The following is a 112,999-nucleotide window of genomic DNA, read 5'->3' as shown; positions in this document are numbered from 1 at the left end:
CCTCGGGGTTGGTGACCACCAAGGCCTCGTCGGCGTAGTGCATGGCCATCAGCGCACCGGTTTCGATGCCCGCGGGCGAGTCGCACACGATGTAATCAAAGCCCATGCCCGCCAAGTCGGCCAGCACCTTTTCCACGCCCTCTTGCGTGAGGGCGTCCTTGTCGCGCGTCTGGCTGGCGGCCAGCACGAACAGGTTGTCGCACTGCTTGTCCTTGATGAGGGCCTGGTTCAGGTTGGCCTCGCCGTGGATGACATTGATCAGGTCGTACACCACGCGGCGTTCGCAACCCATGATCAGGTCGAGGTTGCGCAGGCCCACGTCAAAGTCGATGACCGCCGTCTTGAAGCCGCGCAGCGCCAAGCCCGACGCGAAACTGGCGCTGGTGGTGGTTTTGCCCACGCCGCCCTTGCCTGATGTGACCACCACGATTTTTGCCATGACTGTTTGTCCTCGTTCAATGAAGAGATGTTGGGAGAGGTGAAAGCGCTGGGACTCAGGCTTTCAGGGGGTCCATGACCAGCTTGTCGCCGTCAGGACCGCTGTGGAGTCGGATGACCGCGGCTTGGCCCGCCACGTTGGCGGGCAAGGGCACCTCACTGGTGCGGTAGACCCCGGCAATGGACACCAGTTCGGCCTCCAGCGCCAGCGTGAAGATGCGGGCCGACGCATCGCCCCGCGCCCCGGCAATGGCCTTGCCACGCAACGGGGCGTACACATGGATGTTGCCATCGGCAATCACCTCGGCCCCGGGGTTGACCATGGCCAGCACCACCAGATCGCGCCCACGGGCGTACACCTGCTGGCCCGAGCGCAAGGGCTTGTCCACCACCAGCGCCCCCAGGGGTGCCGGGGCCACCGGGACGGGCTCTGGCGTCGGTTCGGGGGCAGGGGCCTGCACGGGAGCGGGTGCGGCAGGCTCGGGCACCACAGGCTGCGTGGCGGCCTTGGCCAGCACCACGTCCTGCGCCACCACCAGCCCGGCACGCACCGCGGCCTCGGTCTGCGCCGGGCTGCCGCCGCGCACAGCCATGGGACACAGGCGCGAGCGGCGCAGCAGCGTCAACAGCTCGGCAAACGGGGGCAGGGCCGCGGGCTCGTGGGCCAGCGGAGACAGGTCGATGACCAGTGGGTCCTGGTCGAAAAACTCGGGATCGTCCCCGTACTGGGCCTGCCACTCCTGTTGGAGCACGGCCATGTCGGTGGACTTGAGCAGCAGGGACACCAGCGACAGCTGGGCACTCTTGAGCTCGAAAGAGCCCGGCTTGCCGGAGGGCGCAGCAGACTTGTTGGCGGCAGACATGCGCTGGAAAAGACCCCTGTGGAAAGGGGAAATCTTAACAGTGGCCTGTCTAAACTGTATGGCATGCTCGACCTGCTGATCCACAACGCCCACCTGCCCGACGGACGCACCGGCATGGGTGTGGCCGTGAAAAACGGCGTCATCACCGACATCGCGCCCGGCCTCTCACCCGCCGTGGCCCCCGCCGCCGAGTGTGTGGACGCCGACGGTTGCCTGCTGACCCCACCGTTTGTGGACGCCCATTTCCACATGGACGCCACGCTGAGTCACGGCCTGCCCCGCGTCAACCAAAGCGGCACGCTGCTGGAGGGCATTGCGCTGTGGGGTGAACTCAAACCCCTGCTGACCCAAGAGGCGCTGGTGGAACGTGCCCTGGCCTATTGCGACTGGGCGGTGGCGCAGGGCCTGCTGGCGGTGCGTTCCCATGTGGATGTGTGTGACCCGCGCTTGTTGGCCGTGGAAGCCCTGCTGCACGTCAAGAAACAAGTGGCTCCTTACCTGGACCTGCAGCTGGTGGCCTTTCCGCAAGACGGCGTGCTGCGCTCCCCCGGCGCGCTGGACTTGCTCCAACGCGCCATGGCCCTGGGTGTGGACGTGGTGGGTGGCATCCCCCACTTCGAGCGCACCATGGCCGATGGCGCCGAAAGCGTGCGCCTGCTGTGCGAACTGGCCGCCGAACGGGGCACGCCGGTGGACATGCACTGCGACGAGTCGGACGACCCGCATTCCCGCCATGTGGAAACCCTGGCCTTCCACACCCAGCGCCTGGGCCTGCACGGGCGGGTGACGGGTTCGCACCTCACGTCCATGCACAGCATGGACAACTACTACGTGAGCAAACTCATTCCGCTGATGGCCGAAGCCGGGCTGAACGTGGTGGCCAACCCGCTCATCAACATCACCCTGCAAGGGCGGCACGACAGCTACCCCAAACGCCGCGGCATGACCCGCGTGCCCGAGCTGATGGCCGCCGGGCTGACCGTGGCCTTTGGCCACGACTGTGTACTGGACCCCTGGTACAGCCTGGGCCAGGCCGACATGCTGGACGCCGCCCACATGGGCCTGCACGTGGCGCAAATGACCGGGCAGGCCGCCATGCGCCAGTGTTTCGAGGCCGTCACCATCAACCCGGCACGCATCCTGGGGTTGGACCATTGGGGCCTGGAGCCCAGCAAAGACGCCACCTTTGTGCTGCTGCAGGCGGCCGACCCGGTGGAGGCCATTCGCCTGCGTGCCCCCCGGCTGCGGGTCTACCGCCAAGGGCGCTGCCTGGCCCACAGCGAGCCCCGGCGTGTGGCGCTGAACCTGCCAGGGCGGCCCGACGCCACCGATTTGCGCTTTCGCCGCCCCGGCTGATCCAGCGGGTCGGACCCATCAGCCCTGGCGGCCCATCATCGGGCCGTGGCCACCATGGCCGTGCTTGCCGCCGGGGCCCATGTTGGCGTGTTCGGCGTCAAACACCTTTTGCTGCTCGGGTGTCAGGGCCGAGTAGAACGTCATGACGGCGCTCATGCGCTTGGTCATTTCAGCATCGCGATCGGCCTTCAGGGCCTGCATCTTTTCCATGCGCTGGGGCGTGGTCAGCTTGGCCATTTCAGCCGGGTCGGGCCGCTTGGGGCCTTGGGCCGGGGGTTGCATGGCGGTGGTGAACTGGGTCCAGGCCCCTTCCTGTTCGGGGGTGAGCTTGAGCTTGGCCTTCAGGGCCGCCTGGCGTTGCGCCATGCGCTCTTTCATGCGCTCGGCCATCTTGCCTTGCATCTGCTCGGCTCGCGGGCCTTGGCCCATGCCGTCGGGCATGCCATCGCAATTGCCGCCGCGGGCCAGGGCAAAAGTGGATGCTCCGGCCACGCACAGCACGGCAGAAGCAGTCAGCAGGCGTCGGGTCAGCGTGTTCATGGTGTGTTCCTTTCAACTGAAACATGGGCAGGTTCGGCTGCCTCCGTTGCCGCTGGGTTCACAGTGAACCGTGGGCATGGAAAGGAGTGTGGAAGCGGCGTGTAAGCCCCGCGTGCCGCCTGTGTGAGGCTGTGTAAAGTTTTTGCGCAGGGACGGTGTGGCCCAAGGGCATGGGGGTTGGGCATGGGCAGCGCCTCGCCGGGGGTCCGCTGGCGCGGACTGCGCTGTCGCGCACCCGCCCCACGGTCTGTGCGCCTCGCCACCGGCGAAGTTGCTGCCCATGCCCAGCCCCCATGCCCTGGGGCCACACCGGCCCCGTGCAGGGTCAACGGGCCAGTTCGTCGAGGATGGGGCAGTCGGGCCGTTGGTCGCCGTGGCAGCAGCCCATGAGTGATTGCAGCGTGCGCTGCATGGCCTGCAAACCCTCGATGCGCTCGGCCAGGCCCTGCAGGTGTCGCCCGGCAATGGCCTTGACGTCGGCGCTGGAGCGCGTCTGGTTGTGCCACAGGCCCACCAGGCTGGCCACGTCGGTCATGGCAAAGCCCAGCTCGCGGCAGCGGCGGATGAAGTGCAGGGTGTGCACATCGGCCTGGGTGTACAGGCGGTAGCCGCTGTCGGTGCGGTGCACCGGGGGCAGCAGGCCCAGGCTTTCGTAGTGCCGCACCATCTTGGCCGACACCCCGCTGAGCCGCGCCGCCTCACCGATGTGCACCGGAAACGCGGGGGCGGCCCGGGAGCCGTCAGGCGACGGCATAACCTTCTTCGCGGATGGCGGCGGCCAGCGCTTCGCGCGGTTGTTCGCTGGTCACGTCCACGCGGTTGGCGGTGCGGTCGGCCTTGACCTCGGCCTGCGGATCGACGGTCTTGATGGCCTGCACCACGGCTTTTTCGCAATGGCCGCAGGTCATGCCGGTGACGGTGAAGGTTTGCTGGGTCATGAGGGGCTCCTGAAGGGGTTGAACAGAACAGCCGCCATCATGAACCTTGCCATGGTGGGAAGGTCAAGCGGTTGAGCGGATTCAACGGTGAGTGCTGACCGTGGCCAATGGCAAGAACAGCATCAGCGGCATTTCGGGCAAGTCCATGAAGCCGTGATGCCGGTAGAAGGCTGCGGCCATCGCGTCCTTGGCGTCCACCATCAAGGCATGGGCGGCAATTTCGGAACGGGCGGCATGCAGCAAGGCGTCGGCCAACAACGCACCACCCAATCCTTGCCCTTTGAATGTCTGATCCACCGCCAAGCGACCCATGCGCACCGCGGGTACCGTGGGATAGCGAGGCAGCTTTTTGGCCGTGGCTGCAGGCAGATCGGTCAACAGCAGGCTGGCAGACGCCAAGGTGTAGTAACCCGCAATGCGATTGCCGTCCGTCAGCGCCACGAAGCAGGCCGTCACCCGGCGCCGAATGTCTTGCGTGACCTGTTCGCGCAAGTAGCGGTCCAGCGCAGGTGTGCCACTGCTGAACGTGGCCCGATCATGCGTGCCATCCAGGGCGGCCACCCGAAACGGTGCGCCGCTCATTCCGTGCGCAACAGCTTGCTTCGGCGGGCAAAGGCACGTTTCAAGGCCGGGGCTTCGGGCGGGGGCGACAGCAGGGCCTGTGCAAAGCTGGCTTGGTCGGCCATCGACAAGCGCACCACATCGGCCTGCTCAATGGTTTGCTTGGCCGCGGCCTGCACCGCGGCCACCACGAAATCGGTCAAGGTGCGCCCCTCCAACTCTGCCGCGCGCTTGAGCATGGCATGCAGATCGGGGGTGATGCGGGCTTCAAGACGGGCGGTAGCAATGGCGGGTGGCATGGGGATTCCTTTTGGAAAATTGTACGGCTGATTGCCGGAACAATCACACATTTGGCCGTGCGGTGCCTCATCTTGCAGCCCTGGTGCAACGAAGGGTGGGAACATCAGGCCAGCGTGCACACGTTCTGCACTGACGGACTCAAAGGAGCCGCCAGGCATGGAATATGTTCATGAAAATTGGCCTCTACCGCTTTATATACATGACGAATCCGCTCTCAATTTCGGAGTTCGACAAACAGGAACACCCACCCACCCGCATCCGTGCTCAGACGGCCGAACACGGGAGCAACCACAACGACTGGCACACCGGTCAGAACATTCACCTGCTGGCCGGGCTGGCCGCACTGCTGCACGACCTGGGCAAAGCCAGCCGCGCCTTCCAGATGCGGCTGCGCGGTGAATTGACCACCGCCGATGGCCGCCCCGAACGCAACCAATACCGGCACGAATGGGTGTCGCTGCGCTTGTTCGAGGCGTTTGTGGGCAAAGATGACGATGCCACCTGGCTCACCCGGCTGGCCAACCCCACGGCAGAAGACCACGCCAGTTGGCACGGGGAGCGTCTGCAACGGGATGGCATGGATGCCAAGGTGCAGCCCCCCTTCCTGCGCCTGGCCCACGCGCCCCTGGCCCAGGCCGTGGGCTGGCTGGTGCTGACACACCACCGCCTGCCCACGATGCCCGCGGGCAAACCCATCACCGCGGCCAGCCTGCACCAGGTGCTCCAACACCTCGACGCCGGTTGGAACGAACGCACCGACGGTGGCGACACCGACCACCACCTGCCGCTGTACTGGGACTTTGACCCGCACGGCCTGCCCGTCACCACCGACGCGTGGCGCCAGCAAGCCTCCGAGCTGGCCCTGCGCCTGCTGGCCTTGCGTGCCCAACCGGGCAAGGGCAACGGGTCGGGTGGCTGGCTGGGCAACCCCTATGTGATGCACATCGCCCGCCTGAGCCTGATGCTGGCCGACCACCACTACTCCAGCCTGGGGATGGACACCTCCACCGGCCAGCCTGTGGCCGGACGGGTGCAAGGGCAACCCGGCTACCCGTTGTTTGCCAACACCCACGGCAACCCCCACCGCCTCAACCAGCCTCTGGACGAACACCTGCTGGGCGTGGCCCGCCACAGCGCCACCGTCACCGACGCCTTGCCCTGCCTGGCAACCGATTTGCCCCACCTGGGCGAATGCAAACCCCTCCAAAGGCGGGCCGAAGATGAGCACTTTCGCTGGCAAGACAACGCCGCCGACCTGGCCGCCAGCGTGCGCGAGCACAGTGCCCAACACGGCGCGTTCATTGTCAACATGGCTTCCACCGGCTGTGGCAAAACACTGGCCAATGCCCGCGTCATGCACGCGCTGGCCGACCCCGCACAGGGCATGCGCTGCGCGTTTGCCATGGGGCTGCGCACCCTCACACTGCAAACCGGGCGGGCCTTTCGCGACCTGCTGGGCCTGACCAATGACAAGCTGGCCATTCGCGTGGGCGGCAGCGCCAGCCGGGCGCTGTTCGAGCACCACGAGCGCATGGCCGAGCAGACCGGCTCCGCCTCCACCCAAGCGCTGCTGGAAGAAGACGGTCATGTGGTGTTTGAAGGCAACCACCAGGCCCACCCCGTGTTGCAGCGCGTGCTGCACGACCCGCAAGCCGCCAAACTGCTGGTGGCCCCGCTGCTGGTGTGCACCATCGACCACCTCACCCCCGCCACCGAAAGCCAGCGCGGAGGCCGCCAGATTGCCCCCATGCTGCGCCTGATGAGCGGCGACCTGGTGTTGGACGAGCCCGACGACTTCGACCTGGCCGACCTGCCCGCCCTCACCCGGCTGATGCACTGGGCCGGGCTGCTGGGTGCGCGGGTGCTGCTGTCTTCGGCCACCTTGCCCCCAGCCATGGTGCAGGGCCTGTTTGCGGCTTACCGCGAGGGCCGCGAACAGTTCGCCCGCAACCGGGGCCAGCGCCCCGGTGTTTCGGTCCCCGCATCACCCGCCATCTGCTGCCTGTGGGTGGACGAATTCGGCACCCACGCAAGCGACTGCGCCGACCACCCAAGGTTTGCCAGCGAGCACCTCCGTTTCGCCACCCAGCGCACCCGGCACCTGAGCGATGCCGCTGAACGCGAAGTACGCCGCCGCTGTACCTTGATTCCGTTGGAGTTGGGGCAGCTTCCCCCGCGCGACCACGCCGCCCGCTTTGCCCAGTTGGCCCGCGAAGCCGCGCTGGCCCTGCACCAGCGCCACCACAGCCTTGACCCGCAAGGTGGCAGCGGTGGCCGCAAGCGCGTCAGCTTCGGCCTCATCCGCATGGCCAACATCGAGCCGCTGGTCAACGTGGCGCTGGCGCTGTACCAACAGGGTGCGCCCCAAGGCGTTCGCATCCACCTGTGCACCTACCACTCGCAATACCCGCTGCTGTTGCGCTCCGCCATCGAACAGCAGCTGGACTTGGCCCTCAACCGCCGCCGGCCGGATGCCGTGTTCAGCCTGCCCGACATCCGCCAACGCATTGACGCGTATCCCGAGGCCGACCACCTGTTCATCGTGCTCGGCTCGCCCGTCACCGAAGTGGGCCGCGACCACGATCACGACTGGGCCGTGGTGGAGCCCTCGTCCATCCGCTCACTCATCCAGTTGGCTGGCCGCGTGCGCCGCCACCGGGTTGGGACCTGCACCAGCCCCAACCTGAGCGTGTTTGCCACCAACCTGCACCATGGGCAACGTCCCGGTCAGCCCGCGTTCTGCAAGCCCGGCTTTGAAACCGACAACACACGGCTCAACAGCCACGACCTGCACACCCTGCTGCGCCCGCACGAGCGCGATGTGATCGACTCCCGCCCCCGCCTGCTGCCCTCGGAACCACCCGACTTCAAGCCCAAAGACCGGCTGGTGGACCTGGAGCACGCCCGCATTCAGGCCACCATGCAGCCCAGCGCCACCCGCCTCAACGCCGCCAGCTGGTGGCACCTGCCTGTGGCCGATGCCCTGCTGACCGCCGTGTTGCCCCAGCAGCAACCGTTCCGCTGCCACGACACCACGCCCACCGAAGACGTGGTGCTGGTGCCCAACGACGATGGAGATGACTACGTGCTCAAGCTGCTGGTGCCTGTGCCGGGCACAACACCCGGTGGCCACCCGCGCACCACGGCCACCCCCAACGCACATTTGGAACACCGCATCCCCAACGAGCAGGTGCAAGGCCCTGGCATCGCCCCCTGGGGCCCGACCGACTACATGAGCGCATTGCACACACTGGCTGCCAGCATGAAAATTTCTACAGAAAAATGTGCCTACCGCTTTGGTGGCGTCACTCTTCGCTACAACAAGGAGAGTGGCTTTGGTTGGCGCTTTCACCCCGCGCTGGGGTTCACGGCATGGGCGGGGTGAATCACACGTCACACCATGCTGAAAAAACAGCAAAGTGTGTTGAAATAACTAATTGATAAACAAAGATTAATTTGGTTTTTGCAACTCAGGTCACAATGCACTAAACTGTGCCCACGCTTTGCCCCCGAACGTGCCGCCATGAAACTCGCCGACCGATTGTTGCGCTCCATCAAGGGCCGTTCTGGGCAGGTCGTTTTCCGCTCGGAAATCGCCCGGTTGGGCAGCCCTGCGCAGGTCACCGCAGCACTCAATGAGCTGATGGCCAAGGGTGTGATCACCCGCATCGGCAGGGGCATTTACGCCAAAACCCGCCAAAGCACCATCACGGGTGCCCTGGTGCCCGCGGGCAGCCTGGAGACACTGGCCACCGAAGCCCTCCAGAAAATGGGCGTGCCGGTGGGAGCCGGGCGGGCCGCAGCGGCTTACAACGCCGGGCAAACCACCCAACTTCCCGGCACGTTTGTGGCCCACACCGGCAACCGGCGCATCAGCCGAAAAATCGAGGTGGGCGGACGCACGGTGACCTATGAGAACAATTTCCAGCGCACAGCGGCAAGCGATTGAAGACCTCTCTGCCGAAGGCCTGCTGCGTGGGCTGCCCGTCCAAACCGCAGAAAAAGACATCCACATCACCGATTTGCTCAAAGCCCTGAGCGAGCTGCGGGTGATGCATGGGCACTTCAACGATCTGGATGCACGCAAAGGTGAACTGGTGCGCCACGACGCAGGCATTCGGCTGGTGTTTGCCGGAGGCACCTGCCTGGCCAAAGCGCATGGGCTCATCCAGCGGATGTCTGAAGACATTGACCTCAAAGTGGTGCTTGAGCCCACCCCCGTGCCGCTCAAAAAAGGCCGGGGACAGCGCGCACGGCTGACGGCGCTGCATCAGCACCTGACGGCATTGCTGGCCCAGCTGCAATTTCCGCTGTTGCCCCCGTCAGCAGATGACGGCAACCCCAGCGTGCGCGATGCGCACCGCTACTTTGTGGTGGGCGCAGGCTACCGTTCCACCTACAGCCAATTGCCCAGCCTTCGGCCAGAACTGAAGCTGGAGGTGATACACCGCACGCCGCTGTTGGCGTTGGAAACACGTCAATTCGGTTACCTGCACGAATCACTGGCCGGGCTGCCCCCCAGCACCACGGTGACCATGCCCTGCATCTCCGTGGGGGAGACAGCAGCGGAAAAAGTGCTTTCCTTGTTGCGGCGGTGCGCCTCCCAATGGACCCAACCGTCCGCCGCACACGACCCCACCCTGGTGCGCCACGTGCACGACGTGGCCCGCATTGCCGAACACGCTGGGGCTTCGCTGGCGGGGGCACGGGAGGTGTTTCCACACCTTGTCCGCATGGATCAGGCCGAGTTCAAAGGCCAGAACCCCGCGTTTGATGCCGACCCTGTGGGCGTGCTCCAACGCACCCTGGCCGAAGCCAGGCACAACAGTTCGCTGCGCCAGCAGTACCAGCAACACCTGCTGCCGCTGGTGTACGACAGGCACCCTCCCCGTTTTGAGCAAGCGTTTGCCGCGTTTGAATCGGTGGCGCAGGACTGCTTGGCGAAGTGTTGATTCGCGTGATCTACCATGTGTCTGCGCGGATGCAAACGGCATCCGTGCTGAATGGCCACAGGGAGGAACCGGATGCAAAAACACCATCCGCAACGCAGTGCCGAACTGCGTGCGGTCATCGTTGAATTTCTCAACAAGAGGCTGTCCGACAAGCTCGACGGCATCAAGGGCGACGACCCGGACCAGCAGCAAAAGCGGGACCAACTGCGCCAGCAGTTCATCCCCGCCACCTGGTTGGAAGATGCCGCCCGCCGGGCCGCGCAAATCCAGGCCGTCACCCACTCACTCAAGCCCATCCACCCGGATGCCAAGGGCACCAACCTGTACTGCCCGCCCCGCACCCTGGCCACGTTGCCCGTGGTGGGCAGCCACTGCTTGGGCGACACCTTTGCGGGCGACGTGGTGGGCAATGCCGCTGCGCTGGACGTGTACAAATTCCTGAAACAGGAGCACCAAGGCCAAACCCTGTTGGCGCTGGCGGCCTCTGGCGACGTGGATCTGGCCCACGCCCTCAGTGACGACCCCGCTCAGGCCCAAGCCTGGATGAGCGCCTTTGCCAGCCTGACCACGCCCCGTGGCAAACCCACCTCCCACACCCTGGCCAAACAGCTGTACTGGCCTGTGGGCACCGACTTGCACAACGATGCCTGCTACCACCTTCTGGCTCCGCTGTACGCCAGCTCACTGGCGCACCAACTGTTCCAAACCCTGCAAGACGACCGCTTCAGCGACGAAGCCAAAGCCGCCCGCGAGGCCCGAAAGGCAGGCCAGTACAGCGAACGCCCGGTACGCGAATACCCCCATCTGGCCGTGCAGCAACTGGGCGGCACCAAGCCACAGAACATCAGCCAGCTCAACAGCGAGCGCCGGGGCAACAACCACCTGCTGGCCTCGCTGCCGCCGGTGTGGCGCAGCATGGAGATCAAGCCACTGCTGGGCAGTGAATCGCTGTTTCCCCGCTACAGCCGCCGCCCCGGCGTGACGGCGGCGCTGCGCGATCTGCTGGCCTTTCTCAAGACCGATCCCAAAGGCAACAAACCCACCCGCCAACACCGCGCCGCGCTGGTGAACACGCTCATCGACGAGTTCTTGCAACTCCGTGCTGAACTGCGCAGCCTGCCCCCCGGCTGGAGCCAGCAGCCCGACTGTGCCCTGACCGACCTGCATGCCCGCTGGCTCGACCCCACAGGCTGTGCCCAAGCCGATGCAGCGCTTTGCCGCACCCCGCCCACCGATGTGGCCGAGCGCATCAGTGCCGCCTTTGCCACCTGGCTCAACGCCCAAATGCGCTCACCCTTGTTGGTGGGTGACGACGAATTTGCAGTTTGGCGCAAGGAAATGCTCACACAGATCGAAGCCGAAGAACGGGAGAGCAGTGATGTTGAGTGATGACACCACCCACCACATGGCAGCCCCCACGCACTCCGCCCTGCTGGAGCTGCCCCGGCTGCGCGTGCAAAACGCCAACGCCATCTCCAGCCCGCTGACCTGGGGGTTCCCGGCCATCACCGCCTTCACCGGTTTCATGACCGCGCTGGCCCGCCGCCTGGGGCCAGAGGCAGGCATTGCATTCCAAGGCGTGGGCGTGATCTGCCACGGCTTCGAAGCCCAGGTGACGCACGGCGGCTACACCCACAGCTTTGCCCTCACGCGCAACCCCGTGCTGGCTGACGGCAGCACCGCCGCCATCGTGGAAGAAGGGCGCGTCCACCTCGACATCACCCTGGTGCTGCAAGCCGATCTGGCCCACCGCTACCTGGACGACAACGCCCGCGGCGAGCTGGCCGCACACATCGGCCACCTGGTGGCAGGCATGCGGCTGGCCGGGGGCAGCGTGATGCCGCCGCTGCCTGGACCGTTTCAGCACCCGCCACGCCCCCGCCTCAGCCTGCTGGCCAGCCAGGCGGATGACCGCGCCAGCCAGTTCAAACGCATGCGCCGCCGCTGGCTGCCCGGTTTTGCCCTGGTGCTGCGCGACGACCTGCTGCAAGCCCACTGGGCCGAGCTGCAAACTTGCCAGCCCCAGGCCACGCTGCTCGATGCCTGGATGGACCTGTCACGCATCAACCACCGCGCCACGCGCAAGGCACCCGACCCCACCCACGCTGCAGGAGCCACAGACCCCGCCGACTGGGCCACCGACAGCCGCCCCGGCTGGCTGGTGCCCATTCCGGTGGGCTTTGCCGCCCTGTCCGAACTGCATGCCCCCGGCACCGTGGCGGGCGCGCGAGACCCGGCAGTGCCCTTCCAGTTTGTGGAAAGCGTGTATTCCATCGGCCAGTGGATCAGCCCCCACCGCCTGCAAGACACCCACGACCTGCTGTGGCACACCAGCCACGACACGCCCAACGGCCTGTACCGCTGCACCAACCAATTCAAACCCGTGGCCGCAGACGATTTCAACCCTGACGACTACATCGACTGAAACCCCACCCTCAAGGAGCAACCCCATGGCAACCACAAACACAATCAAAACCGCCTCCGTCCTCGCCTTCGAGCGCAAGCTGGACCCGTCTGACGCCCTGTTTGCCGCAGGCCAGTGGGCTGACCGTGCGCAGTCGCACACCTGGCAGCCCGTCACCCTCATCGCCAAGTCGGTGCGCGGCACCATCTCCAACCGGCTCAAGGCCAAAGAGCAAGACCCGGCCAAGCTCGACGCCGCCATCGAAAACCCCAACCTCCAGACCGTGGACGTGGCCATGCTGCCCGCCGGGGCCGACACCCTCAAGGTCAGCTTCACGCTGCGCGTGCTGGGCGGTGCGGGCACCCCGTCGGCCTGCAACAGCGCCGACTACCAGCAAGCGCTGCAGGCCACCGTCAACGGCTACGTGGCCACCCACGGCTTTGCCGAGCTGGCGCGCCGCTACGCCGCCAACCTGGCCAATGGCCGTTTCCTGTGGCGCAACCGCCTGGGGGCCGAGCAAATCGAAATCCAGGTGAGCCACTGGGTGGACGGGAAGGCCCAAAACTCATGGTCTTTTGATGCCCTAGCGCTTTCTCTGCTTAGCTTTGATGCTCCTGAATCTGACAAAGCCCGCTTGAACGCCGTGGCCAACCTGCTGGCCCAAGGGCTGGCGGGCCAGCGCCATGTGCTGCTGCAAGTCACAGCCTTTGTCCGCATGGGCGCGGGTCAGGAGGTGTACCCCTCGCAAGAGCTGATCCTCGACAAAGACAAGGCCGGCAAAAGCAAAACCCTGTACCAGGTCAACGGCGTGGCGGGCATGCACTCGCAAAAGCTGGGCAACGCCATCCGCACCATCGACACCTGGTACACCGGTGCCGCCGACAACGGCCCCATTGCCGTGGAACCCTACGGCTCCGTCACCACGCAGGGCAAGGCCTACCGCCAACCCAAGGCCAAGGAAGACTTCTACACCCTGTTCGACCACTGGGTCACCAAAGGCCAGGCCCCGGCGCTGGAGCAGCAGCACTTTGTCATGGCCACGCTGATCCGCGGTGGCGTGTTTGGTGATGCAGACAAGGGCTGACCCCATGACCACCCCCAGCCACTTTGTGGACATTGACGTGCGGCCCGATGAGGACTTTCCGTCCAGCCAACTCATGGCCGCCTTGTACGCCCGCCTGCACCGGGCGCTGGTGACCCACGGCCAGGGTGACATTGGCGTGAGTTTTCCGGGGCACACCAGCCGGTGGCTGGGCAACCGCCTGCGGCTGCACGGCCGTGCCGATGCGCTGGGCCAGCTGATGGCGCAGGACTGGCTCAAGGGCATGCGCGACCACGTGGACCTGACCCCCGCCACCCCGGTGCCCAGCCCGGTGAAGCATCGGCTGGTCAAGCGCGTGCAAACCCAAAGCAACCCCGAGCGCCTGCGCCGCCGCCTGATGCGGCGGCACAGCCTGACGGCTGAAGAAGCCGCCCAGCGCATCCCTGACAGCGCGGCCCAATGGGCCGATCTGCCCTGGGTGTGGATGCGCAGCAGCAGCACCAGCCAATCGTTTCGGCTGATGGTGGCCCACGAGCCCCTGACCGCAGAGCCCCAGCCCGGGGGCTTCAGCGCCTACGGCCTGAGCCTGGGCGCCACCGTCCCCTGGTTTTGACCCTTTTTTGAAGCGCTGGAAAAAGTTGTTGAAAATCAACGGGTTGGCGGAGAGGCCAGAAAATGGGTGACCGCCCTTTTCTGGCCTGTTTTCCTTGAAGAATCCACGACTTGGCGGGTTTGGGGTCTGGTTCACTGCCGTGTAGGCAGCTCAGAAATGGAGTTTGGGGGCACCGAGTACGGGGCGACTGTTCACTGCCGTGTAGGCAGCTCAGAAATCCAGCGGCATGCCTGCGCTGATGGCAATCAGGTTCACTGCCGTGTAGGCAGCTCAGAAAAACTTCCCACGGAGCCCGCCCATGGCTGAACCGTTCACTGCCGTGTAGGCAGCTCAGAAATGATCGAGCGAGGGGAACATCACCACGCCCTGGTTCACTGCCGTGTAGGCAGCTCAGAAATGGACGGACCGCAGCGGAGTGTGTTGCCCGGTGTTCACTGCCGTGTAGGCAGCTCAGAAAACAAGCTGAATCAGCTTCTCTCTGGCCTTGATGTTCACTGCCGTGTAGGCAGCTCAGAAAAAGCAGCGCATGGAGGCCGAGCTGGACGAGGCGTTCACTGCCGTGTAGGCAGCTCAGAAAGCTCTGCACGCGCCACACCGGCCGATCCTTGGGTTCACTGCCGTGTAGGCAGCTCAGAAAATGCCCGGCGAGCAGGCCGGGCACTTCAAGACGTTCACTGCCGTGTAGGCAGCTCAGAAAGCGCCCATGCCAGACTGGGCCACGCTCCAACCGTTCACTGCCGTGTAGGCAGCTCAGAAAAGAAGTACCAGGAGCAGACGGCATCGCAGATTGTTCACTGCCGTGTAGGCAGCTCAGAAAAATGCCGCGGGCGGCGGCGCAGGTCTGAGCGTGTTCACTGCCGTGTAGGCAGCTCAGAAAATACCAGGGACAACCGCAGTCGGCAGGGCAGGGTTCACTGCCGTGTAGGCAGCTCAGAAAGCCCTCTGTCTGCTGGCGTGGCAGGAACACGCGTTCACTGCCGTGTAGGCAGCTCAGAAAACAGCGCAGCAATTGCATCCATGCGTGAAACCGTTCACTGCCGTGTAGGCAGCTCAGAAATGTGATGGTCGCCGAAGTAGCCGACGAACTGGGTTCACTGCCGTGTAGGCAGCTCAGAAATGTAAGCCTTTTTCGTTTGTACCCCTGCCCTAGTTCACTGCCGTGTAGGCAGCTCAGAAATATGTGATCAAGGTCAACGCCACGACCCACCCGTTCACTGCCGTGTAGGCAGCTCAGAAAACACCATCATCACCCCGGCGCTGCTGCTCACCGTTCACTGCCGTGTAGGCAGCTCAGAAATTGCGAGGGGTAGATTCCGCTGTTGAGGTGGGGTTCACTGCCGTGTAGGCAGCTCAGAAAATCGAAGACGCCATCCTGGCCGATCCCGACGAGTTCACTGCCGTGTAGGCAGCTCAGAAATGGCACAGATGGTGGGCGCGGTGCAGGCAGACGTTCACTGCCGTGTAGGCAGCTCAGAAAACCATGCGCCGCTACATCCGCGCCGGCGTGGCGTTCACTGCCGTGTAGGCAGCTCAGAAAGCGCAGTGGGGCATTGACGCCTCAGAGCTTTCGTTCACTGCCGTGTAGGCAGCTCAGAAATTACATGTTGCCCAGCAGGTCCAGGACTTCCAGTTCACTGCCGTGTAGGCAGCTCAGAAAATGGTTTACCCCGTGAGTCCTGGAAAAAGGCCGTTCACTGCCGTGTAGGCAGCTCAGAAAAAGGTGAGGCACCCGGACCACGGCGCCCCCTTGTTCACTGCCGTGTAGGCAGCTCAGAAACTCTGCTTCGGCCATCTTGTTCCACCGCAGCGGTTCACTGCCGTGTAGGCAGCTCAGAAAAGACACCGCAATGCATGAGCGCATCGCTGCACGTTCACTGCCGTGTAGGCAGCTCAGAAAAACTCGTGGGACCAGAAGGGCGCAGATTTCAGGTTCACTGCCGTGTAGGCAGCTCAGAAAAATTGGCTGCGGCATGAGCAGCATGTCCACGTGTTCACTGCCGTGTAGGCAGCTCAGAAAATGCTCCACACTTTGAGGCGGGCGGTGGAGATGTTCACTGCCGTGTAGGCAGCTCAGAAATGGGCGATGCCGCGCAGGCCGTTTTCGACCTGGTTCACTGCCGTGTAGGCAGCTCAGAAAAGGTGCGCAGCTACCGAGGGCAGAGCCAGCTTGTTCACTGCCGTGTAGGCAGCTCAGAAAAGCGGGCTCCAGGTGGGGAACGGGCAACGCGAGTTCACTGCCGTGTAGGCAGCTCAGAAAAATGCGCTGGATGACCTGGCAGCCACATTGGGGTTCACTGCCGTTTAGGCAGCTCAGAAATGATTGGGTATGGCAGCTGTCTACCGTGCTGGGTTCACTGCCGTGTAGGCAGCTCAGAAACAATCGTCAGCTGGCATTCCATAGATTCGACCGTTCACTGCCGTGTAGGCAGCTCAGAAACGTCAAGCACAGCTCCTGCTCCACCGCCCGGCGTTCACTGCCGTGTAGGCAGCTCAGAAAGTTGAGCGGCTGCTGTCCGAGTCAGACGACGAGTTCACTGCCGTGTAGGCAGCTCAGAAATACGAGCGGTTGGCGCGGGAGGCTGGTCTATCGTTCACTGCCGTGTAGGCAGTTCAGAAACACAATGCCGCAATCGCATCCATGCGTGAAACGTTCACTGCCGTGTAGGCAGCTCAGAAATCAATTTCGTAGTCCAGGCCCAGCACATCGCCGTTCACTGCCGCATAGGCAGCTCAGAGAGCTTTGCACCATGTCGGTGGCCATGCGGCCACTTTCACCGCCCCACCACCAGCCCCGCCCACCCCATTGACCTTCCCACCAGGTCAAGGTTTAAGCTGGCCCCATGAACACCTCCCCCGCCCCCAACGCCCCCTCTACCGCCCCGCCCGAGCTGTGCACGCTGGACATCGGCGTGGGCGGCATGACCTGCGCCTCCTGCGTGGGCCGGGTGGAGCGGGTCCTGAAAAAACTGCCCGGTGTGGACAGTGCCAACGTCAACCTGGCCACCGAATCGGCCCGGGTGGTGTGGCACCCCACCGCGCTGGCAGGCACGGGTGCGGCGAGCGAAACCAACCCCACGGCATCACCCGCGCTGTTTGCCGCCCGCGTGGCCCGCGCCGTGCGCGACGCCGGGTACGAGCCCCGGCCCGTGGACACGGGCGACGACGACGCGCCGCCCCCCGCGTGGCTGGGCGTGCCGCTGGATTTCTGGCCCATCCTGATCGGTGTCTTGTTGTCGCTGCCCTTGGTGGGGCCCATGGTGGGCGACCTGCTCGGCCAGCACTGGATGCTGCCCGCCGTGTGGCAGTTTGCCTTGGCCACGCCGGTGCAGTTTGGCCTGGGCTGGCGCTTCTACAAGGCCGGTTGGCATGCGCTCAAAAGCGGCAGCGGCAACATGGAACTGCTGGTGTCCATTGGCACCACCGCGGGCTGGGCCTTGTCCACCTGGCTGTGGTGGCAGGCCGAGCCGGGCGAGATGGTGCATGTGTACTTTGAAGGCTCCGCCGTGGTCATCACCCTGGTGATGCTGGGCAAGTGGCTGGAAGCCCGCGCCAAGCGCCAGACCACCAGCGCCATTCGCGCCCTGCGCCAGTTGCGGCCCGAGGTGGCCCACCTGCTGCCCGACGGCGTGCGCCGCACCGAGGCGGTGGACGTGCCCGTGGCCGAACTGCTGCCCGGCGACCGCGTGAGCGTGCTGGCCGGTGAGCGCTTCCCGGCTGACGGCATCGTGACCGAAGGCCAGACCCAGGCCGACGAATCCATGCTCACCGGCGAAAGCCTGCCCGTGCCCAAGGCCCCCGACAGCCCCGTGACCGGCGGCACCCTCAATGGCGACGGCGTGGTGCAGGTGCAAGTGACCGCCGTGGGCACCCAAAGCACCCTGGCCCGCATCATTGCCCTGGTGCAGGATGCCCAGGGCCAAAAAGCCCCGGTGCAACGCCTGGTGGACCAGGTGGCCGCTGTGTTCGTGCCCGTGGTGCTGGTCATCGCCTTGGCCACAGTGCTGGGTTGGCACTGGGCCGGTGCGCCGTGGGAACAGGCGCTGATGAACGCCGTCACCGTGCTGGTGATTGCCTGCCCCTGCGCGCTGGGCCTGGCCACCCCGGCGGCCATCATGGCGGGCACGGGGGTGGCGGCGCAGCACGGCATCCTGATCAAAGACGCCGAAGCCCTGGAAACCGCCCACCGCGTGGACACCGTGGCCTTTGACAAGACCGGCACCCTCACCCGCGGCCAGCCGGTGCTGACCGGGCTGTGGCTGCAGCCTGAGGTGCAAGACCAGATCGACGCCGACCAGGCCCTGCGCCTGGCCGCTGCCCTGCAACAGCACAGCGAACACCCGCTGGGCCGCGCCGTGGTGCAGGCCGCCCGCCAGCTGCCCGAAGCCATCGCGCCCATTCCCCCGTTGACCGACGTGCACACCGTGCCCGGCAAAGGCACCCAGGCCAGCCTGCAAGGCCAGCCCCTGCGCCTGGGCAGCCTGCGCTGGATGGCCGAGCTGGGCCTGTCCACCGCCACAGACACCGTCACCCAGAACCCAGCCCCAGGTGCCACCCTGTCGGCCCTGTCGCTGGGGCCCCAGGTGCTGGCCGTGCTGGCCTTTGCCGACGAACCCAAGGCCCACGCCGCCCAGGCCGTGGCGCTGCTGCGGGCACGGGGCATCCGGGTGGTGATGGTGTCGGGCGACAACCGCGCCGCAGCCCAAGCCGTGGCCCAGCGCGTGGGCCTGCCGCCCGAAGACGTGTTGGCCGAAGTGCTGCCCGGCGACAAGGCCCAAACCATCCGCCAACTGCAAGCCCAGGGCCAGCATCGCGTGGCCATGGTGGGCGACGGCGTGAACGACGCCCCCGCCCTGGCCGCCGCCGACGTGGGCCTGGCCATGAACAACACCGGGCTGGACGGTCAACCCGCCCGCGGCGGCTCGGACGTGGCCATGCACACCGCAGGCATCACCCTCATGCAGGGCGACCCACTGCGCGTGGCGGATGCGCTGGACATTTCGCGCCGCACCGTGCGCAAGATCCGCCAGAACCTGTTCTGGGCCTTCATCTACAACGTGGCCGGCATTCCCCTGGCCGCCCTGGGCCTGCTCAACCCCGTGGTGGCCGGCGCGGCCATGGCCTTCAGCTCGGTGAGCGTCATCACCAATGCGCTGCTGCTCAGGCGCTGGGCGCCTGAAACGCTACAAAACAAATAGCTGCTTGCGCTTTTATATCAAGCGACAGAGGCCAATTTTATGGATGTTTTTCTACTCAAGCCACCGACAACAGGTAGCGCAGGTACAGCGCATTGGCCAGGAAGAACAGCATCAACACCAGAAGCCCCCAGAGCAACACGCGCAAGATTCGGCTCAGAAGACTGGTTTTGACCTGATCCGCTTTGGGGACCGTGGGTGTTTTGCGGGTTGCAACGGTGCGCACCATGCGCCAGACCCGGCCTGAAAGGCTGGGCCGGGTCGGATCGTTTTTCTTGCGGTTGAACAGCCGCAACATCGCATAGCCGGACAACGCCATTCCCAAGATCCGGCCAAGCTCACTGGCGAGGTTGGCTTGTTCACTCGTCACGGCCCACGCAGCCATGGGACAAACGCACAGGACGAGCCCGCATGCCAAAAATGCCTTTTGTCGATGGTGGGTCATGAAAGGGCTCATTTCAGGGGCTTGACATGTGTTTTTAGATAGTCAGTCCATCCATCGGTTCTCTTGATTCTTTCAGGCTGCGATTTTCGCCAAAAATCATGGTATTTTTGAATCATCTCATCCAAATGCGGCGAGCCAATCAATAAAGACAGGTGATGGCTGCTAGAGAAATGAAGCCCGCATACAAAGAAAGTTAATGATGGTCGGCCAAGTTCTCTTATGGGCTGTGCTGATTGCCCGAATCTACGAGGTGTTCCCACTGCGGTATCCCATATGTGGCTGGCAGATGCGAGTAATCGCCTTTATCACGCACAGCGCTGACGTCCGCCAAATACTGGACTACATCGGGGTGGATGCAAAGCCACCGTGCATGACGCCCACACACGGGCCGCAGCTGTAGAACGAGTGCTACGCACAGGCGGGAGATGGTGTCGAAGTTAGGCGGACTGGGGTAAAGCGGCCCAACCGACCCCTGACTTTGAGGTCGAAAACCGCGCCAGTCGGTAAGGGTTGGCTGGGGTGGCAACAGCGGTTTTCCAACGCTGCGGCACAGGGCTGCGCTTGGCACCGCTCAAAACGAGTCAAACCGAAAGATCTCGGGCACTGGCCCAGAGCAAGTACCCAAGCAGACCGCAGTGCGCTGGCTTGTGATGCTTCAACCCCGTGGCATACTGGTGCTAAGTGGTCATCGATACGTTCTTAGGCATTCAATCCCTCTCGTGCAGACCCCCTCTTCATAGTGGGACGTTTGCCTGTTGACTTACTTCGAAGCACTTAATGCGGTTGGATTTCCTCTCCGTAACGCTTGCGGACGCAAGCGTGCACCACAACGGCTGCTTAAAGCTCAATGCCATACTGCCTAAAAGCATATCTCCTCATTGCAGAAGTACAGCCCATATGAACCTCAACGACATCCTCCGTCGGGCCCAACGTGATGGCGTGTCCTCACTCCAGCAAACCGATTCTTCTGAGTTAGCCGCAGAAGAAAGCCTCCGACTTCGCACCTGGTTCGAGTCAGCGCATCGTCGCAACGAACTGCCGATCCTTATGGAGTTGACAGATGAAAGACTACTTTCTTTGGCACTGTGGTGCCACATCGACGCTCAAACAATTACTGATATGCCTCCAGAATTTCGAGCTCGCGATATTGAGTTCGCCAGCAATAAATTCCAAGTCGACATTCGAGCACTTCCGCTCCTGATTACCTCGACCAGCTCATTGTTTATTGGTGCTTCACAATGAAGATAGTAGCAATTGAAGGGATAGACGGCAGCGGCAAGGATACCCAAGCTCAACTTTTGAAATCAAGATTGGAAGATCTTGGTTTGAAAGTCATTGTGAGATCTTATCCTGTCTATGACTCTTTTATAGGAAAGCAGATTGGGGAATTTCTTTCTGCAAAGTCATCCACAGAAACCGCCGCTACAGTAGATCCAAAATCAATGGCACTCTGGTACGCCGTTGACCGATGGCACGACATATCATCGCTAGGATCTAAAATTGCTGAAGCGGATGTCTTGATACTGAATCGATACACCCTTTCTAGCGTGGTTTATCAGTCGCTACGCTCGGAAGCACCCGAAGGGATTGGGGCATGGATTGAAGATCTGGAGCACAGCGTCCTCGGGCTCCCCAAACCTGATGTCTATCTTATTATGGGGATCGGACTACGGGCTTCTCAATCAAATATTTTGAAAAAGGGGATTCGAAATTATGTCGGCAAGGGAATGGACGTATATGAATCGGATGAAATACTTCAATCCGCCGCTAGGAACATGTACATGGAAGTTTCGTCAGTCAGAACCGACTGTGAGCTTATAGATTGCGGCGATCCCCAAGGCCAATTATTGAAGCCGACAGTTATTGCAGAAATGGTTCAAAATGCCTTAATTGAAAGAGGCATTATTTAAAATGCAATACAATCCCATCACGAACACATTCGACAGGTCAGAAGCACCTAATGATGGGACGCTTCCGCACGTCATGTGGCACATTACAGATATGTGCCCATTGAACTGCGGTTATTGCTTTTCTCCTAAAACGGATAAGAGGATCGAACTTTCAAACATACCTGTAGTTGTTAGTCGTTTGCGGTCACTCGGTGCTCAAAAGATCGATATTGCCGGAGGAGAGCCAGGTATATTTTCTGGTCTAACGTCGGTCATAGAGGCTATTCGTGAAGCTGATATGCATTGTACTGTGACAACGAGCGGCGTAAGTCGACGCGAAAATTCCAGTTACCTTGCCGCTAACATTCGAAAACTCAGTCGGCTGATAGTCAGCATTGACGCCCTTGAAGCCAGCCACGACAAGCTGAGAAACTTTGTTGGCGCGTGGAACGCCGCTACGAAACTGATCGCGTCAATCGACCCTGATTTACGCCGAAACCGTGTTCGAGTTAATTCAGTCATAACCAAGCCGCTCTTGGCTTCAGACGGCCTTTACCAACTGGCCGAGGCAATTTCAAAGTTTGGAATTCATGAATGGTGCCTCATTGAGCCTCATCCCGCAAACGCAAAGCCGAAGTTTGTTGAGTATGAAATAAGCAATGGTGATTTTATAGATGCTTGTGCACGGATTCAAGATGCATTTCCTCAGATAAAATTTCTGACAAGACAGCGCGAACTCTATTCGTCCTATTGGGTCCTTCATCCCGATGGAATGCTGCGTCAGCACTCTGAAACGGCTGATGACGGTCTGGAGATTGATTTACTTGGAAGTCCGATCGTTGACATCAAAGCTCAGGTATCAGTTACAAAGACTAAACTTCCAAATCAAGGAGATCAAAAGTGAGAATTGTCGTCAAATCGCGCATCCGAAGCATTGAAGCCAGTCGCATCTTGGAGGAGGTTGCAGCTTCGGTAAAGTCTCAGGGATTGGGAGTCGTTGAGCGGACTACCATTCAAGTTCCGGGAACCAAAGGAATTTTGGTTTCAGAAATCGTCATTCAACTTGTACTTGGGGTTGCAGGGAATGCAGTATACGATTTAGTTAAGAATCTCGTTTCCAGGGGTATTGGTCGCTCCAATTCGAATGAATTGACTGATGATTCAATTAGTGTTGCGGTGGAGCCAGATGATGAGCGCGATTCCAGTTCGAATGGTGAATGAGTTAAACAGTGCGTACCATTGAGCATCGAATCGTCTTTCTTGGGGCGGGAATATCGCACTATCCCAATGGGGGTGCCGAGCTTTCTGCTTTGCAAGCGGGGGCAACAGATGTGCAGCATTGCTTTGACGCATTCTTGCGCTGCTCCGGAGAGCAATTAGACATTGGCGGTAGTTTGGTGGCGACGAACATATCTGCTTCCCAATTCGTCGCAGCACTAGAAGTCGCTTTCGCGAGCGTTGCAAGTAAACGAAGCCTGTTAATAGTCTACTTCAGTGGACATGCTACCTTAGAGGAGAACGAATTAATTCTTCAGTTCAGTGACGCTCCTAACAAATCTGGACTTCTGTCTATTACGCGGTTCATGGATCTACACCGAACATACGGGTGGCCTAATGTTCTTTTGATCTTGGATTGCTGTTATGCTGGCGGGGCAAGAATCTCTTTAGGTTGGAGTGGGAAGTATGGAGCGCACATACATTCAAATATCTCGTTGTTAGCCTCATCTAGCCCTTTCCAGCGCTCCGCCGATGGAGAGCATCTGAGCCCATTTACGGAAGCAATCGTTAAATCCTGCGGTGAACTGTTGCATGAAAATAAGAAAATCTCTGTTCGCGGCTTGATCAGTCGAATTCAAGGACATCTTGACGCATCGCAACAGGCAGAAGTATTAATCCCTGACGGTAAGGCAGATATCACAATTTCAGGAAAGGATCTAGACAGGTCACACTTTGAAAAACTGACGAACGACCTTTTACGACGCTTCCGAAATGGCACAGAGTTTGACCGCGAGGCTTTATGGTTCTCACTTTCCGAAGAGACTGAGCTTTTAGCTTTGACAGTTTCAGAACGATGTTTAAATGAAGACTTAAGCGAGTCGAACTGGCTGGTACGCAGAGCCATTGGCAGCACTTTAGGAAACATCAAATATCTGACCAAGAAGCGTGACGCCCATCTTAGGAGCCTTCTTTCGTCACCTGATTGGATGAATGTCGCTGTCGCACTTAATGCGTTGAAACGCCAACCCGAAAGTGCCAAATTATTCAAACCCCTTGCATCCAATGCGGACCACGCCATGGACGTAAAGTGGTTGTCACTTCTGTACGCTTCGGACATGTTGCCTAATTCTGTTTGGCGCGCTGAGGAATTCAAGAAGGGTCAATTCTTAGAGAGTGACTGGGGGCTCACTGAAGTCGTGAATCACGTGTACGGCCTTCAACAAAGTTTAACTGAAGATGTCGAAAGTTTGCTTGCATTGTGTAGTAAGCAAGTGCAATCAAATTTCCATTGGCTTCTCCAGTTGAGATACGGATCAATCCCAAAAAACCCCTCTGCTGGGGAAAAGCTTCCCGCCAATCTTGTTGATTGCGCGCGCTCTATACTGAATCAAGGGAGCCGAGGATCCATGGGAACCTCTGGTGGAAAGAAATGGTTGAGGTCAAAACTGTATGGGAATTGGCGAGGCACGATTACGCTTGACCTAAAGTCATCCTTCGGTACTTTGTCTAAAGGAGAGCGAATAAGCTTCATCGAGCAGGTACCCATACTGCTTCCGACAGTCAATGCAAAGATGGCATTCCTTGACTCTGTCTCTCCAGAGATTTGCCCAAATCCGTCCAGCCTATGCTGGGGCATCCTTGATCCGCATCCGTGGGTCCGGAGGAGCTATCTTTCTTACATTCGTCGGCTTCCGGATAAGGAAGCGATTAAACTCGTAAAGTCGATTGACTGGCCGAAAAGTGTATTGATGGCGAATCAGAAGCTATTTCCGGGCACGCTTGATCTTCTGTTTGAAGGATATAGAACAATGCGTCAACTCCGTGATCCGCAAGGCTTGAAGAAAGCTGCGAATTTTGCTTGGAAGGAACTAAGTCAGAATGAAGAAATTTCACTGACGAGAGCACTACGCAATGAGAACATTTTCGTAGATAGTTGAGCTAATATTTCATTTTATTGCATCGACAAGTGCACATCATTCACGACGATTTTGTAAGTTTTTTCATATTTTAACTAGGTAATCAGTTAAACATAAATGGTGCTAAAAGTAACTCATTTTTTCTCCCTGACATGAACTTGGTCGGACACGCCAATTTCTGCTATTCGCTTTTTTTCTTGAACGCTATCATCAAGAACACGAATGACACCACCGCCATGAACCACGCGAGTGCTGAAACAATGAAACTGCCTGAAGTGGCTTCATCTTCATGCCCCACAAACACCAATCTGTTGTTGGCGATGCTTGGGGCGTAGATGACACTCAATTTTCCTGATTCCATGTCTTTCAATATTTCCTCAGGAAATGTTGTTTTGATGGACACCAGTTCAGAATTTTCATTTCTGAATGTGAATTTTCCGCTGTAGCTGATGTTGCCTTTGTGGCGTTTCCTTTCCATTTCAGTCACTTCAATGACCTGGAACACCTTTCCAGCCTTGATGATGCTTTTTCCCTCTGCGGCTTCGTCCGCAGAAATTGAAAAAACCATGTAAGCCACAAACGCAGCACACAGCCCAAAAAACAGGGCCCTGAAGTTGATGGAAAGTTTTGACTTCTGTTGCTTCGGGACCGCTGCGGTTGAATTTGCTTTTTCTGCGGCCTGCATCAGTGGTGGCAGCTTTGGGCGGCTGAACATCACACGTTGTTCTTCTGGGTCACCCCAGGCACACAAGGCGGTGCCGTTGGCCAGATAGCCTAAACCCAGGCTGTCAGACAACACACTCAAGCCATGGCGTGATGCTTCGTGAACCATCACATTGAGCACAACGGGCAGCAGTTCGTTGTCACCCGGTGGGTCCATGGGCCATGCTGGGCTTTCCAGGTCGCTCAGGTCGTCGATGGGATCGTTGAGCCACAGGGTTTTTCCGTCGTCATGCCCATCGCTCTGTGGCAGTGGCGTGCCCTTTGAAATGGCCGCGTCCAACTGCTGTTGTGTGGGCAGATAACGGGTCAATGCGGCCACAAAGGCCATGAACTTGGGGTTTTGAGACGCTGGCTGGGTGCCAGAAGGCCGCTGGCCTTCATTGCACAAGGGTACGACCACGTCATACAGCGCCTGGAATGAACGGGGTTGTTCCTCCGGGCTGAGGTGACTGAGGTCGGCGACGCAGATGGGGTTGCTCATTGTTTTTCCTCCCTGTTCCTGAACAACACATGAAATTCTTGTTTGTTGCAGTGTATTCACCCTGTGGACAAGCCTGTCATCAAAAAACCCACAACCCCCCGCTTGTCCACAGCTTGGCGCGTTGTCCGCGGTTTGTGCCCAAAACCGGTACAACCCAAAAGCACGGCTGGACACACGGTTATCCGTTCTGCAAGCCCTTGTTTACCTTGAAGAAAAGTGGCTTGTCCACTGAAACCGGCTGCCCTCTACGACTACAACTAATTTGAAATAGAAACCTTAGAGAAGAATGCAAGGGATGACTTTTGCGCCTGCTTGGCCTTCAAGAAGCCACGTCTTGTTCGGCCTCGGGCCACAGGGCGGGAAAGTAGAACCGCAGGGCGTGCAGCGGCACCGCAAACCGCACCTTGCCGTAGGGTGAGTCGGTGGCCAGGAACCCCCGCCGAATCAGGGCCGACAGCGTTTCGGTGGCCACACGGTCGCCCAGGCCGGTGAGGGTTTTGAAATCCGCCCGGGCCAATTCGCCTTGGGTGGCAAACAGGTAGTGCAGGGGCATGAGGGCCTCCTTGCGCACGCCGGACTTCAACGCCCCCGATTCAAACGCCAGCGCAGCCTCCATGCGCCCGCGCATGCCCGCCACGTCCAGCTGGCGGGTCATGAGCTCGACTTGGTCAATGCAGACCTCCAGCACATACGCAATCCAATCGACCAGCCCGGCCTGTGTGAGGTTGCCGCGCCCATCCAAGTCGCCCCGGCGGTGTTCGTCTGCCGCTTGCAACAGGGCTTTGTAGCGGGCCTCGGTGCGGGCAAAGCCCCGCAAGGGTGACCACAGGCCGTTGGTCAAACCCCAGGCGTGCAGCAGCAAATGGGTGTGCAGGCGGGTGACACGGCCATTGCCATCCAAAAACGGGTGCACCCAGGCCAGCCGATGGTGGGCAGCGGCCAGGGCCACCACCGATGCCTCGCCCCGGCGGGTTTGGCCATACACCTGTTGCCAACGGGCCAGGAACGCGGGCAGGGCGTGTGCCGCGGGGGCCTCGTGGCGGCCCACGGCCACGGCGCGGGTGCGCAGTTCACCCGGCACCAGGGGGCTGCCGTCGGCCAACCGCAGGTCGTCGAGCGGCAAGCCATTGAACAAGGCACGGTGCAAGCTGCACAAGGCGTCAGGGGTGTAGAGCCAACGGGCTGTGCTGTGCGCCGATTCGCCAGGTCCGCCCGATGAGGCCAGCCGCTGGTCCACCTCGGCTTCGCACTGCGCCTCGGTGTGGATGTGGGCCAGTGCCAGGCGCTGCTTGCGGGCCTGGTCGGCGTTGGCTGAAAAGTCGTTCTGCAAGGCCCGCTCGATGTCGCTGGGGCGGGTGTGTTCTCCCTCGATGCGGTGGGTGTAGTACGAGTTCATGCTGCGCAACAGCTTGCGCAGCTCCAGGGTGCCGGTTTGCCCGGCTGACGTGCCCAGTGCCGTGGCAGCACGGCTGAGGTCTGCCGCCCGTTCCAGCAAAGGCCCCAACACCGCGTCAGACGGCATCAGCGGCTCGAACTGGTGTGGAGCGTCGTACTGCGCAATGGTTTGCGTATTCATTTGCGTGTTTCCTTGCGAGATTCTTGTATTTGAATCTACCTATGAAAACTACCAGTTTTTCTACGAAAAATGCGCGTTTTTTTCACACATTCAAGGAACATCAAGGGCTGATGCCGCCCAACAACCTCGCCCTGTGGACAACCCTGTCACCAAAAATCCCACAACCCCCCGCTTGTCCACAGCTTGGCGCGTTGTCCGCGGTTTGTGCCCAAAACCGGAACAACTGCAAAGCACGGCTGGACACACGGTTATCCATTTCGCAAGCCCTTGTTTGCCTTGAAAAAAAGTGGCTTGTCCACTGAAACGCCCGGGCCTCTACGACTACGACTAATTTGAAATAGAAACCTTAGAGAAGAATGCAAGGGATGACTTCTTCGCCTCCTTTGCCCTGGAAAGCGCTGCGCGTGGTGGCGGTGCTGTCGTTGGCGGCTGCGGTGTCTTTGGGCATCACCCGGTTTGCCTATGGACTGTTGTTGCCGCCCATGCGGGCGGACCTGGGCTGGAGCTACACCCTGGCTGGGGCCATGAACACGGCCAACGCCATGGGTTACCTGTTGGGTGCGCTGATGGCCCCGTGGCTGATGCGCCGCTTCACCCCGGCCCGGGTGTTGTTGTGGGGATCGGCCTTGGCGGCGCTGTTCATGGCGGCCAGTGGTTTTTTTGAGCAGGCCGTGCCTTTGATGGTGCAACGCCTGTTGGCCGGGGTGGCCAGTGCCTGGGTGTTTGTGGCGGGTGGCTTGCTGGCGGCCCGCCTGGGCAGTGAACACGCCAGCCATGCGGGGTTGTTGCTGGGGGTGTTTTACGGCGGCGTGGGTTGGGGCATTGCCTTGTCCGCCGTGGTGGTGCCGGTGGTGTTGGCCGCGCATGCACACCAGGTGCACGGGTGGGCCTGGGCCTGGTGGTGGCTGGCCTTGGCGTGCGGGGTGGCCACCTTGTGTCTGGTGTGGCCGGTGCGGTTTTTCAATAAAAAAGCAGGTCTACCGCTTTCAAATAAAGCGCAATCAGCTAGCAATTCAGTAGCACCTCCACCTCCCCTGCGCTGGGGCCGCCTGTGGGCGGCATTGGCGGGTTATGCCTGTTTTGGGGTGGGTTACATCGGCTACATGACCTTTGTGATTGCCCTGCTGCGCAACCGGGGCACCGCGGTGGACGACGTGACCGTGTTCTACGCCCTGCTGGGCCTGGCGGTGGTGGCCTCGTCGCGCCTGTGGGCGGGTTTGCTGGACCGGGCCAAGGGTGGGGGTGCCTTGGCGCTGTTGAACGCGCTGCTGGGCGTGGCCACGGTGTTGCCGGCGGTGGCCACGGCCTGGCCGTGGATGCTGGTGTCTGGCGTGATGTTTGGCGGGGTGTTTTTGTCGGTGGTGGCATCCACCACGGCGCTGGTGCGACACAACCTGCCGGTGGCGCAGTGGCCTGCGGGCATCAGCGCATTCACCATCGTGTTTGCGGCGGGGCAGATCGTGGGGCCGTCGGTGGTGGGGTGGATTGCCGATGGGGCCGGGGGCCTGGAGTCGGGTTTGCGGGTGTCTGCCGGGGTGTTGTGGCTGGGTGCGGTGCTGGCGTGGCGGCAAAAGCCCTTGCAGTCAGGCCATTGACCCCCCATGTGGGGGTTTGGCTGGACGCGGCATGCGCGTCGGGCATGATGACTTCGCTTGAAAGGAGACCCCCATGAGCCTGGGTGACTTTGCATACGCCAACCACGGCAACTGTTTTTTGGCCGCGCCCCCGCTGGCCAACCGACCCCACGCCCCGTTTGTGGTGGCCGGTGTCCCGTTTGATGGGGCGGTGACCCACCGGCCCGGCGCCCGTTTCGGTCCCGAGGCCATTCGCCGTGCCAGCCTGATGTTGTGCGATGGCATCCACCCGGTGTTCAACGTGTCGCCCCTGCCTTATTTGGCCGATGCCGGGGACATGCGCCTGCCCAACGCCTCGCCCCTGCCCGAGGTGCGTGGCCACATTGCAGCCCAGGCCGCCAGCCTGATGGCGCACCACCATGTGGTGTGCCTGGGTGGGGACCATTCCGTCACCCTGGCCTTGCTCAAGGCCGCGCAGGCCCGCCATGGCCAGCCTTTGGCGGTGGTGCACTTTGACGCGCATTGCGACACCTGGACCGACCACTTTGGCGAGCCTTCCGGCCACGGCACCTGGACCTACGAGGCCATTCAGCAAGGGCTGATCAGCGCCACCCACACGGTGCAGATCGGCCTGCGCTCCAGCGGCGTGCGTGAGGCGCGTGAGTACGTGAAGGACCAGGGCGGGCTGATCTACACCGCCCGCGACCTGCGGGGCCGCGACGGCGAGGCCCTGGCCGGGGTGGTGGAGGCCATTCGCGAGCGCATTGGCAACCGCCCGTGTTACCTGACGCTGGACATCGACTGCCTGGACCCCGCCTTTGCCCCCGGCACCGGCACGCCCGAGCCCGGTGGCATGACCAGTTCACAGGTGCTGACGCTGCTGGAAGGTCTGGCCCCGCTCAACTGGGTGGGCATGGACTGTGTGGAGGTGGCCCCGGCCTACGACCATGCCGAGCTGACCAGCAACGCCGCGGCCCACTTTGTGTGGACTTACCTGGCCGGGCAGGCGGCCCGCCATTTGTCGGCCATGGCCCCTGCGGCCCTGGGCCTGGACCAACCGCAGCGTTTGCCGCCCGCCTGAGCGTGTTTGCTGCGGGTTTGCGGACCGCTTGATGGGCGCGCCTGCGCTCAGGCCGCGGGCAGCTGCTGCAACCAGGTGTCGCACGGCATGGGCCGTGCGAAGTGGTAGCCCTGGAAGGTGTGGCAGCCCAGTTGCTGCAGCAGGTCGGCCTGGGCCTGGGTTTCGATGCCTTCGGCCACGGTGCGCAGCTTCAGCGCCTGCGCCATGGACACGATGATGCCCACCAGGGTGGTGTCGTTGGCGTCGTCGGGCAGGTGGGCGGTGAAGGAGCGGTCGATCTTCAGCTCGGCCAGGGGCAGTTTCTTCAGGTAGCTCAGGCTGGAGTAGCCGGTGCCGAAGTCGTCAATGGAAAACTGCACCCCCAGCGCGGCCACCTGGGCCAGGGTTTGCACGGCATCGATCTGGTCGGACAGCAGCACCGATTCGGTGATTTCCAGCACCAGCCGGTGGGCTGGCACCCCCTTGCGTTGCAACAGCGCCTGGAGCTTGGTGGCAAACGCCGGTTCTTCCAGTTGGCGCAGGCTGACGTTGACCGACAGCGCAATGTCGATGTGGCGGGCCGAAAGCGCCAGGGCCAGGTCGCAGGCCTGGTCCAGCACCCAGTCGCCCAGCGGGACGATGAGGCCGGTTTTTTCCGCGGCGGCAATGAACACATCGGGCGGCACGGTGCCATGGGTGGGGTCGGTCCAGCGGCACAGCAGCTCGGCCCCTTTCAGTTGCCCGTCAATGCCCACCTGGGGTTGCACGGCGAGGGTGAGCGATTGGTTCAGCAGCGCCAGTTCCAGGTCGTGTTCCAACTGGGCCTGTTGCCACAGTTCACGCAGCATGAGCTTGTCGTACACGGCCACCTGGTTGCGGCCAGCAGCGCGGCTGTGTGACAGGGCAATGGCCGCTTCCTGCAGGGCGGTGTTGACGGTCAGGTCGAGTGTGTCGAGCAGGCGCAGACCGATGTTGATGCAGACCTTGAAATCGCCCACGCCCGGCACTTTCACCGGCTCCTGCATGTGCCGTTGAAGCTGTTGCGCCCACTGCAAGGCCTGGTCATGGCAAGACGCGGAAACCCCTGCTGGAAAACGCGCCAGCACGATGAATTCCGCCCCGTTGGAGCGCACCAGCAACGATGGGTGACGCACCAGGCCCTGGAGGCGTTTGGCCACTTCGATCAGGTAGGCGTCGCCCAGGGTGGGGCCGTGCAGGTCGTTGAGGCGGCGCAGTTGGTGCAGGTGCACAAACAGCAGGGCGGATGTCCCCTGCGCCGGTTGGGTCAGGGTCAGTTCCAGTTCCTGTCGCAGGCGGTACAGGTTGGACAGGCCGGTGAGCGAGTCGGTCTGGGCCAATTCGCGGGTTTGCGAGTGGGCGTGGCGCGTGTCGGTGAGGGCGTGGTCCAGGCGGCGCAGCAAATCGGCTGCTGCCATGCCCAGTGGTACGTACAGCGCCAGGAAGGTGATGCCCAGCATGAACCACGGCAACCAGTGCAGTTGGCCGTACTGTGGGGTGTCAAAGCTCATGCCCTGCAAACCAAAGTGCAGGCAACACAGGGTGACGATCAGGCCCACGCAGACAATGGCCGAACGCTTGCCCAGCAGCAAGGCCGCAATGAAGGGGGTGGACGACAACCACAACATGCCCAGGGGGGCCAGGTGGATGCTGAGGGCGCGAATGCCCAGCAGGCTGGCCAACCCCACCAGCAACCAGGCCACCACGGTCTGATTCAGGCGCTGTTGTGCCCCATACAGACCGGCATACAGCAACCAGGCCACCACATACGTTGCAATGCTGGCCCAGTCGCCCACGTACCAGCGCACCCCGACGGAAGCCAGCATCAACACCGTGATGGCGGGAAAGCCGATTCGGAACACCGTGTTCAACACCCCGCCACGTGCGTCCCGAAGGCTGATGTCGGGTGATGCCGCCATGGGCACGGTGTTCCAGAAGCTGGTGGCGTACACAGAGTCGGTGGGGCTCATGCAGAGGATGTGGATGTGGGGCGTTGGTCGAACTTTAATCTGACTTTCATCAAATGAGTGGATTCGAGGTCCACGAAGTGGAGGGGGCTCGCTGACATCCGCTTCAGGGGGTCAGCGAATTTTGTGCAAATTGATTCCAACCAAGTCGAAATCCATCGACCCATAGTGCGCGGCAAGCTGTTTGAGAAGCTTGGTTGTGTCCTTGGATGAGGCTTCGAACTCGCCAAGGTTCGGATCGAACAGCTGTGTTCGGCCAGCGTTGTTCGTCGCGGCAATGGCATGCCCCTGACCGTTCGCAAATCGGAGGCTCAGCAGGAACCGGGCATTGTTCTGGGTGAGGTCTTTTGCGACCGTGGCAATGTCTTCAGCGGTTTCGAAAAAGACAGGAATGGAATCACCCAGTTTCTTCAGTCCCGCGACGCTCAGGACTGCGTTTGCGCCCTCATTGAGGGGGTGAGTGGCACCGTTTTTGTGTGCATTGGCAATGGCCGCCAAGTAGATGTCGTGTTTTTCGGAGGCTGCGTGGTGTGCAGCGGAGCCCGGCTGCAAGGTGGCCAGTCGGTTGGTTGCGTTTCCTTGTCCCTTCAACAGCAGCCACTCGATGGACAGACCGGTGCAAATGTCTTGTTGGTTCAGATTCGCTTGTGCCACTTGAAATGCCGCCAAGTTCTGACGGCTGCTGGTTGACGGGTTGTGAACGGAGGAAGCGGGGGCTGCGTTCGGGCTGGACTTTTTGCTGTTCAACGACGAACTGACACATCCGTTGTCAGCGACTTTGAGCGAGTCCAACGGCGTTTTGCGGGCGAAAGGGCTGGTGGATCGGGGAGGGAACGACGTTGTCTGGGTTTCAATGGCCGCGCTCAATCCAGGATGCCGCGGCGGAAGGCCCTGGGGCATGACCCGTGGTGAGGGTGTCGGTGCTGAGGCCGTCTGGCGTGCGTCGAACTTCGGAGGGGTGATGTCGTGTTCAATGGACGGCAGGGTCGTGATTCGCATGTTTCCACCGTTGCTCAAAGGGCTGAAGGGCGGTGGCAAAGCTATCGCTGCATCGGTGAGGGGGAGTCACTCGATGCGATGGCATGGCGTGGGTTGCGAAGGGTGGGTGGGGGTCAACCCAGGTTGGCCATGAGCTGTTCAGCCAACCGGGTGTTCATCCACGGGTTGTCGTCGGCCCTCAGGCGAAGGGTTGATGCGGTCACCGCCCGTAGCGGGCTTCCAGCGTGGCGCTGGCAATGCGGTTCACGTGCAGCATGTAACCCACCAACGCGGCAGATGCGTCGGCTGGGAGGTCCAGTCGAGGCACTTTGAGGGCATGGACCGTGAAGCGGTAGCGGTGGGGTGCATCGCCCACCGGGGGGCAGGCCCCACCATAACCCAGGGTGCCAAAGTCCGTTCGGCCTTGCACGGTGCCGGGGGGGAGCTGTGGGCCATTTGCCTGCCCGGCATTGGCTGGCAGTTGCATGGTTTGCGGTGGCAGGTTGTACACCACCCAGTGCCACCAACCCGAGCCCGTGGGGGCGTCCGGGTCGTAGGCGGTGATGGCCAGGCTTTGGGTGCCCTGCGGTGGTTGGCTCCACACCAGGGCGGGTGATTGGTTGCCCCCTTGGCAACCGAAACCGGCAAACACGTGTTCGGGCTGGAGGGTCAGGTCGGTGCCCAGCGAGGGGCTGTGGATGTCAAAGCTCTGGGCGTGCAATGCGGTGGCCAAGCCCATGGCCAGGCCCAAGGCCGCGCACCGGCGGATGGGGCGAAGCGAGAAACGGTTTGAACGGATGGAAGCGGTCATGGAACATGCCTCGTGAGTGGATGAGGCGTTCATGTTCCCGCGCAAGGCTGCTTGGCCGTTAATCCATTTCCGTCAGGTGTTGTGCCGGATCTTTCAAGGCGTGAACCTCCGCCTGGCGACCCCGCACCTGCCGTGGGGACACGCCCCAACGGGCCAGGAATGCGGCGCTGAAGCGGCTGTGCGAGGCCCACCCGCAACGCTCGGCCACGTCAGCCACGGACAAGGGGGTGGTTTGCAGCAGGCCCAGGGCCACTTCCAGGCGGGTTTCCCGCACCAGGGTGGCCAGGGGGTGTTGTGCGTCTTCAAGCCGTCTGCGCAGGGTCGATTCACTGGTCTGGAAGGCGGCGGCCAGTGCGCGAGCCGACCAATCGGCATCGGGACGTTGGGCCACCAGTCGGCGCACCCGATCGGGCCAGGATGGGTCTTGTGGGGGCGCGAAGACCCATCCACGTTCGGCCAGCAGCAACAGCACTTCTTGCATCCGGTGTTTCAGCACCGGGGCCGACAGCGCGGTGTCCAGCGTGCGTTGGGTGGTGCTCAGCAAGCGCTCGTCGGTGTGCAGCACGCGGGCGTGGGCCACGGTGTGGGGTGGTTGGGGCCAGGTGTGGCTGTGGATGGTGGACATCCAGCCGGGCTCGAACCCCAAGGCCAGGGCTTCGTAGCGGGGCTGGCCGTGGGGGTCGTTGATCACGTCCCAGGTGGTGTGGGCGGCCAACATCACGGCTTGCCCCGCCGGGATGGTCAGCGTTTGGGTGGGGGACACCAACTGTTTGATGCCTCGCAACACCACCACCAGCGCATCGGTGCGCACGGTGAGGGTGTGCAGGCGGTACTGGTGCCGGGCCACCACCCGGGCCCCGCCGTTCACGGTGGACGGGCTTTGGGCGTTGGTCATGGGGTGTGCTTTTTCAGTTCAAGTTGCAGCAGATCGGCCAGCCGCGGCCCATGGTGGGCGATCTGCGCCAGCGACGCATAACCGTAGCCGATGACCAGGCCGCGCAGGTCCTGGCGCTTGAGGCAGTAGGCCGACAAGGGGCGCACGGTCAGGCCCTGCTGGGCCAGGGTGTGGGCCAGGGCGCGGTCGTCCACCGGGGTGCCATCGGGTTTGGGGACCAGGCGCAGGCACAGGTGCAGGCCCTGTTCGGCCCCTGAAATCCAGCCCAGCCCGCTGTGCAGCACGGGCTGCAGCGCCGCCACCAGGGCCTTGCGCCGCTCGGCATAGGCCTGGCGGGCGCGGCGCAGGGTGCTGGCAAAGTGGCCCATTTCGATGAACTCGGCCAGCGCCGCCTGTTGGGTGAGCTGGCCGGGGCGGTTCAGGTCGTAGTGGGCTTGGCGGAATTCGGCCACCCGCGCCTGGGGCACCACCAAGTAGCCCAGCTTGAGGCCGGGGTACAGCACCTTGGAGAAGGTGCCCATGTAGAGCACGCGGCCATCGGCGTCCAGCCCTTGCAGCGAGGACACGGGCGGGCCGCTGAAGCGGAATTCACTGTCGTAATCGTCTTCCAGCACCCAGGCGTTGTGTTGGCGGGCCGCTTGCAGCACCTGGTGGCGGCGGGGCAGCGACATCACCGCCCCCGTGGGGTATTGGTGCGAAGGGGTCACGTACAGAAAGCGGGGCGGGTGGGCGTGGTCGGCCGGGGTGGGGCAGATGCCTTCGCCATCCACCGCCACCGGGTGCATGGCCAGGCTGGTGGCCAGGAAGGCCTTGGCCGCACCCCAGTAGGCCGGGTCTTCCACCCACACGGTGTCACCGGGGTCGGCCAGCAGCTGGGCGCACAGTTCCAGCGATTGCTGGGTGCCGCTGGTGATGAGCACCTGGTCGGGTTCCAGCTGCACGCTGCGGAACACGCGCAGGTAGTCGGCCACGGCACGGCGCAGGGGGCCGTAGCCGCCGGTGGCGCTGTAGTCGAGCATGTCGGCTCGGGTCTGGCGCCAGTGGCGGTTTTGCAGGCGCTGCCACAGGTTGACGGGAAAGGCCCCAAAGTCCGCCGGACCGGGGGCGAAGGGCTGCACCTCCAGGTCGGTGGCGTTGAAGCGGTGGGCCAGGGCTTCGCCCCGGTTGGACAGGGGCAGCGGGTCGGGCACCAGGCTGCGGGCGGTGCGTGCGGCGTGCGCGGTGCGGGCCGAGCGCAGGGCCTGGGCGGTGGTGCCGTCGTTGGGCTGGGCGTGCCCCAGGGCCAGGGTGGAAACGGTGTCGGCCACGTAGGTGCCGCTGCCCACGTGGCTGCTCAGGTAGCCTTCCACCGTGAGCTGGCCGATGGCGGCCATGACGGTGTTGCGCGAGACGCCCAGGTCTTGCGCCATGTCGCGGCTGGAGGGCAGGCGTTCGCCCGCGGCCAGCTTGCCGTCGAGCATGGCGCGGCGCATGGCTTCGTACAGTTGCCGGTTGAGGGGCAGGGCGGTGTGCCGGGCCATGTCGGCCAGCAAAAATTCAGACAGCATGGCGTTCTGATGGGTTGAAAGTGGCACCATCATGTTGCCACAAATGGTGCTTTTTTGTATCCAATTGCCTGGGCAGAATGAAGCCATGACCTCGCCGCCGCTGGACCTTGTCCCTCCGCCACCGTTGAACCGCCCACCCCTGGTGTGGCTGCCGGCCGACCACCGTTTGCTGGGGACCGAACCCCACCGCATGCCCTACCTGGTGCTGGGCGACAAGTACGCCCGCGCCGTGAAGGTGGGGGCGCAGGCCCAGCCGGTGGTGTTTGCGCTGGCCCAGGCCAGCCAGATTGCCCACCTGTTGCCGCTGGTGGATGGGGTGATGTTGACGGGCTCGCCCTCCAACGTGCACCCCTCGCATTTCAACGAGCTGGTGCGCGACCCCTCGCTGCCGCTGGACCCCGAGCGCGATGGCCTCACGCTGGCCCTGATCCGGGCCTGCATTGAACAGGGCGTGCCCCTGCTGGGCATTTGCCGCGGTTTCCAGGAAATCAACGTGGCCTTGGGTGGCAGCCTGTACCAGGCGGTGCAGGACGTGCCGGGCCGCATGGACCACCGCGAGCCCGACGGCGTGCCGCCCGACGCGCAATACGCCCCGGCGCACGACATTGCCATTGCCCCCGACAGCCTGCTGGCCACGCTGGCCGGTGGCACCATGGCACGGGTGAACTCGCTGCACGGCCAGGGCGTGAACCGGCTGGGCGATGGCCTGCGGGCCGTGGCCCACGCGCCCGATGGACAGATTGAAGCTTTTGAAATGACCGACGCCGCCGGTTTTGCCCTGGCGGTGCAGTGGCACCCCGAGTGGCGCTGCTGGGAGAATGGGTTTTACGGGGCCATCTTCAAAGCCTTCGGTGAAGCCTGTGCCCAGCGTGCCGCAACAAGGACAACCTCATGAACGACGCAACCAAACTCCACAGCTTCAACGACCTGGAACAATGGCTCAACGCCCGCCGCGTGACCGAGGTGGAATGCCTGGTGCCCGACCTGACCGGGGTGGCCCGCGGCAAGATCCTGCCGCGTGAAAAATTCACCGAAGACCGCGGCATGCGCCTGCCCCAAGGCATTGTGGGCATGGGCGTGACGGGCGAGTTTCCACAAAGCGGCCCCTACTACGACGTGGTGGACCCCACCGACCGCGACATGCAGCTGCGGCCCGACCCCAGCACCGTGCGCATCGTGCCCTGGGCCACCGACCCCACGGCGCAGGTCATCCACGACTGTTTCGACCACGAGGGCAAGCTGGTGCCGTTTGCCCCGCGCAGCGTGCTGCGCCATGTGTGCGACCTGTACGACCAGATGGGCCTGTCCCCCGTGGTGGCGCCTGAGCTGGAGTTCTACCTGACGGCGCGCAACACCGACAGCAACATCCCGCTCAAGCCGCCCATTGGCCGCAGTGGCCGGGCCGAGACCTCGCGCCAGGCCTACAGCATCGACGCGGTCAACGAGTTCGACCCGCTGTTTGAAGACATCTACGACTGCTGCGACAAGATGGGCCTGAACGTGGACACGCTGATCCACGAAATCGGCGCGGGGCAGATGGAGATCAACTTCTTCCACGCCCACCCGCTGGGGCTGGCCGACGAGGTGTTCTTCTTCAAGCGCACGGTGCGCGAGGTGGCCTTGCGCCACGACATGTACGCCACCTTCATGGCCAAGCCCATCGCGGGCGAGCCGGGCAGCGCCATGCACGTGCACCAGAGCATCGTCAGCAAGGAAACAGGCCGCAACATCTTCAGCAACGAGGATGGCAGCCCGTCCGAGGCGTTCTACCACTACATCGGGGGGCTGCAACGCTACATCCCGGCTGCCATGGCCCTGGTGGCCCCGTATGTGAACAGCTACCGCCGCCTGGCGCGGCACACGGCGGCCCCCATCAACATCGAGTGGGGGCACGACAACCGCACCGTGGGCATCCGCTCGCCCATTTCCAGCCCGCAGGCCCGCCGGGTGGAAAACCGCGTGATCGGCGCCGACGCCAACCCCTACGTGGCCCTGGCCATGACGCTGGCCTGCGGCTACCTGGGACTGAAGAACAAGATCATGCCCAAGCCCGAAATGAAGGGCGATGCCTACCTGGCCCCCTACACGCTGCCCCGCTCCCTGGGCGAGGCGCTGGACTGGCTGCGCAACGAGCCCGACCTGCACGAGGTGCTGGGCCACGGCTTCATCACCATCTACACCGAGATCAAGGAACTGGAATTCGCCGAGTTCATGAAGGTGATTTCGCCCTGGGAGCGTGAGCACCTGTTGCTACATGTTTGATAGCTACTTGCGCTTTTAAATAAAGCGCTGGATGCCATTTTTGTATTGAATTTTTGGGAGCGCCTGCCATGAGCCTCACCCCCACCGCCTGCACCAACCCCCACGCCAGCGAGCTGCAACGGCTCGACAGCGCCCACTTCATCCACCCCTTCACCGACCATGGCGACCTGGCCACCCGCGGCTCGCGGGTGATTGAGCGGGCCGAGGGCATCTACGTGTGGGACAGCGAAGGCCACCGCATGCTCGACGGCATGAGCGGCCTGTGGTGCGTCAACGCCGGTTATGGCCGCAAGGAGCTGGCCGAAGCCGCGTACCAGCAGATGCTGAAGCTGCCCTTCTACAACAGCTTCTTCCAGACCACCAACGAACCCGCCGTGCGCCTGGCCACCAAGCTGGCCAGCCTGGCCCCGGCGGTCAGCGGCCCCAGTGGCAGCTGGCGCTTTGACCATGTGTTCTTCAGCTCCAGCGGCAGTGAAAGCAACGACACCAACGTGCGCATGGTGCGCCGCTACTGGGACCTGAAGGGCCAGCCGCAGCGCAAGGTCATCATCAGCCGCCACAACGCCTACCACGGCAGCACCATGGCCGGGGCCTCGCTGGGTGGCATGAGCGGCATGCACGCCCAGGGCGACCTGCCCATTCCCAACATCACCCACATCGGCCAGCCCTACTTTTTTGAAAACGCGCTGCCCGGCGAGAGCGAGGCCGACTTTGGCCTGCGCGCCGCGCGCTGGCTGGAAGAAAAGATTCTGGAGGTGGGCCCCGACAAGGTGGCCGCCTTCATCGCCGAGCCGGTGCAGGGCGCGGGCGGCGTCATCATCCCGCCGGCCACCTACTGGCCGGAGATCCAGCGCATCGTGGACCAGTACGGCATCCTGCTGGTGAGCGACGAGGTGATTTGCGCCTTTGGCCGCCTGGGCCACTGGTTTGCCTACGAAAAGTTCGGCTACCGCCCCGATCTGGTGACCTTTGCCAAGGCCGTCACCAGCGGCTACATCCCCCTGGGTGGGGTGATGGTGGGCGGGCGCGTGGCCCAGACGCTGATCGACCAGGGCGGCGAGTTCAACCACGGCTACACCTACAGCGGCCACCCCACGGCCTGTGCCGTGGCCCTGGCCAACCTGGAGCTGATGGAGCGCGAGAACCTGCCGGGCCGGGTGAAGGACGACATCGGCCCCTACCTGGCCAAACGCTACGCCGAACTGAACGACCACCCCCTGGTGGGCGTGGCCGAAACCTGCGGCTTTGTGGCCGGGCTGGTGCTGGTGAAAAGCAAGACCCGCGGGGCCGACGGGCGCATGCAAATGTTCCCCGAAGACCTGGCCGTGGGCATGAAGTGCCGGGCGCACTGCTTCAAGAACGGCCTGATCATGCGGGCCGTGGGCGACCGCATGATCATCGCCCCGCCGCTGACCATGACCCATGCGCAAATCGACGAGCTGGTGGGCCTGATCCGACAGGTGCTGGACCTGACCCTGGCCGAGCTGAAAGCCGCCGGACACTGGGGTTGACCGCACAGAGCGAATGCACCGGGCCTGACTACAATGTTTTGGTCCGTTTTTTGCTCTGATTTCATCAACCCGTCTTCTCCTCACCTTTCAGGAGTGAATGCACCATGAAGAAGCATGTTCTGGCGTTTGCAGTGGCTGCGGCCATGTTGGCCGCCGCTTGTGGCAAGAAGGAAGAACCCGCCCCGGCTCCAGCCCCCGCGGCCGCACCCGCCACCCCGCCCGCCCCGCCGCCAGAAGAGAAGGTGCTCAACATCTACAACTGGCCCGACTACATCCCCGAAGGCATGGTGGCCGCCTTCGAGAAGGAAACCGGCATCAAGGTCAACTACGACACCTTTGAAACCAACGAGGCGCTGCACGCCAAGCTGGTGGCCGGCAACACCGGGTACGACATCGTGGTGCCCGGCACCACCGGTGGCTACAGCGCCACCCACGTGGCCGCAGGCCTGTTCCAGCCGCTGGACAAGGCCCAGATCCCCAACCTGACCAACCTGGACCCCGCGGTGATGCAGGTCCTCACCAAGGCCGACCCCGACAACAAACACCTGGTGCCCTGGGCCTGGGGTTTCACCACCGTGGGCATCAACAAGACCAAGGTTGAAAAGGCCCTGGGCAAGATGCCCATGCCCGAAAACGCCTGGGACCTGGTGTTCAAGCCCGAGTACACCAAGAAGCTGAAGTCCTGCGGCATTGCCTACCTGGATTCGCCCGCCGAAATCCTGCCCGTGGCCCTGCACTACGTGGGCAAGGACGCCTACAGCAACGACGCCGCCGACTACAAGGTGGCCACCGACATGCTGGCCAAGGTGCGCAAGGACATCCGCCTGTTCAGCAGCACCATGATCGACGACATCGCCGGCGGCAAGGCCTGCGCGGTCATCGGCTGGTCGGGTGACATCAACCAGGCCGCGGCCCGCGCCAAGGACAACGGCTCCAAGGACGTGATCGAGGCCCTGCTGCCCAGCACCGGTGCCCTGCTGTTCGTGGACTCCATGGCCGTCACCAAGGACGCCAAGCACCCGGGCAACGCCGCCAAGTTCATCGACTTCTACCTGCGCGCCGAGAACGCCGCCCAGATGTCCAACGACATGGGCTACCCCACGGCCAACAAGGCCGGCATGGCCCAGGTCAAGCCTGAGATCGCGGGCAACAAGACCATCTTCGTGGATGCCGAGTACATGCCCAAGATGATCGCGCCCAACAGCTTCAGCAACGAAGCCCGCGAAGCCATGGCCGGTGCCTACAACGCCTTCAAACAAGGCAAGTGAGACTGAGCCACCCACCCACGACCTTTGCCGCATGAAGACAGAGGTCGCACAGGGCTGTTCGACCATTCCGGCGAACAGCCCTTTTCTTTGAAGGACCCCCCTCCATGGCCGAAAAACCCGCAGAGAAGGTGCCGCGCGAGCGTTACCTGGAAACCATCAAACTGGTCAAACGCTTTGACGAGGCGCTGGCGGTGGACGAAGTCTCGCTGTCGGTGGGCAAGGGCGAAATCTTTGCGCTGCTGGGCAGTTCGGGCTGTGGCAAGTCCACCCTGCTGCGCATGCTGGCGGGGTTTGAAACCCCCACCTCGGGCCAGATTCTGCTGGGGGGCCAGGACGTGGCGGGCATGCCACCCTACGAGCGTCCGGTGAACATGATGTTCCAGAGTTACGCGCTGTTTCCGCACCTCAACATCTGGGAGAACGTGGCCTTTGGCCTGAAGCGCGAGGGTTGCCCCAAGGCCGAGATCCAGGAGCGTGTGGGCAACATGCTCGACCTGGTGCAGCTGGGCCAGTACGCCAAGCGCAAGCCGCACCAGCTCTCGGGCGGGCAGCAGCAGCGCGTGGCGCTGGCGCGCAGCCTGGCCAAGAAACCCAAGCTGCTGCTGCTGGACGAGCCGCTGGGCGCACTGGACAAGAAGCTGCGCGAGCAGACGCAGTTCGAGCTGGTCAACATCATCGAAAAGGTGGGGGTGACCTGCGTGATGGTCACGCACGACCAGGAAGAGGCCATGACCATGGCCAGCCGCATCGCGGTCATGAGCAAGGGCCGTGTGCTGCAGGTGGGCAGCCCGGAAGAGATTTACGAACACCCGGCCAACCGCTTCGTGGCCGACTTCATCGGCAGCGTCAACCTGTTCGATGGCCAACTGACCACCGACCAGCCCGACCGCTGTGCCGCCACCACCGGCATTGGTGAAATCCACGTGGGCCACGGCGTGAGTGGCGCGCTGAACATGCCGGTGGCCGTGGCCGTGCGGCCCGAGAAGATCGAGATCAGCAAGAACCGCCCTGCCGACGTGTCGTTCAACCTGTTCACCGGCAAGGTCAAGGAGATTGCCTACTTCGGCTCGTACAACAGCTTCATCGTGCAGGCCAGCAACGGGCAGAAGGTCAAGATCACCGAGGCCAACACCTCGCGCCACGACCTGTCGCACATCACCTGGGAGGACGAGGTGTTCTTCTGGTGGGGCGACCGCGCCGGCATTGTGCTGCGCGACTGAGCGAAAGGGCCTGTTCACATGTCCCTGACGTCCCATCCCCCATCCCCGGCCCCCCAGGCGGCACGCACGGCAACGGCGGCACCCGCGGTGGCCCTGCCGTCTCAGCACGGTGCCCGTGCCCCTGAGGTTCAGCGCGGCTTCATGGCCGTGCCGGGCCGCCGCTTTGTCATCGGTGTGCCCTATGCGTGGCTGCTGGTGTTCTTCTTTCTGCCCTTCCTCATCCTGCTGTACATCAGCTTTGTGGACATGGGCGAGAGCCTGCACCCCTTCAAGCCGCTGTGGGATTCGCAGAGCGGCATCCTGCACCTCAAGTACGAGAACTACTGGACGGTGTTCAAGACCGAGTGGGACGCCGCGCTGTTCCAGACGCTGTACGTGGAGGCCTACCTGCGCTCCATCTGGTACGCCTTTGTCACGGCGCTGCTGTGCCTGGCGGTGGGCTACCCGTTTGCGTACTTCATTGCCCGTTCGCCCGCGTCGGCCCGCCCGGCGCTGCTGATGATGGTGATGCTGCCGTTCTGGACCTCGTTCCTGCTGCGCGTCTACGCCTGGAAGGGCATCCTGGGTGACCAGGGTGTCATCAACCAGGTGCTGATGGGCCTGGGACTGACCACCGAGCCGGTGCAGATGCTCTACACCAACGTGTCCATGTTGGTGGGCATGACCTATGTGTACCTGCCCTTCATGGTGCTGCCGCTGTACGCCAACCTGGTGAAGATGGACTTCCGCCTGCTGGAGGCCGCCTACGACCTGGGCACCACGCCGTTCAAGGCGTTCTGGCTCATCACCGTGCCGCTGTCCAAGGCCGGGATCATCGCGGGCTTCATGCTGGTGTTCATCCCGTCGGTGGGCGAGTTCGTCATCCCCAGCCTGCTGGGCGGCCCCGAGAACCTGATGATTGGCCGCGTGGTGTGGGACGAGATGTTCATTGCCAACAACTGGCCCCGCGCCTCGGCGCTGGCGGTGGTGATGATCGGCCTGATCGTGGTTCCCCTGGCGGTGTACTACCACTACACCGGCGAACGCGGCGAAGCCAAGCACTGATCAAGCGCTACAAAAACAATAGCTGTTTGCGCTTTTAAATAAAGCGCTGGAAGGTATTTTCATCATGAAAAACGGGCTGCAACGGTATTTTGGCAAGGCGTGGATGGCGGCGTCTTACCTGTTCCTGTACCTGCCACTGGTGTTCATGGTGGTGTTCAGCTTCAACAGCACCCGGCAGGACGCCAACTTCACCGGCTTTTCGCTGCGCTGGTACGAGGCGCTGACGCGGGACACCAAGATCGTGGAGGGCTTCTGGCTCTCGCTCAAGGTGGCGGCGGTCACGGGCGTGCTGTCGGCCATCCTGGGCACCTTTGCCGCCTTTGTGCTGGTGCGCTACAAGCGCTTTGCCGGGCGCACGGTGTTCAGCGGCATGGTCAACGCGCCGCTGGTCATGCCCGAGGTGGTCATCGGCCTGTCGCTGCTGCTGCTGATGGTGGGGGCGCAGAATGTGTTTGGCTGGCCCGAGCGGGGCATGCTCACCATCATCCTGGGCCACACGCTGCTGGGCATGGCCTACGGCATGGTGGTGGTGCAAAGCCGCCTGCTGGAAATGGACCGCCGCATCGAAGAAGCCGCCATGGACCTGGGCGCACGCCCGCACCAGGTGTTCTTCCTGATCACGCTGCCCAACATCTTCCAGGCCATTCTGGCGGCGTTTCTGCTGAGCTTCACGCTCAGTTTCGACGACGTGGTGATTTCCGAATTCCTGTCCGGCCCCGGCGTCAACACGCTGCCGCAGGTCATCTTTGGTTATGCCCGCCGCGGCATCAACCCCACCATCTATGCCGCGGCCACGCTGCTGATTGCCACCGTGACCGTGGTCATCGTGGGCTACAGCGTGTGGGTTGCCCGCCAGACCCGCAAGCGCGAGCGCGACATGGCCGCCGCCATGCGGGCCGAGACGGTGGCGTTGATGGCCAAGTGAGGCCCGGGGCCAGTGGCCCCTTGATTTGGCCGCAATTGGTTGGTGGGGCCGGTAATAAACGCCGATACCATGGTGCCAATCCTTCCCCTCGGGTGGGGCGCGTGTGCCGCGCTCCGCACCGTCCAACGCTGTTCCTGAGCAGGCAACCCATGACCCAAGCCCAAACCCCCACCTTCAACGGCCAGGCCTTCATCAACGGCCAGCGCGTCCACGCCCTGGACGGGCAGACCTTCGAAAAGCATTCCCCGGTGGATGGCCGTTTGCTCACCCACGTGGCCCGCTGCGGCGCGGGGGATGTGGATGCCGCCGTCACCGCCGCCCGGGCCGCGTTTGAAGACCGGCGCTGGGCCGGCAAGTCGCCCGCGCAGCGCAAGCGCGTGCTCATCAAGCTGGCCGACCTCATGCTGGCCCATGCCGACGAGCTGGCGCTGACCGAAACGCTGGACATGGGCAAGCCCATCCGCAACGCCAAGGCGGCGGACGTGAACGGTGCGGCCAACTGCATCCGCTGGTACGGCGAGGCCACCGACAAGGTCTACGACGAGATTGCGCCCACGCCTGCCAACGCGCTGGCCCTCATCACCCGCGAGCCGGTGGGTGTGGTGGGCGTCATCGTGCCGTGGAACTACCCCATGCTGATGGCCAGCTGGAAGATCGCCCCGGCGCTGGCCGCGGGCAATTCGGTGGTCTTGAAGCCCAGCGAAAAAAGCCCCCTCACGGCGCTGCGCCTGGCCGAACTGGCGCTGGAGGCGGGCATTCCGCCCGGCGTGTTCAACGTGGTGCCCGGCTACGGCCCCGAGGCCGGCAGCCCGCTGGCGCTGCACATGGACGTGGACTGCATCGCCTTCACCGGCAGCACGCGCGTGGGCAAGCAGATCCATGTGATGGCGGGGCAGAGCAACCTGAAGCGCGCCTGGACCGAGCTGGGCGGCAAATCGCCCAACATCGTGTTTGCCGACTGCCCCAACCTGGACGCGGCGGTGGACGCCGCCGTGGGCAGCATCTTCTACAACCAGGGGGAGAGCTGCAACGCCCCCTCGCGCCTGTTTGTGGAGGCCAGCATCAAGGACGCCTTTTTGGAAAAGGCCTTGGCCAAGGTGCCGCAGTTCCAACCCGCCAACCCGCTGGACCCGAAAACGGTGATGGGTGCCATCGTGGACCGCATCCAGCTCAGCACCGTGATGCGCTACATCGAGGCCGGGCAGAAGGAAGGCGCCCAGCTGGTGGCCGGTGGCCACAGCGTGGAACCCGTGCCGGGCGGTTGTTACGTGCAGCCCACCATCTTCGACGGGGTGACCAACCACATGACCATTGCCCGCGAAGAGATTTTTGGCCCCGTGCTCAGCGTGCTGAGCTTCACCGACGCCGCCGACGTGGTGCGCCAGGCCAACGACTCGGTCTATGGCCTGCACGCCGCGGTGTGGACGCGCGACATCAACAAGGCCCACGGCGTGGCCCGGGCGTTGCGGGCGGGCACGGTGCACGTCAACCAGTACGATGAGGACGACATCACCGTGCCGTTTGGCGGCTACAAGCAAAGCGGCGTGGGGCGCGACAAGTCGCTGCACGCCTTCGACAAGTACACCGAAACCAAGACCACCTGGATTCGACTGGACTCACCTTTTTGATGCGCTGTCAAGTTACAACCCCCTGGGGTAGGGCGGTGTGTTGTTGATGTGAGACAAATCGGGGTTGGTTTGTCGTCCATTGATCATTCGTAAATGGGGTTCATCGCCTATAAACGCTCTGTCGTGTTTGTTTTAAGCATGACTTAAGGCGTTCGTCATCCGACGTTCAGTGTGCGATCCATGCCCATGCCCCGCCCCCGGAGGCATGTTTTGTCCCATGCGCAACAACCAACCGGTGACCCAGCGGGAATTCGAGCTGACCCCTGGCACCACCCTGATGTCCACCACGGACACCTCCAGCCACATCCTGTACGCCAACTCGGCGTTTGTGGACGTCAGTGGATTCACCGCTGAGGAGTTGATCGGCCAACCCCACAACCTGGTCCGCCACCCCGACATGCCCCCCCAGGCGTTTGCCGATTTGTGGGACACGCTGCAGGCCGGGCGCACCTGGACGGCGCTGGTGAAGAACCGCCGCAAGGACGGCGGGCATTACTGGGTTCGGGCCAACGTGGCCCCCATGGTGCGCGACGGGCAGTTGCGGGGCTACATTTCCGTGCGGACCCGGCCACCCCGGCCCGAGGTCGAAGCGGCTGAAGCGCTCTACCGCCGCGTCCGTGAGGGCCAGGCCCAGGGCTTCAAGCTCTACCGCGGGTTGCTGGTGCGCACCGGCTTGTTGAGTTGCCTGTCGTGGGGGCAGACGGCCTCGCTCGGGGTGCGGGTGCAGATGCTGGTGTGGCTGATGTGGCCACTGCTGGTGGGGCTGGCCGCCTGGTTGGGCGCGGGCAACCTGCTGGGCTTGTCGGTGGGGGTGGGGGCGGTGTTGGCGCTGCTGTCGTGGCTGCTGCATGCCCAGGTGGTGCAGCCCGCGAATGTGGTGGCACAGCAGGCCTGCACGGTGGCCAGCGGGCAGTTTGACGCCAGCGTGCGCCTCAACCGGGTGGATGCCCTGGGCATGACCTTGCGGGCCATCAACCAGTCGGGCTTGAACGTGCGGTCGCTGGTGGCCGACGTGGGGGCCCAGGCCGACGGCCTGAAGTCGGTGGCCAGCCAGATTGCCGCCGCCAGCGGTGACCTGGGGGCGCGGACCGAGGAGGCGTCCACCAGCTTGGGGCAGGCGTCGTCGGCCATGACCGAACTGACCGCCAGCGTTCAGAGCAACGCCCAGACGGCGGTGACCGTCAGCGAAACCGCCCACCGCATGGCCCAGTCGGCACAGGCCAGTGGGGAGCAGGTGACGCAGGTGGTGCAGACCATGCACCACATCAACCAGTCCAGCCAGAAAATTGCCGACATCATCGGCGTGATCGACGGCATTGCCTTCCAGACCAACATCCTGGCCTTGAATGCCGCGGTCGAGGCGGCCCGTGCGGGCGAGCAGGGGCGGGGCTTTGCGGTGGTGGCCGGCGAGGTGCGCAACCTGGCCCAGCGCAGCGCCACGGCGGCCAAGGAGATCAAGGACCTCATCAACGACAGCCTGGCCCAGGTCGAGTCGGGCGTGAAAGAGGTGCAGGAAACCCGTCAGACCATGCAAGGTCTGGTGGACCAGATGGGTCAGGTGGCCACGATGATCGGGGACATCAGCGAGGCCTCACAGCAGCAGGCCCGCGGCATTGAAGAAATGGGCAGCACGGTGGCCGAGCTGGACCAGATGACCCTGCACAACGCCTCCATGGTGGAGGAGTTGGCCGGGGCTGCCCATTCCATGCATGTGCAGGTGGACCGGCTGGCCCAGGCCATCGACGTGTTCAAGACCCGCTGAAGCGCGGTCTCAGTCCTGCTTCTTCATGGGGCAGGTGTTCAGGCCCAGCAGGGGGTAGAGCGGGCACCAGCCCATCAGGCCCGTGGCCAGGGGCACGATGCCGATGTAGCCCCACACCGGCAGGAATCCGCCCACGGTGAGTGCAATCAGCACCACACCCACCACGATGCGCAGGATCTTGTCGATGCCGCCGACGTTCTTGTTCATGATCGCTCCTCTGCTGGGGCTTGGCCCCAAGGTGCCTGCGGTGGACCCCCATGGCCCGGTGCAGGTGTTGCAGTGTGGATTGAATCGAGAGGGAAGTCCACCGTCTGTGACCGGGGTCACGGTGGGTTGCTGCCGCCCGTGGCCACGGTGCGCAGGGCCATGCTGTCGCGGATGGTGATGCACTCGCGGGACAGCTCCACCCAGCCCGAGCGTTCAAAGCGGTGCAGCAGGCGGGTGACGATTTCGCGCACCGTGCCCAGCTCGTCGGCCAGTTGCTGGTGGGTGGTGCGCACCTGGGCGCCGTGGCCCAGCAAGGTGGCGGCCAGGCGGCTGTCCAGCCGCTGGAAGGCCACGGCCTCGATCAGCCCGGTCAGGTCGGCCATGCGGGCGGCAAACAGGCCCAGCACAAAGTCGCGGAAGGGTTCGGCCTTGAGGGCCTCGCGGAACAGGGGCGCGGGCATCAGGGCCAGCCACGAGTCCTGGGTGGTCACGCCGCGGGCGGTCAGCAGCTGGTGGGCAAACAGGCAGGACGAGGACACCAGGCACATCTCGCCCGGCACCACGCGGTACAGCTCCAGCTCGCGCCCATTGGCGGCGGTGCGGCTCACGCGGACCTCGCCACGCAACAGCAGCGGAAAGCCCATGCAGGCCTCGTTCTCGCGGAACACCACGGTGCCCGCCTTCACCTCCATGCCGGGCAGGGCGGCCAGGGCCTGCGGATCGCTGAGGCAGGCGGGCACGCTGTCCAGCGTGGGGTAGTGGTGCACCACCTCTTCGAACCGTGGGTTGGCGGGCGTGGGGGCTGAGGTCATGGTGGGCGGGTCGGGTGCGTGCAAGGGACAGGAGGAACATGGGGCACAGTCGGCGAGGGCCGCGCCGTGTGCTGGGCCATTGTGCGTGAATGGAGTGCCCGAGCGGCGTGCTGCGCCACACACGGCCCAGGTGGCCGAGGTGCGGGCGCATGTACGGTTGTTGCAGCGCGCGGCTCAGTGGCTCGATGCGTCAGCGGGTCAGCCGCTCCAGCTGCGTCAGGTGGGCCAGCGCATGCCCGCGGTGGGTGCCGCACATGTCGGACTCCGGGCGCAGCGATCCGCACACGGCGGGGCGCTCGGGCCGCCCGAACAGACGGCAGCGCCACTCGGCGTCCAGCTGCGGGCAAGGCACCCCCGCCGGTTTGGGGCGGGCGGGGCCCCCTTGCGGGTCGGGGATGGGGGTGCTGATCGACGGCGCGATGCAACACGCGGCACAGGCGGGGCGACAGTTCATGGGAGCGGGGGTGGGGTGAGGGCCTGGTCCAGGGCCAGCAGCAGGCTGGTGCGGTGCTCGCGGGCCACGGTGCGCCAGTCCTGCCCGCACAAAGCCCCTTCCAACGCCCACAGCAGGTTGAGGCTGGCCTGCGGACACCCCTGCTTGACCCGCACATACGCCGCCACCGCCCCCAAGGCCTGCAACTGCGCCACCGACTCAACGCCCGCCGCCGCCAGCATCTGCGCAGACTTCGGCCCCAACCCGGGCAGGTGGTTGAGGGGTACGGCGGGTGAGTGTTTCACGTGGAACAGCGGTGGTTGGGGGTGGGGTTGGCGCGGATGGCAAGTTTGGCGCCGCCGCTCGTTTGTAGCACGGGTGTGTGTCGTGAGGGGCCCGGCGTGGTGGCGTGTTCTTGCATGGAAAGTTACAAGCCAATTTAGCCTCTGCCGCTTTGTCAATAAGCGCAAGCAGCTATTGATTTGAAAGTATTGGGAAGCGGCGCATGCTGAGCGGGCAAATCAGCAGCAACACCTGCTCCGAACCCTTGAGCCCTCCCCATGACTCGTTCGACACGGGGGTGCCCAAGTGGTGTGGCGGGTGGGCCGTGGGGCTGACCCCTTCCCCCGTGGCGAGGCGCACAGCCCGCGGGGCGGGTGCGCGAACGCGCACCTTCCACCTCTGACTTGTCGCGGTTGTTTGAACAGAGCTTTGCGCAGCAAAGCGGCGTGAGTTCCGCGACGCGCCCCGCGGTCGAGCACCGCAGCGCAGTCCGCGCGAGCGGACCACGGGGGAGGGGCCAGCCCCACGGCCCACCCGCCACACCACGCCACCAGAAGCGGTTCGCCAGAAGCCGACAACCAGTGGAGCATCGCCAGAAGCCGGCCACCAGAAGCTGGCTTCAACGCACAGGTGTCCAGAAACGACGAGGCCACCCCAGAACGCAACCAGGGACATGACCCACCCCAACAGCCCCGCTCGATAAAATGCCTGCCCTTGACACACACATGAACGCTGCTTCGGATTTCGCAGCGCCCGGCTGACGGCGCTGGCCGTGGCCTCTCGCCCGCCCTGGGCGAACCCCTTTGTTTTCACACCATGTTGTACCCAGATTTGTTTGACGTGATCGTGGTCGGTGGCGGCCACGCGGGCACCGAGGCCGCGCTGGCCGCGGCCCGCATGGGCTGCAAGACGCTGCTGCTGACCCACAACATCGAGACGCTGGGGCAGATGAGCTGCAACCCCAGCATCGGTGGCATTGGCAAAGGCCACCTGGTGAAAGAGGTGGATGCGCTGGGCGGGGCCATGGGCATCGCCACCGACGAGGGCGGCATTCAGTTCCGCATCCTCAACGGCAGCAAGGGCCCGGCGGTGCGCGCCACGCGGGCGCAGGCCGACCGCATTCTGTACAAGGCCGCCATCCGCCAGCGGCTGGAAAACCAGCCCAACCTGTGGCTGTTCCAGCAGGCTGTGGACGACCTGATGGTGGAGAGCGACGGCTCCACCGACCGGGTGGTGGGCGCGGTCACGCAGGTGGGTATCCAGTTCAAGGCCCGCACCGTGGTGCTGACGGCGGGCACCTTCCTGGACGGCAAGATCCACGTGGGGCTGAACAACTACGCGGCGGGCCGCGCGGGTGACCCTCCGGCGGTCAGCCTGTCGGGCCGCTTGAAGGAACTGAAGCTGCCGCAAGGGCGCCTGAAAACCGGCACGCCACCGCGCATCGACGGGCGCAGCATCGACTTTTCCAAATGCACCGAGCAGCCGGGCGATGGCATGGGCCTGCAAGGCTTGCCGGGGTCGGCGGATTACCTGGGGCCGCAGCCCGCGGGCCCCGAGGTGCCGGTGTTCAGCTTCATGGGCCGGGCCGACATGCACCCGCGCCAGATGCCGTGCTGGATCACCCACACCAACCAACGCACGCACGACATCATCCGCAGCGGGTTTGACCGCAGCCCCATGTTCACCGGCAAGATCGAAGGGGTGGGGCCGCGCTACTGCCCCAGCGTGGAAGACAAGATCAACCGCTTTGCCGACAAGGACAGCCACCAGATCTTCCTGGAACCCGAGGGCCTGACCACCCACGAGTTCTACCCCAACGGCATTTCCACCAGCCTGCCGTTCGACATCCAGTACGCCCTGGTGCGCAGCATGCCGGGGTTGGAGAACGCGCACATCCTGCGCCCGGGCTACGCCATCGAATACGACTACTTCGACCCCCGCTCGCTCAAAAGCAGCTTCGAGACCAAGCAGATTGGCGGGCTGTTTTTCGCCGGCCAGATCAACGGCACCACGGGGTACGAAGAGGCAGCCGCCCAAGGCCTGTTTGCCGGCCTGAACGCCGCGCTGCAAGCCCGTGCGCTGGGTGGCGGCAACGACGCCGCCAGCGTGGCCGGGGCCGTCACCTATGGCGGTGACACCTGGTTGCCCAGCCGCGACCAGGCCTACCTGGGCGTGCTGGTGGACGACCTCATCACCAAGGGCGTGACCGAGCCCTACCGCATGTTCACCAGCCGGGCCGAGTTCCGTCTGCAGCTGCGTGAAGACAACGCCGACATGCGCCTGACCGAAGTGGGCCGCCAGCTGGGCCTGGTGGACGATGCGCGCTGGACCCTGTTCTGCAAGAAGCAGGAGGCTGTTTCACGTGAAACAGAACGCCTCAAGTCCACCTGGGTCAACCCGCGCAACCTGCCGCAAGCCGAAGCCGAGCGGGTGCTGGGCAAGGCCATCGAGCGCGAGTACAACCTGTTCGACCTGCTGCGCCGCCCCGACGTGAGTTACGACGCCCTCATGGGCATGGACGGTGGCAAACACGGCACCGCCACCGTGGTTTCACGTGAAACACTGGGCGACGATTTCGACCTGTTGCAGCCCCAGGTGCTGGAGCAGGTGGGCATTGCCGCCAAGTACTCGGGCTACATCGAGCGCCAGAAGGACGAGGTGCAGCGCGCCGCCCATTACGAGGGCTTGAAGCTGCCCGCTAACCTGGACTACATGCAGGTCACGTCGTTGAGCTTCGAGGCCCGGCAGAAGCTGGCCAAACACCGGCCCGAAACGCTGGGCCAGGCCTCGCGCATATCCGGCATCACCCCGGCCAGCATCTCGCTGCTGATGATCCACCTGAAAAAGGGCGGCTTCAAAGGCTTTGCCCCCGTGCAGGAGCAGGCATGAGCACCCAGCCCCAAGCCGCCGCCGACGCGCTGAACCGTGCCGCCCAACAGCTGGGCTGGACCCTGCTGCCCGAGCAGACCGAGCAGCTGCTGGCCTACATGGAGTGGCTGGCCAAGTGGAACAAGGTCTACAACCTGACGGCCTTGCGCCACCCCGGCGAAATGCTCACCCACCACCTGATCGACAGCCTCACCGCCGTGGCCCCGCTGCGTCGCCACCTGCTGGCTTTGGAGGAGGGGGGCAACGCCGCCGCCACCGCCCCGCGCCAGGTGCTGGACGTGGGCTCTGGCGGTGGCCTGCCCGGTGTGGTGCTGGCCATCTGCCTGCCCCAGGTGCAAGTGACTTGCGTGGACACCGTGGCCAAGAAGGCCGCCTTCATCCAGCAGGTGGCGGTCAGCCTGCGCCTGCCCAACCTGCGTGGCGTGCATGCGCGGGTGGAGTCGCTGGCCGGGCCGTTCGACGTGATCACCTCGCGGGCGTTTGCGTCGCTGGTGGACTTTGTGAACTGGTCGCGCCAGGCCTTGGCCTCCCACGGGGTGTGGATGGCCATGAAGGGCAAACACCCCGCCCCTGAGCTGGCCGAACTGGCCGCGGCGGTGCCCGACGTGAAGGTGTTCCACGTGGAACCGTTGCAGGTGCCGGGCCTGGAGGCCGAGCGTTGCATGGTGTGGATGCGCCGATGACCGACAATGCCCCGTTCACATCCACGTTGGTGGAACCAAACAGACCGGAGTGACTTGACATGACAGAACCCCTCTCCAGCAGCAACTTGCGGGTGCAACGCATTGCCGTGGAAGGCCTGTTCGGGCTGTACAACCACACGATCGAGTTGAATCGGGACGAGCGGATCACCATCATCCATGGCCCCAATGGCGTCGGGAAAACGGTGCTGTTCAAGCTCACCGACGCCTTGTTGAACGGGCGCACTGTTGAGTTGATGCGCTACCCATTTCATCGCTTTGAGGTGAGTTTCAGCGACGGAGCGAGCCTGACGGTCAGGCAGGATGAGCAGAATCCCAAAGACAAGCTCGTGAGCTTTTCCCAGCTTGGACAGCCCATCATTGCGTCTTCAAGGCTTGGGCAAATTCAACTCGAAGCCTTGGTTGTGGCTATTAGCCATCGCCTTCCTTTACAGCTAGTGGCGATGGGGCAGTGGCGTGACATGGTGCAGGACGATCTGTTGGATGCATTGGGGGTGTTGGATCGTTATGGCCATGTGCTAAGCGAATCGGATTACGAGAATGTTCAGCTTCCTAAATTGCATGATTTGCATCTGCAGTCATATTTGATTGCCGCGCAAAGATTGATTCACCTTGGCAAGGCTTCTCGCGAGAGAGTTACGGTTTCTGGGGTGAAGGTCATCTCTGGTCGAGAGGGTTTGACCGCGCAAGACACCGTGCGGATTTATTCCGGAAAGCTGCGCGACAGAATCGAGCAGGATCTGGCTGAATACGGGCGCAAGGCGCAGCAGTTGGACCAGTCTTTTCCTCAGCGTTTGCTGCAAGGTGCACTGGTTCTGCCGGATGAGTCGGACATCCGCACACAAATGGCTTCGGTCAATGAGCGCCAGGAGCGTTATCAACGGTTGGGCTTGATTGCGGATTCGCCGCAGCCGCATGGCGCACACGGCCTATTGGACGAAGGCAAGCGGACCGTGATGGCCGTCTACTTGGCCGACATGGCGCAGAAGCTGGCGGTTCTGGACGACTTGGCCAAGCGCGTGGAGGTGCTGTTCACCCAAGTCAATTCGCAGTTCGTGAACAAGAAGCTGGTGCTGAATGACCAGCATGAATTGGCGGTCAAGCCTTTGGAAGGTGAGCTGCTGCCCATTTCCGTGCTGTCGTCTGGCGAGCAGCACCAGATTGTGTTGATGTTCGACCTGCTGTTCCACGTCAAACCCAACACGCTGGTGATGATCGACGAGCCGGAGTTGTCCTTGCACATCGATTGGCAAGAGCGGTTTGTGGACAACCTGCGGCGCGTCATTGAAGTGGCCAATTTCGATGTGGTGCTGGCCACGCACTCGCCGTACATCGTCAACGGACACAACGACTTGCTGGTGGAGCTGTCTGCCAAACCTGTGGGTGTGGCGCAAGCCGTTTGAGCATGGGCATGTCAGGGCTGTCCAAAACCCCCGCCGTCATTTCGTCTGAGATTGCCCTCAAGTCCAGCCACGCGGGTTGGTTCTTGCTGGTGGAAGGGGACTTTGACCAACGTTTTTGGGAGACGCGGGTTCAACCCGGCCATTGGCGGTTGGTGAACTGCGGTGGAAAACCCAATGCCTTGGGGGTGCATGCCTTGTCGCTCCAGGGTGTGCCGCAACCCAGGCAGCTCACACGTTGCGTGGTGCTGGTGGACAAGGATTTCGACGAACTCACCGGGCAATGGCAACCCCAATCCTCTCGGCTGGTGTACACCGACCATGCGGACTTGGAAACCACGCTGTTTCAACTGTCTGACGCCAACGGAACGGACACGCTGGATCGGTTGCTGACCGAGTCGATCGATCCGGTCAAAGCGGCCGCGTTTGAGCGCGCTCGCGGGCAATCCGTCAGGGCTTGTCTGTGGCATGTGGCCACCCGATACGGTCGCCTGCGTGGTCTGGCTGCGCTGGAGGGGTGGTCGGTGGATTTCGGCAGATTGCCCATCCTTCACGAGCGCTACTTGAACCACCAGACTTTGGATTGGGATGACGAGGCTTTGCTCAGCGATTTTGCTGCTGCTGTGCAGTTGGATCGCCAGACATTGGCGCACCGGTTGGCTGACCCTCGATTGAATGTGCAATTTCCCGACTGGGGCTTGGTGCAGGGGCATGACTTGATGCGGTTGTTGGCTGCCTTCATCAATTCGGCGGCCCTCAAGCGAACGGGCGGCGTGAGTGCCAGCGAAGCTTCATTGCAGCGCGATTTGTGTCTGATCGTTCATGCCCATGAATTGCAGCAAACCCGCATGGTGATGGGTGTGGTGGCCCATGCCGGTGGGCAGGCCTTGATTTGATGCATCTCGGAGGCATGACGCTCATGTTCGGCATTGCAGACTACGGCGCGTTTGTCGCGGCCATTGTGTTGTTCCTCGCCATTCCCGGGCCGGGCAACCTGGCGCTCATCTCCTCCACCGGCAAAGGCGGGGTGAAGGGTGGTTTGGCGGCCACGCTGGGTGTGATGGCCGGGGACCAGGTGCTGATGTGGATGGCGGTGGCCGGTGTGGCCGCCTTGCTGGCGGCCTACCCGGCGGCGTTCAACGCCGTGCAGTGGCTGGGCGCGGCCTACCTGGCCTGGCTGGGCTTCAAGATGCTTTTGGCCAAGCCGGGCGATGCGCCCATCCTCCACATCCGGCCCCGGCAGTATTTCCAGCAGGCGCTGGGCATCACCTTGCTCAACCCCAAGGCCATCGTGTTCTACATGGCGTTTTTCCCGCTGTTTGTGGACCCGGTGCGCCACCAGGGGCTGGTGACGTTTGGGGCCATGGCGGCCACCATTGCCGCGCTGACGTTTCTGTACGGCTTGGGGGTGACCCTGCTCACGCACCACCTGGCCGAGCGCCTCCGGGCCAGCCCCCGCATTTCGGGCGGACTGGAGAAACTGGGGGGGCTGTTCCTAATCGGCTTTGGCGTCAAACTCGCGCTGTCCAAATAACCTGGAACCCAGCATGGCAAAAATCTTCTGTGTGGCCAACCAAAAGGGTGGGGTGGGCAAAACCACCACCACCGTCAACCTGTGCGCCGGGCTGGCCAAGGTGGGCCAGCGGGTGCTGATGGTGGACCTGGACCCGCAGGGCAACGCCACCATGGGCTCGGGCGTGGACAAGCGCCAGTTGGCCCACACCGTGTACGACGTGCTGCTGGGCACGGCCAGCGTGCGCGAGGCCCGGGTCACCAGCGACAAATGCGGCTACGACGTGCTGGGTGCCAACCGCGAGCTGTCCGGCGCCGAGGTGGAGCTGGTGAACCTGGACCAGCGCGAAAAACGCCTCAAGACCGCGCTGGCCGAGGTGGACGCCGATTACGACTTTGTGCTGATCGACTGCCCGCCCAGCCTGAGCCTGCTCACCCTCAACGGCCTGTGCGCCGCCCACGGCGTGGTGGTGCCCATGCAGTGTGAGTACTTTGCGCTGGAGGGGCTGACCGACCTGGTCAACACCATCAAGCAGGTGCACGCCAACCTCAACCGCGACCTGAAGATCATCGGCCTGTTGCGCGTGATGTTCGACCCGCGCATCACCTTGCAGCAGCAGGTCAGCGACCAGCTCAAGGGCCACTTTGGCGACAAGGTGTTCAACACCGTCATCCCCCGCAACGTGCGCCTGGCCGAAGCCCCCAGCTACGGCCTGCCCGGCGTGGTGTTCGACCCATCCGCCCGCGGCAGCCAGGCCTTTGTGGCCTTTGCCCAGGAGATGGTGGCCCGCATCCAAACCCTGTGAGTCTGTTTTGTGAATGAAAATGGCATCCAGCGCTTTTAAATAAAGTGCAAGCAGCTATGAAAAACAGAGCATTTGATTCCTTCAGCATCCGGCTGCTGCCGGGCTGGCAGAACAGCGGCACCGCCCACTGGCAAAGCCGGTGGGAGGCGCAGCACGGTTTTGTGCGTGTGCAGCAGCACGATTGGATGCGCCCGCTGCGCGGCGACTGGCTCATCCAGCTCGAAGAAGCCGTGCTGGCCGCCCCCCGTCCCGTGGTGCTGGTGGCCCACAGCCTGGGCTGCATCCAGACCGCGGCCTGGGCGTCGGTCAGCCAGAACACCCAGCGCGTGTGCGCCGCCCTGCTGGTGGCCCCGGGCGACCCGGAACAACCCGAACTGGCCCCCCAGCTGCCCACCTGGCAACCTGTGGCCCTGCAACGCCTGCCCTTTGCCAGCGTGCTGGTGGCCAGCCACAACGACCCCTACTGCCGTTTCGACCGGGCACAGGCCTTCGCCCACGCCTGGGGCAGCCGTTTGCACGACCTGGGCGACGCCGGGCACATCAACGCCGACTCCGGCCTGGGCGACTGGCCGCAGGGCCTGGAGCTGCTGACGGACCTTGTGGCTTCGGTCGGCTCGGTCCCAGCACCCGCCTCGCCCACGCCGTCGCCTGCGGCCTGAACCCGTTTTTTCACTTTCTTCACCCCCACACGCCATGGCAACCTCCAAACCCAAGGGCCTGGGCCGCGGCCTCGAAGCCCTGCTGGGCCCCAAGCTGTCTGACACCACAGACGGCAGCCCCGCCGCCACCGCCGACGTGCCCAGCACCCTGGCCCTGTCTGACCTGGTGCCCGGCACCTACCAGCCCCGCACCCGCATGGACGAGGGTGCGCTGTACGAGCTGGCCGAGAGCATCCGGGCGCAGGGCATCATGCAGCCCATCCTGGTGCGGCGGCTGGACGAGGCCGATGGCCTGGCCCGCCTGGGCGCCCTCAACCAGTCGCTGGGCCAGCCGGCACCGCAGCGCGGGGCGCGCCCGGTGTACGAAATCATTGCCGGGGAACGGCGTTTCCGCGCCGCCCGCCTGGCCGGGCTGGAGACGGTGCCCGTGCTGGTGCGCGACGTGCCCAACGAAGCCGCCGCCGCCATGGCGCTGATCGAGAACATCCAGCGCGAAGACCTCAACCCGCTGGAAGAGGCCCAGGGCCTGCAACGCCTGATCAAAGAGTTTGGCCTCACCCACGAGCAGGCCGCCCAGGCCGTGGGCCGTTCGCGCAGCGCGGGCAGCAACCTGCTGCGCCTGCTGAATCTGGCCGACCCGGTGCAGACCATGCTGATGGCCGGCGACATCGACATGGGCCATGCCCGTGCCCTGCTCAGCCTGGACCGGGCCACGCAGATCACCGCGGCCCAGCAGATCGCGGCCAAGAACCTGTCGGTGCGCGAGGCCGAAAGCCTGTCCAAGAAGCTGGCCGCCGAGTTCACCCTGACACCGCAAAAGCCCAAGAAGGAAAAGTCCCGCGACATCAAACGTGTGGAAGACGAGCTGGCCGACCTGCTCACCGCCAGTGTGGAGGTGCGGGTGAAAAAGCGCGTCAAGCGCCACGGGCGCGTGGAGGATGTGGGCGAGCTGGCCATCGGCTTCGGCTCGCTGGACGAGCTCAATGGCCTGATCGAGCGGCTGCGGCGGGTTTGATCTTCGTTAACATCTCTGGTTCAAGAAAATGGTTTGATGCGCAATTCAATTCAGGGAGGAAAGTTCATGCGTATGAATGTGTTGATGCGTCGTTCGGTGTTGGTGATGGCCGCGGTGATCGCGGCGGGTTGTGCCAACATGAAAAGCCACGACGAGTTGGCGGGTCAGGTTCAGACTGCACATCGCAATGGGGGGGTGGCTGCGGCGCTCCAAACGTTGGAAGCCAGTGCCACGACGGAAGAGCAGAAAACCGCGCTTCTGTACAACTTGGAGCGGGGCGAGTTGCTGCGGTTGGCCAACCGGTATGGCGACAGCACCCAGGCGTTTTTGTTGGCCGATACCAAGGTCAAGGCGTGGGAAGAAGCGGCCAAGACCAATCCGGACAAGTTGCTGGGCACGCTGGGTGCCGCCGCCATCAGCGAGCGCCTCAAGGTGTATGAAGGCCAGGACTACGAGAAGGTCTGGCTGACCACCCGGCTGGCCCTCAACCGCATTGCCGAGGGCGATTTCGATGCCGCCCGCGTGGACATCAAACGCACCCACGAGCGCGAAGCCGTCATTGCCGAATTCCGCGCCAAGGAGACCTCTGCGGCCGAGGAAGAGGCCAAAAGCAAAGGGGTGACCCAGTCGAACCAGGAAATCAATGGTTATCCGGTTGAGACCCTGAACGACCCCGAAGTTCTGGCCCTGAAGAACGGTTACCAGAATGCGCTCAGCCACTACCTCGCTGGCTTTTTGTATGAGGTGCTGAATGAGCCTGGACTGGCTGCGCCGGGCTACCGCAAGGCCATTGAACTGAAGCCCGGCGTGAAACTGCTGGAAGAAGGCCTGGGCGGGCTGGACAACCGCACCAGCTTCACCCACAAACGCCGCCAGCAGATGACCGACGTGCTGCTGATTGTCGAGGCGGGCGATGCCCCTGCCCGCAAACCCAAGGCCTTCACCTTGCCGGTGCCCACGGGCCGTGGTTTGCGCACGGTCAGCATTTCCTACCCAGTCATTGACGCCTCCAAAGACACGCCCTTGTCGGCCCTGTCGGTGGCCGACAAGGATTTCAAGCTGGAAAACGTGGTGGACGTCAACGTGATGGCCCGCCGCGCGTTGAAGGATGAAATGCCTGGCATGGTGTTGCGCGGCATCACCCGCGCGATTGTCAAAGGGGTGATGCAGGATCAGCTGGAAAAGAACGCGGGCATGTTCGGGGCCATTGTGGGCGCGGTGGCATCGGTGGCCACCGAAAAGGCCGACGATCGGATGTGGCGAACCTTGCCTGGGCGCGTGTACGTGGCTCGCGGTTATTTGCCAGAGGGCAAACATCGTGTGAAGGTGGATGGGCGCGACCTGAACATCGACGTGGAGGTGGGGGGGCAGTATTCGCTGGTGCCCATCCGGTTGTATGGCGACAGCGCTGTGGTGGGGCAAGTCGGTCGGTTTGGGCGCATCGTTGCGCAGCCGCCCAAGCCCGTTGCAGAAGCTCCGGTGGCCAAGGATGTGGTTTCCAAGCCTGCGCCCACCAAAAAGGCGCCCGTTCGAAAGCCGTCCTCTCAAAAGCCCGTTACTCCTTGAGGCACACACATGACTTCTGCACGTTTTTTCATTCCAATGGCCGTTGTCGCGGGTGTCATGGGGTTGGCCCCTGCGGCGTTTGCTCAGCATGAGCCGGGAACCTCTCCCGCCGTGGCGGCCAAAGTCATGCTGCGGGGGGATGCCCACGGCATCCGCATTCCGGAAATGCGGGCGGTGCGGCGCAACGATGTGCTCAGCGTTCAGGTGGATTTGCAGAACATGGGCAACACCGATCGGGTGATGTTTTACCGCTTCCGCTGGATTGACAACGTTGGCAACCAAGTGGGCGATGGCGAATCGTGGAAGCAACTCACCGTTCTCGGCCAAGGCATGCAAACCATCAAAAGTGTGGCCTTGACCCCTGTGGCAGTGGATTTTCGTCTTGAAATGAATGTTGAAGGGCGCTGACCCGGCGACCGTTTGATCTGAGGAGATCGTATGAAAAAAAGTATTTTGAGCATTGCGCTGCTGGCTGCTTCCTCCGTTCTCATTTCGGCGTGTCAGCCGACCATCAGCTCTCCCGTGGTTCGGTTGGACCGCCAAGTCAATTACGGTGATGCCAAATCGGTGGAGCTGGTGACCAACGAATTTGGTTCCACCGACCTTCAGATGATTGCCGAGAAAATGGTGGGCAGCTTGCTGGAAACAGGGATTTTCCAGGGGCGCCCCACGGTGACCATTTCCACGGTCAAGAACAAAACCAGCGAGTACATCGACACCACCAACGTGATGAACTCCATCCAAACGGCATTGGTGAAGTCCGGGAAAGTACGCTTCACGCGATCCATCAATGAAATGCAAGCCGGCGTGGATGAGTTGCAGCGTCAAAACCAGAGTGGGCTGTACAAGCAAAACTCGACCGCCAAGGTGGGAAAAATGACGGCGGCCAAGTACTCCTTGGAAGGCGAGTTGACCAGCATCGTCAAGCAAAGTGCCTCGACCAAGGATGTGTTCTACAAGTTCACCCTCAAGATGTTCGATGTCGAAGAGGGCACGATCGAGTGGCAGGAAGAAAAAGAAATTCGCAAAACCAGCAAGCGCTGAAGCAAAGGGGAGTCCGCAATGATTCGACGTGATTTTTCCGTGCTGGGTGCTGCCGCGTTGCTGTGCACCACTTTTCTGCCAATCGCCAATGCTCAGAACTCAGCAAGCACAGCCCGGATTGCTGTGACAGACTTGGCGTACACCGAACGGGTTTCCCAGTACTTTGAGGCTGCAACTTTCCAAGAAAAGGGGCAGATGCATGCAGGGGTGTACCACGCGTCCGCCAGTTATCAGGCCAGCGGGACGTATGTGGCGGGAACCTACAGCTACCTTGAGCAACGGGAGTTGGGCTCGTTCACCAACGACATCAAAGGGGCGTTGCTGCGGGGCACCCATTTCCATTTGGTGCAGGGCAAGGGATTCGATGCGGGTGCACCTCAGCCCACCAAGGCGGAGCAGGCCCTGAATCAGCTGCAAACCGGAAAAATGAGCAAGCCGGTCCGCCAGCCCGAAGTCAAGGACATCATTGCCCGAATCAAAAAGGGTGAATTCAATGGTGCAGACTATGTGCTGTTTGGCACCTTGTCCCACATTGAGTTCAGAGACCAGTTCTCTCCTCTGCAAGGGACCACCAGCGCCACCATGCAATATGGTCTTGATTTGCTGGCGGATTTTTCGTTGATCCACACCAAAACCTATGAAATCAAGGCCGCATTCTCGGCCCAAGGTTCTGGGAACGACACCAAGATCTACTCGAATCGGGGAGACATCCTTCCACCCAATCGGGCCAAGGTGATGCGAGAAACCTCCCAGAGCTTGGCCCAAAACGTCTACGACCAACTGGTGTCGCAGCTGGGTTTTTCCGATCCAGGCATGGCTCGCGGGGTACGGCCCGGGGTTCAGGTGGTTCCGGGCCAGCCTGTGCCGCTCAACGCCTATCCGGTCGACAGGCCGCCGCAGCCAGCCGATCAGGTCATGATCATTCGCTGAGTGCGCACAGGGGCCGTGCGGCGGAGGGGGGCGGTCGCGGCGCTCCTGGCACTGCTGGTCGGCTTGGGTGGCTGTGTGTCGTGGTCACCCATCCCACCCCGTGGTGCCCAGCCCCCTTCGGTGCAAGCCCCATGGCACTGGAACGCGTTGCCGTCAGGCGCTGCTTCGACCGCGCCTGACGCCCCCACGGTGTGGGCTTTGCAGCGGCCCGCGTTGACGGGCGATGCTCAATACCGGGTGTTGATCCTGCCCGGCTCGGGTTGCACGGCATGGCAATCCATCGCCTCGCGGTACACGGCCGGGCTGCTTCACGCCGAGGTGACGTTGCTGCACAAGCCGGGCGTGGACTTGCATGCACCGCAGGTGCAACCCCCGTGTGCGCCCGAGTGGTCCGGGCGCGAGTCCTTGGCCGCTTGGCGCAATCAGGCCCGGCAAGCTGTGGCGGCGTTGGCGCACGTGTGGGCCAAGGGCCCTGCCTTGCCCACGGTGTTGGTGGGGGTGTCAGAAGGGGCCGAGTTGTTGCCAGCCCTTCAGGCCGAACTCAAAGGCCCCCTCGCGTTGGTGCTGGTGGGGTCATCGGGGTTGGATCCGCGAGATCAAGGCGCAGCACAAATGGCGGCCCACGGTGCCGAATCCGAATGGGCCCAACTGGCCGCAGCCATTCAGTCCACGCGCGCGGATGGTGACGTCTTGCATGGGCGCCCCCTCCGATATTGGCGAGACTTCTGGCATTGGCCGCTGATGCAGCCCTTGCTGGACTCGTCTTGGCCCTTGCTGAGGGCGTGGGGAAGTGAGGATGCTTCTGTGCCCTCCAGCGCGTATCAGGCGGGGTGGGGGCGGGCTGAACATCGTCCCATTCCTTGGTGTGATTTGGTGATCCAGCGGGGCGACCATGGCTTGCAGCGACCAGACCTCGATGGCATGCAACAGGTCTGGGTGCGCCTGGAGTCTTGGGCGCGTTCCGGTGCTGATACGGCAAGCCTGTGTCCGTCCCCATTGACCCGGGTGGAATGAACGTGCTCGCCGAGCCAGAAGCCAACAGGCGTCCAGACCTCAGGGCAGCGCAGCCGGTGTGCCCAGGTAAGACGTGGACAGTCGCTTGAACTGCCCCCCATCGGTGCTGATGCTGGTTTGACTGGAGTGTCCGGGGCTGAACACCGCCCCCACGCCTCCGGCGGCCACCAGCGCGGCGGTCTGGGTCAGGAAGTACTGCACGCGGTTGTCGCGGAAGGCATTGGCCGTACCACCCGGCGTGGTGGACGGAACGCCCAGCGGCGTCTGCCACCACAACACCGGCAGTCCCAAGCCCTGGTGGTAGAACGACACCTGGGCCAGGTGAGCCGCGAAGGTGTTGCCGTTGGGGTTGGTGTCGTCCCAGTACACGGGAAGGCCCACAGGCCGATCGCAGCCGGCACCCGCGCCGGTGTAGGCCACTTCAAAACAGCCGGCGTCCCGGTCCGAGGTTTGCATCACCACAAAGTCGGCGGTGGCCGCACCCACGGCCTTGAGGTGGTTGAGGTCGTTGCCTGCAATGGACGGCCACATGGACGGTGGAAATCCCACATAGGCATTGGGCGCCAGCGTGCGGGCCATTTGCACCAGGCAGTTGCCCACCCCGGCCACGGTGTTGGGTTGGTTGCTGCAATCGCTGTTGACCCCGGCCACATGGGCAAATGGCTGTGTCGGGTCTTTGGCTTGCTGGTAGGCGTAACCCCAGAAGTCGGGCTCCAGGTTCACCAGCACGGGTTTGCCGTAGGCCTTGATCTGCTGGTACATCACCCGCACGTTGTCCCAATAGCGGGTCATGAAGGTGCTGTTGCTCAGGCCCTGGATGTTGCCGTCGCCGTTGGTGGCCATCTGGTACAGCGTGAACATGGGCACGGCACCCACGGTGTCAGCGTTGGCGGCCACCACCTGCACGTAGGCCCCATCGGGGCTGTTCCACGAGCGCCAATCTCCCCCCGTGCTGGCGCCCACCAGGTACTGGTCCCAGATGTCGGGCTGCAGGCCCTGGGCCTGCACGTTGCTCACCGAGGTGGACCCCAGCCCCACCAGGAAGCGGCGGGGTTTGCGCAGGATGGCGCTCAGCAGCCCGGGGCGCTGGGCCAGGGCTGCCGTGCTGACGCCGGCATGGCACGTGGTGGGGAAGACGGCACAGGCGTACTGGCCCACGGTCCCCAGCGCCAGGCTTTGCGGCACGGCGGCACTGATCTGGCTGACGGCGAGCACCGAGCCGTCGGTGCTCACGGCAAGCGCCATGTCCGTTCCGCTGTAGCTGCGGTAGGTGTAGGACCCCCAGGTCTGCTGCGTGGAGGCGGAGGCCGCAGGAAACACCAACGGGTAGGCGGTTTGCGCCCAATCCAGGAATTCCGTGGTGGAAGGGGTGCGGGTCGCTCCGGCGCTTTGGGCACGTTCCAGCACCCCACTGGCGGCGTGGGTGCCCGTGGCGGGCACGGCCCGGCTGAAGAACGAACGGGTGGTCGGGTCCGTGGGGGTGACCGGGGTCGGGGGCGTGGTGGTGGTGTCGGTGGTGCCTCCGCCACCACCGCACGCGGCCAGGCTGGCACAGACGGCGACAGAGGTCAGCCAGAAGCCGACGCGAGGGGACAGGGAGAAGGTGGGCATGGAAAGGGTGTGTGGCGTGCCAAGAGGGTGAAGGGTCCGTCATGAACCCCAGGGGTTCAAGTCGACAATGGCGATTGGATCACTTTACGCAACCGACCTGCAATGTCACGCACTTCGATGTCATGGCCTTGGCCGCTGCCTGCCTTGTTGGTGTGGGGCGTCGCCTGGCTGCTGTTCGTGGCCTTGCGCATGGCGGGCCTGGCCTTGGTGGTGGCCTGGGTGGTGTCGGCCAGCGTGGGCGTGCTGGGCGCAGTGTGGGTGGCGGGGGTGGTGAGGCGGGTGATGGTGGCGCTGGGCTTTCCCGTGTCGTGGTGGTTGCTGGCTGGCGGCGCGGGAACCCAGGCCTTGCAGGGCTTTCCCGCCTGGTCCTGGCTGGTGCTGCTGGCCTTGCTGATGTTGCTCTACCCACCGGGAACCTGGCGCGATGCACCGCTGTTTCCCACCCCGCCGCAAGCCTTCGATGGCTTGGCCGAACGGGTGCCGTTGCCCTTGGCGGGGCATGTGCTGGACGCCGGGTGCGGCACGGGCGATGGGCTGTTGGCCTTGGAGCGGGCCTATCCAGAGGTTCACCTGCACGGCGTGGAGCGCAGCTGGCCTCTGCGCTGGGCCTGCGCGTGGCGTGTGCGCCAGGCGCATGTGTCGCAGGGGGACATCTGGGCCGTGGATTGGTCGCCTTACGACCTGGTGTACCTGTTCCAGCGGCCCGAAAGCATGCCCCGGGCCTGGGCCAAGGCCTCCAACCAGATGCGTCCCGGCACCTGGTTGGCCAGCCTGGAATTTGCCGTGCCCGATGTGGCTCCGACCGACACCTGGGTGTGCCCCGATGGGCGGCCCCTGTGGCTGTATCGGCTGTAGCGGTGGGGCTGCGGCTCAGAGGCTGAAGATCTTGCCGGGGTTGAGGATGTTGTCGGGGTCCAGCGCTTGTTTGATGGCCCGCATCATGTCGATGGCCCCGGTGCCGGCCTCGTCCCGCAAGAAGCCCATCTTGTGAAGACCCACCCCGTGTTCGCCGGTGCAGGTGCCGCCCAGTGACAGCGCACGTGCCACCAACTGGTGGTTGAGGCCCTCGGCCACCGCACGCTCATTGGAGTTGTCGGGGTCGATCAGGTAGCCAAAGTGGAAGTTGCCGTCGCCCACATGCCCCACCAGGAAGTAGGGCAGGCCGGAGGCATTGGCTTCGGTCACGGAGTCCAGCAGGCAATCGGCCAGTCGGCTGATGGGCACGCAGGTGTCGGTGGAGATGGCCCGGCAACCCGGCCTGCTTTGCACCGCGGCAAAGTAGGCGTTGTGCCGAGCCGTCCACAGGCGGGTGCGTTCTTCGGGGGTGGTGGCCCATTGGAAGGATTGGCCGCTGTGGTCGTCGGCGATGTCCTGAACCATCTCGGCCTGCTCCTTCACACTGGTTGGGGAGCCGTGGAATTCCATCAGCAGCATGATGGCTTCGGGCAGGTTCAATTTGGCGTGGGCGTTGACCATGCGCACCGTGCCCGCGTCGATCAGCTCGCACCGGGCAATGGGGATGCCCAGCTGGATGATCTGGATGGTGGTGCGCACCGCCGCTTCAATGCTGGGGAACACGCAGGTGGCGGCGGAGATCGCTTCGGGCAGGGGGTACAGCTTCAGGGTGACCTCGGTGATGAGGCCCAGCGTGCCCTCGCTGCCCACCATCAGGCGGGTCAGGTCGTAACCGGCACTGCTTTTTTTGGCGCGGGTGCCGGTGCGAAGGGTGTCGCCACGGGCGGTCACCACCTCCAGGGCCAGCACGTTTTCGCGCATGGTGCCGTAACGCACGGCGTTGGTGCCGCTGGCTCGGGTGGCGGCCATGCCGCCGATGGATGCATCGGCCCCCGGGTCGATGGGGAAGAACAGGCCCTGGTCCCGGATGGCTTCGTTGACGGCTTTGCGGGTGATGCCGGGTTGCACCGTCATGGTCAGGTCTTCTGCGTTGACCGACAGCACCCGGTTCATGCGACTCACGTCAATGCTGATGCCGCCTTGCACCGCCAGCAGGTGGCCTTCCACCGATGAGCCCATGCCAAACGGAATGACGGGCACCTTGTGGCTTGCGGCCAGTCGGACGGCATCGGCCACGTCTTGGGTGCACTCGGCAAACACCACGGCCGCAGGCGGGGGCACGTGGGTGAAGGCCGATTCGTCCCGCCCATGCTGTTCGCGCACCACCAGGGCCGTGGAGCATTGGGTGCCAAAACGGTTGTTCAGCGCGGAAATCAACTCCGCTGGAACCTCCCGAGTTTGGGGGCTGGGCAGCAGGTGTGCGGGGGGGGTTGCGGCATTCATGGGGGCTCCGTGTGCGGCAAGAGGCGGGTGATTCAGGATAATGATTTCATTATCCCGCCGGAGTGCTTTCACGCCATGCCTGGACCTTTTGACCGTCTGACCATCTTGGTTGTTGATGACCAGGAGTTGATGCGGTCGGTCACCGTCAACCAGCTCAAGGCCATGGGGTGGACGAAGATCATCACGGCCAAGAACGGCGCGGTGGGGTTGAGCCAGGCCCGTGCCCACAAGGTGGATGTGATCCTGTCGGACTGGAACATGCCGGTGATGAACGGCTTGGCTTTTCTGCAAGCCGTTCGCAGCGACCCCAAGCTGGGTGGGCTGCCGTTTCTCATGATCACGGCGGAAACCGAGCGCAAGCGCATTCAAGACGTGATTGCGGCGGGCGTGCATGGTTTGCTGGTCAAACCCTACAACGCCGCCAACCTGCGGGACCGGCTGGAACGTTTGCTTCAGCGGGACCCGAGCCCGCCCATCCGTTCGGCGTCCCTCACCGTGTCATCCACTGTGGATCCCGAAGATCGCGATGCGTCAGACGCGATTGATCTGCCTGCGCTGCGCATCCTGGTGGCGGACGACAACCCGACCAGCCGCAGCGTGCTGCAAAAAATGTTTGCAGACGAGTACGACGTTCGTGCGGCCTCTGGGGGACGGCAAGCCCTGGAACTGTGTGCCCAAACGCCCCAGCCGGATCTGGTGCTGATGGACGTGCAGATGCCGGACTTGGACGGCTTCGAGGTGGTGGCTCGCATGCGCAACGCCCCCGCCACGGCCAACGTGCCGGTGATGTTCGTCACGGCCGATGCCAGCGACGATGCCCGCGCCCGCGGGCTGGAGCTGGGGGCGGTCGACTTTGTGGGCAAGGCCTCGCCACCGCGCCTGTTGCGGCAGCGGGTGCGCAACTTCCTGCGTGTGATCGACATGCGCAGGCAGTTGCAGTCCGAGTACGACGCCATGCTGGAAAACGCCCGTTTGCGCCAGGAGGTGGAAAACCTCACCCGCCATGACCTCAAAGGTTCGCTGTCGGGCTTGATGGGCATGGCCAACAGCCTGGTGGCGGAGGATGACATGCCGCGTCGCCATGTGGGCACCCTCAAACTCATGGCCGACACCGCACAACAGGCCCTGACCACGGTCAGCCTGGGCGGGGATTTGTACAAGATGGAGACGGGCCGATACCGCCTGGATGCCCAACCCGTGCCCTTGGGGGACGTGCTGCACAAGCTCGCCGCCTTGGCGCGGGCGGCGTTTGCCGACAAAAACCTCACCGTGTCGGTCGATGTCGACATGCCGGTGGGGCAGGAGCTGCCCCAGGCCCTGGGGGATGAGGCGCTGTGCCATTCGCTGTTTCAGAACCTGCTGAAAAACGCGTGTGAGGCGGCACCGCCCGGTTCTGCGGTCACGGTGGTGCTCAAGGACGAGAACCCGTTGCGGGTCGTGCTGCAGAACCCTGGGGCGGTTCCGCCGGAAGTGCGCAGCACGTTCTTCAACAAGTTCGTCACCTCGGGCAAAGTGGGCGGGAGCGGACTGGGGACATACTCCGCCCGTTTGCTGACCACCGCCATGCATGGCACCATCCGCATGGACACCAACGACACCGATCCGAGCACCACACTCACTGTGTGTCTGCCCCGGTACATGGAGCGGCCCTCCGAGCGGGCGGGTGCCGATGTGGTGTTGCCCGACTGACCTGGTTCGGGGCCCCTCCTTCTTGAACGGATTCACGCCACAGCCATGGGCAACCGACTCACACAAATCGCCACGCGCACCGGGGACAACGGCACCACCGGGCTGGGCAACAACCAGCGCGTCAGCAAACACAGCCTGCGCGTACACGCCATGGGCGATGTGGACGAGTTGAACTCACACATCGGTCTGCTGCTGTGTGAAGACATGCCGACCAGCGTGCGGGACGTTCTGGTGGACATCCAGCACCAGCTTTTCAACCTGGGCGGTGAACTCAGCATTCCCGGGTTCGAGTTGCTCAAGGCTGACGCGGTGCTGGCCTTGGACGAGGCGTTGGCCGCGTTCAACGAATCCTTGCCGCGTTTGCAGGAGTTCATCCTGCCCGCCGGAACCCGTGCCGCCGCACAGGCCCATGTCTGCCGGACGGTGGCACGCCGGGCAGAACGTGCGGTGGTGGCCCTGGGCAATGAAGAGGCATTGCGGGACGAACCCCGCCAGTACCTCAACCGCCTGTCCGACCTGATGTTTGTGCTGGCCCGCACCTTGAACCGGTACCGCCCCGACGGTTCGGCGGGGGACGACGTGTACTGGAAGAGCGAACGTTTGGCTCAGGGGGCCACCGAGTGACAGGCCCCCTGGCGGTCTGGCGGTGGGGGCTTGCCCTGTGTCTGATTTGGGTTGGGGGCAGCGTCTGGGCCGCCACGAAAAAGGCCCCAGCCACCACCGTCACCCAGTTGCATTGCGAGTTGGTGTACCTGCCGCAGCGCCAGACCTGGGATCGGGTGGTGACGCTGCACCATTCGCGTCGTCGTTTGCAGGCGGTGGCGGTGGATGGGGTGTCGGTGCACAGCTTCCGTCTGGCCGGGCACACCGTCCTCACGGCATTGGACAACGAGCGCATCCAGATTGATCTGGACGTTGGCCACTGGCGGAGCGATTGGCGTGGCATCGTCGAAGGCCAGGGCACCTGCACGGCCGAGCCCTGATGGGGGCAGCGCGTTTACCCGTTCATGCCGGGCACCAGGCCCAGCGCGGCAGCCTTGTACACGGCCTCGGTGCGGTTGGTCACCCCCAGGGTTCGGAACGCGGCCGACAGGTGGGTTTTCACACTGCTGTCGGCCAGGCCCAGGTCACGGGCAATGGCTTTGTTGGATTTCCCTTCCGCCAGGGCCAGCAGGCAGTCCACCTGGCGCGGAGACAGTGCCGCCACCACGGTGGCGCTGGAGGTGTCGGAGGGGCGTGATCGCACGGCCGTGGCCGACGATGGGAAGGACCCTCCCCTCAGCACCGTGCGCAGTGCCTGGATCAGCGCAGGGGTGTCGGCACTTTTGGGAACGTAACCGGCCGCACCTTGGTCCATCAGTTCTCGGGCCAGCGACTCGTCATCCATGCTCGACAGCATGACCACGGTCGCTTGTGCGTGTGCAGCCCGGACCCGTTGCAGGCCCGAGGCGCCGTCGCTGTCGGGCAGGCGGTAGTCCAGCAAAATCACATCGAACGGGCCGGGCAGCGACAGGGCCTCGGCCACGCTGGTGGCGGTCTGGCACACCAGTGCGGGATCCAGGTCTTGCAGCAAAAACTGGAGCCCCTGCAGAAACAACAAGTGGTCGTCGACCAGCAAAGCACGCATGGGCGCCATTGTCGGGGAACTGCGCGGGCGGTACCTGACATGGATCAGATTTGTCACCGTCCAATGCCCCCCTGGGCGCTTATGATGGAACAATGACCACCGATCGCATCAGCCAGGAACTGGATCACGCCCGTCAGCACGGCCCCGTGCGTGACATCATCATTCCCCCCTGCCCCGAGTTGCTGGTGCGTTTGCAAAATGCCACGGCCACCGCCGAACCGGACATTGTCGAAATCGACCGCATTGCCAGCGCCGATGTGGCCATGGCGGCGGCCCTGATTCGCCAGGCCAACAGCCCGTTGTACGGCCTGGCACACCCCGTGAACACCGTGGGGCAGGCCTTGACCGTGGTGGGACTGAATCCCTCCGTGCGTTTGTTGTCGGGCTTCTTGACCCGCAGCGCCATCCGGCCGTCCTCGGCGGTGCTGGCGCATTTCTGGGAAAGCTCCACGCGCCGGGCCATCACCTGTGAGCACATTGGCACCCAGCTGTACTCCATGGACGCCGGACTGGCCTACAGCTTCGGCTTGTTTTGCCATGTGGGCATCCCGGTGATGATGCAAGGGGTCAAGGGCTACGGTTCCACCATGGTGGAAGCGCTTGCCCGCAAGGACCGGACGTTTGTCCAGACCGAAAACGCCAACCACCGAACCGACCACGCGGTGGTGGGTGCCATCGTGGCGCGCACCTGGCGCTTGTCCGCAGAGGTGGCGTTTGCCATTCGCCTGCACCACGACTTCACCTGCCTGACGGATTCCGCCTTGCCCGAGGCGGTGCGTGGTTTGGTGGCCATGGGTTTGGTGGCCGAGTACCTGGTGGCCCGGCACGAACAACTGCCTGAATCGCGCGAATGGACGCGGCATGGCGCCGACTGCCTGAGCCACCTGCAGGTGGATGCGGCCGAGTTGGAGCTGTGGGAAGACCAGCTTCACCCCGCGTTGGCGGCCGTGGAACTTGACCTGAACTGATCTCCCCGGGTTGTGTCCTCAGGCCATGGCCCGTTCGGGGCTGGGGCTGGGCACGGACAACGTTCCGCGGTGGTACATCAGCGGCTCACCACGGGGCGAGTGAGAGCAGCGCAGCACCTCGCCCACAAAAATGGTGTGATCACCCTCGACATGGCGACTGCGGTTGAGGCACTCAAACCTGGCCAGGCAGCCCGGCAACAACGGCACGCCGCCCAGACCGGGGTGCGTGGGCACGTTGGCGAAGCGGTCCACCCCACGGGTGGCAAATTGTTGTGCCCAGGCACTTTGCGCCGCCGACAGCACATGGATGGCGTAGTGCCCGCAGTGCGTGAACGCGTCCAGGGTGGACGCCGTGTGCGCCAGGCTCCACAACACCAAAGGCGGGGACAGCGACACCGAATTGAAGCTGCTGACCGTCAGGCCCACCGGCTGACCGAGGGGGTCGCGGGTGGTGACGATGGTGACGCCGGTGGCAAACTGCCCCAGCGCGGCACGCAGGTCCTGTTCGGTGAAGGCTGCGGGGGTGGTGGACATGGTGGTCGATCAATGGAAGGCTGACCTTGCATTGTCGGTGAATCCCCCGGGCCAGGTTTCGCCGGGGGTTGCGGCTCAGCTGCGCTGGGCCGGTTGCAGCACGGGGTGTCCTGCCGTCACGGCGGCCGACGGAGCCGACTCGCCCGCAAAACGGAAGGCCATGGCGGGGCGCTCGCCGCTGATCAGTTCGGCCAGGGCCTTGCCTGACCCGGCGCCGTGGGTCCAGCCCAGGGTGCCGTGGCCCGCGTTGATCCACAGACCGGCCACCGGGGTGCGGCCAATCAGCGGGATGTTGGTCGGTGTGGCCGGCCGCAGGCCGCACCAGAACTGTGGGTCACCGCCCTGTTCCGGCGTGCGGGTGTCGGCCACCCCGGGAAACACTTGTTCGATGCGGCGCACCAGCATCTCGGCACGGGTGCGGGCCAGCGGGGTGTCCAGGCGCAGGTCAAAGCCGCCCAGTTCGATGGTGCCGGCCACGCGCAGCTGGTTGCCCAGGCGGGAAATGGCGATCTTGAGCTGGTCGTCCAGCAGGCTGACGCTGGGGGCCTGTTCGGGCTTGAGCAGGGGCAGCGTGGCGCTGTAGCCTTTGCCGGGGTAGATGGGCACGCGCACACCGGCCTGGGCCATCAGCGCAGTGGTGTAGGAGCCGCAGGCCACCACGAAGGCGTCGGCGGTCAGGCGCTTGACGTCGCCGGACTGGCGGTCCTTCACGGTCACGCCGTCCACCTTGCCGTGGGCGGTCTGGATGCGCTCGATGTCGTGCTCCATCAGCGTTTGCATGCCCTTGGCTTCGCACAGGCGCAGCAGTTGCTGGGTGAACACGCGGCAGTCGCCGTGTTCGTCGGTTTCGGTGTAGGTGCCGCCCACGATGCGGTCGCCAAATGTTTGCAGGGCCGGTTCGATGCGCAGCAACTCATCGCGATCCACCACGCGGCGGCGCACGCCGTGGCGCTGCATCACTTCCGCCGCACCGCCTGCATCGGCAAACGACTTTTCGCTGGTGTAGTAATGGGCAATGCCGCGCGTCAGGCGGTTGTATTCGATGCCGGTGCTGGCCACCATCTCTTTCAGGGCCGCGTGGCTGTATTGCCCTAAGGCCACCAGCTGGGCCACGTTGCGTTCAAAGGCCTTGTCGTTGCATTGGCCCAGAAACTGCATGCCCCAGATCCACTGGGCGGGGTCCAGTTGGGGGCGGAATTTCAGCGGGCCTTCGGGGTCGAACAGCCACTTCAGCGCCTTCAGGGGCGCTTCGCGGTTGGCCCAGGGTTCGCAGTAGCTCACCGAAATCTGGGCGGCGTTGCCGAAGCTGGTTTCCAGCGCGGCATCGGCCTGACGGTCCACCAGCGTGACTTCATGGCCGCGTTGCAGCAGGTGCCATGCGGTGCTCACGCCGATGATGCCGGCGCCCAGGACGGTGACTTTCATGTGTGCCCTTTTGAGGAGGAATGTTCGAAAGGGGCGCAGTATGGGTGAGCAGGCTCAGAAAATGAAGATGGATTAAAGTAACGACGGAAACATCAGAAGAGCTAATTCACGGAGACGCCATGAGCACGTTCGACCCCGCCGCGCTGGAATGCTTGGCCGCCATCCTGGAAGAGGGGGGCTTCGAGCGGGCCGCCCAGCGCCTGTCCATCACGCAATCGGCGGTGTCGCAGCGGTTGCGGGCGCTGGAGGCGCAGGTGGGCACGGTGCTGGTGGTGCGCAGCCGCCCGCTCAAGGCCACGGCGGCAGGACAGTTGCTGCTCAAGCACACCAAGATGCTGCGCCTGCTGCGGGCCGACCTGGAGGGTGACTTGCGCGAGCTGGCCCCCAGCTCGGTGCGGGGCACGCGCGAGGAGGAGCGGGTGTCGGTGGCCATCAACGCCGACAGCATCGCCACCTGGGCCCTGGCGGCGCTGAACCCGTTGGCCGTGGACGGCTTGCCCATCGAGATCATCACCGACGACCAGGACTTCACCCACGAGTGGCTGCGTGAGGGACAGGTGCTGGGCTGTGTCACCTCGTTGAACCAGGTGTTGCGCGGCTGCCGCATGGAGGCTCTGGGGGGCATGGACTATGTGGCCGTGGCCAGCGCCGCCTATGCGGCCCAGCACTTGCCCGATGGCCTGACGGCGCACCGCTTTTCCACGGTGCCGTTTGTGGCCTTCAACCGCAAGGACGACATGCCACGCGACTTTGTGGCCAAGGCCTTTGGTCTGAAGCGTGTGGTGTTGCGACACACCTTTGTGCCGTCTTCCGAGGCGCAGGTGCGCGCCGTGATGGCGGGTTGGGGCGTGTCGGTGTTGCCGCGCATGCTGGTGCAACCCGGTCTGGACGGTGGTGAACTGGTCAACGTGGTGCCCCACCACCACCAGGAAGTGCCGCTGTACTGGCACTGCTGGAACCTGAGTTCCGATGTGCTCGACGCCCTCACCGCCGCCTTGCGGCAAGCCGCAGCCACCCGTTTGCGCCCCGCGGCAAACCCCGACTGACCCCGTGGCGCTGTGCAGCGCCATGGCGGGTGGACGCGTGCGGCCTCGGGCTGTTGTTGGGCCCGATGTCGGTCATTGCGCAGCCGGTTCGGTTGGGGTTGGTCGGACCCCTCACCGGGCCTGCACGACGTGGCGGCGGCATTGGCCCAACCTTCATTGCCGAGCCCTGCAACGAGCGCCGAGCCGTTTTTTTGGCAGGGTACACCCGGCGCAACCTCTTTGTGCCGCGCAAACGCGGAGGACCTGCCGGGGCGTTGATGTCCAATGGCGGCCATGCAGCGACGTCAATTCCTCCGCACCCTCGGTTCATCCGCATCGTTCACCGCCCTGGCCCAGGGCATGGCCCTGGCCGCCTGGCAGCGCCCCGTGCAGGCCGCCTTGGCCCACCCCCGTTGGCGGGCCGATCCCTTTGCGCTGGGCGTGGCCAGCGGCGAGCCCGAGCCCGACAGCGTGCTGCTGTGGACCCGCCTGTACCCGGGCATGCCGGTGCCCGGCCAGTCCGCGACCGATGCCGAGCAGACCGCAAACTTTGAAGAAAAATCAGGCTATAGCGCTTTCAATGCAAGCGTGGTCAGCTATGAAATTTACAGTGATGAGGCGTTGAGGCAACGCGTTCAGCAGGGTGAAGTGCGCACCGACCGGGAGCGGGGTTGGAGCGTGCACGCCCGTGTGTCGGGTCTGCAACCCGGCCGACCCTACTGGTACCGCTTTCGCAGTGGCGATGCCGTCAGCCCCGTGGGCCGCACCCGCACCAGCCCCGCACCGGATGCCGACATTCGCCAGCTGCGGCTGGCGCTGGCCTCGTGCCAGCACTACGAGCAAGGCCACTATGCGGCCCACGCCGACATGGCCCGCCGCGACCTGGACCTGGTGCTGTTTGTGGGCGACTACATCTATGAAGGCTCCAACCCCAAGTACCTGATTCGCCCCCACACCGGCAAGGTGCCCAGGACCTTGCCTGAATACCGCGAGCGCCACGCCTTGTACAAACTGGATGCCGACCTGCGCGCCTGCCACGCCGCCCACCCCTGGGTGTGCACCTGGGACGACCACGAGGTGGTCAACGACTACGCCAACGACCAGGACCCCGCCTACACCGACCCGCAGCAGTTCTTGTTGCGCCGTGCGGCGGCCTACCAGGCGTATTTCGAACACATGCCCGTGTGGCCCGGCGGGCCGGGTGGAGCGCACCCGCGCATCCACCGCCACCGCACCTGGGGCCGTCTAGCCGACTTGTGGACCCTGGACTGCCGTCAGTACCGCACCCCGCAGCCCTGCCGCGACCCGCTCAAAGGCGGCGGTCGTGTGGTCGTCAATTGCGAAACCGCAGCCGATGCACACCAAAGCATGCTGGGGGCGGCGCAGGAAGCCTGGATTCGCGATGGCCTGGCGCAGTCCCGACGCACCTGGCGCCTGCTGGCGCAAAGCACGCAGATCAGCTCCACCGGCATCGACACCCCGGTGGGCCGCAGCATCTACACCGACGGCTGGGACGGTTACGCCGCTGCCCGGGCCCGCCTGCTGAGCGCGGTGGCCGAAACGGGGCCGCGCAACGTGCTCACCCTGGGAGGCGATGTGCACCAGCACGTGGCCGCCAACCTGCGGGTGCGCCCCAACGACGACAGCTCACCCGTGGTGGCTGCGGAGTTCGTCACCACCTCCATCACGTCAAGGGGCATGAGCCCGGGGGCGCTGGAGCGCATTCGCGCCAGCAACCCCGACATTGCCCACGCCCGCAGCGACGAACGCGGTTACGTGCGGGTGGACGTGACGCCCAACGCCATCACCGGTGCCTTTTTGTCCACGCCGTTTCCGGCGCAGCCAGGGGCCACGTTGGGGGTTCAGGCCACCTACCGGGTGCGCCATGGCCAGGCGGGGGTGGAGGCCGTGTGAGGCTTATTTCTTGGCTTGTGCGATGCCCGACCACAGCTCATCCAGGTCGGGGAACTTCCACTTGTCGGGGTCTTCCCGGCCCAGGATCTTGACCTTGCAGGTGGGGGCGGCGAGGTTGATGACCTCGGGCACGATGCGCTGGGCCGAACGCGTCGAGAAAAACGCTTTCACCGTGGGCTTGAGCAGCGACTCGGTGGACTGGTCGGTGACCACGGCCAGCCGGTTGTTGTCCAGCAGCACCAGCGAGCCCGTGGGGTAGATGCCCAGGCTGCTGACAAAGGCCTGGAAAATGCGAGCGTCGAAATGGCCATTGGCCCACGAGGCCATTTGTTTGAGCGACTGGGCCGGGTCCCAACCCGCTTTGTAGGGGCGGTTGGAGGTGATGGCGTCGTACACGTCACACACCGCGCCCATCTTGGCCAGCCGACTGATCTGGGCATCGCTCAGGCCCTTGGGGTAGCCGGTGCCGTTGGTTTTTTCGTGGTGGTTCAGGCACACGTCGATGGCCGCCGCATCCGTCACACCGCCTTCGCGCAACAGGCGCACACCTTCTTCGGGGTGGCGCTTGATGAGGGCAAATTCCTCATCCGTCAGCTTGCCGGGTTTGTTCAGCACCTCGGGGGGCACCGCCATCTTGCCGATGTCATGCATCAGCCCGCCCATGCCCGCGGCCTTGGTCTCTTCGTCGCTCAAGCCCAGTTGGCGGGCCAGGGCCACCATCAGGGCGCACACGGCCACCGAGTGCATGTAGGTGTAGTCGTCGGCGGTCTTGAGTCGGGCCAGGCTGATCAGCGCCCCGCCGTTTCGCGTGACCGAGTCGGTGATGTCCTCCACCACGGCCTTGGCCACCGCAGAGTCCACGGCACGGCCCATGCGCGCTTCCTGGAACATGGAAGACACCGCTCCGGTGGCCTGCTTGCAGATGGCGGCGGCCCGGGCAAATTCCTGGTCGGATGACACCTTGGTCACGGTCACATGGGCGGGACGGTCGTACTTGACCGCCTGCTCCATGGCTTCCGCGGTGATGGCCTCATCCTGCGGTTGCGGCTCGGGGGCGGGCGGGGTGGACTCCGGGGCGCCGGGCACGGCCACGTCCAGGCCCCGGTCGGTGTCGATCATCACCTCGCGCACCTTGCTGCTGCGGATCTTGTCCAGGTCCTTGGGGTCGGTGACCACAAACTGCCCGCGCCAGAAAGGGTGGTCCATCCAGGAGCCACAGAACTCCTTGACGTGCATGCCCAAACGGACGTCTTCGACCTGGATTTTCTTCAGCATGGGTGCGGAACGGAGCGGGGTTCAGCGAACCATCAGCACGGGCACGGAGCAGTGGGCCAGCACCTGCGTGGCCACCGATCCCATCACCAGGTTGCCCAGGGCGCTGTGCCCGTGGGAACCCATCATCACCAGGTCGTAGTCGCCCTCTCTGGCCACCTTGGCGATCAGCTCGCCCGCATGGCCCACCTTGTATTCGATCTTGGGCTCAATGCCATGACGGGCCAGGAACTTTTGAACCGGTGCGCTGACCTTGGTGGCCTCTTCTGCGTAGTACTCCTTGACCAGATCGGCACCCACTGCGGCACGTGCACGGGGGGGCAAGGCGGCAATCGCGGTGAAGGCCGTGAATTGGCTGCCAGTCCCAAACAGTTCAGGGTGCGTGGTCAGGTAGGCCAGCATCTTTTTGGTGAATTTGCTGCCGTCGACAGCAAGCAGAACTTTCATGGGGCGTCTCCGCAAAGAGGGTATGGGTCAAGTGTAAGCCGATGGCCGCATCCACAAAAAAAGCCACCGCGTGGGTGGCTTTCCTTGAAAAGCCGTCCGGCCCGGTGGGTGACCGGTCAGACGGCGCGACTGCAGGCCCGGGTTGTCAGACCTGCACTCCCACAGGGCACATGCCCCGATCCTGTGTCTCAGGCGTTCAGCCGCTGTTGCAGCTGCGCCTTGGTCTCCTCGAGCTCTTTCGGCAAGTGATAGGCCAGCTGCGTGAACAGCTCGGTGTGCAGGCCCAGTTCCTGTTGCCAGGCGGCCTTGTCGATGCTGGTCACGCTGTTGAATTGGGCGGCGCTGAAATCCAGCCCGGTCCAGTTGATTTCGGCGTAGGTGGGGCTCACGCCAAAGATGTTTTCGCTGCCTTGGGTCTGGCCTTCCAGGCGGTCGATCATCCACTTGAGCACGCGCATGTTTTCGCCGTAGCCAGGCCACACGAACTTGCCGTCGTCACCCTTGCGGAACCAGTTGACGCAGTAGATGGCGGGCAGCTTGGCGCCATCGGCCTGCAGCTTGGCGCCCATGTTCAGCCAGTGCTGGAAGTAGTCGCTCATGTTGTAGCCGGTGAACGGCAGCATGGCGAAGGGGTCGCGGCGCACCACGCCTTGGGCGCCAAAGGCCGCGGCCGTGGTTTCAGAACCCATGGTGGCGGCCATGTACACGCCTTCGGTCCAGCTGCGGGCTTCGGTCACCAGCGGCACGGTGGTGGAGCGGCGACCACCAAAGATGAACGCGTCGATGGGCACGCCCGCGGGGTCGTCCCAGGCGGGGTCCAGGGCCGGGTTGTTGGTGCTGGCCACGGTGAAGCGGGCGTTGGGGTGGGCGGCCTTGGCACCGGTTTCCTTGGCCAGTTCGGGCGTCCAGTCCTTGCCCTGCCAGTCGATCAGGTGGGCCGGGGTGTTGCCGCTGTCCTTTTCCATGCCTTCCCACCACACGTCGCCGTCGTCGGTCAGGGCCACGTTGGTGAAGATCACGTCCTTGTCCAGGCTGGCCATGCAGTTGGGGTTGGTCAGCGTGTTGGTGCCAGGGGCCACGCCGAAGTAACCGGCTTCGGGGTTGATGGCGTACAGGCGGGTGTTGCCCTGGGCGTCCTTGCGGGGCTTGATCCAGGCGATGTCGTCACCGATGGTGGTGACCTTCCAGCCGTTGAACGCAGCAGGCGGCACCAGCATGGAGAAGTTGGTCTTGCCACAGGCGCTGGGGAAGGCGGCGGCCACGTGGTACTTCTTGCCCTCGGGGCTGGTCACGCCCAGGATGAGCATGTGCTCGGCCAGCCAGCCCTGGTCGCGGCCCATGTTGGACGCGATGCGCAGGGCGAAACACTTCTTGCCCAGCAGCGCGTTGCCGCCGTATCCGGAGCCGTAGGACCAGATTTCGCGGGTCTCGGGGTAATGGACGATGTACTTGACCTTGGGGTTGCAAGGCCATGCGGTGTCTTGTTGACCGGCTGCCAGCGGGGCGCCCACGGTGTGCACGCAGGGCACGAACTCGCCTTCAGCGCCCAGCACGTCGAACACGGCCTTGCCCATGCGGGTCATGATCTTCATGTTCGTGGCCACATAGGGGCTGTCGGACAGCTCGATGCCGATGTGGGCAATGGGCGAACCCAGCGGGCCCATGCTGAACGGGATCACGTACATCGTGCGGCCGGCCATGCAACCGTCAAACAGCGGTTGCAGCGTGGCACGCATTTCCGCGGGGGCCATCCAGTTGTTGGTGGGGCCGGCGTTTTCCTTCTGTTCCGAGCAGATATAGGTGCGGTCTTCCACGCGGGCCACGTCGGACGGGTCGGAGCAGGCCAGGAAGGAATTGGGGCGCTTGGCCGGGTTGAGCTTTTTCAGCGTGCCCGAGGCCACCATTTGTTCACACAGGCGGTCGTATTCGGCCTGGGAACCGTCGCACCAGTGCACCGCAGCGGGTTTGCACAGGGCCACCATGTCGGCCACCCAGGCGATCAACTTGGCGTTTTTGACGTAGGAAGGGGTGTTGAGGGCCAGGCCCTGCATCACGGGTGCGTTCATCGGACAACTCCAAAAGTGAAAAGCGGGATGTCGAAAAACGTCACGCACCTCGTCCTGGACGGGTTTTTCCGCAGATCGGCGGGGATGCAGAGCATGCGAGACGGTTTTCAACATCCCCTTTGCCAGCAAGACATCGGGAATCAGCGTCTCGGTCGGCGTTCGGAAGCTGCGCAAGCGGTGGACTGCGTGCAGGTGAGGCCAGTCAACGGGCGGATGGCCCGCTGGCTGACACCGGGTGTCGGCCAAGGTGGAGGATTTTAAAAAAAGTGCGCGTCAGTTACGCGCCAGTTACATGCAATAAACGCATAACTTCATGCCATTGCCCGGGTGGTCGCGGGCATCAGGGCACAAAAAAACCGGGCGGGGCCCGGCTTTGGGTGCGTGAGGGTGGCCGACTCAGGCCATGAACACCGCAATGAAGGCCAGCAGGAATATCAAAACCCCGCCCGCCACGGGCAACACCAGGGGCATGCTGGGAACGATCGCTTCCACCACGTCTTGGTTGTGGGAATCGGCGGAATGGGTGGGATGGGCCATGGGTGCTCCTGTCAGTGTGGGTGCGAATTGTCCTTGATGAATGTCAATTCTAGGTTGGGTGACCCCGGTTTGTCTCCTGGGGGTTCTCCCGCCTGAGGTGATACCTGGACCCGAAATGCGTGCGGTATGCTGAGGCGCGGACATGCCAGCGTGGTGCCGCCATGGGCATTGCCGTCTTGATGCCAGAGCCGTTCAGGAGATTGAGAACATGCACATCCTCCAGCGTGTGGTCAACGCCGAGACCGTCACCCCCGCCGACCTCGCGTTTCTGGCCGCCGCCAAGCCCCACCTGGTGCTGGTGTTTGCGAGTCTGGAGGCCATGATGGCCCTGGACGTCGCCTTGCTGCACGACGGGGTTCCCGGTGCGCAATGGGTGGGGTGCTCCACCGCCGGGGAAATCTCCAGTCAGGGTGTGGCCGACCACTCGATGGTGCTGACGGCGCTGCACTTCGATCGACCCGACTTCCAGGTGGCCAGTGTGCCGCTGAAGGACATGGCCGACTCATTCGCCGCGGGTGAACGCCTGGGCAGCGCCCTGGCCCACCCTGAACTGAAACATGCCCTGGTCCTGGGACAGGGTGCCCACATCAATGGCAGCGCCCTGGTGGAAGGTTTGAAGCGCACCCTGGGCCCTCAGGTGGTGCTGACAGGCGGGCTGGCGGGGGATGGCGGTCGCTTCACCGGGGCGCGGGTGCTGGGCCCTGAAGGGGTGTCGGACACGGGCCTTGTGGCCATTGGGTTTCGCGGCCCGAACTGGCACATCACCCATGGGTCGTTTGGGGGGTGGCAGCGTTTTGGTCCCATCCGCAACGTGACCCATGCCGAGGGCAATGTGCTCTACGCACTGGATGGCGAACCCGCCTTGGACATCTACAAGCGGTACCTGGGGGACTACGCCGCGCAGCTGCCGGCGTCCGGGCTGCTGTTCCCGTGGTCGGTGCTGGGGGCGGATGTGAACGATCCCGGCATCACCCGCACCATCCTCGGGGTGGACGAGGCCGCGGGCAGCCTCATCCTGGCGGGTGACGTGCCCCAAGGCGGCCACCTGCAGTTGATGCATGCATCGGTGGATGTGCTGGTGGACGCCGCCGAGCGCGCTGCGCGGGTGGCCAGCCAATCGGCCAGCCCCCCGGCCGCGCAGGTGACGGGCGACACCTTGGCGGTGCTGGTGAGTTGCATCGGGCGCAAGCTGGTGATGGGCCCTCGGGTGGATGAAGAGGTGGAAGCCGTGGCGCGGGTGGCCGGACCACGGACCACCTTGGCGGGCTTCTATTCCAATGGCGAAATCAGTCCCCATGCCCCTGGTTCCGAATGCAGGCTGCACAACCAGACCATGACCATCACCTTGGTCAGTGAAGTCCAGTCGTGACCGCGGGTGGGTGACATGACCCTGTCCCGAGTCTTTCAGCGTCAGCTGATCCGGTGCGCGGGTGCATCGGACGCGGAGGCCTGGATGGCCGCGCTGGAACGACTGGCCCAGCGGACGGATCTGGACGCCGACGTGCAGGGCCTGGTGGCCGGACTGCCGATGCTGTTGAGCCAGGTCAACGACACCTACGTCCAGCACGAGCGAGACCTGTCGTTGGCCCAGCGCAGCCTGGACTTGAATGCGCAGGAACTGACCCAGGCCAACCAGCGCCTGTGGGCCGAAAGCCAGCAGGTGCAGCGCACGTTGGCCACTTTGCGCCAGACGCTGGCGGCGGTGTCCGCAGGACCTGCAAGGGAGACAGAGCCAACGGGCAACACCCGTGCCGATCTGGAAACGGTGGCCACGCAAGTGGGGCAGTTGGTCCAGCGCATGGACACGGCACGTCAAGCCTTGCGCATCAGTGAGGAACGGTTGGCGCTGGCGATTCAGGGCTCCAACGTGGGCCTGTGGGATTGGAACCTGCAATCCGACCACGTCTACTTCAGCCACGAATGGGCGGCCATCCTGGGGTACACCGCCGACGAGTTGCCACCCCATTCACAAACCCTGGTGGGCTTGCTGCACCCGGAGGACGGCAAGCGCTTCGGTGAGCGCATGGGCGCTTATTTTGAACGCCGAGAAACCGACGTGTACCGCGACGACGTGCGCGTCCGGTGCAAGGACGGGCAGTACAAGTGGATCGAGTTCAAGGGCCGGGTGGTCGAAACCTCGCCCGACGGCGAACCGTTGCGTGCCACGGGCGTGAGTCTGGACATTTCTGCCCGCAAGGCGTGGGAACTGGCCATGGCCCAGGCGCGCGAAGCCGCAGAAGCCGCCAACCGGTCCAAAGGCGACTTCCTGGCGAACATGAGCCACGAAATCCGCACGCCCATGAATGGCATCCTGGGCCTGAGCGAGTTGTGCCTGGCCACCGACCTCAACGCCGAACAGCGCGGCTACCTGGAGATGGTGCAGTCCTCGGCCCGGGCCCTGCTCACGGTCATCAACGACGTGCTGGACTTCTCCAAGATCGAGGCCAACCGCCTGGACATCGAGCACATCGTGTTCAACCTGCCACAGGTCGTCCGCCATGCCCTGGCCCCGCTGCAGCACCGGGCGAACCACACGGGGCTGACGTTGGAGAGTCGCTTGGGGCGCGGGGTGGGTGACGCCTTGCACGAATGGCGTGTGGGCGACCCCGCCCGCCTGCGCCAAGTGCTGGTCAACCTGGTGGGCAACGCCCTCAAGTTCACCGAGGTGGGTTCGGTCCTCCTCACGGTGACGGCCGTGGACCCGTCGCCGCAGGGGGCGGCGGTGTTGCGCTTTTCGGTGACAGACACCGGCATTGGCATGACGCCTGAGCAGTTGGCCTCCGTGTTCAACGCGTTTTCGCAGGCCGACACCTCCATCTCCCGCCGCTTTGGCGGCACGGGGCTGGGCCTGACCATCAGCCAACGCCTGGTGCAGCTGATGGGGGGCGAGCTGCATGCCCACAGCCAGCCCGAGCGCGGCTCCACCTTCTGGTTCGACCTGCCCCTGCCCGAGTCCGACCCGCCCGATGCCGACGCAGGGGCCTTGCCCACCGAACTGCCGCAAGGTCTGAAGGTCTTGGTGGCGGAAGACCACCCCGTCAATCAGGTGGTGGCGCGCAAGGTGCTGGAGCACCTGGGCCAGCAGGTCACGGTGGTGGCCAACGGTGCCCTGGCGGTGCAGGCCTGCGTGCGGGAGCGGTACGACCTGGTGTTCATGGACATCCAGATGCCGGAGCTGGACGGGTTCGAGGCCACCCGCCGCATCCGGGCGCACGAGCTGGCGGTGGGGGGCCGCGTGCCCATCATCGCCATGACGGCCCATGCCATGGAGGGCTACCGCGAGCGCTGTGTGGCCGGTGGCATGGACGGCTACATCACCAAGCCGGTGGACCGCAGACAGTTGGTGGCGGAAATGCTGCGCCAGTTGCGCCGGACCGGGCCGGGGTCCGTCCTGTCTCGGGTCCCTGAACCCTGATCCGGGTCAGCCCGCCGCGTGCAGCGCTTCCAACGCCTCCAGCACCTGGGGGCCATAGGCCTCGCGCTTCTTCTGCCCCACGCCGGGCACGCCTTGCAGGTCGGCCAGGGTTTGCGGCATGCGCTCGGCCAGGGCGAGCAGGGTGCTGTCGGGGAAGATCACGAACGCGGGCAGGTTGTGCTCCTTGGCCACGGCGCGGCGCCAGGCTTTCAGGGTGTCGAGGGCCTGTTGCTGCACCGCCGACAGGTGCGCGGCAGCGGCCAAGCTGGACGCCTTGCGGTCCGCTGCGGACGTGTCACGGCTGCCCCGGCGGCGTGAGGTGTCACGCGGCAGGTCGGTGCGCGGGCTGCGCAGCATCACCCGCACCTCGCCCCGCAGCAGCGGGCGGGCGGCATCCGTCAGGCTGAGGGTGTTGAAGCCGTCGGACGCCACCGCCACCACCTCGCGGGCGATGAGCTGGCGCAACAGGCTGCGCCATTGGGTTTCGGACCAATCGGCCCCGATGCCGAAGGTGCTCAAGCGGTCGTGTCCGTGCTGCTTGACCTTGTCGGTGGCCTTGCCGCGCAGGATGTCCATCAGGTGCCCGGCCCCAAAGGCCAGCCCGCTGGCCTGCTGCACGCGGTAGATGCAGCTCAGCAGCTTGCGGGCGGGCTCGGTGGCGTCGATGGTGTCGGGCGGCTGCAGGCAGTTGTCGCAATTGCCGCAAGGTTGAGAGGCCTCGCCGAAATACCCCAGCAGCCGCACCCGGCGGCAATCGGTGGCTTCGGCCAGGGCCAGCAGGGCGTCGAGCTTGCCGCGCAGCACGCGCTTGAAGTCGTCGCCCGCGGGGCTTTCGTCGATCATGCGGCGCTGGTTCACCACGTCTTGCAGGCCGTAGGCCATCCAGGCGTTGGCGGCGTCGCCGTCGCGCCCGGCGCGGCCAGTTTCCTGGTAGTAGCCCTCGATGTTCTTGGGCATGTCCAGGTGGGCCACAAAACGCACGTCGGGCTTGTCGATGCCCATGCCGAAGGCGATGGTGGCCACCATCACGATGCCGTCCTCGCGCAGAAACCGGTCCTGGTGCTGCTGGCGGGTGCGGGCGTCCAACCCGGCGTGGTAGGGCAGCGCGGCCAGGCCCTCGCGGGCCAGCAGCTCGGCCACCTCTTCCACGCGGCGGCGGCTTTGGCAGTAGACGATGCCGGCCTCCCCTTCGTGGTGCTGGCGGATGAAGTGCAGCAGCTGGCGGGTGGGCTCGGTCTTTTCGACGATGGTGTAGCGGATGTTGGGCCGGTCGAAGCTGCTGACAAACTGCCCTGCCCCGTGCAGTTGCAGGTGCTCGACCATGTCGGCCCGGGTCAGGTCGTCGGCGGTGGCCGTCAGGGCCATGCGGGGCACGCCGGGGTAGCGGCTGTGCAGCACGTCCAGCCCGCGGTATTCGGGGCGGAAGTCGTGGCCCCACTGGCTCACGCAGTGGGCTTCGTCAATGGCGAACAGGCTCAGACGGCCTTGCGCGTGCAGCGAGTCCAGCAGCGCCAGAAAGCGCGGCGTCATCATGCGTTCGGGCGCGGCGTACAGCAGCACCAGCTCGCCGCGCAGCAGCCGCCGTTCCACGGCGTTGGCTTCTTCGCTGCTGAGGCTGGAGTTGAGGAAGGCAGCCTCCACCCCGGCCTCGTGCAGCGCACCCACCTGGTCGTGCATCAGGGCGATCAGCGGCGACACCACCACCGCAACACCCAGCCCCTGGCGGTGGCGCACGATGGCGGGCACCTGGTAACACAGGCTTTTGCCGCCGCCGGTGGGCATGAGCACCAGCGCGTCGAAGCCCTGCAGCACATGGGCCACGATGTCGGCCTGCGGCCCGCGAAAGGCGTTGTAGCCAAACACCTCCTGAAGCACCGCCAAGGCCGGGGTGGAGGGGGCTTCAGTCGTCATGGTGTATCAAAAATTGCAGCAAACTGTTCAATCAGAAAAAGCGGTAGAGGCCAAAAAAGCTTGAAGCCTACATCTGCTCCCACGGCAGGCCGTCGTGCCGCCAGCCGCTGACGGTGGAGCGATGGAAGGCGTCGTCCAGCTCGCCTTCAAAGCCGTGCAGCACGTTCACCACGTCGGTGAAGCCCGCGGCTTCCAGTGCCTTGGCGGCCTCCAGCGTGCGTTTGCCGCTGCGGCAGATCAGCACCACGGTGCGGTCTTTGCGTCCGGCTTCGCGTTCGACCGCCGCGGCAAAGCGGGTGGGGTCGGGGGTGAGGTCGGGGTACTCGTACCAGGGGATGTTCTCCACCCCCGGCGGCCGCCCGACGTAGAGCGACTCGATCTCCATGCGCACATCGACGAACAGCGCGTCAGGTTGCGCCTGCACGAGGGCCCAGGCTTCACGGGGGGGGAGGTGTCTCATGGGTGTCTATTGTCCGGGATGGCTAGGGGGTGCCCTCTACGCAGGACGTGGCAAGGCCCGTAGGCTGCGCCGATCATGCCGACCCCTTCGCCCTACCCCCACCTCCTCAGCCCGCTGAACCTGGGCCACACCACCCTGAAAAACCGCGTGCTCATGGGCTCCATGCACACCGGGCTGGAAGACGGGCGCGACCTGTCCCGGCTGGCCGCCTACTTTCGCGAGCGGGCCGAGGGCGGCGTGGGCCTGATCGTCACCGGCGGCTTTGCGCCCAACGTGGCCGGGTGGGCCAAGCCGTTTGCGGGCATGTTGTCCACCAGCGGCGCGGCCAAACGCCACCGGGTGGTGACCGACGCGGTGCACCAGGCGGGTGGGCAGATTGCGCTGCAAATCCTGCACACCGGCCGCTACGCCTACCACCCGTTTGCGGTGGCGCCCACGCGGCTGAAATCGCCCATTTCGCCGTTCACGCCGTTCGAGCTGTCGGCCCGTGGCGTGGAGCGGCAGATCCGCGCCTTCGTCAACTGCGCCGTCAAGGCCCGCGAGGCGGGTTACGACGGGGTGGAAATCATGGGCTCGGAGGGCTACTTCATCAACCAGTTCCTGGCGCGGCACACCAACAAGCGCACCGACCGCTGGGGCGGCGACTACACCCAGCGCATGCAGCTGCCGCTGGAGATCGTGGCCCGCACCCGCGAGGCGGTGGGGGCCGATTTCACGCTGATCTACCGCCTGTCCATGATCGACCTGGTGCCCAACGGTTCCACCTGGGACGAGGTGGTGCAACTGGGCAAGGCCATCGCCAGTGGCGGGGCCAGCATCATCAACACCGGCATTGGCTGGCACGAGGCTCGGGTTCCCACCATCGCCACCAGCGTGCCGCGGGCGGCCTTTGCCTGGGTCACGGCCAAGATGAAAGCCGAGTTCGCCGCGGCGGGCATCACCACGCCGCTGGTCACCAGCAACCGCATCAACACCCCCGAGGTGGCCGAAGACATCCTGGCCCAGGGCATGGCCGACATGGTGTCGCTCGCCCGCCCGTTGCTGGCCGATGCGCAGTTTGTGAACAAGGCCGCCGCGGGGCAGGCCGACCTCATCAACACCTGCATCGCCTGCAACCAGGCCTGCCTGGACCATGTGTTCCAGAACAAGACTTCCAGCTGCCTGGTCAACCCCCGTGCCTGCCGCGAAACCGAGCTGGTGTTCCGCCCCACCCCCAAAGCCCTGTCGGTGGCGGTGGTGGGGGCCGGGCCTGCAGGGCTGACCGCGGCCATCGAGCTGGCCGGGCGCGGCCACCGCGTCACCCTGTTCGACGCCAGCGCCGAGGTGGGCGGGCAGCTCAACCTGGCCAAGCAGGTGCCCGGCAAGGAAGAGTTTGCCGAAATGCTGCGCTACTTCCGCCGCAGGCTGGACACCACGGGCGTGGACCTGCGCCTGGGCCAGCGGGTGCAGGCCACCGACCTGAGCGCTTTCGACCAGGTGGTGGTGGCCACCGGCATCACCCCGCGCGACCCGCAGATTCCGGGGCAGGACCACCCCAAGGTGCTGGGTTACCTGGACGTGCTGCGCGACCACCGGCCGGTGGGCCCGCGCGTGGTCATCGTCGGGGCCGGGGGCATTGGGTTTGACGTGGCCGAATACCTGGTCAACACCGACGCGCAAGGCCATGTGCACAGCACCACCACCGACCTGGCCGCCTGGCAGGCCGAGTGGGGCGTGACCGACCCCGCCCTGGCCCCTGGTGGCCTCAGCCCCGCCCCGCTGAAGGTGGTGCCCCCCACCCGGCAGGTGACACTGCTGCAACGCAAGGCAGGCAAGCCCGGCGCGGGCCTGGGCAAGACCACCGGTTGGATCCACCGCGCCGCGCTCAAGAACAAGGGCGTGCAGATGCGCGGCGGCGTCAACTACGAACGCGTGGGCGACCAGGGCCTGCTGGTCAGCCACGGCCCCCAACGCGAAGACCCCACTTGGATTGAGTGCGACACCGTGGTGCTGTGCGCCGGGCAGGTGCCCTTGCGCACCCTGGCCGACGAACTGGCCGCGCAAGGCCGGGTGCTGGGCCAGAACCTGCACCTGATCGGCGGCGCCCAGGAGGCGGGCGAGCTGGATGCCAAGCGCGCCATCGCCCAGGCGGCGGAGCTGGCCGCACGGCTGTGACCCGGATCGGACCCGCACGTCTTGCCGTGGGCGGGGGCAGCGGTCACAATGCCCCCGGGCATTTCATCTTTTCGTCACATGGCACTCAAGTCTGCTCCGCTGCGTCAACAGCATGACTCCCTGCGCAAATGCATGGCCGAAGTCAAAAAAAACCTCAACCCCTTTTTGCTGGCGCAGCATGCCACCGAGGTCCGCCAGGGCCTGACGCTGCTGTTCGGTGAACTGGGCCGACACCTCCAGGCCGAATCCAAGGACCTGTACCCCGAACTGGAGGCGGTGGACAACCCGGCCACCAAGGCCACGGTGGCCCGCTTCGGGCTGGAGATGAAGCAGACCCTGCCCCGCCTGGCCGAGTTCAACAAGCGCTGGCCCAACGCCAACGAAATCCGCTCCAACGCCACCCAGTTCCTGAAAGAGGTGGATGGCATGTTCAAGTGGCTGGAACGCCGGTTCACCGCCGAGAACAACGAGCTCTACCCGCTGCTGGACAAGCTGGACATCGACGCCATGGGCACCATCAACAACCCCGAACTGAAGATCGCCCGCATCTGACGGGGCCGGGTTGCTCGCAGGGCGCTAGGGTTCACCCTGTGTGGGGCGGCCCGGCGACTGGTTACGCTGGGCGTGCAGCCTCAGGTTGCATCTGTTGTTTTGCCCACCCAGTCAGGAGGAGCCCCGCATGAAACCCATTTCGTCCGTGCTCAAACAACGTCAGGGGCAACTCTGGCAGGTCAGCCCCACCGATTCCGTGTACCACGCGCTGGAAATCCTGGCCCAGCACGAGGTGGGGGCGCTGCTGGTGATGTCGGGCGAGCAACTGGTGGGCATCGTGTCCGAGCGCGACTACACCCGCAAGATTGCCCTGCAGGGCAAGAACTCCCGCGAAGAAACCGTGGCCAGCATCATGACCCGCGATGTGGTCACCGTCAGCCCCCAAACCCACACCCGTGCCTGCATGGCGCTGATGCACGAGCGCAAGATCCGCCACCTGCCCGTGGTGGACGGTGCCCAGGTGCTGGGCATGGTCTCCATCCGCGACTTGATGGACGACATCCTCGAAGAAGACGAGCAGACCATCCGGCAGCTGGAGGACTACATCAAGTCGTGAACCCGGTCGGTTCGGTGTCCTGTTCACCACCCCCGCATCACCCCGCGCAAGTGCTCTGCGGCGGGCACGCAACGGTCAGGGGCGGTGCACACGCGGTAGGGCTGGCCGGTGGTGGAGGAGCGGGTGGCGATCTGGTCGACAAACTGCTCGGCTGAGGTGATGTCGGCACCCTTGGCCTGCCACTTGGCGCGCAGGAAGCGGGCGGCTTCGGCACCGCTGTAGCGGCTGGTGCCGCGTTCGAATTGGTGGACTTGGTCCTGCGCCAAGGCGTCCAGCAGTTTCTCGATGCGGGCGCGCTCGGCGGTCGAGGGTTCGGCCATCGCCGTGCCGCAGGCCACCAGCGCGGCCAGAGCCATCCACCGGGTCGCGGTGCGTCGGGTCGCGCAGGGCGCGGTGAGGGGCTTCATGGCTCGGCCTTTTTCAGCACACGGGTCTCGCCCGGTTGGAACAGCACGAACGCGTCGTCGGCCACGCCGTGCCGGGTGCGGGCCTGGGGCAGCCCGTCCAGCGGGGCGTGCACGGGCTCGTCGCACATGCGGAAGGCTCCCCAGTGGATGCCCATGGAGAACTTGCTCTTCACGTCCAAGTGGATGCGCACCGCATCGTCTTCGTTGACATGCTGCCTTTGCATGAACCAGCGCGGCTCGTAGCAACCCACCGGAATGGCCGAGAAGTCGAAACCGCCGAAGCGCTGGCCCAACTCGACAAAGTCGGGCGAGTAACCCGTGTCGCCCGCGAAGAACAGGCGGTAGGGCTGTCCCTCCGTGTGGGCGCTGACCACATAGCCGCCCCACAGCGTGGCGTTGCGGTCCCACGGGGTGCGGCTGGACCAGTGCTGCACCGGCACCAACTCCACCGTCACCGCATCGGCTGGGGTGGCCGGGGTTGGGCGCGGGAGGGCGTGGCGGTCGCCCCAGTCCATGGGCTGCACGCGGGTGATGCCCTGCTCCTGCATCCACAGGTCCACGCCCAGCGGCACCACGAACAGCGGTGGCCCACCGGCCTGGGCATTGAGGGCCAGCACGGTGTCGCGGTCCAGGTGGTCGTAGTGGTTGTGGCTGATCAGCACCACGTCGATGCGCGGAAGCTCTGACAGCGTCACAGGCAAGGGCGTCAGCCGTCGGGGTCCGGCGAAGCTGACGGGGGAGGCCCGTGGGCCAAAGTGCGGGTCGGTCAGGATGTTGAGGCCCTGCACCTGCCACAGCACGGTGGAGTGACCGATCCAGGTGGCGGTGATGTCCTGCCGGTTGGCATTCAGGTAGGCCAACGGCGGGGTGGCGGGTGTGATGCGGTCGGGCTGGTCGAGGGTTTCGGTGGCCCACAGCCGTTGCCACTGCCAGCGCCAGAACCCACCTTGGGCCGGGGGACCATCGGACGCAAAGCGGTTGGCAAAACCGTCAGGCCGGTGGTGGGGTTTGGCCGGGTCGAAATGCGGGTTGGTGCTGCTGCACCCCGTGGCCAGCACGGCCAGGGTGAATGCCGTGTACACGAGGCCACAGGTGCGCTTGATGCGGATGGGCGGTGGGTGCATGGCTGGGATTGGAGCCCAAAGGGCTTGTTTTGTTCAACCATTGACGCGGCGTTTGAGCCAGCGCATCAGCCCGCCCACCACGGGCAGCTTTTCGTACAGCTCTTGGGCGGCGTCCCAGTGGTCGCGGTGCAGGGTGACACGCCCGGCGTCGTCCAGCACCAGGTGGGTGGCACCGCTGATGGTCTGCACGGTGGTGGTGTCGAAGCGGCGAAAGCGGAACACAAAGTCCCAGGTCAAAAAGGCCTGGTGTCCCTGTTGCACCCGTCCGGTCACCGCAAAACGAGGCTCGTGCAGGCTGGCAAACATGTGTTCGAACACCGCGCGAATGGCCGCGGGGCCTTGCACGTCGTTGAAGGGGTCCTTGAAGCGGGCGTTGGCGGCGTAGTGCCGCTCCAGCTCGGCCAGCGTCTGGGGGGTGAGGTGCTCAAACCAGTGGACGAGCGCATCGAGGGAAGGCGCGAGGGAGGGCGCAGCGTGGGTCATGGTGTGGTCTTCACAGCCCGGTGAGCCGCCGCACCAGGGGAAAGTACAGCCGGTAGGGCAGCAGGCGCAGCCCCTGCAGCACGCGGGTGAAGCGTTTGGGAAAGTGGATGAGGAATTCGCCCCGCGCCCAGCCCGCCAGAAGCGCTGTGGCGGCGGCTTCGGGCGTCATTAGGGCGGGCATGGCGAAGTCGTTCTGTGCGGTGAGGGGGGTGGCCACAAAGCCGGGCGTCACCACGCTCACGCCCAGCCCCTGCGGGTGCAGGTCCAGGTAGAGCACCTCGGCCAGGTGTTGCAGCGCGGCCTTGGTGGGGCCGTAGGCCAGGCTTTTGGGCAGGCCCCGAAAGCCCGCCACGCTGCCCACCAGGCTGATGTGGCCCTGCCCCTGCTTCTGCAGCGCGGGCAGCACGGCGGCCAGCACATGCCAGGCCCCGGTCACGTTCACCTGCTGGTGGCGCACGGCGTCGGCCAAGTCCAGCGTGTCGGCCCGCATGGGGCGGTAGTGCCCGGCGCACACGCACACCAGGTCCACCGGGCCGTGGGCCAGCACCTGCTGTGCGGCCTGGGCCACCGCGGCGGCGTCGGTCACGTCCAGCGCCAGGGCGTGGCTGCCGGGGTGCTGGCGCACAAAGTCGTCCAAGGCCTGCGCGTTGCGAGCCGACACCCACACCTGTGCCCCGCGGGCGTGCAGGGCCGCCGCGGTCGCGCGGCCAATGCCGCTGGAGGCCCCCACCAGCCAGACGCGGCGGCCTGTCCAGTCGGTCAGCGGTGGGTTCAGGGGAGGGAGCAGCAGCATGGCGGTGACCTTGCCCGTTCAGCGTTTGGTGAAGCTCAGCGTCACCTCACCCAGGCGAAAGCCGAACTTGCTCATCACGGCGCGGTTGAGCATGACGCGCTCGTCGATCAAATACATCCAGTCGTCAAACTGCACCTCATAGACCTTGCCGTCCACCGGCAGTTGCAAGGTGTAGGCCCAGTGGAGGGTGTTGCCTGCAACCTGGCCTTGGGCCTCGCCCACCACGTCGTCGGCGGTGCCGGTGTAGCGGCCATCGGCGTGGCGTGTCAGCCGCCAGACGCGGCGCTGGGTGCTGCCGTCGTCGTACACAAAGTGCTCGTCCAGCACGCCTTGGTGACCTTGCCAGCGGCCATCGATCTGCACCACAAAGCGCTTGATGACCTGGCCGCTGCGGTCCTGGAACATGCCATGGGCTTGCACCGGGCCGTTGAAGTACCGGGCCAGGTCCAGCGCGGGTTGGGCCTGGGCATAGCCTTCAAGGTTCTGGTTGGCGCAACCGGCCAGCAGACCGAGTGCGGCGCACAGGGCCCAGGTGCTCAGGCGGCGGGCGGTGGTGGAGCGGTGCAGGGGCTTGGACATGGTGTGACCTTCAAACCCCGGAGGGGGTGGATGAAAAATGCATACAGCAGCGCAGCCGCCATCAGCTTGAGCACGCCGGGCAGGCCGCCGTAGGCCAGGGACAGGGCGGCCAGGTCGCGCCCGTCTGGCGTGCCGGGTTGGTAGCCCCACAGGCCCAGCAAGGGCAGGGCCAGCCCCGCCGCCAAGGCCAGGTTGAGCTTGGCAGCCAGGGCCCACCAACCGAAATACTGACCACGGTGCGCCTGTGCGGTGGGGTGTTCGTCCAGCACCCGGGCCAACAGGGCACTGGGCAGGGCCAGGTCGGCCCCCAGCGTCAGGCCCGAGAGGGCACACACCACGCCAAAAGCCCACAGATCACCGGTGTGCAGCAGCACCGCGGCGGAGAACGCGGCCACCGCCAACACCATGCCCACGGCCCAGGTGGTGGCCACGCCCCACCGACGCACGCCGCGCAGCCACAGTGGCAGCCCCAGGGCCGCGCAGGCGAAGTAGAGGCTGAGCAAGGCCGCCTGCGCGGGGCCCGGGGCGGCCAGTCGGTCGGTCATGAACAGCACCACCAGCGTGGCGGGGATGGCACCCGCAATGCCGTTGAGCACGAACACCCCCATCAGCCGCCGAAACGGGCGGTGCGCCCAGGGCGCGTGGTGGGCATGGCTGTGGGCCGCTGCTGTGCCGGGTGCCACCGCAGATGCGCGCGAAGACCCCAACGCGGTGGGGCGGGGCGCTTGCCACCAGGCCCACCAGCCCAGTGCCATGGCCAAGGCCAGCACGGTCCAGGTGACCGTCCAGCCCGCCAGGGCGGGCAGGGCCGACGCCACCAGCACCCCCACCAGCCCGGCGCCTTCGCGCCAGGCAAACAGGCGGCTGCGGTCGGCGTCGGAGCGGGGCAAGGCGGAACCCCAGGCCTGGTGCGCAACGCCCAGCAGGCTGTTGGCACAGCCCACCGTCAGCAGCACCACCGCCACGGCGGCCACGTGCGTTTGCCAGGTGGCGTCCAGCGGGGCGAACAGGGCCCCCACACCGGCCACCACCAGCAGGCCCGCCAGACCCGCCACCGCCAGCAGGCGGTGGGGGGCGGTCAGCAACAGGCGGTCCGTCCAGCGGCCCAGGGCTGGGTCGATCAGTGCATCGAACACCCGCACCGCGAGCAACAGCCCCCCGGTGAAGGTCAGCGACCAGCCCAAGGTGACGGCCAGATGGGGGGGCAGGTGCACGTACAACGGCAAGGCCACAAACGCCAGGGGCAGGCCCATGAGCCCATAGCGCAGGTCCGCCCACGGTGAGGCTGACGGACGGGTGGATGGCGTGGCGGACATGGCAGAGGGGCTCACGCCGGGCTGAGCAGCGCGGTGCGCAAGGCCGGTTCGGACGTGGCGGCAGACAGCCAGATGCCAAAGAACAGCGCCGAAAACACCGGGTCGTCCACGCGGCCCAGCACCCGGGGGCCGGACTGGAACAAGGCCCCTTGCGTGGGGCGGTGCCAGCCCCGCAGGCGGTCGCCTGGGTTCACATCGGGCAGGATGGCGCTCAACTTGTCAGTCCAATCGGCCTCTAGCGCTTTTTCTATATGGGTTTGTCGCTTCATTTCCAATAGCGAACGTTGGGCAATGTCCCGGGCGCTGAAGGCGTGGGCGTACTGCAACTCCAGCGCCAGGGGGTGGCGGGCGTGCTGGGTGGGGTCGAAACCGTCGGCCGTCCACAGCCGGGCGGTGTAGACCTCCAGCCCCCAAAACCGCAGCTGACCCTCGCCGCGTGGCCACAGGGTGACGCCCTGGTGCACCAGGGGTTCTCGCGCGGGGGGTGCCTCGCGGGGGCGGCCCGCGGCGGTGTCGTTGGCCAGCACCTGCGGAGCCACGCCAAGGCTCGCCAAGCCCGCCATGTGGGCCAGTGCCCGCAGGGCCTGGCGGCGCGGCAGGCGCTCAGGGCTTGGACAGGGTGAACTGCACGACATCGATGTCTCCCGTGCGGAAGCCCGCCTCGCAGTACGCCAGGTAGAACTCCCAGATGCGCATGAAGCGGTCGTCAAACCCCAGCGCCCGCACCTCGTCCTGGCGCGCCAGGAAACGCACGCGCCAGCGGCGGCAGGTTTCGGCGTAGTCCAGGCCAAACGCCATCTCGTCCACCACCGCCAGACCCTGGCGCTCGGCCTGCGCCCGAAAGGCGCTGGGGCTGGGCAGGCATCCTCCCGGAAAGATGTACTGCTGGATGAAGTCGGACGAGCGCAGGTAACGCTCGAACAGGTCGTCGCGGATGACGATGCTCTGGATGCACGCCTTGCCGCCGGACTTCAACAGGCGCGACACCGTGCCGAAGTAGGTGGGCCAGTAGGCCTGCCCCACCGCCTCCACCATCTCGACGGAGCAAATGGCGTCGAACGGCGGGTCGGCAATGTCGCGGTAGTCCTGCAGGCGCAGATCGGCCTGGGCGGAGCGGCCCGCCTGCGCCAGGCGCGCCTGGGCATAGGCCAGTTGCTCGGTGGACAGGGTCACCCCCGTCACATGGGCGCCGCGCTGGGTGGTGGCCATTTCGGCCAGGGCACCCCAGCCGCAGCCGATTTCCAGCACGCGGCTGCCGGGTTGCACCCCCGCCTGGTCCAGCGTGCGGCGCACCTTGGCGTTTTGCGCCGCGGTGAAGTTGCCGTCGGCGCTGCGGTCCGCCGGGTCCTGGAACCATGCGGACGAATAGTTCATGCTGGGGTCCAGCCACAGGCTGTAGAAGGCGTTGCCCAGGTCGTAGTGGGCGTGGATGTTCTTGCGGCTGTTGGCGCGTGTGTTGCGGTGCAGCCAGTGGCGGGCCCGGTGCAGCAAGCGGGTGGCCCAGTGGCCGAAGATCAGGCTGTCCAGCGCCTGCCGGTTGGCCGACAGCAGTTGCAGCAGTGCGGGCAGGTCGGGGCTGCTCCAGTCGCCCGCGATGTAGCTCTCGGCAAAACCGATGTCGCCGGACCGAATGGCGGCCTGGCAGGGCGACCAGTTGTGCAGCGTGAGCGTGGCCTTGAGGCCGTCGCCCATGGCCTGGCCCACTTGCTGCACCGAGCCGTCAGGCCAGTGCACCGTCAATTGGCCATGGGTCACGTGCTTGAGCAGGGCCTGCACGGCACGGGCAAAGGCAGGCACCGAGTGTCCCGGGGCCACAAAGGGGCGTTGTGCGGTGGTGGAGTTCATGGGCGTGTCGCAGAGGGCTGCGCGGGTTTGGTGTGGATGGCGACGCCCTTGAGCCACAGCTGGAGCGCCTGCCAGTGGATGCGGGCGGTCACCGCCCAGCTTTGCACGGGGTGTTGCCAGAAGGCCCGGCGCACGGCCGCCGGGGTGGCAGGGGTCAGGGTGGCGCTCAGGCTGGTTTGCAGCAGCGGGCCCTGGGGGTCGTCGTGGTCGATGCGCACCACGCTGCGGGCCTGCCCGTCGCGTTGCGTGCACAGAAAGCGAAACGCATAACGCCCCTGCACCGAGCAGAAGGGCGACACGTGGAACACCTTGTCCGCCCACTGCGTGCGGCCCCAGCAGGGGCGGTCCAGCACGTAGCAGTGGCGCTCGCCAAACGTGTTGTTCACTTCGGCCACCGTGGCCCGAACGCTGCCGTCGGCGCTCAGGGCGTGCCAGAAGCTCACCGGCTTGAAGGCGTGCCCCAGCACGCGGGGAAAGCATTGCAACCACAGCTCGCCATCCCCCTCGGCCGCGGGGATGCCTTGCGATTGCAACAGCGCATCCACCCACGCCACCAGGGCGCTCAGGTGGGGGCTGCCGTCGCCATGGTCGCGCGGGTCGAACTGCATCCAGCGCCCCGTCAGGCCCGAGGCGGCCAGCAGTTCGGGCTGCCGGCTCAGGGTGCGCAGGGGCAGCCACAGCGAGCAGGCCCGGTAGGCAAAGGCATGGCGGGTGGGACGCAGCCGGGCGTGACGCACCAGCCCGCTGGCCAGCATGGGCACGGCGGACCATTGGCCCAGGCTGTGCGTTCCCTCGGTGGGCGGGGAGGAAAGGGCGGTCATGTCACCGGCTCTTGCAGGCGTTCGAGAAGCTGGGTGGCCACGACCTGGCCGGAGCGCAGCCCGTCTTCATGGAAGCCGTAGCCCGTCCACGCGCCGCAAAACCACACACCGCCGTGCCCTTGCAGTGCCGCCACGCGCGGCTGGGCCTGGATGGCCGCTGCATCGAACACCGGGTGGGCGTAGGACATGCGTTGCAGCACCGCCTCCGGGCGGATGCTGCCCAGCGGGTTGAGCGACACGATCACCGGCTGGCGGAACGGCAGGGGTTGCAGGCGGTTGATGAGGTAGTGCAGGCACACCCGGGCGGACTCGTCGCCCACGGTGGCGGCACGTTCGTAATTCCACGCCGCCCAGGCGGCCTGGCGTCGGGGCAGCACCTGGGTGTCGGTGTGCAGCACCGCCTCGTTGGGCTGGTAGCGGATGGCCCCCAGCACCTCGCGCTCGGCGTGGGTGGGCTCGGCCAGCATGGCCAGGGTCTGGTCGCTGTGCGAAGCCATCACCACCTGGTCAAACGTGTCGGTGTAGCGGTCGGTGGCCACCTGCACCCCCTCGGCCACCCGGCGCACCTGGCGCACCGGCGTGCCCAGGCGCACATCGGTGACCAGGGCCAGCAGGCGGCGCACGTACTCGCGCGAGCCGCCCGCCACGGTTTTCCACTGCGGGCGGTCGTTCACCTGGAGCAGCCCATGGTTGTGGCAGAAGCGCACCATGGTGGCCACGGGAAACTGCAGCATCTGGTCGGTGGGGCAGCTCCAGATGCAGCCCAGCATGGGCAGCAGGTAGCCGTCGCGGAACACCCGCCCAAAGCGGTGCTGGTCCAGAAACTCGCCCAGCGGTTGCAGCGTGGCATCGGCCTGGCCCGACGTGGCCAAGGCGGTGCACAGCCGGTTGAAGCGCAGGATGTCCACCAACATGCCCCAAAACCGCGGCCGCAGCAGGTTGCTGCGCTGGGCAAACACGGTGGACAGGTCGTGCCCCGACCATTCCAGCGCCTCACCGCCGCTCCAGCCCGGGGCCTGCACCGAAAACGACATGTCGGCGTCGGCCACCGGCACGTTAAGCTGGTTGAACAGCGACACCAGCCGGGGGTAGGTGCGCGGGTTGAACACCAGAAAGCCGGTGTCCACCCCGTGCGTCACACGCTCCCCGCCCACCCCCGGCAGGCTCACGTCCACGGTGTGGCTGTGGCCCCCCAGGCGGGTGTCGGCCTCGAACAGCGTGACCTGTGCATGGGGGGCCAGCAGGGCGGCGGCGCTGGCCCCGGAAATGCCTGAACCGATGACGGCGACTTTCATGCGGCGTTCCCCTTGTGGACGGTGGGTGTGGTGGAAATGATGGCACAAAGTCTACATTTGTCCTAGACAAAACAACATTCAAATGGTTTTGTCCAATGTGTTAAAACGTGGATCTGCTTTTGTCCACCCTGTTCCACCCCATGTCCACACCCTCCATTCCCGCCGGTGCGTTGCCTGGAGACCTCGCCATTGCCGAGGTGGCGCTGGAGACCGGCGTGCAGAAAGACACCCTGCGGGTCTGGGAGCGGCGCTACGGTTTTCCGGTGCCGCTGCGCGATGCCCAGGGCGAGCGCCGCTACAGCGCGGAGCAGGTGCACCGCCTGCGCCTCATCAAGCGCCTGCTGGACGCCGGTCACCGCCCCGGTGGCGTGGTGGCACTGCCCGCCGAGGCGCTGGAGGCGCAGCTGCGCCAGCTGCCCGCAGACGCGGCGCGGCCACGGGGGCGGCGGCCCGCGTTGCAGGCCCGGGCCACGTCAGGCCCCGCACCCGCTGCTGAGCCCTCAACGGGGGTGGACTGGCCGCAGTGGCGCAGCTGGCTGCACGCGGGCGCGGTGGACGCCATGCACCAGGCGCTGGGCCAGCATGCGCTCAAGCACGGGCTCATTCACACGGTCGATGGACTGTTGGGTCCCTTGGGGCAGGCGGTGGGCCAAGCTTGGTTTGCCGGGGACATCACCGTGTACCAGGAGCACCTGTACACCGAGGCCGTCACCCGCTTTTTGCAAGACGCCCTCACCCACGCGGACCGCCAGCACCCGGCCCCGCGCCAGGCCCCGCGCGTGCTGTTGACCACCCTGCCCGGCGAACAGCACACCCTGGGGCTGCTGATGGCCGAATGCATGCTGGCGCTGGAAGGTTGCGAGCGTTTGTCCCTGGGGCGGGACACCCCGCTGACCGACCTGCTGCAGGCCGCCCACCAGTGGCAGGTGGACGTGGTGGCCCTGAGCGTGAGCGCCCACGCCCCCGCCTCGGAGGTGTGGGCGGGCCTGCGCCAGTTGGTGGCGGGTTTGCCCGCAGGGGTGGCGGTGTGGGTGGGGGGCGCGTCGCCGCACCTGCACCGCCGCGGCATGCCCCAGGGGCCGCAGGTGCTGGGCCGGGTGGGCGAGTTGTCTGCGGCGGTGTTGCGGTGGCGGCAACACTCCGCCAAACCCTGAAGACCGCCGCAGTCACTGTTTGAAGAAAAGCGACACTGACGCTTTCATTGCATGGTGTGTTTGCTATCTATTTTAAAGTAGACGGCCACGCCTGCATGGACACCAAACCGCCAGCGAATACTTGGACACAGCGGGCACGGCATCGGGCGGGCCTCCAAAAAAACTCAAAACAACCATTGCAACTTTTTGCGATGCGTCGGAGAATTCGCGTCATTCATTCATTTCAACCATTACAACTTTTGGAGATTGGCCATGCCAACCGCCACTGCACCCATGGACCGGGCACAGGTCAACAACTTGCTCCAAAAGCTGGAAAAACACGTCAGCAAGTCGGTTTGGGATCTGTTGCAGCGGCTGTTCAAGGAGTTGGCAGCGGATGGCTCCGCCAGCAGTGCTCAGCTCCACGGGGCGCTGTTTCCCATGGCCGAAACCAAATCGGCCAGCGCCCAGCTGTCCAAACTGCTCAAGGAAGCTGAAAAGGCGGCCGAGCGGGCGGGCTTGGTACTCAGCTATGGCTTCGAGGGCGAAAAGAAGCAAGGCGCGGGTCAACGCCGCTTGCGTTTCTATGGGCCGCCCATTGGGTTTCAGCCTGACCTTGAAGGCTTGCGCAGCATCCCTCCACACCAGGTGATCGACGGTCAGGTGGGGCGCCCCTTGGGGGATGCGCCCAAACTGCTCTTGGTCACCTTCAATGAGCATGAGCACGCTGCCCTCAACCGCACCTTTGTGGGCGACACACAGCCCAGCATTCGGCAGGATGGCGGTTGTTTGGTGGACGACCTGGGTGTGCACGGCGGTGTTCATGTGCTGCACCGTTTCAGCCAGCAAGGCAACGCCAATGCACAAGAGTCGGTCAGCATGGCCATTGGCGCGTACCGTCCTCGCTACGTCATCGCTTGCGGCATTGCGTTTGGCGTGGACCCGTCCAAGCAGCGCATTGGCGACGTGTTGTGCAGCGAGTTTGTGGTGCCCTACGAACTGGGGCGCATGACCAACGGTCAGTTTGCGCTGCGGGGCAGCCAACCGCCTGCGTCTTCGCGCTTGTTTGACTGGGTTCGCCAACTGGACCAGCGGATGAAATCGTCCCCCAGTGCTGGGGCATGGCCCACCGTGAGAATGGGCGGCATGCTCAGCGGAGACAAGCTGGTGGACGATCAAAACTACCGCGAAGCCCTGGTGGCGCTGGCCGGTAAGCAGCGTGTGATGGGAGGGGAAATGGAGGCCGCGGGCGTCCATGTGGCCACTCGGCAAAGCGAAATCCCGTGGATCGTCATCAAAGCCATTTGCGACTGGGCAGATGGCCACAAAAACGCCGCCAGCAAAGAGGCCGACCAACAAACCGCGGCCACCAATGCGGCCACCGTGGTCAAAGCCTTGTTGGACACCCGTTGGCTCACCCCCAAGGGTGCCGATGCCACGCCAGACGAAGAGCCGTGCACGGCCTTTGTGCCCACCCACTGCCTGGACGTGTTGGAGCGCCAGCAGCACTTTGCCGACCGGCAAAACGGGCGCAAAACCGAACTCCGCCGCATCGCGGCCCTGGCCAACACAGCCCCGGAGTCCGCTCGGGATGACGCAGAGCCCACCGAAGACGAACCCGTCACCGCGCTCGACCACATCGCCGACTGGGCTCGCAACCCACAGGAGCGGGAGTTCTTTGCCCTGCTGGGCGAGACAGGCATGGGCAAAACCACCACGGTCCAGCGGCTGACCCAGCGCCTGTCAGACGAACGCGCACAGGGCAAAAACACCCTGCCGGTGGTGTACTTTGACTTGCGCAAGGTCAACGTCACCGCCCTGCAACCCTCCCCCAGTGCGCGGGAAGAGATCCCCCTCACCATCAGTGAACGCACCATGCAGGAGTGCGTGCGCAACGGCTGGCTCAGCGTGGATGGGCGCTTGCCCAGCCTGCAAGAAATTCACAACGCCATCGACGGTGGTGCACTGGTGATTTATGACGGCTTGGACGAGGTGCTGTCTCGCCTGGGCGAGCGGGAGGGGTTGACCTTCACCCAAGGCCTGCTGCGCACGTTGGAAGAGTCGCGTGCCCGCCAAACCGGGCGAACAGCGGGTGCGGGAGACGCTGCCCCACCATCCAAGTTGCTCATCACCTGCCGCACCCAATTCTTTCGCAGCCTGGCCGAGCAAGACGAACACCTCACGGGCGAACGCCGTGGCCCCAACCAACCCGAGCGTTTTCGGGCATTGGAGCTGCTGCCCCTGACCGATGAGCAGATACGCCAGTACCTGAATGCGTCGCTTCCAGCACAGCAAGCCCAGGCGTTGATGGAACACATTGAAACCATCCACAACCTGCGTGAATTGGCCGGGCGACCTTTCACCCTGACCTTGGTTCAGCAGTTCCTGCCGCAAATTGAACAGTGGAAGCGCTCGGGCCAGCGTATCACCGGGGCGGTGTTGTATCGGGAAGTGGCCCGCAACTGGCTGGTGCGCGACAAGCAAAAACAGAGCTTGCGGCTGGAAGACAAGGAAGCCCTGGCCGCGGACATGGCACGCTGGTTTGCCCAGACACGCCAGCGTGGCGTCAGCGCTTCAGCGCTGGAAGATTGGGTTGACGAGTGGCTTCACGCCCAGGGCCCTGCGTCCCGCTACCAACGCATGGAACGCGAGGTGCTGTATGAGGACGTTCGCAATTCCACATTCTTGAAGCGGGTGGACCAGTCTGACGCCCCCACCCAAAGCCGCTTTGAATTTGCCCACACCTCGCTGTACGAATTTTTCCTGGCCCTGGCCTTGCTCAAGGCTGTGGTCACAGGGCAGCGTGAGCACTGGTGTTTGCACAAGGTCAGTGAGGAAACCTGGACCTTTTTTGGCCAACTGCTGGACGCCGATCCGCAGCGCCAATCCTTGCTGAACACCCTGAGCGAGTGGCGCTTGACGGCACTGCCCTTGGCCAGCGAGCGCCAGTTGCAATACGCCATCCGCGCCCACCGCCAGGGTTTGCCGCTGCCCATCACCTCGGGCTTTGCCTTGCAGGGGGCGGACCTGTCCGACTGGACCATTGGGCCACTGCAAGAGCCGGTGGGTCCCGCCCGTGGCCCCTTGTTTGACCTGTCGAACGCCCACTTTGAAGGCAGCCTGCTGCGCCGCACGCAATTTTGGGCATGCAATGTGCGCGGGGTGGTGTTTGACGGTGCAGCCAGGGCACAAACCGCCTTTGTGGCATGCGAGCTTGACGCCGCGCAGGTCACCCAGGCCACGGATGAGCGGTTGCCGCTGCGCTGGTGCAAAGCCTCTCCCGCCGACAAAGCGGGGCGAGGAGCAGTGCAAATTCCAGGAGACGAGATCCAAGTGGTCAGCGCGGGCCATAACGGAGGGGTGAATCACGTTGCCATGTCAACCGACGGATGTTGGCTGGCGTCAGCGGGGGATGACGGCACAGTGCGGGTGTGGAGCGCAGTCACGGGTGAGCAGCTGCGGGTGCTCCAAGGGCATGAAGAGGGGGTGAGTGCCTGCGCGTTTTCAGTCGATGGGCGCTGGCTGGCGTCTGCGGGGTATGACGGCACGGTGCGGGTGTGGAGCGCAGTCACGGGTGAGCAGCTGCGGGTGCTCCAAGGGCATACAGGCTGGGTGAGTGCCTGCGCGTTTTCAGGAGATGGGCGCTGGCTGGCGTCTGCGGGGTTTGACCGCACGGTGCGGGTGTGGGATGCGGCCACGGGCGCGCAGCTGCGGGTGCTCCAAGGGCATGAAGAGGGGGTGAGTGCCTGCGCGTTTTCAGCCGATGGGCGCTGGCTGGCGTCTGCGGGGGATGACGGCACAGTGCGGGTGTGGAGCGCAGTCACGGGTGAGCAGCTGCGGGTGCTCCAAGGGCATGAAGAGGGGGTGAGTGCCTGCGCGTTTTCAGTCGATGGGCGCTGGCTGGCGTCTGCGGGGTATGACGGCACGGTGCGGGTGTGGAGTGCAGTCACGGGTGAGCAGCTGCGGGTGCTCCAAGGGCATGAAGAGGGGGTGAGTGCCTGCGCGTTTTCAGGAGATGGGCGCTGGCTGGCGTCTGCGGGGTTTGACCGCACGGTGCGGGTGTGGGATGCGGCCACGGGCGCGCAGCTGCGGGTGCTCCAAGGGCATACAGGCTGGGTGAGTGCCTGCGCGTTTTCAGGAGATGGGCGCTGGCTGGCGTCTGCGGGGTTTGACCGCACGGTGCGGGTGTGGGATGCGGCCACGGGCGCGCAGCTGCGGGTGCTCCAAGGGCATACAGGCGGGATGAGTGCCTGCGCGTTTTCAGCCGATGGGCGTTGGCTTGCGTCTGCGGGGTATGACGGCACGGTGCGGGTGTGGGATGCGGCCACGGGCGCGCAGCTGCGGGTGCTCCAAGGGCTTGAAGAGGGGGTGAGTGCCTGCGCGTTTTCAGTCGATGGGCGCTGGCTGGCGTCTGCGGGGTTTGACCGCACGGTGCGGGTGTGGGACGCGGCCACGGGCGCGCAGCTGCGGGTGCTCCAAGGGCATGAAGAGGGGGTGAGTGCCTGCGCGTTTTCAGCCGATGGGCGCTGGCTGGCGTCTGCGGGGTATGACGGCACAGTGCGGGTGTGGAGCGCAGTCACGGGTGAGCAGCTGCGGGTGCTCCAAGGGCATGAAGAGGGGGTGAGTGCCTGCGCGTTTTCAGTCGATGGGCGCTGGCTGGCGTCTGCGGGGTATGACGGCACGGTGCGGGTGTGGGATGCGGCCACGGGCGCGCAGCTGCGGGTGCTCCAAGGGCATGAAGAGGGGGTGAGTGCCTGCGCGTTTTCAGTCGATGGGCGCTGGCTGGCGTCTGCGGGGGATGACCGCACGGTGCGGGTGTGGGATGCGGCCACGGGCGCGCAGCTGCGGGTGCTCCATGGGCATACAGGCTGGGTGAGTGCCTGCGCGTTTTCAGCCGATGGGCGCTGGCTGGCGTCTACGGGGTTTGACCGCACGGTGCGGGTGTGGGATGCGGCCACGGGCGCGCAGCTGCGGGTGCTCCAAGGGCATACAGGCGGGGTAAGTGCCTGCGCGTTTTCAACCGATGGGCGCAGGCTGGCATCCACCGGTTATGACGGCACGGTGCGGGTGTGGGACGCAGCCACGGGGGCAGAGTTGCGCAGCCATCTCCACGCCCACCACGCCTCCGCCGCTTGGGAACCCACCGGGCGGCTGTTGCACTGTTCGGGCCGTGCGTGGCGGTATTTGAACTACCAGTACCGTGATGCCCATGGCGCTTTGCAGGTGACACCCATTGAAGAATGCGCCCCCTGGCCGCATTGAGCAGACAACCCCTTTCCTACAATCGCCCCCATGACCTCCGCCAGCCCCTCCTCCCGTACTGCCTCCGGTTTTGCCGCCCGCGGCTACACCCGCGCCCAGGCGCTGCCCGCCACCCTGAGCCAGCGCATCGTCATCCTGGACGGGGCCATGGGCACCATGATCCAGCGCTTCAAGCTGACCGAGGCGCAGTACCGGGGCGAACGTTTTGCCGACTTCCACAAGGACGTGAAGGGCAACAACGAGCTGCTCAGCCTGACGCGCCCCGACGTGATTGGCGACATCCACGAGCGCTACCTGGCCGCTGGGGCCGACCTGATCGAAACCAACACCTTCGGGGCCACCACCGTGGCGCAGGAGGACTACGACATGGCCCACCTGGCGCGTGAGATGAACGTGGCCTCGGCCCGCATCGCCCGCGCCGCGTGCGACAAGTACAGCACCCCCGACCACCCCCGCTACGTGGCCGGTGCCCTGGGCCCCACGCCCCGCACCGCCAGCATCAGCCCCGATGTGAACGACCCCGGTGCCCGCAACGTGGACTTTGAAACCCTGCGCGCCGCCTATTACGAGCAGGTGGACGGCCTGGTGGAGGGCGGGGCCGACGTGCTGCTGGTCGAGACGATTTTCGACACCCTCAACGCCAAGGCCGCGCTGTTTGCCATCGACGAGTTCTTCGAGGCCACCGGCCACCGCCTGCCCGTCATCGTCAGTGGCACGGTCACCGACGCCTCGGGCCGCATCCTCAGCGGGCAGACCGTCACCGCCTTCTGGGCCAGCATCCGCCACATCCAGCCGCTGGCCGTGGGCCTGAACTGCGCGCTGGGTGCCACGCTGATGCGCCCCTACATCCAGGAGCTGGCCAAGGTGGCGGGCGACACCTTCATCAGCTGCTACCCCAACGCCGGCCTGCCCAACCCCATGAGCGACACCGGCTTTGACGAAACCCCCGACGTCACCAGCCGCCTGGTGCACGAGTTTGCGGCGGAGGGGCTGGTCAACATCGTGGGGGGCTGCTGCGGCACCACGCCCGACCACATCGCCGCCATTGCCGGGCAGGTCAACGCCTGTGCCCCGCGCAGCCTGAAGCTGGGGGCGCAGCCCATGGGCTTCCGGTCCGACGAGGCCGTGGCCGCCTGAGGGCCGCATGGCAGCCCCCGACGACGCCGAAGCCCAGGCCCAGAAGCTCGAAAAACGCCTGCTGCGCCAGATGGGCGAGGCCATTGCCGAGTTCGGCCTGATCGAGCCGGGCGACAAGGTCATGGTGTGCCTGTCGGGTGGCAAGGACAGCCATGGCCTGCTGGACCTGCTGTTGCGCTGGAAGGCACTGCACGGCACGCCGCCCTTTGAGCTGGTGGCCGTCAACCTGGACCAGAAGCAGCCGGGTTTTCCGGCGCATGTGCTGCCCGAGTACCTCACGCGCCGGGGCGTGCCCTTCCACATCGAAACCCGCGACACCTACAGCGTGGTGAAAGCCCAGGTGCCCGAGGGCAAGACCCAGTGCAGCCTGTGCAGCCGCATGCGCCGGGGCATCCTGCACCGGGTGGCCACCGAACTGGGGTGCAACAAGCTGGCGCTGGGCCACCACCGCGACGACATGCTGCACACCCTGTTCCTCAACCTGTTCTACGCCGGGCAGCTCAAGGCCATGCCGCCCAAGGGTGTGGGCAAGGACGGCGGCCAGGGTGTGGAGGCCCACACCATCATCCGCCCGCTGGCCCATGTGGCCGAGGCCGACCTGGCCCGCTGGGCCGAGATCCAGGGCTTTCCCATCATCCCCTGCACGCTGTGCGGCAGCCAGGAGAACCTGCAGCGCCAGCAGATGCGCGACATGATGGCCGACTGGGAGCGCCAGCACCCCGGACGCCTGGCCACCATGGCCAAGGCCTTGCGCCACGTGTCACCCGCCCACCTGCTGGACCCCCGCGCCTTCGACTTCAAAGGTCTGGGGCCGGAGTCACTGGCCCCCGTCCACCTGGATTGACCGGGTCTGCGCCCCTGCGGGCCGCACGGTTGCGAATGGATCGCGGCTTGCCCTGATCCACCCGGCGCAGCACGGCGTGCGAGGCGCGGGCCAGGGCGTTGTCCAGCGCTTCGCGCCAGTTGGCCGCTTGCGAGGACACGATCAACGGCGCCTGCCCCGGCATGACGAGCTGGACCTGGCAGGTCTTGTCCGTTCCCCCGCGGGGACCGTTGACGTCAACCAGGCGGACCACGGCCTTCTGGATCAGGCGGTGCATGCGCTTCAAGACCTGCCGCACGCGGGTCAAGGCGTGCACCCGCAGCTCGGCGGCGTCTTCGGTGGGCGACTGGTGAATGTGGATGTCCATGCAAAAACTCCTGTTGAACATGAGGAGCCCGGATGATGGGGACCTTCAGCCGCTTTAAAAAGAAGGCGTTTCTGGCGGCTTCGATCCGATTAATTCGAAGTGTTTGAGGGCTGGAAGCCATGCAGAATCGACAAATTTTGGGTGCCCACCCACCCTGTGCCGCGAAAGGTCTGTGCCCATGAACGTTCCCGAGCTGTTGCTGCCCGCTGGCACGCTGGAGCGCATGCGGGCGGCCTACGACTTCGGGGCCGACGCGGTGTACGCCGGTCAACCCCGCTACAGCCTGCGCGCACGCAACAACGAATTCAAGCTCCCACAATTGGAGCAAGGTATTCAGGAAGCAAAAGCGCGAGGCCGCAAATTCTTTGTGGCCAGCAACCTGATTGCCCACCACGACAAGCTGCGCACCTACCTGCGTGACATCGAGCCCGTGGTGGCCTGCCGACCTGACGCCCTCATCATGGCCGACCCGGGGCTGATCATGCAGGTCAAGGACCGCTGGCCCGAGCTGCCCGTGCACCTGTCGGTGCAGGCCAACACCACCAACGCCGCGGCGGTGAAGTTCTGGCACCGGGCGGGGGTGAGTCGCATCATCCTCTCGCGTGAACTCAGCCTGGACGAGGTGGCTGACATCCGCCAGGCCTGCCCCGAGGTGGAGCTGGAGGTGTTTGTGCACGGCGCACTGTGCATCGCCTATTCGGGGCGGTGTTACCTGTCGGGCTACTTCAACCGCCGCGACCCCAACCAGGGCACCTGCACCAACGCCTGCCGCTGGGGCTACCACACCCACTTGGCCGGTGTCGATCCCAACACCGGCGACGCCGTGGCCTTGGACGTCCCGGTGCACTGGATGACCCGAGAGACCCCGCCAGAGGAACTGCCCACCACCCACCTCATGAACAGCAAGGACCTGCGGGCCGTGCAGCACGTGGCGCGGCTGGTGCAGATCGGGGTGGACTCACTCAAGGTGGAGGGCCGCACCAAAAGCCGCTACTACGTGGCCCGTACCGCCCAGGTGTACCGCCGTGCCATCGACGACGCGGTGGCGGGCCACCCGTTCGACCCCGAGCGGCTGCTGGACCTGGACCACCTGGCCAACCGCGGCTACACCGCCGGGCTGCTGGAGCCCCAGCCCATGGACGGCTACCAGAGCTACCACACGGGCTATTCGGTGGGCGAACGCAGTCAATTCGTGGCCGAAGCGGTGGACACCGCCGACATGCAGGGCATCGATGGCCCTGACGCGCAGGAGGTTCCCGCGGCAGACGGTCAGTGGGTGCTGCTGGAGGCCAAGAACCGCTTTGGCGTGGGCGACACGGTGGAGGTGGTGCACCCCACGGGCAACCACACCCTGCGGCTGACGGCGTTGCGCGACCTGAACGGGCAGCCGGTGGCCGCGGCCCAGGGCAGCCCGGTGCGGGTGTGGGCCTGGTTGCCCCTGCATGCCGAGGGCTACCGGGGGGCCATGCTGGCCCGTTTGAACGAACCCGCCGATGCCGCCGCCGCCGCCGTGGCCATGGCCAGCCCCCAGGCCAGCGCCGGGTGAACCCCGGGCAGCACGACCACCAACACCCCAAAAAACGCCACAAACCCGCGCTGCCCGCGGGTGAAGCCGCTCAGCATGCGCACCGTGGCGTCGGCCCCGTGGCGGGGCAGGGTGAAGCTGGGCAGCACCGCTCCGGCAATGGGGGCGGCCAGCAGCACCCCGGCCCACAGCGTGGGCAACTGGCTGGCCCCGCCCAGCACGGCGGCGGCCACCCCCATGGCCACGGTCACGCGCCACGCCAGTTCGGCGCGGGGCAGGGGCACGGGGGCATCGCCGTCGGAGGACAGGGCGGGCATGGCCCGGCGGCCCAGTTCGGGCGACAACAGGGCCAGGCCCAGCGTGACCCATTCAGGCCGCGCCAGGGCCGACAGCGCCAGCGCCGCCGCACCGTAGGCCCCCAGTGCCAGGGTCAGGCTCCAGCCCCAGCGCCGCCAGCGCGCCGTGTGGGCAAACACCAGCAGGAAGACGATCAGCGCCGGTTGGCACACCAGCGTGGCCAGCGCGGCCTGGCGCACCTGCTCGGGACTCAGGTCCACCATCAGCAGCGCTGTGATGGGCCCCACGATGACCGGCATGCCCGCCAACCAGCCCCCCACCCGGTGCCCCCAGCGCTTCGAAGCCATGGACGAGGCCCACACGGCCAGGCCGATCAGGGGGAGTTTGAAGGTCAGCAGCATCCAAGGGGGCATGCCTGGATTGTGCAGCCTTCGAAAATTCGGGAAGGAGCCTTCGATTGCCTTCTTTCCAGGCAGATCGAAACAATCCGCCATCCCTTTGGAGAGGAATGGCCAACATGGAAAGCATTGCACCGCTGTGGTTGTGGGTTGTGTTCGTGGGCTTTGTGCTGGCGGCCCTGTTCGTGGACTTTGTGCTCCTGAAAAAGCAGGGCGCACACGAGGTGGGCGTGAAAGAGGCGTTGAACTGGTCGCTGCTGTGGGTGGGCCTGAGCTTGGCGTTCAATGGCCTGTTGTGGTGGGCGGTGAAGGACAGCTCCGGCTCCACCGCCTTGGCCAATGACAAGTCGCTGGAGTTCCTGACCGGCTACCTCATCGAGAAAAGCCTGGCGGTGGACAACATTTTTGTGTTCCTGATGGTCTTCACCTACTTCGCGGTGCCGCCGGCCTTCCAGAAGCGGGTGCTGATGATCGGCATCATCGGCGCCATCGTGCTGCGCACCCTCATGATTCTGGTGGGGGCCTGGCTGCTGGCGCAGTTCCACTGGATTCTTTACGTGTTCGGGGCCTTCCTGGTGCTCACCGGCGTCAAGATGTGGTGGGCCGCAGGCAAGGACGAGGGCCTGGACGACAACCCTGCCCTCAAGCTGCTGCGCAAGCTGTTGCCCATCAGCAAGCACTACGACGGCGAGAAGTTCTGGACCGTGGAAAACGGCGTGAAGATCGCCACCCCGCTGCTGATGGTGGTGGCCCTGGTGGGGCTGACCGACGTGATTTTTGCCGTGGACTCCATCCCGGCCATCTTTGCCATCACCCAGGACCCGTTCATCGTGCTCACCAGCAACGTGTTCGCCATTTTGGGCTTGCGGGCCATGTTCTTCCTGCTGCAGGCGGCGGCCAGCCGCTTCCACCTGTTGAACTACGGCCTGGCGGTGATCCTGGTGTTCATCGGCACCAAGATGATGCTGATCGACGTGTTCAAGATCCCCGTGGCCGTGTCGTTGGGCGTGGTGCTGGGCATCCTGGCCATCACCATGGTGTGGAGCACCAAGACCGCGCCCAACACCTGAGGTGTTGGCGGGGGCCGTCGCTATCATGCCCCTGCCATGACCATCCGCCGACTGCACATTGCCGATGCCACCCGCTTTCGGGCCCTGAGGTTGCGTGCACTGCGTGAACACCCCGAAGCCTTCACATCCAGTTTTGAAGAAGCCGTGCACCGTCCATTGGAGGACTCCGTGCGGCGCCTCGCCCCAGACGCCGACGAGCGCTTCTGGGGCGCGTTCGTCGGCGAAATGCTGGTGGGGATGGTCGGGCTTCACTCAGAACAAAGTGCCAAGACGCGCCACAAGGGCAAGGTGGTGGCGATGTATGTCGTGCCAGAACACACCCGACGTGGCATTGGCAAGGCGTTGCTCCACGCGTTGGTGGCACAGGCCCGAACTGACGGGTTGGAGTCGCTGACGCTGACCGTCACGGCGGGCAACCACGAGGCCGAACGCTTGTACGCGGATGTGGGCTTTGTGTCCTTTGGGATTGAGCCGCGGGCCATCAAGGTGCAGAACCAGTGCTATGGCAAGAACCACATGCGCCTTGACCTCACCCCGTGACCGTGTGACCCTCTCTTGTATGCCGTTGTCCCGCCGCACATTCACCACACCGTTGGCGCTGCTCGTTTGCCTTGCGTTGGCGGGTTGCGCCTCGTTGCATGGCAGCCCACCCGCCGGGGTTGCGGCTCCGTTGCCTGCGGCCACGTTCACCCCGCCGGAGCCCCCGTCCGGCTACACCCCCAAAACCGTGGCCTTTGCCGCGCGCGACATGGTGGCCGCGGCCCACCCGCTGGCGGTGCAGGCGGGGCTGGACATGCTGGCCCAGGGCGGCAGCGCGGTGGACGCGGCCATTGCCGTGCAGATGGCGCAGGGGGTGGTGGAGCCGCAGTCCTCCGGCATCGGTGGCGGCGCGTTTTTGCTGCACTTCGACCCCGCCCACCCCGCCGCCCCCGTCCAGGCCTGGGACGGGCGCGAAACCGCCCCCGCCGCGGCCACGCCCGACCAGTTCCTGGCCCCCGATGGCCAACCCCTGCCCTTCACCCATGCGGTGGATGGCGGCCTGTCGGTGGGTGTGCCCGGCGTGCTGCGCATGCTGGAGGCCGCGCACCGCCAGCACGGGCGCTTGCCATGGGCCACCTTGTTCCAGCCCGCCATCCGCCTGGCCGAGCAGGGGTTTGCGGTGTCGCCGCGCCTGCACGCGGTGGTGGCCTCGGTGGCCGAGCGCATGCGGGCCCAGGCGGCGCTGGGCCATGCCTCGGGCGTGGCCATGGCGCGGCAGTTTCTGGATGCCCAGGGTCAGCCCAAGGCGGTGGGCACCCGGCTCACCCACCCCGCGCTGGCCGACACCCTGCGCCGCGTGGCGGCGGGCGGGGCCGATGCGTTCTACCGCGGCGACATCGCCGCCGACTTGGTGGCCGCGGTGCGCAACCACCCCACCCGCCCGGGCCGCCTGACGCTGGCGGACGTGGCGGGTTATCAAGAAAAATTGCGCTCTCCCGCTTGTTTTACCTACAAAGTTCGCTATCAAATGTGTGGCATGCCGCCCCCCAGCTCGGGCGGAATTGCGGTGGGCCAGATCCTGGGCCTGCTGGAGCGGCTGCCGGTGCCCGCACAAGCCAACGCTGCCGACTGGACGCCCACCCACCCCACGGCCTTGCACCTGCTGACCGAGGCGCACCGCCTGGCCTATGCCGACCGCGCCCGCTACCTGGCTGACCCTGACTTTGTGCCCGTGCCCACCGCCGGGCTGCTGGACCCGGCCTACCTGATCGCCCGGGCCGCGCTGATCCGCCCCGACCGCACCTTGGGCAGCCCCGCCGCCGGGCAACCGCCGGGGGCGCCGCTGGCGCTGGGGTTGGACGCCTCGCCCGAGCTGCCCTCCACCAGCCATGTGGCGGTGGTGGACCGCCAGGGCCGCGCCGTGAGCATGACGACCACGGTGGAATCGGCCTTTGGCAGCCTGCAACTGGTGCGCGGCTTTGTGTTGAACAACCAGCTGACCGACTTTTCCTTTGTGCCCGCCGACGCCAGCGGCCCCGTGGCCAACCGGGTGGAGCCCGGCAAACGCCCGCGCAGCTCCATGGCCCCCACGGTGGTGCTGAACGCCCGCACCGTCGAGCTGGAGGCCGTGCTGGGTTCGCCCGGGGGCAGCGCCATCATCCAGTACGTGGCCCGGGCGCTGCTGGGCCTGACCGACTGGGGGCTGGACGTGCAGCAGGCGGTGGAGCAGCCGCACGTTGGGGCGCAGGTGGGGCCGGTCACGCTGGTGGAAAAAGGCTCGGTCATCGACACCGCGGCGGTGCACAACGCCCTGGCGGCGCGGGGCCACCAGCCGCAGGCCACCCCCGCGTTCACCAGCGGCCTGCACGGCATCGTGTTCAACGGCCAGCGGGCCGACGGCTCGTGGGGCCTGTTCGCCCGCCACCCCGGCCAAGGCACCTGGGCGGGCGGGGCCGACCCGCGGCGCGAGGGGGTGGCCGCAGGGCATTGACTGTGGCCAAAACACCGCAGCGCGGGCCGTGGTGTGACGCTTTTGTCACGCCCGTTTGAACAATCGCCGCGGTGTCCCTGCGTACAGTGCGCATCCAGGGTGTTTGTCCAACGGAGTAGGAGTCAACCATGTCCCGTCGTTTGAAATCCCGGTCCCTCGCGGCCCTTCTGATGGCGGCCATGGCCGCCCCCTACAGCCCGGCCACC

General features: G+C 64.8%; 101 protein-coding genes, 1 pseudogene and 1 CRISPR repeat array (2 of these 103 only partly in view). Of the genes and pseudogenes, 60 read left to right on the top strand and 42 right to left on the bottom strand.

Annotated features, from left to right (window positions below):
• Window positions 1-439: the 5' portion of a septum site-determining protein MinD gene (gene minD / locus ACYVB7_RS08980; RefSeq protein WP_460506540.1), read on the bottom strand. The gene continues 377 nt to the left of window position 1, outside the view; 439 of the gene's 816 nt are visible here — the first part of the coding sequence; its start codon is at window positions 437-439; the stop codon falls past the left edge of the window.
• A gap of 55 nt (window positions 440-494) precedes the next feature.
• A complete protein-coding gene (gene minC / locus ACYVB7_RS08975) occupies window positions 495-1,301 on the bottom strand; it encodes a septum site-determining protein MinC (RefSeq protein WP_460506538.1) in 807 nt (268 codons plus the stop codon).
• A gap of 63 nt (window positions 1,302-1,364) precedes the next feature.
• On the opposite strand from minC, the gene ACYVB7_RS08970 reads away from it, so the two are divergent.
• Complete coding sequence (locus ACYVB7_RS08970) at window positions 1,365-2,657, top strand: amidohydrolase family protein (RefSeq protein ID WP_460506535.1); 1,293 nt, start codon at window positions 1,365-1,367, stop codon at window positions 2,655-2,657.
• Between the two features lie 18 nt (window positions 2,658-2,675).
• Here the strand turns inward: ACYVB7_RS08970 and ACYVB7_RS08965 are convergent, their stop codons facing one another.
• The 5 genes from ACYVB7_RS08965 to ACYVB7_RS08945 form a co-directional block, all read right to left on the bottom strand.
• Entirely contained in the window at window positions 2,676-3,197 is a 522-nt protein-coding gene (locus tag ACYVB7_RS08965; RefSeq protein ID WP_460506533.1) for a Spy/CpxP family protein refolding chaperone, read from the bottom strand.
• 325 nt (window positions 3,198-3,522) lie between these two features.
• On the bottom strand, window positions 3,523-3,951 hold the full coding sequence (gene cueR, locus ACYVB7_RS08960) for a Cu(I)-responsive transcriptional regulator (protein ID WP_460506531.1): 429 nt from the start codon (window positions 3,949-3,951) through the stop codon (window positions 3,523-3,525).
• A complete protein-coding gene (locus ACYVB7_RS08955) occupies window positions 3,938-4,135 on the bottom strand; it encodes a heavy-metal-associated domain-containing protein (RefSeq protein WP_460506529.1) in 198 nt (65 codons plus the stop codon). Before ACYVB7_RS08955 ends, cueR begins: the two co-directional genes overlap by 14 nt.
• A gap of 81 nt (window positions 4,136-4,216) precedes the next feature.
• A complete protein-coding gene (locus tag ACYVB7_RS08950; protein ID WP_460506527.1) occupies window positions 4,217-4,717 on the bottom strand; it encodes a GNAT family N-acetyltransferase in 501 nt (166 codons plus the stop codon).
• Entirely contained in the window at window positions 4,714-4,995 is a 282-nt protein-coding gene (locus ACYVB7_RS08945) for a type II toxin-antitoxin system TacA family antitoxin (protein WP_460506525.1), read from the bottom strand. The genes ACYVB7_RS08950 and ACYVB7_RS08945 overlap by 4 nt, the downstream gene beginning before the upstream one ends.
• Before the next feature lie 170 nt (window positions 4,996-5,165).
• On the opposite strand from ACYVB7_RS08945, the gene cas3f reads away from it, so the two are divergent.
• The 8 genes from cas3f (at window position 5,166) to ACYVB7_RS08905 (ending at window position 19,202) form a co-directional block, all read left to right on the top strand.
• Window positions 5,166-8,381: a type I-F CRISPR-associated helicase Cas3f gene (cas3f, locus tag ACYVB7_RS08940; protein WP_460506523.1), complete on the top strand. Its 3,216-nt coding sequence runs from the start codon at window positions 5,166-5,168 to the stop codon at window positions 8,379-8,381.
• Window positions 8,382-8,519: 138 nt separating this feature from the next.
• Window positions 8,520-8,945 (top strand): DUF6088 family protein, encoded by a 426-nt coding sequence (locus ACYVB7_RS08935; protein WP_460506521.1) that lies wholly within the window; start codon window positions 8,520-8,522, stop codon window positions 8,943-8,945.
• The gene (locus tag ACYVB7_RS08930; RefSeq protein ID WP_460506520.1) at window positions 8,908-9,948 is read left to right on the top strand and encodes a nucleotidyl transferase AbiEii/AbiGii toxin family protein; all 1,041 of its coding nucleotides are present in this window, start codon (window positions 8,908-8,910) and stop codon (window positions 9,946-9,948) included. Before ACYVB7_RS08935 ends, ACYVB7_RS08930 begins: the two co-directional genes overlap by 38 nt.
• 72 nt (window positions 9,949-10,020) lie before the next feature.
• Complete coding sequence (csy1, locus tag ACYVB7_RS08925) at window positions 10,021-11,337, top strand: type I-F CRISPR-associated protein Csy1 (RefSeq protein WP_460506517.1); 1,317 nt, start codon at window positions 10,021-10,023, stop codon at window positions 11,335-11,337.
• Window positions 11,338-11,353: 16 nt separating this feature from the next.
• Entirely contained in the window at window positions 11,354-12,373 is a 1,020-nt protein-coding gene (gene csy2 / locus ACYVB7_RS08920) for a type I-F CRISPR-associated protein Csy2 (protein ID WP_460506515.1), read from the top strand.
• A gap of 25 nt (window positions 12,374-12,398) precedes the next feature.
• The gene (csy3, locus tag ACYVB7_RS08915; RefSeq protein ID WP_460506513.1) at window positions 12,399-13,436 is read left to right on the top strand and encodes a type I-F CRISPR-associated protein Csy3; all 1,038 of its coding nucleotides are present in this window, start codon (window positions 12,399-12,401) and stop codon (window positions 13,434-13,436) included.
• Window positions 13,437-13,440: 4 nt separating this feature from the next.
• Window positions 13,441-14,007, top strand: coding sequence for a type I-F CRISPR-associated endoribonuclease Cas6/Csy4 (gene cas6f / locus ACYVB7_RS08910; RefSeq protein ID WP_460506511.1), 567 nt, complete (start codon window positions 13,441-13,443; stop codon window positions 14,005-14,007).
• A gap of 129 nt (window positions 14,008-14,136) precedes the next feature.
• Window positions 14,137-16,744: direct repeats of the CRISPR family, unit length 28 nt; unit sequence GTTCACTGCCGTGTAGGCAGCTCAGAAA.
• Window positions 16,745-16,847: 103 nt separating this feature from the next.
• Window positions 16,848-19,202: a heavy metal translocating P-type ATPase gene (locus ACYVB7_RS08905; RefSeq protein WP_460506508.1), complete on the top strand. Its 2,355-nt coding sequence runs from the start codon at window positions 16,848-16,850 to the stop codon at window positions 19,200-19,202.
• Window positions 19,203-19,257: 55 nt separating this feature from the next.
• Here the strand turns inward: ACYVB7_RS08905 and ACYVB7_RS08900 are convergent, their stop codons facing one another.
• Entirely contained in the window at window positions 19,258-19,644 is a 387-nt protein-coding gene (locus ACYVB7_RS08900) for a hypothetical protein (protein WP_460506505.1), read from the bottom strand.
• 217 nt (window positions 19,645-19,861) lie between these two features.
• Between ACYVB7_RS08900 and ACYVB7_RS08895 the strand changes: the two are divergent.
• The 6 genes and pseudogenes from ACYVB7_RS08895 to ACYVB7_RS08870 form a co-directional block, all read left to right on the top strand.
• Window positions 19,862-20,151 (top strand): annotated as a pseudogene (locus ACYVB7_RS08895) (IS91 family transposase); the annotation flags it as partial.
• Between the two features lie 390 nt (window positions 20,152-20,541).
• Window positions 20,542-20,886, top strand: a complete 345-nt coding sequence (locus tag ACYVB7_RS08890; RefSeq protein ID WP_460506503.1) for a hypothetical protein — start codon at window positions 20,542-20,544, stop codon at window positions 20,884-20,886.
• A complete protein-coding gene (locus tag ACYVB7_RS08885; protein ID WP_460506500.1) occupies window positions 20,883-21,554 on the top strand; it encodes a dTMP kinase in 672 nt (223 codons plus the stop codon). Before ACYVB7_RS08890 ends, ACYVB7_RS08885 begins: the two co-directional genes overlap by 4 nt.
• A gap of 1 nt (window position 21,555) precedes the next feature.
• Window positions 21,556-22,437: a radical SAM protein gene (locus ACYVB7_RS08880; protein ID WP_460506498.1), complete on the top strand. Its 882-nt coding sequence runs from the start codon at window positions 21,556-21,558 to the stop codon at window positions 22,435-22,437.
• Window positions 22,434-22,754 (top strand): hypothetical protein, encoded by a 321-nt coding sequence (locus ACYVB7_RS08875; protein WP_460506496.1) that lies wholly within the window; start codon window positions 22,434-22,436, stop codon window positions 22,752-22,754. The genes ACYVB7_RS08880 and ACYVB7_RS08875 overlap by 4 nt, the downstream gene beginning before the upstream one ends.
• A gap of 8 nt (window positions 22,755-22,762) precedes the next feature.
• Window positions 22,763-24,688 (top strand): caspase family protein, encoded by a 1,926-nt coding sequence (locus tag ACYVB7_RS08870; protein ID WP_460506493.1) that lies wholly within the window; start codon window positions 22,763-22,765, stop codon window positions 24,686-24,688.
• Window positions 24,689-24,848: 160 nt separating this feature from the next.
• On the opposite strand, the gene ACYVB7_RS08865 is transcribed toward ACYVB7_RS08870, so the two are convergent.
• Entirely contained in the window at window positions 24,849-25,871 is a 1,023-nt protein-coding gene (locus ACYVB7_RS08865) for a hypothetical protein (protein WP_460506491.1), read from the bottom strand.
• Between the two features lie 319 nt (window positions 25,872-26,190).
• The gene (locus ACYVB7_RS08860; protein WP_460506488.1) at window positions 26,191-27,447 is read right to left on the bottom strand and encodes a Fic family protein; all 1,257 of its coding nucleotides are present in this window, start codon (window positions 27,445-27,447) and stop codon (window positions 26,191-26,193) included.
• 365 nt (window positions 27,448-27,812) lie between these two features.
• Between ACYVB7_RS08860 and ACYVB7_RS08855 the strand changes: the two genes are divergently transcribed.
• Entirely contained in the window at window positions 27,813-29,042 is a 1,230-nt protein-coding gene (locus ACYVB7_RS08855; protein ID WP_460506486.1) for an MFS transporter, read from the top strand.
• A 73-nt stretch (window positions 29,043-29,115) separates the two neighbouring features.
• The gene (gene speB, locus ACYVB7_RS08850) at window positions 29,116-30,102 is read left to right on the top strand and encodes an arginase family protein (RefSeq protein WP_460506484.1); all 987 of its coding nucleotides are present in this window, start codon (window positions 29,116-29,118) and stop codon (window positions 30,100-30,102) included.
• Between the two features lie 47 nt (window positions 30,103-30,149).
• Here speB and ACYVB7_RS08845 read toward each other — a convergent pair whose 3' ends face one another.
• The 5 genes from ACYVB7_RS08845 to pdxR form a co-directional block, all read right to left on the bottom strand.
• Window positions 30,150-32,069 carry a putative bifunctional diguanylate cyclase/phosphodiesterase gene (locus tag ACYVB7_RS08845; protein ID WP_460506482.1) on the bottom strand — a complete coding sequence of 640 codons (1,920 nt, stop codon included), beginning with the start codon at window positions 32,067-32,069 and terminating at the stop codon, window positions 30,150-30,152.
• Between the two features lie 111 nt (window positions 32,070-32,180).
• A complete protein-coding gene (locus ACYVB7_RS08840) occupies window positions 32,181-33,065 on the bottom strand; it encodes a YopT-type cysteine protease domain-containing protein (RefSeq protein WP_460506480.1) in 885 nt (294 codons plus the stop codon).
• A 199-nt stretch (window positions 33,066-33,264) separates the two neighbouring features.
• On the bottom strand, window positions 33,265-33,855 hold the full coding sequence (locus ACYVB7_RS08835; protein WP_460506477.1) for a YbhB/YbcL family Raf kinase inhibitor-like protein: 591 nt from the start codon (window positions 33,853-33,855) through the stop codon (window positions 33,265-33,267).
• A 58-nt stretch (window positions 33,856-33,913) separates the two neighbouring features.
• Window positions 33,914-34,750, bottom strand: a complete 837-nt coding sequence (locus ACYVB7_RS08830; protein ID WP_460506475.1) for a helix-turn-helix transcriptional regulator — start codon at window positions 34,748-34,750, stop codon at window positions 33,914-33,916.
• Entirely contained in the window at window positions 34,747-36,297 is a 1,551-nt protein-coding gene (gene pdxR / locus ACYVB7_RS08825; RefSeq protein WP_460506473.1) for an aminotransferase-like domain-containing protein, read from the bottom strand. Before pdxR ends, ACYVB7_RS08830 begins: the two co-directional genes overlap by 4 nt.
• An 85-nt stretch (window positions 36,298-36,382) precedes the next feature.
• On the opposite strand from pdxR, the gene ACYVB7_RS08820 reads away from it, so the two are divergent.
• The 9 genes from ACYVB7_RS08820 (at window position 36,383) to ACYVB7_RS08780 (ending at window position 47,917) form a co-directional block, all read left to right on the top strand.
• Entirely contained in the window at window positions 36,383-37,192 is an 810-nt protein-coding gene (locus ACYVB7_RS08820) for a gamma-glutamyl-gamma-aminobutyrate hydrolase family protein (RefSeq protein ID WP_460506471.1), read from the top strand.
• Window positions 37,189-38,559, top strand: a complete 1,371-nt coding sequence (locus ACYVB7_RS08815; RefSeq protein WP_460506469.1) for a glutamine synthetase family protein — start codon at window positions 37,189-37,191, stop codon at window positions 38,557-38,559. Before ACYVB7_RS08820 ends, ACYVB7_RS08815 begins: the two co-directional genes overlap by 4 nt.
• 68 nt (window positions 38,560-38,627) lie before the next feature.
• Window positions 38,628-40,070 carry an aspartate aminotransferase family protein gene (locus tag ACYVB7_RS08810; RefSeq protein WP_460506468.1) on the top strand — a complete coding sequence of 481 codons (1,443 nt, stop codon included), beginning with the start codon at window positions 38,628-38,630 and terminating at the stop codon, window positions 40,068-40,070.
• Between the two features lie 104 nt (window positions 40,071-40,174).
• Window positions 40,175-41,338: a type 2 periplasmic-binding domain-containing protein gene (locus ACYVB7_RS08805; protein WP_460506466.1), complete on the top strand. Its 1,164-nt coding sequence runs from the start codon at window positions 40,175-40,177 to the stop codon at window positions 41,336-41,338.
• 104 nt (window positions 41,339-41,442) lie between these two features.
• The gene (locus ACYVB7_RS08800) at window positions 41,443-42,558 is read left to right on the top strand and encodes an ABC transporter ATP-binding protein (RefSeq protein WP_460506464.1); all 1,116 of its coding nucleotides are present in this window, start codon (window positions 41,443-41,445) and stop codon (window positions 42,556-42,558) included.
• A gap of 18 nt (window positions 42,559-42,576) precedes the next feature.
• The gene (locus ACYVB7_RS08795; protein ID WP_460506462.1) at window positions 42,577-43,602 is read left to right on the top strand and encodes an ABC transporter permease; all 1,026 of its coding nucleotides are present in this window, start codon (window positions 42,577-42,579) and stop codon (window positions 43,600-43,602) included.
• A 64-nt stretch (window positions 43,603-43,666) separates the two neighbouring features.
• Window positions 43,667-44,527: an ABC transporter permease gene (locus ACYVB7_RS08790; RefSeq protein ID WP_460506460.1), complete on the top strand. Its 861-nt coding sequence runs from the start codon at window positions 43,667-43,669 to the stop codon at window positions 44,525-44,527.
• Between the two features lie 149 nt (window positions 44,528-44,676).
• Complete coding sequence (locus tag ACYVB7_RS08785; RefSeq protein WP_460506456.1) at window positions 44,677-46,155, top strand: aldehyde dehydrogenase; 1,479 nt, start codon at window positions 44,677-44,679, stop codon at window positions 46,153-46,155.
• Between the two features lie 217 nt (window positions 46,156-46,372).
• Entirely contained in the window at window positions 46,373-47,917 is a 1,545-nt protein-coding gene (locus ACYVB7_RS08780; RefSeq protein ID WP_460506454.1) for a methyl-accepting chemotaxis protein, read from the top strand.
• Between the two features lie 9 nt (window positions 47,918-47,926).
• Here the strand turns inward: ACYVB7_RS08780 and ACYVB7_RS08775 are convergent, their stop codons facing one another.
• The 4 genes from ACYVB7_RS08775 to ACYVB7_RS08760 form a co-directional block, all read right to left on the bottom strand.
• Entirely contained in the window at window positions 47,927-48,124 is a 198-nt protein-coding gene (locus ACYVB7_RS08775; protein WP_460506452.1) for a YgaP family membrane protein, read from the bottom strand.
• Between the two features lie 116 nt (window positions 48,125-48,240).
• Window positions 48,241-48,936: a Crp/Fnr family transcriptional regulator gene (locus tag ACYVB7_RS08770; protein ID WP_460506450.1), complete on the bottom strand. Its 696-nt coding sequence runs from the start codon at window positions 48,934-48,936 to the stop codon at window positions 48,241-48,243.
• A gap of 190 nt (window positions 48,937-49,126) precedes the next feature.
• Complete coding sequence (locus ACYVB7_RS08765) at window positions 49,127-49,390, bottom strand: YkgJ family cysteine cluster protein (protein WP_460506448.1); 264 nt, start codon at window positions 49,388-49,390, stop codon at window positions 49,127-49,129.
• Window positions 49,387-49,674, bottom strand: a complete 288-nt coding sequence (locus tag ACYVB7_RS08760; protein ID WP_460506447.1) for a TfoX/Sxy family protein — start codon at window positions 49,672-49,674, stop codon at window positions 49,387-49,389. Before ACYVB7_RS08760 ends, ACYVB7_RS08765 begins: the two co-directional genes overlap by 4 nt.
• Window positions 49,675-50,467: 793 nt before the next feature.
• Between ACYVB7_RS08760 and mnmG the strand changes: the two genes are divergently transcribed.
• The 13 genes from mnmG to ACYVB7_RS08695 all read left to right on the top strand — a co-directional run bounded on the left by mnmG (window position 50,468) and on the right by ACYVB7_RS08695 (window position 63,187).
• Window positions 50,468-52,540 carry a tRNA uridine-5-carboxymethylaminomethyl modification enzyme MnmG/GidA gene (gene mnmG, locus ACYVB7_RS08755; RefSeq protein WP_460506445.1) on the top strand — a complete coding sequence of 691 codons (2,073 nt, stop codon included), beginning with the start codon at window positions 50,468-50,470 and terminating at the stop codon, window positions 52,538-52,540.
• The gene (gene rsmG, locus ACYVB7_RS08750; protein ID WP_460506443.1) at window positions 52,537-53,223 is read left to right on the top strand and encodes a 16S rRNA (guanine(527)-N(7))-methyltransferase RsmG; all 687 of its coding nucleotides are present in this window, start codon (window positions 52,537-52,539) and stop codon (window positions 53,221-53,223) included. The genes mnmG and rsmG overlap by 4 nt, the downstream gene beginning before the upstream one ends.
• Window positions 53,224-53,282: 59 nt before the next feature.
• On the top strand, window positions 53,283-54,644 hold the full coding sequence (locus tag ACYVB7_RS08745; protein ID WP_460506441.1) for an AAA family ATPase: 1,362 nt from the start codon (window positions 53,283-53,285) through the stop codon (window positions 54,642-54,644).
• Window positions 54,645-54,652: 8 nt separating this feature from the next.
• A complete protein-coding gene (locus tag ACYVB7_RS08740; RefSeq protein WP_460506438.1) occupies window positions 54,653-55,537 on the top strand; it encodes a hypothetical protein in 885 nt (294 codons plus the stop codon).
• 23 nt (window positions 55,538-55,560) lie between these two features.
• Window positions 55,561-56,175 (top strand): LysE family transporter, encoded by a 615-nt coding sequence (locus ACYVB7_RS08735; RefSeq protein WP_460507019.1) that lies wholly within the window; start codon window positions 55,561-55,563, stop codon window positions 56,173-56,175.
• Window positions 56,176-56,188: 13 nt separating this feature from the next.
• On the top strand, window positions 56,189-56,959 hold the full coding sequence (locus ACYVB7_RS08730; protein ID WP_460506436.1) for a ParA family protein: 771 nt from the start codon (window positions 56,189-56,191) through the stop codon (window positions 56,957-56,959).
• 56 nt (window positions 56,960-57,015) lie between these two features.
• On the top strand, window positions 57,016-57,618 hold the full coding sequence (locus tag ACYVB7_RS08725; RefSeq protein WP_460506434.1) for an RBBP9/YdeN family alpha/beta hydrolase: 603 nt from the start codon (window positions 57,016-57,018) through the stop codon (window positions 57,616-57,618).
• Window positions 57,619-57,652: 34 nt separating this feature from the next.
• Window positions 57,653-58,633: a ParB/RepB/Spo0J family partition protein gene (locus ACYVB7_RS08720; RefSeq protein ID WP_460506432.1), complete on the top strand. Its 981-nt coding sequence runs from the start codon at window positions 57,653-57,655 to the stop codon at window positions 58,631-58,633.
• A 66-nt stretch (window positions 58,634-58,699) separates the two neighbouring features.
• Entirely contained in the window at window positions 58,700-60,199 is a 1,500-nt protein-coding gene (locus ACYVB7_RS08715; protein WP_460506430.1) for a COG3014 family protein, read from the top strand.
• A gap of 111 nt (window positions 60,200-60,310) precedes the next feature.
• Window positions 60,311-60,607: a YcfL family protein gene (locus ACYVB7_RS08710; RefSeq protein WP_460506429.1), complete on the top strand. Its 297-nt coding sequence runs from the start codon at window positions 60,311-60,313 to the stop codon at window positions 60,605-60,607.
• A 30-nt stretch (window positions 60,608-60,637) separates the two neighbouring features.
• Window positions 60,638-61,243, top strand: coding sequence for a penicillin-binding protein activator LpoB (lpoB, locus tag ACYVB7_RS08705; RefSeq protein ID WP_460506427.1), 606 nt, complete (start codon window positions 60,638-60,640; stop codon window positions 61,241-61,243).
• A gap of 18 nt (window positions 61,244-61,261) precedes the next feature.
• Window positions 61,262-62,173: a hypothetical protein gene (locus ACYVB7_RS08700; RefSeq protein WP_460506425.1), complete on the top strand. Its 912-nt coding sequence runs from the start codon at window positions 61,262-61,264 to the stop codon at window positions 62,171-62,173.
• Between the two features lie 120 nt (window positions 62,174-62,293).
• A complete protein-coding gene (locus ACYVB7_RS08695) occupies window positions 62,294-63,187 on the top strand; it encodes an alpha/beta hydrolase (RefSeq protein WP_460506424.1) in 894 nt (297 codons plus the stop codon).
• A 39-nt stretch (window positions 63,188-63,226) separates the two neighbouring features.
• Here the strand turns inward: ACYVB7_RS08695 and ACYVB7_RS08690 are convergent, their stop codons facing one another.
• Window positions 63,227-64,798, bottom strand: coding sequence for a hypothetical protein (locus tag ACYVB7_RS08690; protein ID WP_460506422.1), 1,572 nt, complete (start codon window positions 64,796-64,798; stop codon window positions 63,227-63,229).
• A gap of 117 nt (window positions 64,799-64,915) precedes the next feature.
• Between ACYVB7_RS08690 and ACYVB7_RS08685 the strand changes: the two genes are divergently transcribed.
• The gene (locus ACYVB7_RS08685; protein ID WP_460506420.1) at window positions 64,916-65,653 is read left to right on the top strand and encodes a class I SAM-dependent methyltransferase; all 738 of its coding nucleotides are present in this window, start codon (window positions 64,916-64,918) and stop codon (window positions 65,651-65,653) included.
• A 15-nt stretch (window positions 65,654-65,668) separates the two neighbouring features.
• On the opposite strand, the gene ACYVB7_RS08680 is transcribed toward ACYVB7_RS08685, so the two are convergent.
• Window positions 65,669-67,096 (bottom strand): FAD-binding oxidoreductase, encoded by a 1,428-nt coding sequence (locus ACYVB7_RS08680; RefSeq protein WP_460506418.1) that lies wholly within the window; start codon window positions 67,094-67,096, stop codon window positions 65,669-65,671.
• A 105-nt stretch (window positions 67,097-67,201) separates the two neighbouring features.
• Here ACYVB7_RS08680 and ACYVB7_RS08675 point away from each other — a divergent pair, with 105 nt between their 5' ends.
• From ACYVB7_RS08675 to ACYVB7_RS08665, 3 genes are read left to right on the top strand one after another with little or no spacing between them, the layout of a single operon-like run.
• Complete coding sequence (locus ACYVB7_RS08675; RefSeq protein WP_460506415.1) at window positions 67,202-68,785, top strand: ATP-binding response regulator; 1,584 nt, start codon at window positions 67,202-67,204, stop codon at window positions 68,783-68,785.
• A 45-nt stretch (window positions 68,786-68,830) separates the two neighbouring features.
• On the top strand, window positions 68,831-69,409 hold the full coding sequence (locus tag ACYVB7_RS08670) for an ATP:cob(I)alamin adenosyltransferase (protein ID WP_460506413.1): 579 nt from the start codon (window positions 68,831-68,833) through the stop codon (window positions 69,407-69,409).
• Entirely contained in the window at window positions 69,406-69,768 is a 363-nt protein-coding gene (locus ACYVB7_RS08665) for a hypothetical protein (RefSeq protein ID WP_460506411.1), read from the top strand. Before ACYVB7_RS08670 ends, ACYVB7_RS08665 begins: the two co-directional genes overlap by 4 nt.
• Window positions 69,769-69,782: 14 nt before the next feature.
• On the opposite strand, the gene ACYVB7_RS08660 is transcribed toward ACYVB7_RS08665, so the two are convergent.
• The gene (locus ACYVB7_RS08660) at window positions 69,783-70,412 is read right to left on the bottom strand and encodes a response regulator (RefSeq protein WP_460506409.1); all 630 of its coding nucleotides are present in this window, start codon (window positions 70,410-70,412) and stop codon (window positions 69,783-69,785) included.
• 92 nt (window positions 70,413-70,504) lie between these two features.
• On the opposite strand from ACYVB7_RS08660, the gene ACYVB7_RS08655 reads away from it, so the two are divergent.
• Window positions 70,505-71,380, top strand: a complete 876-nt coding sequence (locus ACYVB7_RS08655; protein ID WP_460506407.1) for an HDOD domain-containing protein — start codon at window positions 70,505-70,507, stop codon at window positions 71,378-71,380.
• An 18-nt stretch (window positions 71,381-71,398) separates the two neighbouring features.
• On the opposite strand, the gene ACYVB7_RS08650 is transcribed toward ACYVB7_RS08655, so the two are convergent.
• Window positions 71,399-71,914: a flavin reductase family protein gene (locus ACYVB7_RS08650; protein WP_460506405.1), complete on the bottom strand. Its 516-nt coding sequence runs from the start codon at window positions 71,912-71,914 to the stop codon at window positions 71,399-71,401.
• A gap of 75 nt (window positions 71,915-71,989) precedes the next feature.
• A complete protein-coding gene (locus ACYVB7_RS08645; RefSeq protein ID WP_460506402.1) occupies window positions 71,990-73,339 on the bottom strand; it encodes a D-amino acid dehydrogenase in 1,350 nt (449 codons plus the stop codon).
• Window positions 73,340-73,458: 119 nt separating this feature from the next.
• Between ACYVB7_RS08645 and ACYVB7_RS08640 the strand changes: the two genes are divergently transcribed.
• A complete protein-coding gene (locus tag ACYVB7_RS08640; RefSeq protein WP_460506400.1) occupies window positions 73,459-74,385 on the top strand; it encodes a LysR family transcriptional regulator ArgP in 927 nt (308 codons plus the stop codon).
• A gap of 273 nt (window positions 74,386-74,658) precedes the next feature.
• Window positions 74,659-76,278 carry an alkaline phosphatase D family protein gene (locus ACYVB7_RS08635; protein ID WP_460506397.1) on the top strand — a complete coding sequence of 540 codons (1,620 nt, stop codon included), beginning with the start codon at window positions 74,659-74,661 and terminating at the stop codon, window positions 76,276-76,278.
• A gap of 3 nt (window positions 76,279-76,281) precedes the next feature.
• Here the strand turns inward: ACYVB7_RS08635 and ACYVB7_RS08630 are convergent, their stop codons facing one another.
• The 4 genes from ACYVB7_RS08630 to ACYVB7_RS08615 form a co-directional block, all read right to left on the bottom strand.
• The gene (locus ACYVB7_RS08630; RefSeq protein WP_460506394.1) at window positions 76,282-77,553 is read right to left on the bottom strand and encodes an HD-GYP domain-containing protein; all 1,272 of its coding nucleotides are present in this window, start codon (window positions 77,551-77,553) and stop codon (window positions 76,282-76,284) included.
• Window positions 77,554-77,574: 21 nt separating this feature from the next.
• A complete protein-coding gene (locus tag ACYVB7_RS08625) occupies window positions 77,575-77,997 on the bottom strand; it encodes a universal stress protein (protein ID WP_460506392.1) in 423 nt (140 codons plus the stop codon).
• A gap of 188 nt (window positions 77,998-78,185) precedes the next feature.
• A complete protein-coding gene (locus ACYVB7_RS08620) occupies window positions 78,186-80,063 on the bottom strand; it encodes a phosphoenolpyruvate carboxykinase (GTP) (RefSeq protein WP_460506390.1) in 1,878 nt (625 codons plus the stop codon).
• Window positions 80,064-80,459: 396 nt separating this feature from the next.
• A complete protein-coding gene (locus tag ACYVB7_RS08615; RefSeq protein WP_460506388.1) occupies window positions 80,460-80,600 on the bottom strand; it encodes a hypothetical protein in 141 nt (46 codons plus the stop codon).
• A 208-nt stretch (window positions 80,601-80,808) separates the two neighbouring features.
• Here ACYVB7_RS08615 and ACYVB7_RS08610 point away from each other — a divergent pair, with 208 nt between their 5' ends.
• Together ACYVB7_RS08610 and ACYVB7_RS08605 are read left to right on the top strand one after the other, a co-directional pair.
• Window positions 80,809-81,969, top strand: coding sequence for an FIST signal transduction protein (locus ACYVB7_RS08610; protein ID WP_460506386.1), 1,161 nt, complete (start codon window positions 80,809-80,811; stop codon window positions 81,967-81,969).
• A gap of 15 nt (window positions 81,970-81,984) precedes the next feature.
• The gene (locus tag ACYVB7_RS08605; protein ID WP_460506383.1) at window positions 81,985-84,015 is read left to right on the top strand and encodes a hybrid sensor histidine kinase/response regulator; all 2,031 of its coding nucleotides are present in this window, start codon (window positions 81,985-81,987) and stop codon (window positions 84,013-84,015) included.
• Window positions 84,016-84,021: 6 nt separating this feature from the next.
• On the opposite strand, the gene recQ is transcribed toward ACYVB7_RS08605, so the two are convergent.
• Entirely contained in the window at window positions 84,022-85,926 is a 1,905-nt protein-coding gene (gene recQ / locus ACYVB7_RS08600; protein ID WP_460506381.1) for a RecQ family ATP-dependent DNA helicase, read from the bottom strand.
• A gap of 67 nt (window positions 85,927-85,993) precedes the next feature.
• Window positions 85,994-86,386, bottom strand: a complete 393-nt coding sequence (locus ACYVB7_RS08595) for a rhodanese-like domain-containing protein (RefSeq protein WP_460506379.1) — start codon at window positions 86,384-86,386, stop codon at window positions 85,994-85,996.
• Window positions 86,387-86,461: 75 nt separating this feature from the next.
• Here ACYVB7_RS08595 and ACYVB7_RS08590 point away from each other — a divergent pair, with 75 nt between their 5' ends.
• The 3 genes from ACYVB7_RS08590 to ACYVB7_RS08580 all read left to right on the top strand — a co-directional run bounded on the left by ACYVB7_RS08590 (window position 86,462) and on the right by ACYVB7_RS08580 (window position 89,648).
• Complete coding sequence (locus ACYVB7_RS08590; RefSeq protein WP_460506377.1) at window positions 86,462-88,540, top strand: FAD-dependent oxidoreductase; 2,079 nt, start codon at window positions 86,462-86,464, stop codon at window positions 88,538-88,540.
• Window positions 88,541-88,618: 78 nt separating this feature from the next.
• Window positions 88,619-89,092, top strand: a complete 474-nt coding sequence (locus ACYVB7_RS08585) for a hemerythrin domain-containing protein (RefSeq protein WP_460506375.1) — start codon at window positions 88,619-88,621, stop codon at window positions 89,090-89,092.
• Between the two features lie 127 nt (window positions 89,093-89,219).
• Entirely contained in the window at window positions 89,220-89,648 is a 429-nt protein-coding gene (locus ACYVB7_RS08580; protein WP_460506373.1) for a CBS domain-containing protein, read from the top strand.
• 23 nt (window positions 89,649-89,671) lie between these two features.
• Here ACYVB7_RS08580 and ACYVB7_RS08575 read toward each other — a convergent pair whose 3' ends face one another.
• Genes ACYVB7_RS08575 through ACYVB7_RS08530 form a run of 10 tightly spaced genes read right to left on the bottom strand, consistent with a single transcriptional unit; the run spans window position 89,672 to window position 98,311 of the window.
• Window positions 89,672-90,055, bottom strand: coding sequence for a DUF5329 family protein (locus ACYVB7_RS08575; protein ID WP_460506371.1), 384 nt, complete (start codon window positions 90,053-90,055; stop codon window positions 89,672-89,674).
• The gene (locus tag ACYVB7_RS08570; RefSeq protein ID WP_460506370.1) at window positions 90,052-91,179 is read right to left on the bottom strand and encodes an MBL fold metallo-hydrolase; all 1,128 of its coding nucleotides are present in this window, start codon (window positions 91,177-91,179) and stop codon (window positions 90,052-90,054) included. The genes ACYVB7_RS08575 and ACYVB7_RS08570 overlap by 4 nt, the downstream gene beginning before the upstream one ends.
• 33 nt (window positions 91,180-91,212) lie before the next feature.
• Window positions 91,213-91,662 carry a nuclear transport factor 2 family protein gene (locus ACYVB7_RS08565; protein ID WP_460506368.1) on the bottom strand — a complete coding sequence of 150 codons (450 nt, stop codon included), beginning with the start codon at window positions 91,660-91,662 and terminating at the stop codon, window positions 91,213-91,215.
• 10 nt (window positions 91,663-91,672) lie between these two features.
• On the bottom strand, window positions 91,673-92,455 hold the full coding sequence (locus ACYVB7_RS08560) for an SDR family NAD(P)-dependent oxidoreductase (protein ID WP_460506366.1): 783 nt from the start codon (window positions 92,453-92,455) through the stop codon (window positions 91,673-91,675).
• Between the two features lie 18 nt (window positions 92,456-92,473).
• Window positions 92,474-93,034: a DUF3833 domain-containing protein gene (locus tag ACYVB7_RS08555; RefSeq protein ID WP_460506363.1), complete on the bottom strand. Its 561-nt coding sequence runs from the start codon at window positions 93,032-93,034 to the stop codon at window positions 92,474-92,476.
• Window positions 92,992-94,365, bottom strand: coding sequence for an MFS transporter (locus ACYVB7_RS08550; RefSeq protein ID WP_460506361.1), 1,374 nt, complete (start codon window positions 94,363-94,365; stop codon window positions 92,992-92,994). The genes ACYVB7_RS08555 and ACYVB7_RS08550 overlap by 43 nt, the downstream gene beginning before the upstream one ends.
• Window positions 94,362-94,985: a hypothetical protein gene (locus tag ACYVB7_RS08545; RefSeq protein ID WP_460506358.1), complete on the bottom strand. Its 624-nt coding sequence runs from the start codon at window positions 94,983-94,985 to the stop codon at window positions 94,362-94,364. The genes ACYVB7_RS08550 and ACYVB7_RS08545 overlap by 4 nt, the downstream gene beginning before the upstream one ends.
• Entirely contained in the window at window positions 94,954-96,195 is a 1,242-nt protein-coding gene (locus ACYVB7_RS08540; RefSeq protein WP_460506355.1) for a class I SAM-dependent methyltransferase, read from the bottom strand. Before ACYVB7_RS08540 ends, ACYVB7_RS08545 begins: the two co-directional genes overlap by 32 nt.
• Window positions 96,192-97,016, bottom strand: coding sequence for a DUF1365 domain-containing protein (locus ACYVB7_RS08535; RefSeq protein ID WP_460506354.1), 825 nt, complete (start codon window positions 97,014-97,016; stop codon window positions 96,192-96,194). Before ACYVB7_RS08535 ends, ACYVB7_RS08540 begins: the two co-directional genes overlap by 4 nt.
• Window positions 97,013-98,311, bottom strand: coding sequence for an NAD(P)/FAD-dependent oxidoreductase (locus ACYVB7_RS08530; RefSeq protein WP_460506352.1), 1,299 nt, complete (start codon window positions 98,309-98,311; stop codon window positions 97,013-97,015). Before ACYVB7_RS08530 ends, ACYVB7_RS08535 begins: the two co-directional genes overlap by 4 nt.
• 140 nt (window positions 98,312-98,451) lie before the next feature.
• On the opposite strand from ACYVB7_RS08530, the gene ACYVB7_RS08525 reads away from it, so the two are divergent.
• The 4 genes from ACYVB7_RS08525 to ttcA all read left to right on the top strand — a co-directional run bounded on the left by ACYVB7_RS08525 (window position 98,452) and on the right by ttcA (window position 106,687).
• Entirely contained in the window at window positions 98,452-99,465 is a 1,014-nt protein-coding gene (locus ACYVB7_RS08525; protein ID WP_460506350.1) for a MerR family transcriptional regulator, read from the top strand.
• A gap of 252 nt (window positions 99,466-99,717) precedes the next feature.
• Window positions 99,718-104,706 (top strand): phosphorylase family protein, encoded by a 4,989-nt coding sequence (locus ACYVB7_RS08520; protein ID WP_460506349.1) that lies wholly within the window; start codon window positions 99,718-99,720, stop codon window positions 104,704-104,706.
• A 30-nt stretch (window positions 104,707-104,736) separates the two neighbouring features.
• Window positions 104,737-105,843, top strand: a complete 1,107-nt coding sequence (locus ACYVB7_RS08515; RefSeq protein WP_460506348.1) for a homocysteine S-methyltransferase family protein — start codon at window positions 104,737-104,739, stop codon at window positions 105,841-105,843.
• 7 nt (window positions 105,844-105,850) lie between these two features.
• The gene (ttcA, locus tag ACYVB7_RS08510) at window positions 105,851-106,687 is read left to right on the top strand and encodes a tRNA 2-thiocytidine(32) synthetase TtcA (RefSeq protein ID WP_460506347.1); all 837 of its coding nucleotides are present in this window, start codon (window positions 105,851-105,853) and stop codon (window positions 106,685-106,687) included.
• On the opposite strand, the gene ACYVB7_RS08505 is transcribed toward ttcA, so the two are convergent.
• Entirely contained in the window at window positions 106,641-107,033 is a 393-nt protein-coding gene (locus ACYVB7_RS08505; protein ID WP_460506346.1) for an HPF/RaiA family ribosome-associated protein, read from the bottom strand. The genes ttcA and ACYVB7_RS08505 overlap by 47 nt on opposite strands.
• Window positions 107,034-107,211: 178 nt before the next feature.
• On the opposite strand from ACYVB7_RS08505, the gene ACYVB7_RS08500 reads away from it, so the two are divergent.
• Window positions 107,212-108,579 (top strand): U32 family peptidase, encoded by a 1,368-nt coding sequence (locus ACYVB7_RS08500; protein ID WP_460506344.1) that lies wholly within the window; start codon window positions 107,212-107,214, stop codon window positions 108,577-108,579.
• On the opposite strand, the gene ACYVB7_RS08495 is transcribed toward ACYVB7_RS08500, so the two are convergent.
• The gene (locus ACYVB7_RS08495) at window positions 108,486-109,268 is read right to left on the bottom strand and encodes a hypothetical protein (protein WP_460506341.1); all 783 of its coding nucleotides are present in this window, start codon (window positions 109,266-109,268) and stop codon (window positions 108,486-108,488) included. The genes ACYVB7_RS08500 and ACYVB7_RS08495 overlap by 94 nt on opposite strands.
• 104 nt (window positions 109,269-109,372) lie before the next feature.
• Here ACYVB7_RS08495 and ACYVB7_RS08490 point away from each other — a divergent pair, with 104 nt between their 5' ends.
• The 4 genes from ACYVB7_RS08490 to ACYVB7_RS08475 all read left to right on the top strand — a co-directional run.
• Window positions 109,373-110,323, top strand: a complete 951-nt coding sequence (locus ACYVB7_RS08490) for a TerC family protein (RefSeq protein WP_460506339.1) — start codon at window positions 109,373-109,375, stop codon at window positions 110,321-110,323.
• A 36-nt stretch (window positions 110,324-110,359) separates the two neighbouring features.
• Window positions 110,360-110,863 carry a GNAT family N-acetyltransferase gene (locus tag ACYVB7_RS08485; RefSeq protein ID WP_460506337.1) on the top strand — a complete coding sequence of 168 codons (504 nt, stop codon included), beginning with the start codon at window positions 110,360-110,362 and terminating at the stop codon, window positions 110,861-110,863.
• Window positions 110,864-110,882: 19 nt separating this feature from the next.
• Complete coding sequence (ggt, locus tag ACYVB7_RS08480; RefSeq protein ID WP_460507017.1) at window positions 110,883-112,793, top strand: gamma-glutamyltransferase; 1,911 nt, start codon at window positions 110,883-110,885, stop codon at window positions 112,791-112,793.
• A 128-nt stretch (window positions 112,794-112,921) separates the two neighbouring features.
• Window positions 112,922-112,999, top strand: the beginning of a protein-coding gene (locus ACYVB7_RS08475) for a vWA domain-containing protein (RefSeq protein WP_460506335.1). Its footprint extends 2,304 nt past the window's final position; only the first 78 of its 2,382 coding nucleotides appear in the window; it begins with the start codon at window positions 112,922-112,924; its stop codon lies off the right edge, out of view.

It is taken from the genome of Hydrogenophaga soli, assembly GCF_054777695.1.
Note: the sequence above shows the minus strand (reverse complement) of the source record. Positions and strands in the feature narration are given on the sequence as shown.

Coding starts and splice junctions, on each gene's coding strand:
- ACYVB7_RS08495 (WP_460506341.1), bottom strand. CDS start 109,268: ATGCCCCCTTGGATGCTGCTGACCTTCAAACTCCCCCTGATCGGCCTG.
- ACYVB7_RS08855 (WP_460506486.1), top strand. CDS start 27,813: ATGACTTCTTCGCCTCCTTTGCCCTGGAAAGCGCTGCGCGTGGTGGCG.
- pdxR (WP_460506473.1), bottom strand. CDS start 36,297: ATGCTGTCTGAATTTTTGCTGGCCGACATGGCCCGGCACACCGCCCTG.
- ACYVB7_RS08885 (WP_460506500.1), top strand. CDS start 20,883: ATGAAGATAGTAGCAATTGAAGGGATAGACGGCAGCGGCAAGGATACC.
- ACYVB7_RS08945 (WP_460506525.1), bottom strand. CDS start 4,995: ATGCCACCCGCCATTGCTACCGCCCGTCTTGAAGCCCGCATCACCCCC.
- ACYVB7_RS08720 (WP_460506432.1), top strand. CDS start 57,653: ATGGCAACCTCCAAACCCAAGGGCCTGGGCCGCGGCCTCGAAGCCCTG.
- ACYVB7_RS08625 (WP_460506392.1), bottom strand. CDS start 77,997: ATGAAAGTTCTGCTTGCTGTCGACGGCAGCAAATTCACCAAAAAGATG.
- ACYVB7_RS08730 (WP_460506436.1), top strand. CDS start 56,189: ATGGCAAAAATCTTCTGTGTGGCCAACCAAAAGGGTGGGGTGGGCAAA.
- ACYVB7_RS08890 (WP_460506503.1), top strand. CDS start 20,542: ATGAACCTCAACGACATCCTCCGTCGGGCCCAACGTGATGGCGTGTCC.
- csy3 (WP_460506513.1), top strand. CDS start 12,399: ATGGCAACCACAAACACAATCAAAACCGCCTCCGTCCTCGCCTTCGAG.
- ACYVB7_RS08805 (WP_460506466.1), top strand. CDS start 40,175: ATGAAGAAGCATGTTCTGGCGTTTGCAGTGGCTGCGGCCATGTTGGCC.
- ACYVB7_RS08555 (WP_460506363.1), bottom strand. CDS start 93,034: ATGTCCAAGCCCCTGCACCGCTCCACCACCGCCCGCCGCCTGAGCACC.
- ACYVB7_RS08655 (WP_460506407.1), top strand. CDS start 70,505: ATGACCACCGATCGCATCAGCCAGGAACTGGATCACGCCCGTCAGCAC.
- ACYVB7_RS08615 (WP_460506388.1), bottom strand. CDS start 80,600: ATGGCCCATCCCACCCATTCCGCCGATTCCCACAACCAAGACGTGGTG.
- ACYVB7_RS08680 (WP_460506418.1), bottom strand. CDS start 67,096: ATGAATGCCGCAACCCCCCCCGCACACCTGCTGCCCAGCCCCCAAACT.
- ACYVB7_RS08840 (WP_460506480.1), bottom strand. CDS start 33,065: ATGCGAATCACGACCCTGCCGTCCATTGAACACGACATCACCCCTCCG.
- ACYVB7_RS08500 (WP_460506344.1), top strand. CDS start 107,212: ATGAACGTTCCCGAGCTGTTGCTGCCCGCTGGCACGCTGGAGCGCATG.
- ACYVB7_RS08640 (WP_460506400.1), top strand. CDS start 73,459: ATGAGCACGTTCGACCCCGCCGCGCTGGAATGCTTGGCCGCCATCCTG.
- ACYVB7_RS08880 (WP_460506498.1), top strand. CDS start 21,556: ATGCAATACAATCCCATCACGAACACATTCGACAGGTCAGAAGCACCT.
- ACYVB7_RS08815 (WP_460506469.1), top strand. CDS start 37,189: ATGAACGACGCAACCAAACTCCACAGCTTCAACGACCTGGAACAATGG.
- mnmG (WP_460506445.1), top strand. CDS start 50,468: ATGTTGTACCCAGATTTGTTTGACGTGATCGTGGTCGGTGGCGGCCAC.
- ACYVB7_RS08900 (WP_460506505.1), bottom strand. CDS start 19,644: ATGACCCACCATCGACAAAAGGCATTTTTGGCATGCGGGCTCGTCCTG.
- ACYVB7_RS08630 (WP_460506394.1), bottom strand. CDS start 77,553: ATGCTGAAGAAAATCCAGGTCGAAGACGTCCGTTTGGGCATGCACGTC.
- speB (WP_460506484.1), top strand. CDS start 29,116: ATGAGCCTGGGTGACTTTGCATACGCCAACCACGGCAACTGTTTTTTG.
- ACYVB7_RS08490 (WP_460506339.1), top strand. CDS start 109,373: ATGGAAAGCATTGCACCGCTGTGGTTGTGGGTTGTGTTCGTGGGCTTT.
- ggt (WP_460507017.1), top strand. CDS start 110,883: ATGCCGTTGTCCCGCCGCACATTCACCACACCGTTGGCGCTGCTCGTT.
- cas6f (WP_460506511.1), top strand. CDS start 13,441: ATGACCACCCCCAGCCACTTTGTGGACATTGACGTGCGGCCCGATGAG.
- ACYVB7_RS08670 (WP_460506413.1), top strand. CDS start 68,831: ATGGGCAACCGACTCACACAAATCGCCACGCGCACCGGGGACAACGGC.
- ACYVB7_RS08570 (WP_460506370.1), bottom strand. CDS start 91,179: ATGCACCCACCGCCCATCCGCATCAAGCGCACCTGTGGCCTCGTGTAC.
- ACYVB7_RS08650 (WP_460506405.1), bottom strand. CDS start 71,914: ATGTCCACCACCCCCGCAGCCTTCACCGAACAGGACCTGCGTGCCGCG.
- ACYVB7_RS08690 (WP_460506422.1), bottom strand. CDS start 64,798: ATGCCCACCTTCTCCCTGTCCCCTCGCGTCGGCTTCTGGCTGACCTCT.
- recQ (WP_460506381.1), bottom strand. CDS start 85,926: ATGACGACTGAAGCCCCCTCCACCCCGGCCTTGGCGGTGCTTCAGGAG.
- ACYVB7_RS08700 (WP_460506425.1), top strand. CDS start 61,262: ATGATTCGACGTGATTTTTCCGTGCTGGGTGCTGCCGCGTTGCTGTGC.
- cueR (WP_460506531.1), bottom strand. CDS start 3,951: ATGCCGTCGCCTGACGGCTCCCGGGCCGCCCCCGCGTTTCCGGTGCAC.
- ACYVB7_RS08935 (WP_460506521.1), top strand. CDS start 8,520: ATGAAACTCGCCGACCGATTGTTGCGCTCCATCAAGGGCCGTTCTGGG.
- ACYVB7_RS08735 (WP_460507019.1), top strand. CDS start 55,561: ATGTTCGGCATTGCAGACTACGGCGCGTTTGTCGCGGCCATTGTGTTG.
- csy1 (WP_460506517.1), top strand. CDS start 10,021: ATGCAAAAACACCATCCGCAACGCAGTGCCGAACTGCGTGCGGTCATC.
- ACYVB7_RS08560 (WP_460506366.1), bottom strand. CDS start 92,455: ATGCTGCTGCTCCCTCCCCTGAACCCACCGCTGACCGACTGGACAGGC.
- ACYVB7_RS08715 (WP_460506430.1), top strand. CDS start 58,700: ATGCGTATGAATGTGTTGATGCGTCGTTCGGTGTTGGTGATGGCCGCG.
- lpoB (WP_460506427.1), top strand. CDS start 60,638: ATGAAAAAAAGTATTTTGAGCATTGCGCTGCTGGCTGCTTCCTCCGTT.
- ACYVB7_RS08795 (WP_460506462.1), top strand. CDS start 42,577: ATGTCCCTGACGTCCCATCCCCCATCCCCGGCCCCCCAGGCGGCACGC.
- ACYVB7_RS08535 (WP_460506354.1), bottom strand. CDS start 97,016: ATGACCGCCCTTTCCTCCCCGCCCACCGAGGGAACGCACAGCCTGGGC.
- ACYVB7_RS08485 (WP_460506337.1), top strand. CDS start 110,360: ATGACCATCCGCCGACTGCACATTGCCGATGCCACCCGCTTTCGGGCC.
- ACYVB7_RS08770 (WP_460506450.1), bottom strand. CDS start 48,936: ATGACCTCAGCCCCCACGCCCGCCAACCCACGGTTCGAAGAGGTGGTG.
- ACYVB7_RS08740 (WP_460506438.1), top strand. CDS start 54,653: ATGTCAGGGCTGTCCAAAACCCCCGCCGTCATTTCGTCTGAGATTGCC.
- ACYVB7_RS08810 (WP_460506468.1), top strand. CDS start 38,628: ATGAGCCTCACCCCCACCGCCTGCACCAACCCCCACGCCAGCGAGCTG.
- ACYVB7_RS08685 (WP_460506420.1), top strand. CDS start 64,916: ATGTCATGGCCTTGGCCGCTGCCTGCCTTGTTGGTGTGGGGCGTCGCC.
- ACYVB7_RS08610 (WP_460506386.1), top strand. CDS start 80,809: ATGCACATCCTCCAGCGTGTGGTCAACGCCGAGACCGTCACCCCCGCC.
- ACYVB7_RS08725 (WP_460506434.1), top strand. CDS start 57,016: ATGAAAAACAGAGCATTTGATTCCTTCAGCATCCGGCTGCTGCCGGGC.
- ACYVB7_RS08515 (WP_460506348.1), top strand. CDS start 104,737: ATGACCTCCGCCAGCCCCTCCTCCCGTACTGCCTCCGGTTTTGCCGCC.
- ACYVB7_RS08620 (WP_460506390.1), bottom strand. CDS start 80,063: ATGAACGCACCCGTGATGCAGGGCCTGGCCCTCAACACCCCTTCCTAC.
- ACYVB7_RS08565 (WP_460506368.1), bottom strand. CDS start 91,662: ATGACCCACGCTGCGCCCTCCCTCGCGCCTTCCCTCGATGCGCTCGTC.
- ACYVB7_RS08505 (WP_460506346.1), bottom strand. CDS start 107,033: ATGGACATCCACATTCACCAGTCGCCCACCGAAGACGCCGCCGAGCTG.
- ACYVB7_RS08820 (WP_460506471.1), top strand. CDS start 36,383: ATGACCTCGCCGCCGCTGGACCTTGTCCCTCCGCCACCGTTGAACCGC.
- ACYVB7_RS08790 (WP_460506460.1), top strand. CDS start 43,667: ATGAAAAACGGGCTGCAACGGTATTTTGGCAAGGCGTGGATGGCGGCG.
- ACYVB7_RS08905 (WP_460506508.1), top strand. CDS start 16,848: ATGAACACCTCCCCCGCCCCCAACGCCCCCTCTACCGCCCCGCCCGAG.
- ACYVB7_RS08595 (WP_460506379.1), bottom strand. CDS start 86,386: ATGAGACACCTCCCCCCCCGTGAAGCCTGGGCCCTCGTGCAGGCGCAA.
- csy2 (WP_460506515.1), top strand. CDS start 11,354: ATGGCAGCCCCCACGCACTCCGCCCTGCTGGAGCTGCCCCGGCTGCGC.
- ACYVB7_RS08780 (WP_460506454.1), top strand. CDS start 46,373: ATGCGCAACAACCAACCGGTGACCCAGCGGGAATTCGAGCTGACCCCT.
- ACYVB7_RS08530 (WP_460506352.1), bottom strand. CDS start 98,311: ATGAAAGTCGCCGTCATCGGTTCAGGCATTTCCGGGGCCAGCGCCGCC.
- ACYVB7_RS08860 (WP_460506488.1), bottom strand. CDS start 27,447: ATGAATACGCAAACCATTGCGCAGTACGACGCTCCACACCAGTTCGAG.
- cas3f (WP_460506523.1), top strand. CDS start 5,166: ATGAAAATTGGCCTCTACCGCTTTATATACATGACGAATCCGCTCTCA.
- minC (WP_460506538.1), bottom strand. CDS start 1,301: ATGTCTGCCGCCAACAAGTCTGCTGCGCCCTCCGGCAAGCCGGGCTCT.
- ACYVB7_RS08930 (WP_460506520.1), top strand. CDS start 8,908: ATGAGAACAATTTCCAGCGCACAGCGGCAAGCGATTGAAGACCTCTCT.
- ACYVB7_RS08765 (WP_460506448.1), bottom strand. CDS start 49,390: ATGAACTGTCGCCCCGCCTGTGCCGCGTGTTGCATCGCGCCGTCGATC.
- ACYVB7_RS08520 (WP_460506349.1), top strand. CDS start 99,718: ATGCCAACCGCCACTGCACCCATGGACCGGGCACAGGTCAACAACTTG.
- ACYVB7_RS08775 (WP_460506452.1), bottom strand. CDS start 48,124: ATGAACAAGAACGTCGGCGGCATCGACAAGATCCTGCGCATCGTGGTG.
- ACYVB7_RS08800 (WP_460506464.1), top strand. CDS start 41,443: ATGGCCGAAAAACCCGCAGAGAAGGTGCCGCGCGAGCGTTACCTGGAA.
- ACYVB7_RS08645 (WP_460506402.1), bottom strand. CDS start 73,339: ATGAAAGTCACCGTCCTGGGCGCCGGCATCATCGGCGTGAGCACCGCA.
- ACYVB7_RS08950 (WP_460506527.1), bottom strand. CDS start 4,717: ATGAGCGGCGCACCGTTTCGGGTGGCCGCCCTGGATGGCACGCATGAT.
- ACYVB7_RS08835 (WP_460506477.1), bottom strand. CDS start 33,855: ATGACCGCTTCCATCCGTTCAAACCGTTTCTCGCTTCGCCCCATCCGC.
- ACYVB7_RS08845 (WP_460506482.1), bottom strand. CDS start 32,069: ATGAGCCCCACCGACTCTGTGTACGCCACCAGCTTCTGGAACACCGTG.
- rsmG (WP_460506443.1), top strand. CDS start 52,537: ATGAGCACCCAGCCCCAAGCCGCCGCCGACGCGCTGAACCGTGCCGCC.
- ACYVB7_RS08540 (WP_460506355.1), bottom strand. CDS start 96,195: ATGAACTCCACCACCGCACAACGCCCCTTTGTGGCCCCGGGACACTCG.
- ACYVB7_RS08580 (WP_460506373.1), top strand. CDS start 89,220: ATGAAACCCATTTCGTCCGTGCTCAAACAACGTCAGGGGCAACTCTGG.
- ACYVB7_RS08970 (WP_460506535.1), top strand. CDS start 1,365: ATGCTCGACCTGCTGATCCACAACGCCCACCTGCCCGACGGACGCACC.
- ACYVB7_RS08635 (WP_460506397.1), top strand. CDS start 74,659: ATGCAGCGACGTCAATTCCTCCGCACCCTCGGTTCATCCGCATCGTTC.
- ACYVB7_RS08865 (WP_460506491.1), bottom strand. CDS start 25,871: ATGAGCAACCCCATCTGCGTCGCCGACCTCAGTCACCTCAGCCCGGAG.
- ACYVB7_RS08785 (WP_460506456.1), top strand. CDS start 44,677: ATGACCCAAGCCCAAACCCCCACCTTCAACGGCCAGGCCTTCATCAAC.
- ACYVB7_RS08590 (WP_460506377.1), top strand. CDS start 86,462: ATGCCGACCCCTTCGCCCTACCCCCACCTCCTCAGCCCGCTGAACCTG.
- ACYVB7_RS08525 (WP_460506350.1), top strand. CDS start 98,452: ATGTCCACACCCTCCATTCCCGCCGGTGCGTTGCCTGGAGACCTCGCC.
- ACYVB7_RS08830 (WP_460506475.1), bottom strand. CDS start 34,750: ATGACCAACGCCCAAAGCCCGTCCACCGTGAACGGCGGGGCCCGGGTG.
- ttcA (WP_460506347.1), top strand. CDS start 105,851: ATGGCAGCCCCCGACGACGCCGAAGCCCAGGCCCAGAAGCTCGAAAAA.
- ACYVB7_RS08955 (WP_460506529.1), bottom strand. CDS start 4,135: ATGACCCAGCAAACCTTCACCGTCACCGGCATGACCTGCGGCCATTGC.
- ACYVB7_RS08545 (WP_460506358.1), bottom strand. CDS start 94,985: ATGTCGTGCAGTTCACCCTGTCCAAGCCCTGAGCGCCTGCCGCGCCGC.
- ACYVB7_RS08965 (WP_460506533.1), bottom strand. CDS start 3,197: ATGAACACGCTGACCCGACGCCTGCTGACTGCTTCTGCCGTGCTGTGC.
- ACYVB7_RS08585 (WP_460506375.1), top strand. CDS start 88,619: ATGGCACTCAAGTCTGCTCCGCTGCGTCAACAGCATGACTCCCTGCGC.
- ACYVB7_RS08660 (WP_460506409.1), bottom strand. CDS start 70,412: ATGCGTGCTTTGCTGGTCGACGACCACTTGTTGTTTCTGCAGGGGCTC.
- ACYVB7_RS08575 (WP_460506371.1), bottom strand. CDS start 90,055: ATGAAGCCCCTCACCGCGCCCTGCGCGACCCGACGCACCGCGACCCGG.
- ACYVB7_RS08605 (WP_460506383.1), top strand. CDS start 81,985: ATGACCCTGTCCCGAGTCTTTCAGCGTCAGCTGATCCGGTGCGCGGGT.
- ACYVB7_RS08745 (WP_460506441.1), top strand. CDS start 53,283: ATGACAGAACCCCTCTCCAGCAGCAACTTGCGGGTGCAACGCATTGCC.